183 protein-coding genes, 2 tRNA genes and 1 pseudogene (1 of these 186 only partly in view) are annotated in these 115,343 nt (G+C 27.1%); 108 read left to right on the top strand and 78 right to left on the bottom strand.

Features of this window, described 5'->3' with window-relative positions:
• Positions 1–173 precede the first annotated feature (173 nt).
• Both ACFEL4_RS09360 and ACFEL4_RS09355 read right to left on the bottom strand, forming a co-directional pair.
• Positions 174–554, bottom strand: a complete 381-nt coding sequence (locus ACFEL4_RS09360; RefSeq protein WP_375317526.1) for a hypothetical protein — start codon at positions 552–554, stop codon at positions 174–176.
• A 4-nt stretch (positions 555–558) separates the two neighbouring features.
• Positions 559–861, bottom strand: a complete 303-nt coding sequence (locus ACFEL4_RS09355) for a hypothetical protein (RefSeq protein ID WP_375317525.1) — start codon at positions 859–861, stop codon at positions 559–561.
• Here ACFEL4_RS09355 and ACFEL4_RS09350 point away from each other — a divergent pair.
• The 24 genes from ACFEL4_RS09350 (at position 842) to ACFEL4_RS09235 (ending at position 13,539) form a co-directional block, all read left to right on the top strand.
• On the top strand, positions 842–1,378 hold the full coding sequence (locus tag ACFEL4_RS09350) for a hypothetical protein (RefSeq protein WP_375317524.1): 537 nt from the start codon (positions 842–844) through the stop codon (positions 1,376–1,378). The genes ACFEL4_RS09355 and ACFEL4_RS09350 overlap by 20 nt on opposite strands.
• Positions 1,273–1,662, top strand: a complete 390-nt coding sequence (locus ACFEL4_RS09345) for an IS1595 family transposase (RefSeq protein ID WP_375317313.1) — start codon at positions 1,273–1,275, stop codon at positions 1,660–1,662. The genes ACFEL4_RS09350 and ACFEL4_RS09345 overlap by 106 nt, the downstream gene beginning before the upstream one ends.
• 152 nt (positions 1,663–1,814) lie before the next feature.
• Positions 1,815–1,964, top strand: coding sequence for a hypothetical protein (locus tag ACFEL4_RS09340; protein ID WP_375317523.1), 150 nt, complete (start codon positions 1,815–1,817; stop codon positions 1,962–1,964).
• A 4-nt stretch (positions 1,965–1,968) separates the two neighbouring features.
• Positions 1,969–2,262, top strand: a complete 294-nt coding sequence (locus ACFEL4_RS09335; RefSeq protein WP_375317083.1) for a hypothetical protein — start codon at positions 1,969–1,971, stop codon at positions 2,260–2,262.
• Positions 2,263–2,264: 2 nt separating this feature from the next.
• The gene (locus tag ACFEL4_RS09330; protein WP_375317522.1) at positions 2,265–2,390 is read left to right on the top strand and encodes a hypothetical protein; all 126 of its coding nucleotides are present in this window, start codon (positions 2,265–2,267) and stop codon (positions 2,388–2,390) included.
• A gap of 112 nt (positions 2,391–2,502) precedes the next feature.
• On the top strand, positions 2,503–2,661 hold the full coding sequence (locus ACFEL4_RS09325; RefSeq protein WP_375317035.1) for a hypothetical protein: 159 nt from the start codon (positions 2,503–2,505) through the stop codon (positions 2,659–2,661).
• Positions 2,662–2,699: 38 nt separating this feature from the next.
• Positions 2,700–3,533, top strand: a complete 834-nt coding sequence (locus ACFEL4_RS09320) for a hypothetical protein (RefSeq protein WP_375317521.1) — start codon at positions 2,700–2,702, stop codon at positions 3,531–3,533.
• Between the two features lie 18 nt (positions 3,534–3,551).
• Positions 3,552–3,764 (top strand): hypothetical protein, encoded by a 213-nt coding sequence (locus ACFEL4_RS09315; RefSeq protein ID WP_375317077.1) that lies wholly within the window; start codon positions 3,552–3,554, stop codon positions 3,762–3,764.
• A 2-nt stretch (positions 3,765–3,766) separates the two neighbouring features.
• Complete coding sequence (locus ACFEL4_RS09310) at positions 3,767–4,024, top strand: hypothetical protein (protein WP_375317520.1); 258 nt, start codon at positions 3,767–3,769, stop codon at positions 4,022–4,024.
• Position 4,025: 1 nt separating this feature from the next.
• Positions 4,026–4,211, top strand: a complete 186-nt coding sequence (locus ACFEL4_RS09305) for a hypothetical protein (RefSeq protein ID WP_375317519.1) — start codon at positions 4,026–4,028, stop codon at positions 4,209–4,211.
• 168 nt (positions 4,212–4,379) lie between these two features.
• Complete coding sequence (locus ACFEL4_RS09300; protein ID WP_375317518.1) at positions 4,380–4,616, top strand: hypothetical protein; 237 nt, start codon at positions 4,380–4,382, stop codon at positions 4,614–4,616.
• 15 nt (positions 4,617–4,631) lie between these two features.
• Positions 4,632–5,186, top strand: a complete 555-nt coding sequence (locus tag ACFEL4_RS09295) for a hypothetical protein (RefSeq protein ID WP_375317517.1) — start codon at positions 4,632–4,634, stop codon at positions 5,184–5,186.
• Entirely contained in the window at positions 5,126–5,662 is a 537-nt protein-coding gene (locus ACFEL4_RS09290) for a hypothetical protein (protein ID WP_375317516.1), read from the top strand. The genes ACFEL4_RS09295 and ACFEL4_RS09290 overlap by 61 nt, the downstream gene beginning before the upstream one ends.
• Positions 5,557–5,946 carry an IS1595 family transposase gene (locus tag ACFEL4_RS09285; protein WP_375317515.1) on the top strand — a complete coding sequence of 130 codons (390 nt, stop codon included), beginning with the start codon at positions 5,557–5,559 and terminating at the stop codon, positions 5,944–5,946. Before ACFEL4_RS09290 ends, ACFEL4_RS09285 begins: the two co-directional genes overlap by 106 nt.
• 101 nt (positions 5,947–6,047) lie before the next feature.
• A complete protein-coding gene (locus tag ACFEL4_RS09280; RefSeq protein WP_375317514.1) occupies positions 6,048–6,779 on the top strand; it encodes a hypothetical protein in 732 nt (243 codons plus the stop codon).
• A gap of 14 nt (positions 6,780–6,793) precedes the next feature.
• Positions 6,794–7,558 carry a hypothetical protein gene (locus tag ACFEL4_RS09275; RefSeq protein ID WP_375317513.1) on the top strand — a complete coding sequence of 255 codons (765 nt, stop codon included), beginning with the start codon at positions 6,794–6,796 and terminating at the stop codon, positions 7,556–7,558.
• Positions 7,559–7,606: 48 nt separating this feature from the next.
• Entirely contained in the window at positions 7,607–8,488 is an 882-nt protein-coding gene (locus ACFEL4_RS09270; RefSeq protein ID WP_375317512.1) for a hypothetical protein, read from the top strand.
• 1 nt (position 8,489) lies between these two features.
• The gene (locus tag ACFEL4_RS09265) at positions 8,490–9,629 is read left to right on the top strand and encodes a hypothetical protein (protein WP_375317511.1); all 1,140 of its coding nucleotides are present in this window, start codon (positions 8,490–8,492) and stop codon (positions 9,627–9,629) included.
• Complete coding sequence (locus ACFEL4_RS09260; RefSeq protein WP_375317510.1) at positions 9,569–9,979, top strand: hypothetical protein; 411 nt, start codon at positions 9,569–9,571, stop codon at positions 9,977–9,979. Before ACFEL4_RS09265 ends, ACFEL4_RS09260 begins: the two co-directional genes overlap by 61 nt.
• Positions 9,980–9,998: 19 nt before the next feature.
• Positions 9,999–10,247 (top strand): transposase, encoded by a 249-nt coding sequence (locus tag ACFEL4_RS09255; protein WP_375317509.1) that lies wholly within the window; start codon positions 9,999–10,001, stop codon positions 10,245–10,247.
• 389 nt (positions 10,248–10,636) lie between these two features.
• Positions 10,637–11,281, top strand: a complete 645-nt coding sequence (locus tag ACFEL4_RS09250; RefSeq protein ID WP_375317508.1) for a hypothetical protein — start codon at positions 10,637–10,639, stop codon at positions 11,279–11,281.
• Positions 11,282–11,419: 138 nt separating this feature from the next.
• Entirely contained in the window at positions 11,420–11,872 is a 453-nt protein-coding gene (locus ACFEL4_RS09245; RefSeq protein WP_375317507.1) for a hypothetical protein, read from the top strand.
• A gap of 142 nt (positions 11,873–12,014) precedes the next feature.
• Positions 12,015–12,572 carry a hypothetical protein gene (locus ACFEL4_RS09240; RefSeq protein ID WP_375317506.1) on the top strand — a complete coding sequence of 186 codons (558 nt, stop codon included), beginning with the start codon at positions 12,015–12,017 and terminating at the stop codon, positions 12,570–12,572.
• Positions 12,541–13,539 carry a hypothetical protein gene (locus ACFEL4_RS09235; RefSeq protein ID WP_375317505.1) on the top strand — a complete coding sequence of 333 codons (999 nt, stop codon included), beginning with the start codon at positions 12,541–12,543 and terminating at the stop codon, positions 13,537–13,539. Before ACFEL4_RS09240 ends, ACFEL4_RS09235 begins: the two co-directional genes overlap by 32 nt.
• A gap of 282 nt (positions 13,540–13,821) precedes the next feature.
• Here ACFEL4_RS09235 and ACFEL4_RS09230 read toward each other — a convergent pair whose 3' ends face one another.
• From ACFEL4_RS09230 to ACFEL4_RS09210, 5 genes are all read right to left on the bottom strand, one after another.
• Positions 13,822–13,992, bottom strand: coding sequence for a hypothetical protein (locus ACFEL4_RS09230; RefSeq protein ID WP_375317504.1), 171 nt, complete (start codon positions 13,990–13,992; stop codon positions 13,822–13,824).
• Between the two features lie 24 nt (positions 13,993–14,016).
• Entirely contained in the window at positions 14,017–14,346 is a 330-nt protein-coding gene (locus tag ACFEL4_RS09225; protein WP_375317503.1) for a hypothetical protein, read from the bottom strand.
• 150 nt (positions 14,347–14,496) lie between these two features.
• Positions 14,497–14,946: a hypothetical protein gene (locus ACFEL4_RS09220; RefSeq protein WP_375317502.1), complete on the bottom strand. Its 450-nt coding sequence runs from the start codon at positions 14,944–14,946 to the stop codon at positions 14,497–14,499.
• Positions 14,947–15,141: 195 nt separating this feature from the next.
• Positions 15,142–15,279, bottom strand: a complete 138-nt coding sequence (locus tag ACFEL4_RS09215) for a hypothetical protein (RefSeq protein WP_375317501.1) — start codon at positions 15,277–15,279, stop codon at positions 15,142–15,144.
• Positions 15,280–15,394: 115 nt separating this feature from the next.
• Entirely contained in the window at positions 15,395–16,204 is an 810-nt protein-coding gene (locus tag ACFEL4_RS09210) for a hypothetical protein (protein ID WP_375317500.1), read from the bottom strand.
• Positions 16,205–16,278: 74 nt separating this feature from the next.
• On the opposite strand from ACFEL4_RS09210, the gene ACFEL4_RS09205 reads away from it, so the two are divergent.
• The gene (locus ACFEL4_RS09205; RefSeq protein ID WP_375317499.1) at positions 16,279–16,551 is read left to right on the top strand and encodes a hypothetical protein; all 273 of its coding nucleotides are present in this window, start codon (positions 16,279–16,281) and stop codon (positions 16,549–16,551) included.
• A gap of 176 nt (positions 16,552–16,727) precedes the next feature.
• Here ACFEL4_RS09205 and ACFEL4_RS09200 read toward each other — a convergent pair whose 3' ends face one another.
• Together ACFEL4_RS09200 and ACFEL4_RS09195 are read right to left on the bottom strand one after the other, a co-directional pair.
• Positions 16,728–17,678: an Mbov_0401 family ICE element transposase-like protein gene (locus tag ACFEL4_RS09200; RefSeq protein WP_375318380.1), complete on the bottom strand. Its 951-nt coding sequence runs from the start codon at positions 17,676–17,678 to the stop codon at positions 16,728–16,730.
• Between the two features lie 6 nt (positions 17,679–17,684).
• Positions 17,685–17,876 (bottom strand): hypothetical protein, encoded by a 192-nt coding sequence (locus ACFEL4_RS09195; RefSeq protein WP_375317498.1) that lies wholly within the window; start codon positions 17,874–17,876, stop codon positions 17,685–17,687.
• 200 nt (positions 17,877–18,076) lie between these two features.
• Between ACFEL4_RS09195 and ACFEL4_RS09190 the strand changes: the two genes are divergently transcribed.
• The 13 genes from ACFEL4_RS09190 (at position 18,077) to ACFEL4_RS09130 (ending at position 29,110) form a co-directional block, all read left to right on the top strand.
• A complete protein-coding gene (locus ACFEL4_RS09190) occupies positions 18,077–18,346 on the top strand; it encodes a hypothetical protein (protein ID WP_375317497.1) in 270 nt (89 codons plus the stop codon).
• A 274-nt stretch (positions 18,347–18,620) separates the two neighbouring features.
• The gene (locus ACFEL4_RS09185; RefSeq protein ID WP_375317496.1) at positions 18,621–18,896 is read left to right on the top strand and encodes a hypothetical protein; all 276 of its coding nucleotides are present in this window, start codon (positions 18,621–18,623) and stop codon (positions 18,894–18,896) included.
• On the top strand, positions 18,890–20,020 hold the full coding sequence (locus tag ACFEL4_RS09180; protein WP_375317495.1) for a phage terminase large subunit: 1,131 nt from the start codon (positions 18,890–18,892) through the stop codon (positions 20,018–20,020). The genes ACFEL4_RS09185 and ACFEL4_RS09180 overlap by 7 nt, the downstream gene beginning before the upstream one ends.
• A 22-nt stretch (positions 20,021–20,042) precedes the next feature.
• Positions 20,043–20,243: a hypothetical protein gene (locus ACFEL4_RS09175; protein ID WP_342276181.1), complete on the top strand. Its 201-nt coding sequence runs from the start codon at positions 20,043–20,045 to the stop codon at positions 20,241–20,243.
• Between the two features lie 3 nt (positions 20,244–20,246).
• Complete coding sequence (locus ACFEL4_RS09170; RefSeq protein WP_375317494.1) at positions 20,247–21,542, top strand: hypothetical protein; 1,296 nt, start codon at positions 20,247–20,249, stop codon at positions 21,540–21,542.
• On the top strand, positions 21,511–22,608 hold the full coding sequence (locus tag ACFEL4_RS09165) for a hypothetical protein (protein ID WP_375317493.1): 1,098 nt from the start codon (positions 21,511–21,513) through the stop codon (positions 22,606–22,608). The genes ACFEL4_RS09170 and ACFEL4_RS09165 overlap by 32 nt, the downstream gene beginning before the upstream one ends.
• Complete coding sequence (locus ACFEL4_RS09160) at positions 22,586–24,334, top strand: hypothetical protein (protein ID WP_375317492.1); 1,749 nt, start codon at positions 22,586–22,588, stop codon at positions 24,332–24,334. The genes ACFEL4_RS09165 and ACFEL4_RS09160 overlap by 23 nt, the downstream gene beginning before the upstream one ends.
• 18 nt (positions 24,335–24,352) lie before the next feature.
• Positions 24,353–24,775, top strand: a complete 423-nt coding sequence (locus ACFEL4_RS09155; RefSeq protein WP_375317491.1) for a hypothetical protein — start codon at positions 24,353–24,355, stop codon at positions 24,773–24,775.
• 4 nt (positions 24,776–24,779) lie between these two features.
• Positions 24,780–25,970 (top strand): hypothetical protein, encoded by a 1,191-nt coding sequence (locus tag ACFEL4_RS09150; RefSeq protein WP_375317490.1) that lies wholly within the window; start codon positions 24,780–24,782, stop codon positions 25,968–25,970.
• A 5-nt stretch (positions 25,971–25,975) separates the two neighbouring features.
• Positions 25,976–26,161, top strand: coding sequence for a hypothetical protein (locus ACFEL4_RS09145; protein ID WP_375317489.1), 186 nt, complete (start codon positions 25,976–25,978; stop codon positions 26,159–26,161).
• Between the two features lie 63 nt (positions 26,162–26,224).
• Positions 26,225–26,758 carry a hypothetical protein gene (locus tag ACFEL4_RS09140; RefSeq protein WP_375317488.1) on the top strand — a complete coding sequence of 178 codons (534 nt, stop codon included), beginning with the start codon at positions 26,225–26,227 and terminating at the stop codon, positions 26,756–26,758.
• Positions 26,742–28,244, top strand: coding sequence for a hypothetical protein (locus ACFEL4_RS09135; protein WP_375317487.1), 1,503 nt, complete (start codon positions 26,742–26,744; stop codon positions 28,242–28,244). The genes ACFEL4_RS09140 and ACFEL4_RS09135 overlap by 17 nt, the downstream gene beginning before the upstream one ends.
• A 677-nt stretch (positions 28,245–28,921) precedes the next feature.
• The gene (locus ACFEL4_RS09130) at positions 28,922–29,110 is read left to right on the top strand and encodes a hypothetical protein (protein ID WP_375317486.1); all 189 of its coding nucleotides are present in this window, start codon (positions 28,922–28,924) and stop codon (positions 29,108–29,110) included.
• Between the two features lie 27 nt (positions 29,111–29,137).
• On the opposite strand, the gene ACFEL4_RS09125 is transcribed toward ACFEL4_RS09130, so the two are convergent.
• The 10 genes from ACFEL4_RS09125 to ACFEL4_RS09080 form a co-directional block, all read right to left on the bottom strand.
• On the bottom strand, positions 29,138–29,959 hold the full coding sequence (locus tag ACFEL4_RS09125) for a hypothetical protein (RefSeq protein WP_375317485.1): 822 nt from the start codon (positions 29,957–29,959) through the stop codon (positions 29,138–29,140).
• A gap of 2 nt (positions 29,960–29,961) precedes the next feature.
• Complete coding sequence (locus ACFEL4_RS09120) at positions 29,962–30,219, bottom strand: hypothetical protein (RefSeq protein ID WP_375317484.1); 258 nt, start codon at positions 30,217–30,219, stop codon at positions 29,962–29,964.
• Between the two features lie 99 nt (positions 30,220–30,318).
• On the bottom strand, positions 30,319–30,507 hold the full coding sequence (locus tag ACFEL4_RS09115) for a hypothetical protein (RefSeq protein ID WP_375317483.1): 189 nt from the start codon (positions 30,505–30,507) through the stop codon (positions 30,319–30,321).
• 219 nt (positions 30,508–30,726) lie between these two features.
• Positions 30,727–31,548, bottom strand: a complete 822-nt coding sequence (locus ACFEL4_RS09110; RefSeq protein WP_375317482.1) for an IS1595 family transposase — start codon at positions 31,546–31,548, stop codon at positions 30,727–30,729.
• A gap of 209 nt (positions 31,549–31,757) precedes the next feature.
• Positions 31,758–31,988, bottom strand: a complete 231-nt coding sequence (locus ACFEL4_RS09105) for a hypothetical protein (protein ID WP_375317481.1) — start codon at positions 31,986–31,988, stop codon at positions 31,758–31,760.
• Between the two features lie 150 nt (positions 31,989–32,138).
• On the bottom strand, positions 32,139–32,318 hold the full coding sequence (locus ACFEL4_RS09100) for a hypothetical protein (RefSeq protein ID WP_375317480.1): 180 nt from the start codon (positions 32,316–32,318) through the stop codon (positions 32,139–32,141).
• A gap of 2 nt (positions 32,319–32,320) precedes the next feature.
• The gene (locus ACFEL4_RS09095; protein ID WP_375317479.1) at positions 32,321–32,599 is read right to left on the bottom strand and encodes a hypothetical protein; all 279 of its coding nucleotides are present in this window, start codon (positions 32,597–32,599) and stop codon (positions 32,321–32,323) included.
• A 2-nt stretch (positions 32,600–32,601) separates the two neighbouring features.
• Positions 32,602–33,384 carry a recombinase RecT gene (locus ACFEL4_RS09090; RefSeq protein ID WP_375317478.1) on the bottom strand — a complete coding sequence of 261 codons (783 nt, stop codon included), beginning with the start codon at positions 33,382–33,384 and terminating at the stop codon, positions 32,602–32,604.
• 15 nt (positions 33,385–33,399) lie between these two features.
• Entirely contained in the window at positions 33,400–33,594 is a 195-nt protein-coding gene (locus ACFEL4_RS09085) for a hypothetical protein (RefSeq protein WP_375317477.1), read from the bottom strand.
• Positions 33,587–33,811 carry a hypothetical protein gene (locus tag ACFEL4_RS09080; protein ID WP_375317476.1) on the bottom strand — a complete coding sequence of 75 codons (225 nt, stop codon included), beginning with the start codon at positions 33,809–33,811 and terminating at the stop codon, positions 33,587–33,589. Before ACFEL4_RS09080 ends, ACFEL4_RS09085 begins: the two co-directional genes overlap by 8 nt.
• A gap of 280 nt (positions 33,812–34,091) precedes the next feature.
• Between ACFEL4_RS09080 and ACFEL4_RS09075 the strand changes: the two genes are divergently transcribed.
• Positions 34,092–34,274 (top strand): hypothetical protein, encoded by a 183-nt coding sequence (locus ACFEL4_RS09075; protein WP_375317475.1) that lies wholly within the window; start codon positions 34,092–34,094, stop codon positions 34,272–34,274.
• Between the two features lie 541 nt (positions 34,275–34,815).
• On the opposite strand, the gene ACFEL4_RS09070 is transcribed toward ACFEL4_RS09075, so the two are convergent.
• From ACFEL4_RS09070 to ACFEL4_RS09055, 4 genes are all read right to left on the bottom strand, one after another.
• Entirely contained in the window at positions 34,816–35,613 is a 798-nt protein-coding gene (locus ACFEL4_RS09070; protein ID WP_375317474.1) for a hypothetical protein, read from the bottom strand.
• 24 nt (positions 35,614–35,637) lie between these two features.
• Entirely contained in the window at positions 35,638–36,285 is a 648-nt protein-coding gene (locus tag ACFEL4_RS09065) for a nitroreductase family protein (RefSeq protein WP_375317473.1), read from the bottom strand.
• 422 nt (positions 36,286–36,707) lie between these two features.
• Positions 36,708–37,097 (bottom strand): IS1595 family transposase, encoded by a 390-nt coding sequence (locus ACFEL4_RS09060; RefSeq protein WP_375316929.1) that lies wholly within the window; start codon positions 37,095–37,097, stop codon positions 36,708–36,710.
• Complete coding sequence (locus ACFEL4_RS09055) at positions 36,992–37,528, bottom strand: hypothetical protein (RefSeq protein WP_375317472.1); 537 nt, start codon at positions 37,526–37,528, stop codon at positions 36,992–36,994. The genes ACFEL4_RS09060 and ACFEL4_RS09055 overlap by 106 nt, the downstream gene beginning before the upstream one ends.
• On the opposite strand from ACFEL4_RS09055, the gene ACFEL4_RS09050 reads away from it, so the two are divergent.
• Genes ACFEL4_RS09050 through ACFEL4_RS09035 form a run of 4 tightly spaced genes read left to right on the top strand, consistent with a single transcriptional unit; the run spans position 37,528 to position 40,267 of the window.
• Positions 37,528–37,653 carry a hypothetical protein gene (locus ACFEL4_RS09050; protein ID WP_375317471.1) on the top strand — a complete coding sequence of 42 codons (126 nt, stop codon included), beginning with the start codon at positions 37,528–37,530 and terminating at the stop codon, positions 37,651–37,653. The two genes, ACFEL4_RS09055 and ACFEL4_RS09050, sit on opposite strands and share 1 nt — an antisense overlap.
• Before the next feature lie 54 nt (positions 37,654–37,707).
• Positions 37,708–38,550 carry an energy-coupling factor transporter ATPase gene (locus ACFEL4_RS09045; RefSeq protein WP_375317470.1) on the top strand — a complete coding sequence of 281 codons (843 nt, stop codon included), beginning with the start codon at positions 37,708–37,710 and terminating at the stop codon, positions 38,548–38,550.
• On the top strand, positions 38,526–39,401 hold the full coding sequence (locus tag ACFEL4_RS09040; RefSeq protein ID WP_375317469.1) for an energy-coupling factor transporter ATPase: 876 nt from the start codon (positions 38,526–38,528) through the stop codon (positions 39,399–39,401). Before ACFEL4_RS09045 ends, ACFEL4_RS09040 begins: the two co-directional genes overlap by 25 nt.
• 14 nt (positions 39,402–39,415) lie before the next feature.
• Positions 39,416–40,267 (top strand): energy-coupling factor transporter transmembrane component T family protein, encoded by an 852-nt coding sequence (locus ACFEL4_RS09035; protein WP_375317468.1) that lies wholly within the window; start codon positions 39,416–39,418, stop codon positions 40,265–40,267.
• 226 nt (positions 40,268–40,493) lie between these two features.
• Here ACFEL4_RS09035 and ACFEL4_RS09030 read toward each other — a convergent pair whose 3' ends face one another.
• Positions 40,494–40,742 carry a transposase gene (locus ACFEL4_RS09030; RefSeq protein WP_375317467.1) on the bottom strand — a complete coding sequence of 83 codons (249 nt, stop codon included), beginning with the start codon at positions 40,740–40,742 and terminating at the stop codon, positions 40,494–40,496.
• Positions 40,637–41,173, bottom strand: a complete 537-nt coding sequence (locus ACFEL4_RS09025) for a hypothetical protein (protein ID WP_375317466.1) — start codon at positions 41,171–41,173, stop codon at positions 40,637–40,639. The genes ACFEL4_RS09030 and ACFEL4_RS09025 overlap by 106 nt, the downstream gene beginning before the upstream one ends.
• Positions 41,174–41,253: 80 nt before the next feature.
• Here ACFEL4_RS09025 and ACFEL4_RS09020 point away from each other — a divergent pair, with 80 nt between their 5' ends.
• Complete coding sequence (locus tag ACFEL4_RS09020) at positions 41,254–42,360, top strand: hypothetical protein (RefSeq protein ID WP_375317465.1); 1,107 nt, start codon at positions 41,254–41,256, stop codon at positions 42,358–42,360.
• A 155-nt stretch (positions 42,361–42,515) separates the two neighbouring features.
• Entirely contained in the window at positions 42,516–42,848 is a 333-nt protein-coding gene (locus ACFEL4_RS09015) for a hypothetical protein (protein ID WP_375317464.1), read from the top strand.
• 184 nt (positions 42,849–43,032) lie between these two features.
• On the opposite strand, the gene ACFEL4_RS09010 is transcribed toward ACFEL4_RS09015, so the two are convergent.
• Both ACFEL4_RS09010 and ACFEL4_RS09005 read right to left on the bottom strand, forming a co-directional pair.
• Positions 43,033–43,422, bottom strand: a complete 390-nt coding sequence (locus tag ACFEL4_RS09010) for a transposase (RefSeq protein ID WP_375317463.1) — start codon at positions 43,420–43,422, stop codon at positions 43,033–43,035.
• Between the two features lie 58 nt (positions 43,423–43,480).
• Positions 43,481–43,852, bottom strand: a complete 372-nt coding sequence (locus ACFEL4_RS09005; protein WP_375317462.1) for a hypothetical protein — start codon at positions 43,850–43,852, stop codon at positions 43,481–43,483.
• Positions 43,853–43,928: 76 nt separating this feature from the next.
• On the opposite strand from ACFEL4_RS09005, the gene ACFEL4_RS09000 reads away from it, so the two are divergent.
• From ACFEL4_RS09000 to ACFEL4_RS08985, 4 genes are all read left to right on the top strand, one after another.
• Entirely contained in the window at positions 43,929–45,284 is a 1,356-nt protein-coding gene (locus ACFEL4_RS09000; RefSeq protein WP_375317461.1) for a hypothetical protein, read from the top strand.
• Entirely contained in the window at positions 45,238–46,101 is an 864-nt protein-coding gene (locus ACFEL4_RS08995) for a hypothetical protein (RefSeq protein WP_375317460.1), read from the top strand. The genes ACFEL4_RS09000 and ACFEL4_RS08995 overlap by 47 nt, the downstream gene beginning before the upstream one ends.
• A gap of 147 nt (positions 46,102–46,248) precedes the next feature.
• Positions 46,249–47,463, top strand: a complete 1,215-nt coding sequence (locus tag ACFEL4_RS08990) for a hypothetical protein (protein WP_375317459.1) — start codon at positions 46,249–46,251, stop codon at positions 47,461–47,463.
• Positions 47,464–47,478: 15 nt separating this feature from the next.
• A complete protein-coding gene (locus ACFEL4_RS08985; protein WP_375317458.1) occupies positions 47,479–48,177 on the top strand; it encodes a hypothetical protein in 699 nt (232 codons plus the stop codon).
• A 389-nt stretch (positions 48,178–48,566) separates the two neighbouring features.
• On the opposite strand, the gene ACFEL4_RS08980 is transcribed toward ACFEL4_RS08985, so the two are convergent.
• The 5 genes from ACFEL4_RS08980 to ACFEL4_RS08960 form a co-directional block, all read right to left on the bottom strand.
• Positions 48,567–48,755: a hypothetical protein gene (locus ACFEL4_RS08980; RefSeq protein WP_375317457.1), complete on the bottom strand. Its 189-nt coding sequence runs from the start codon at positions 48,753–48,755 to the stop codon at positions 48,567–48,569.
• Between the two features lie 3 nt (positions 48,756–48,758).
• On the bottom strand, positions 48,759–48,953 hold the full coding sequence (locus ACFEL4_RS08975; protein ID WP_375317218.1) for a hypothetical protein: 195 nt from the start codon (positions 48,951–48,953) through the stop codon (positions 48,759–48,761).
• A gap of 255 nt (positions 48,954–49,208) precedes the next feature.
• Positions 49,209–49,334, bottom strand: coding sequence for a hypothetical protein (locus ACFEL4_RS08970; protein ID WP_375317456.1), 126 nt, complete (start codon positions 49,332–49,334; stop codon positions 49,209–49,211).
• Positions 49,334–49,639 (bottom strand): hypothetical protein, encoded by a 306-nt coding sequence (locus tag ACFEL4_RS08965; RefSeq protein ID WP_375317455.1) that lies wholly within the window; start codon positions 49,637–49,639, stop codon positions 49,334–49,336. The genes ACFEL4_RS08970 and ACFEL4_RS08965 overlap by 1 nt, the downstream gene beginning before the upstream one ends.
• 35 nt (positions 49,640–49,674) lie before the next feature.
• Positions 49,675–49,953: a hypothetical protein gene (locus ACFEL4_RS08960; RefSeq protein WP_375317454.1), complete on the bottom strand. Its 279-nt coding sequence runs from the start codon at positions 49,951–49,953 to the stop codon at positions 49,675–49,677.
• 147 nt (positions 49,954–50,100) lie between these two features.
• Between ACFEL4_RS08960 and ACFEL4_RS08955 the strand changes: the two genes are divergently transcribed.
• On the top strand, positions 50,101–50,922 hold the full coding sequence (locus ACFEL4_RS08955) for an IS1595 family transposase (protein WP_375317453.1): 822 nt from the start codon (positions 50,101–50,103) through the stop codon (positions 50,920–50,922).
• A 98-nt stretch (positions 50,923–51,020) separates the two neighbouring features.
• Here ACFEL4_RS08955 and ACFEL4_RS08950 read toward each other — a convergent pair whose 3' ends face one another.
• From ACFEL4_RS08950 to ACFEL4_RS08905, 10 genes are all read right to left on the bottom strand, one after another.
• Positions 51,021–51,818, bottom strand: a complete 798-nt coding sequence (locus ACFEL4_RS08950) for a recombinase RecT (RefSeq protein WP_375317452.1) — start codon at positions 51,816–51,818, stop codon at positions 51,021–51,023.
• Positions 51,796–52,467: a PD-(D/E)XK nuclease family protein gene (locus ACFEL4_RS08945; protein ID WP_375317451.1), complete on the bottom strand. Its 672-nt coding sequence runs from the start codon at positions 52,465–52,467 to the stop codon at positions 51,796–51,798. The genes ACFEL4_RS08950 and ACFEL4_RS08945 overlap by 23 nt, the downstream gene beginning before the upstream one ends.
• Positions 52,445–52,615, bottom strand: coding sequence for a hypothetical protein (locus ACFEL4_RS08940; protein ID WP_375316903.1), 171 nt, complete (start codon positions 52,613–52,615; stop codon positions 52,445–52,447). Before ACFEL4_RS08940 ends, ACFEL4_RS08945 begins: the two co-directional genes overlap by 23 nt.
• Before the next feature lie 89 nt (positions 52,616–52,704).
• Positions 52,705–52,926, bottom strand: coding sequence for a hypothetical protein (locus tag ACFEL4_RS08935; protein WP_375316904.1), 222 nt, complete (start codon positions 52,924–52,926; stop codon positions 52,705–52,707).
• Between the two features lie 20 nt (positions 52,927–52,946).
• Positions 52,947–53,138 carry a hypothetical protein gene (locus ACFEL4_RS08930; protein WP_375316822.1) on the bottom strand — a complete coding sequence of 64 codons (192 nt, stop codon included), beginning with the start codon at positions 53,136–53,138 and terminating at the stop codon, positions 52,947–52,949.
• Between the two features lie 11 nt (positions 53,139–53,149).
• Entirely contained in the window at positions 53,150–53,323 is a 174-nt protein-coding gene (locus tag ACFEL4_RS08925; RefSeq protein ID WP_375316906.1) for a hypothetical protein, read from the bottom strand.
• On the bottom strand, positions 53,313–53,573 hold the full coding sequence (locus ACFEL4_RS08920) for a hypothetical protein (RefSeq protein WP_375317450.1): 261 nt from the start codon (positions 53,571–53,573) through the stop codon (positions 53,313–53,315). The genes ACFEL4_RS08925 and ACFEL4_RS08920 overlap by 11 nt, the downstream gene beginning before the upstream one ends.
• Positions 53,573–53,749, bottom strand: coding sequence for a hypothetical protein (locus ACFEL4_RS08915; protein ID WP_375317449.1), 177 nt, complete (start codon positions 53,747–53,749; stop codon positions 53,573–53,575). Before ACFEL4_RS08915 ends, ACFEL4_RS08920 begins: the two co-directional genes overlap by 1 nt.
• Positions 53,742–53,906, bottom strand: a complete 165-nt coding sequence (locus ACFEL4_RS08910; RefSeq protein ID WP_375317448.1) for a hypothetical protein — start codon at positions 53,904–53,906, stop codon at positions 53,742–53,744. The genes ACFEL4_RS08915 and ACFEL4_RS08910 overlap by 8 nt, the downstream gene beginning before the upstream one ends.
• A gap of 965 nt (positions 53,907–54,871) precedes the next feature.
• Positions 54,872–55,375 carry a hypothetical protein gene (locus tag ACFEL4_RS08905; RefSeq protein WP_375317447.1) on the bottom strand — a complete coding sequence of 168 codons (504 nt, stop codon included), beginning with the start codon at positions 55,373–55,375 and terminating at the stop codon, positions 54,872–54,874.
• A 412-nt stretch (positions 55,376–55,787) separates the two neighbouring features.
• Between ACFEL4_RS08905 and ACFEL4_RS08900 the strand changes: the two genes are divergently transcribed.
• Together ACFEL4_RS08900 and ACFEL4_RS08895 are read left to right on the top strand one after the other, a co-directional pair.
• A tRNA-His gene (locus tag ACFEL4_RS08900) sits at positions 55,788–55,864 on the top strand.
• Between the two features lie 112 nt (positions 55,865–55,976).
• Entirely contained in the window at positions 55,977–56,549 is a 573-nt protein-coding gene (locus ACFEL4_RS08895) for a DUF402 domain-containing protein (RefSeq protein WP_375317446.1), read from the top strand.
• A gap of 252 nt (positions 56,550–56,801) precedes the next feature.
• Here the strand turns inward: ACFEL4_RS08895 and ACFEL4_RS08890 are convergent, their stop codons facing one another.
• The 3 genes from ACFEL4_RS08890 to ACFEL4_RS08880 form a co-directional block, all read right to left on the bottom strand.
• Positions 56,802–57,023 carry a hypothetical protein gene (locus tag ACFEL4_RS08890; protein WP_375317445.1) on the bottom strand — a complete coding sequence of 74 codons (222 nt, stop codon included), beginning with the start codon at positions 57,021–57,023 and terminating at the stop codon, positions 56,802–56,804.
• A gap of 101 nt (positions 57,024–57,124) precedes the next feature.
• The gene (locus ACFEL4_RS08885; protein WP_375317444.1) at positions 57,125–57,478 is read right to left on the bottom strand and encodes a transposase; all 354 of its coding nucleotides are present in this window, start codon (positions 57,476–57,478) and stop codon (positions 57,125–57,127) included.
• Positions 57,409–57,909 carry a hypothetical protein gene (locus tag ACFEL4_RS08880; RefSeq protein ID WP_375317443.1) on the bottom strand — a complete coding sequence of 167 codons (501 nt, stop codon included), beginning with the start codon at positions 57,907–57,909 and terminating at the stop codon, positions 57,409–57,411. The genes ACFEL4_RS08885 and ACFEL4_RS08880 overlap by 70 nt, the downstream gene beginning before the upstream one ends.
• A 663-nt stretch (positions 57,910–58,572) precedes the next feature.
• On the opposite strand from ACFEL4_RS08880, the pseudogene rpsJ reads away from it, so the two are divergent.
• The 29 genes and pseudogenes from rpsJ to rplQ form a co-directional block, all read left to right on the top strand.
• Positions 58,573–58,875 (top strand): annotated as a pseudogene (gene rpsJ, locus ACFEL4_RS08875) (30S ribosomal protein S10); the annotation flags it as partial.
• Positions 58,876–58,986: 111 nt separating this feature from the next.
• Complete coding sequence (gene rplC, locus ACFEL4_RS08870) at positions 58,987–59,679, top strand: 50S ribosomal protein L3 (protein ID WP_375317442.1); 693 nt, start codon at positions 58,987–58,989, stop codon at positions 59,677–59,679.
• A 23-nt stretch (positions 59,680–59,702) separates the two neighbouring features.
• Complete coding sequence (rplD, locus tag ACFEL4_RS08865; protein WP_375317441.1) at positions 59,703–60,332, top strand: 50S ribosomal protein L4; 630 nt, start codon at positions 59,703–59,705, stop codon at positions 60,330–60,332.
• A gap of 1 nt (position 60,333) precedes the next feature.
• On the top strand, positions 60,334–60,624 hold the full coding sequence (rplW, locus tag ACFEL4_RS08860; protein WP_308149542.1) for a 50S ribosomal protein L23: 291 nt from the start codon (positions 60,334–60,336) through the stop codon (positions 60,622–60,624).
• 24 nt (positions 60,625–60,648) lie between these two features.
• Positions 60,649–61,512, top strand: a complete 864-nt coding sequence (rplB, locus tag ACFEL4_RS08855; RefSeq protein WP_375317440.1) for a 50S ribosomal protein L2 — start codon at positions 60,649–60,651, stop codon at positions 61,510–61,512.
• A 14-nt stretch (positions 61,513–61,526) separates the two neighbouring features.
• Entirely contained in the window at positions 61,527–61,799 is a 273-nt protein-coding gene (gene rpsS, locus ACFEL4_RS08850; protein WP_308149540.1) for a 30S ribosomal protein S19, read from the top strand.
• 12 nt (positions 61,800–61,811) lie between these two features.
• The gene (gene rplV, locus ACFEL4_RS08845; RefSeq protein WP_375317439.1) at positions 61,812–62,144 is read left to right on the top strand and encodes a 50S ribosomal protein L22; all 333 of its coding nucleotides are present in this window, start codon (positions 61,812–61,814) and stop codon (positions 62,142–62,144) included.
• Between the two features lie 16 nt (positions 62,145–62,160).
• Positions 62,161–62,946, top strand: coding sequence for a 30S ribosomal protein S3 (rpsC, locus tag ACFEL4_RS08840; RefSeq protein WP_375317438.1), 786 nt, complete (start codon positions 62,161–62,163; stop codon positions 62,944–62,946).
• Between the two features lie 3 nt (positions 62,947–62,949).
• Complete coding sequence (rplP, locus tag ACFEL4_RS08835; RefSeq protein WP_375317437.1) at positions 62,950–63,429, top strand: 50S ribosomal protein L16; 480 nt, start codon at positions 62,950–62,952, stop codon at positions 63,427–63,429.
• Positions 63,416–63,886, top strand: coding sequence for a 50S ribosomal protein L29 (gene rpmC, locus ACFEL4_RS08830; RefSeq protein ID WP_375317436.1), 471 nt, complete (start codon positions 63,416–63,418; stop codon positions 63,884–63,886). Before rplP ends, rpmC begins: the two co-directional genes overlap by 14 nt.
• A gap of 8 nt (positions 63,887–63,894) precedes the next feature.
• Positions 63,895–64,167: a 30S ribosomal protein S17 gene (gene rpsQ, locus ACFEL4_RS08825; protein ID WP_374047453.1), complete on the top strand. Its 273-nt coding sequence runs from the start codon at positions 63,895–63,897 to the stop codon at positions 64,165–64,167.
• 22 nt (positions 64,168–64,189) lie between these two features.
• Positions 64,190–64,558 (top strand): 50S ribosomal protein L14, encoded by a 369-nt coding sequence (gene rplN / locus ACFEL4_RS08820; RefSeq protein WP_342276314.1) that lies wholly within the window; start codon positions 64,190–64,192, stop codon positions 64,556–64,558.
• A 13-nt stretch (positions 64,559–64,571) separates the two neighbouring features.
• Positions 64,572–64,919, top strand: a complete 348-nt coding sequence (rplX, locus tag ACFEL4_RS08815) for a 50S ribosomal protein L24 (RefSeq protein ID WP_308149533.1) — start codon at positions 64,572–64,574, stop codon at positions 64,917–64,919.
• Between the two features lie 21 nt (positions 64,920–64,940).
• Positions 64,941–65,498, top strand: coding sequence for a 50S ribosomal protein L5 (gene rplE / locus ACFEL4_RS08810; protein WP_375317435.1), 558 nt, complete (start codon positions 64,941–64,943; stop codon positions 65,496–65,498).
• A gap of 3 nt (positions 65,499–65,501) precedes the next feature.
• Entirely contained in the window at positions 65,502–65,687 is a 186-nt protein-coding gene (locus ACFEL4_RS08805; protein ID WP_308149531.1) for a type Z 30S ribosomal protein S14, read from the top strand.
• A gap of 10 nt (positions 65,688–65,697) precedes the next feature.
• On the top strand, positions 65,698–66,105 hold the full coding sequence (gene rpsH / locus ACFEL4_RS08800) for a 30S ribosomal protein S8 (protein WP_375318379.1): 408 nt from the start codon (positions 65,698–65,700) through the stop codon (positions 66,103–66,105).
• Between the two features lie 13 nt (positions 66,106–66,118).
• Positions 66,119–66,673 carry a 50S ribosomal protein L6 gene (gene rplF / locus ACFEL4_RS08795; protein ID WP_375317434.1) on the top strand — a complete coding sequence of 185 codons (555 nt, stop codon included), beginning with the start codon at positions 66,119–66,121 and terminating at the stop codon, positions 66,671–66,673.
• A 30-nt stretch (positions 66,674–66,703) separates the two neighbouring features.
• A complete protein-coding gene (rplR, locus tag ACFEL4_RS08790; RefSeq protein ID WP_308149529.1) occupies positions 66,704–67,057 on the top strand; it encodes a 50S ribosomal protein L18 in 354 nt (117 codons plus the stop codon).
• 17 nt (positions 67,058–67,074) lie between these two features.
• Positions 67,075–67,752, top strand: a complete 678-nt coding sequence (rpsE, locus tag ACFEL4_RS08785) for a 30S ribosomal protein S5 (protein WP_375317433.1) — start codon at positions 67,075–67,077, stop codon at positions 67,750–67,752.
• Positions 67,753–67,761: 9 nt separating this feature from the next.
• Positions 67,762–68,205: a 50S ribosomal protein L15 gene (rplO, locus tag ACFEL4_RS08780; protein WP_308149528.1), complete on the top strand. Its 444-nt coding sequence runs from the start codon at positions 67,762–67,764 to the stop codon at positions 68,203–68,205.
• The gene (gene secY, locus ACFEL4_RS08775; protein ID WP_375317432.1) at positions 68,206–69,564 is read left to right on the top strand and encodes a preprotein translocase subunit SecY; all 1,359 of its coding nucleotides are present in this window, start codon (positions 68,206–68,208) and stop codon (positions 69,562–69,564) included.
• Positions 69,565–69,580: 16 nt separating this feature from the next.
• Entirely contained in the window at positions 69,581–70,237 is a 657-nt protein-coding gene (locus ACFEL4_RS08770; RefSeq protein WP_375317431.1) for an adenylate kinase, read from the top strand.
• Entirely contained in the window at positions 70,230–71,006 is a 777-nt protein-coding gene (gene map, locus ACFEL4_RS08765) for a type I methionyl aminopeptidase (protein WP_308149525.1), read from the top strand. Before ACFEL4_RS08770 ends, map begins: the two co-directional genes overlap by 8 nt.
• Before the next feature lie 3 nt (positions 71,007–71,009).
• Complete coding sequence (infA, locus tag ACFEL4_RS08760; protein WP_375317430.1) at positions 71,010–71,327, top strand: translation initiation factor IF-1; 318 nt, start codon at positions 71,010–71,012, stop codon at positions 71,325–71,327.
• A gap of 21 nt (positions 71,328–71,348) precedes the next feature.
• The gene (gene rpmJ, locus ACFEL4_RS08755; protein WP_308149523.1) at positions 71,349–71,462 is read left to right on the top strand and encodes a 50S ribosomal protein L36; all 114 of its coding nucleotides are present in this window, start codon (positions 71,349–71,351) and stop codon (positions 71,460–71,462) included.
• Positions 71,463–71,481: 19 nt separating this feature from the next.
• Positions 71,482–71,880 carry a 30S ribosomal protein S13 gene (gene rpsM, locus ACFEL4_RS08750; RefSeq protein ID WP_375317429.1) on the top strand — a complete coding sequence of 133 codons (399 nt, stop codon included), beginning with the start codon at positions 71,482–71,484 and terminating at the stop codon, positions 71,878–71,880.
• 17 nt (positions 71,881–71,897) lie between these two features.
• Entirely contained in the window at positions 71,898–72,290 is a 393-nt protein-coding gene (rpsK, locus tag ACFEL4_RS08745; RefSeq protein ID WP_308149521.1) for a 30S ribosomal protein S11, read from the top strand.
• Positions 72,291–72,308: 18 nt separating this feature from the next.
• Positions 72,309–73,277 (top strand): DNA-directed RNA polymerase subunit alpha, encoded by a 969-nt coding sequence (locus ACFEL4_RS08740; RefSeq protein ID WP_308149520.1) that lies wholly within the window; start codon positions 72,309–72,311, stop codon positions 73,275–73,277.
• Positions 73,278–73,295: 18 nt separating this feature from the next.
• On the top strand, positions 73,296–73,661 hold the full coding sequence (rplQ, locus tag ACFEL4_RS08735) for a 50S ribosomal protein L17 (RefSeq protein ID WP_375317428.1): 366 nt from the start codon (positions 73,296–73,298) through the stop codon (positions 73,659–73,661).
• Between the two features lie 140 nt (positions 73,662–73,801).
• Here the strand turns inward: rplQ and ACFEL4_RS08730 are convergent, their stop codons facing one another.
• The 5 genes from ACFEL4_RS08730 to ACFEL4_RS08710 all read right to left on the bottom strand — a co-directional run bounded on the left by ACFEL4_RS08730 (position 73,802) and on the right by ACFEL4_RS08710 (position 76,725).
• Positions 73,802–74,533: an IS1595 family transposase gene (locus ACFEL4_RS08730; RefSeq protein ID WP_375317427.1), complete on the bottom strand. Its 732-nt coding sequence runs from the start codon at positions 74,531–74,533 to the stop codon at positions 73,802–73,804.
• 61 nt (positions 74,534–74,594) lie between these two features.
• On the bottom strand, positions 74,595–75,092 hold the full coding sequence (locus ACFEL4_RS08725) for a hypothetical protein (protein WP_375317426.1): 498 nt from the start codon (positions 75,090–75,092) through the stop codon (positions 74,595–74,597).
• A gap of 471 nt (positions 75,093–75,563) precedes the next feature.
• Positions 75,564–75,851 carry a hypothetical protein gene (locus ACFEL4_RS08720; protein ID WP_375317425.1) on the bottom strand — a complete coding sequence of 96 codons (288 nt, stop codon included), beginning with the start codon at positions 75,849–75,851 and terminating at the stop codon, positions 75,564–75,566.
• 18 nt (positions 75,852–75,869) lie between these two features.
• A complete protein-coding gene (locus ACFEL4_RS08715) occupies positions 75,870–76,421 on the bottom strand; it encodes a hypothetical protein (RefSeq protein WP_375317424.1) in 552 nt (183 codons plus the stop codon).
• Positions 76,422–76,431: 10 nt separating this feature from the next.
• Positions 76,432–76,725 carry a hypothetical protein gene (locus ACFEL4_RS08710; RefSeq protein WP_375317423.1) on the bottom strand — a complete coding sequence of 98 codons (294 nt, stop codon included), beginning with the start codon at positions 76,723–76,725 and terminating at the stop codon, positions 76,432–76,434.
• Between the two features lie 360 nt (positions 76,726–77,085).
• Between ACFEL4_RS08710 and ACFEL4_RS08705 the strand changes: the two genes are divergently transcribed.
• The 4 genes from ACFEL4_RS08705 to ACFEL4_RS08690 all read left to right on the top strand — a co-directional run bounded on the left by ACFEL4_RS08705 (position 77,086) and on the right by ACFEL4_RS08690 (position 81,356).
• Positions 77,086–77,433 carry an NAD(P)-dependent oxidoreductase gene (locus tag ACFEL4_RS08705; protein ID WP_375317422.1) on the top strand — a complete coding sequence of 116 codons (348 nt, stop codon included), beginning with the start codon at positions 77,086–77,088 and terminating at the stop codon, positions 77,431–77,433.
• Between the two features lie 55 nt (positions 77,434–77,488).
• Positions 77,489–77,734 carry a hypothetical protein gene (locus ACFEL4_RS08700; RefSeq protein ID WP_375317421.1) on the top strand — a complete coding sequence of 82 codons (246 nt, stop codon included), beginning with the start codon at positions 77,489–77,491 and terminating at the stop codon, positions 77,732–77,734.
• A gap of 77 nt (positions 77,735–77,811) precedes the next feature.
• The gene (locus ACFEL4_RS08695) at positions 77,812–78,624 is read left to right on the top strand and encodes an aldo/keto reductase (protein ID WP_375317420.1); all 813 of its coding nucleotides are present in this window, start codon (positions 77,812–77,814) and stop codon (positions 78,622–78,624) included.
• Positions 78,625–78,650: 26 nt separating this feature from the next.
• Entirely contained in the window at positions 78,651–81,356 is a 2,706-nt protein-coding gene (locus ACFEL4_RS08690; RefSeq protein WP_375317419.1) for a cation-translocating P-type ATPase, read from the top strand.
• Between the two features lie 143 nt (positions 81,357–81,499).
• Here the strand turns inward: ACFEL4_RS08690 and ACFEL4_RS08685 are convergent, their stop codons facing one another.
• The 3 genes from ACFEL4_RS08685 to ACFEL4_RS08675 all read right to left on the bottom strand — a co-directional run bounded on the left by ACFEL4_RS08685 (position 81,500) and on the right by ACFEL4_RS08675 (position 82,680).
• Positions 81,500–81,640 carry a hypothetical protein gene (locus tag ACFEL4_RS08685; RefSeq protein ID WP_375317418.1) on the bottom strand — a complete coding sequence of 47 codons (141 nt, stop codon included), beginning with the start codon at positions 81,638–81,640 and terminating at the stop codon, positions 81,500–81,502.
• A gap of 220 nt (positions 81,641–81,860) precedes the next feature.
• Positions 81,861–82,298, bottom strand: coding sequence for an IS1595 family transposase (locus ACFEL4_RS08680; RefSeq protein WP_375317410.1), 438 nt, complete (start codon positions 82,296–82,298; stop codon positions 81,861–81,863).
• Positions 82,270–82,680 carry a hypothetical protein gene (locus ACFEL4_RS08675; protein ID WP_375317279.1) on the bottom strand — a complete coding sequence of 137 codons (411 nt, stop codon included), beginning with the start codon at positions 82,678–82,680 and terminating at the stop codon, positions 82,270–82,272. Before ACFEL4_RS08675 ends, ACFEL4_RS08680 begins: the two co-directional genes overlap by 29 nt.
• An 18-nt stretch (positions 82,681–82,698) precedes the next feature.
• On the opposite strand from ACFEL4_RS08675, the gene ACFEL4_RS08670 reads away from it, so the two are divergent.
• The gene (locus ACFEL4_RS08670) at positions 82,699–82,830 is read left to right on the top strand and encodes a hypothetical protein (protein WP_375317413.1); all 132 of its coding nucleotides are present in this window, start codon (positions 82,699–82,701) and stop codon (positions 82,828–82,830) included.
• A gap of 134 nt (positions 82,831–82,964) precedes the next feature.
• Here ACFEL4_RS08670 and ACFEL4_RS08665 read toward each other — a convergent pair whose 3' ends face one another.
• The 4 genes from ACFEL4_RS08665 to ACFEL4_RS08650 form a co-directional block, all read right to left on the bottom strand.
• Positions 82,965–83,243, bottom strand: coding sequence for a hypothetical protein (locus ACFEL4_RS08665; protein WP_375317417.1), 279 nt, complete (start codon positions 83,241–83,243; stop codon positions 82,965–82,967).
• A gap of 68 nt (positions 83,244–83,311) precedes the next feature.
• A complete protein-coding gene (locus tag ACFEL4_RS08660) occupies positions 83,312–83,446 on the bottom strand; it encodes a hypothetical protein (RefSeq protein ID WP_375317411.1) in 135 nt (44 codons plus the stop codon).
• A gap of 495 nt (positions 83,447–83,941) precedes the next feature.
• Positions 83,942–84,379, bottom strand: coding sequence for an IS1595 family transposase (locus ACFEL4_RS08655; protein ID WP_375317410.1), 438 nt, complete (start codon positions 84,377–84,379; stop codon positions 83,942–83,944).
• Positions 84,351–84,761 carry a hypothetical protein gene (locus ACFEL4_RS08650; RefSeq protein ID WP_375317279.1) on the bottom strand — a complete coding sequence of 137 codons (411 nt, stop codon included), beginning with the start codon at positions 84,759–84,761 and terminating at the stop codon, positions 84,351–84,353. The genes ACFEL4_RS08655 and ACFEL4_RS08650 overlap by 29 nt, the downstream gene beginning before the upstream one ends.
• Before the next feature lie 18 nt (positions 84,762–84,779).
• Between ACFEL4_RS08650 and ACFEL4_RS08645 the strand changes: the two genes are divergently transcribed.
• Entirely contained in the window at positions 84,780–84,911 is a 132-nt protein-coding gene (locus tag ACFEL4_RS08645) for a hypothetical protein (protein WP_375317413.1), read from the top strand.
• A 134-nt stretch (positions 84,912–85,045) separates the two neighbouring features.
• Here ACFEL4_RS08645 and ACFEL4_RS08640 read toward each other — a convergent pair whose 3' ends face one another.
• The 4 genes from ACFEL4_RS08640 to ACFEL4_RS08625 all read right to left on the bottom strand — a co-directional run bounded on the left by ACFEL4_RS08640 (position 85,046) and on the right by ACFEL4_RS08625 (position 86,842).
• On the bottom strand, positions 85,046–85,324 hold the full coding sequence (locus ACFEL4_RS08640; RefSeq protein WP_375317415.1) for a hypothetical protein: 279 nt from the start codon (positions 85,322–85,324) through the stop codon (positions 85,046–85,048).
• 68 nt (positions 85,325–85,392) lie between these two features.
• Complete coding sequence (locus ACFEL4_RS08635; protein ID WP_375317411.1) at positions 85,393–85,527, bottom strand: hypothetical protein; 135 nt, start codon at positions 85,525–85,527, stop codon at positions 85,393–85,395.
• A 501-nt stretch (positions 85,528–86,028) separates the two neighbouring features.
• Positions 86,029–86,460 (bottom strand): IS1595 family transposase, encoded by a 432-nt coding sequence (locus ACFEL4_RS08630; RefSeq protein ID WP_375317416.1) that lies wholly within the window; start codon positions 86,458–86,460, stop codon positions 86,029–86,031.
• Complete coding sequence (locus tag ACFEL4_RS08625) at positions 86,432–86,842, bottom strand: hypothetical protein (protein ID WP_375317279.1); 411 nt, start codon at positions 86,840–86,842, stop codon at positions 86,432–86,434. The genes ACFEL4_RS08630 and ACFEL4_RS08625 overlap by 29 nt, the downstream gene beginning before the upstream one ends.
• An 18-nt stretch (positions 86,843–86,860) precedes the next feature.
• On the opposite strand from ACFEL4_RS08625, the gene ACFEL4_RS08620 reads away from it, so the two are divergent.
• Positions 86,861–86,992, top strand: a complete 132-nt coding sequence (locus ACFEL4_RS08620; protein ID WP_375317413.1) for a hypothetical protein — start codon at positions 86,861–86,863, stop codon at positions 86,990–86,992.
• A gap of 135 nt (positions 86,993–87,127) precedes the next feature.
• Here ACFEL4_RS08620 and ACFEL4_RS08615 read toward each other — a convergent pair whose 3' ends face one another.
• The 4 genes from ACFEL4_RS08615 to ACFEL4_RS08600 all read right to left on the bottom strand — a co-directional run bounded on the left by ACFEL4_RS08615 (position 87,128) and on the right by ACFEL4_RS08600 (position 88,923).
• Positions 87,128–87,406 (bottom strand): hypothetical protein, encoded by a 279-nt coding sequence (locus ACFEL4_RS08615; protein WP_375317415.1) that lies wholly within the window; start codon positions 87,404–87,406, stop codon positions 87,128–87,130.
• Positions 87,407–87,474: 68 nt separating this feature from the next.
• Positions 87,475–87,609, bottom strand: a complete 135-nt coding sequence (locus ACFEL4_RS08610) for a hypothetical protein (protein WP_375317411.1) — start codon at positions 87,607–87,609, stop codon at positions 87,475–87,477.
• Between the two features lie 500 nt (positions 87,610–88,109).
• Entirely contained in the window at positions 88,110–88,541 is a 432-nt protein-coding gene (locus tag ACFEL4_RS08605) for an IS1595 family transposase (RefSeq protein WP_375317414.1), read from the bottom strand.
• On the bottom strand, positions 88,513–88,923 hold the full coding sequence (locus tag ACFEL4_RS08600) for a hypothetical protein (protein WP_375317279.1): 411 nt from the start codon (positions 88,921–88,923) through the stop codon (positions 88,513–88,515). Before ACFEL4_RS08600 ends, ACFEL4_RS08605 begins: the two co-directional genes overlap by 29 nt.
• 18 nt (positions 88,924–88,941) lie before the next feature.
• Here ACFEL4_RS08600 and ACFEL4_RS08595 point away from each other — a divergent pair, with 18 nt between their 5' ends.
• Positions 88,942–89,073, top strand: a complete 132-nt coding sequence (locus ACFEL4_RS08595) for a hypothetical protein (RefSeq protein ID WP_375317413.1) — start codon at positions 88,942–88,944, stop codon at positions 89,071–89,073.
• Positions 89,074–89,207: 134 nt separating this feature from the next.
• On the opposite strand, the gene ACFEL4_RS08590 is transcribed toward ACFEL4_RS08595, so the two are convergent.
• From ACFEL4_RS08590 to ACFEL4_RS08575, 4 genes are all read right to left on the bottom strand, one after another.
• Positions 89,208–89,486 (bottom strand): hypothetical protein, encoded by a 279-nt coding sequence (locus tag ACFEL4_RS08590; RefSeq protein WP_375317412.1) that lies wholly within the window; start codon positions 89,484–89,486, stop codon positions 89,208–89,210.
• 68 nt (positions 89,487–89,554) lie between these two features.
• Positions 89,555–89,689 (bottom strand): hypothetical protein, encoded by a 135-nt coding sequence (locus ACFEL4_RS08585; RefSeq protein ID WP_375317411.1) that lies wholly within the window; start codon positions 89,687–89,689, stop codon positions 89,555–89,557.
• Between the two features lie 500 nt (positions 89,690–90,189).
• Positions 90,190–90,621: an IS1595 family transposase gene (locus ACFEL4_RS08580; RefSeq protein WP_375317414.1), complete on the bottom strand. Its 432-nt coding sequence runs from the start codon at positions 90,619–90,621 to the stop codon at positions 90,190–90,192.
• Positions 90,593–91,003, bottom strand: a complete 411-nt coding sequence (locus ACFEL4_RS08575) for a hypothetical protein (RefSeq protein ID WP_375317279.1) — start codon at positions 91,001–91,003, stop codon at positions 90,593–90,595. The genes ACFEL4_RS08580 and ACFEL4_RS08575 overlap by 29 nt, the downstream gene beginning before the upstream one ends.
• Positions 91,004–91,021: 18 nt before the next feature.
• Between ACFEL4_RS08575 and ACFEL4_RS08570 the strand changes: the two genes are divergently transcribed.
• The gene (locus ACFEL4_RS08570) at positions 91,022–91,153 is read left to right on the top strand and encodes a hypothetical protein (protein ID WP_375317413.1); all 132 of its coding nucleotides are present in this window, start codon (positions 91,022–91,024) and stop codon (positions 91,151–91,153) included.
• Positions 91,154–91,287: 134 nt separating this feature from the next.
• Here ACFEL4_RS08570 and ACFEL4_RS08565 read toward each other — a convergent pair whose 3' ends face one another.
• From ACFEL4_RS08565 to pepF, 8 genes are all read right to left on the bottom strand, one after another.
• Positions 91,288–91,566, bottom strand: a complete 279-nt coding sequence (locus ACFEL4_RS08565; RefSeq protein WP_375317412.1) for a hypothetical protein — start codon at positions 91,564–91,566, stop codon at positions 91,288–91,290.
• Positions 91,567–91,634: 68 nt separating this feature from the next.
• Positions 91,635–91,769: a hypothetical protein gene (locus ACFEL4_RS08560; RefSeq protein WP_375317411.1), complete on the bottom strand. Its 135-nt coding sequence runs from the start codon at positions 91,767–91,769 to the stop codon at positions 91,635–91,637.
• 495 nt (positions 91,770–92,264) lie between these two features.
• Positions 92,265–92,702 (bottom strand): IS1595 family transposase, encoded by a 438-nt coding sequence (locus ACFEL4_RS08555; RefSeq protein ID WP_375317410.1) that lies wholly within the window; start codon positions 92,700–92,702, stop codon positions 92,265–92,267.
• Entirely contained in the window at positions 92,674–93,084 is a 411-nt protein-coding gene (locus ACFEL4_RS08550; protein ID WP_375317279.1) for a hypothetical protein, read from the bottom strand. Before ACFEL4_RS08550 ends, ACFEL4_RS08555 begins: the two co-directional genes overlap by 29 nt.
• Positions 93,024–93,350, bottom strand: coding sequence for a hypothetical protein (locus tag ACFEL4_RS08545; RefSeq protein ID WP_375317409.1), 327 nt, complete (start codon positions 93,348–93,350; stop codon positions 93,024–93,026). Before ACFEL4_RS08545 ends, ACFEL4_RS08550 begins: the two co-directional genes overlap by 61 nt.
• Before the next feature lie 30 nt (positions 93,351–93,380).
• Entirely contained in the window at positions 93,381–93,608 is a 228-nt protein-coding gene (locus ACFEL4_RS08540; RefSeq protein ID WP_375317408.1) for a hypothetical protein, read from the bottom strand.
• A 110-nt stretch (positions 93,609–93,718) separates the two neighbouring features.
• Entirely contained in the window at positions 93,719–94,708 is a 990-nt protein-coding gene (locus ACFEL4_RS08535) for a GMP reductase (RefSeq protein ID WP_375317407.1), read from the bottom strand.
• 12 nt (positions 94,709–94,720) lie between these two features.
• On the bottom strand, positions 94,721–96,550 hold the full coding sequence (gene pepF, locus ACFEL4_RS08530; protein ID WP_375317406.1) for an oligoendopeptidase F: 1,830 nt from the start codon (positions 96,548–96,550) through the stop codon (positions 94,721–94,723).
• Between the two features lie 175 nt (positions 96,551–96,725).
• Here pepF and ACFEL4_RS08525 point away from each other — a divergent pair, with 175 nt between their 5' ends.
• The 9 genes from ACFEL4_RS08525 to ACFEL4_RS08485 all read left to right on the top strand — a co-directional run bounded on the left by ACFEL4_RS08525 (position 96,726) and on the right by ACFEL4_RS08485 (position 107,357).
• On the top strand, positions 96,726–98,120 hold the full coding sequence (locus ACFEL4_RS08525; protein ID WP_375317405.1) for a M17 family metallopeptidase: 1,395 nt from the start codon (positions 96,726–96,728) through the stop codon (positions 98,118–98,120).
• 149 nt (positions 98,121–98,269) lie between these two features.
• On the top strand, positions 98,270–98,806 hold the full coding sequence (locus ACFEL4_RS08520; protein WP_375317404.1) for a hypothetical protein: 537 nt from the start codon (positions 98,270–98,272) through the stop codon (positions 98,804–98,806).
• Entirely contained in the window at positions 98,701–99,090 is a 390-nt protein-coding gene (locus tag ACFEL4_RS08515) for an IS1595 family transposase (RefSeq protein WP_375316929.1), read from the top strand. The genes ACFEL4_RS08520 and ACFEL4_RS08515 overlap by 106 nt, the downstream gene beginning before the upstream one ends.
• 138 nt (positions 99,091–99,228) lie before the next feature.
• On the top strand, positions 99,229–99,594 hold the full coding sequence (locus tag ACFEL4_RS08510; RefSeq protein WP_375317403.1) for a helix-turn-helix transcriptional regulator: 366 nt from the start codon (positions 99,229–99,231) through the stop codon (positions 99,592–99,594).
• Between the two features lie 77 nt (positions 99,595–99,671).
• A complete protein-coding gene (locus tag ACFEL4_RS08505; RefSeq protein ID WP_375317402.1) occupies positions 99,672–101,006 on the top strand; it encodes a BMP family ABC transporter substrate-binding protein in 1,335 nt (444 codons plus the stop codon).
• A 351-nt stretch (positions 101,007–101,357) separates the two neighbouring features.
• Positions 101,358–102,659 (top strand): BMP family ABC transporter substrate-binding protein, encoded by a 1,302-nt coding sequence (locus ACFEL4_RS08500; RefSeq protein ID WP_375317401.1) that lies wholly within the window; start codon positions 101,358–101,360, stop codon positions 102,657–102,659.
• Positions 102,660–102,719: 60 nt separating this feature from the next.
• The gene (locus ACFEL4_RS08495) at positions 102,720–104,249 is read left to right on the top strand and encodes an ABC transporter ATP-binding protein (protein ID WP_375318378.1); all 1,530 of its coding nucleotides are present in this window, start codon (positions 102,720–102,722) and stop codon (positions 104,247–104,249) included.
• A 172-nt stretch (positions 104,250–104,421) separates the two neighbouring features.
• Entirely contained in the window at positions 104,422–106,443 is a 2,022-nt protein-coding gene (locus ACFEL4_RS08490; protein WP_375317400.1) for an ABC transporter permease subunit, read from the top strand.
• Positions 106,443–107,357: an ABC transporter permease gene (locus ACFEL4_RS08485; protein ID WP_375317399.1), complete on the top strand. Its 915-nt coding sequence runs from the start codon at positions 106,443–106,445 to the stop codon at positions 107,355–107,357. Before ACFEL4_RS08490 ends, ACFEL4_RS08485 begins: the two co-directional genes overlap by 1 nt.
• Positions 107,358–107,489: 132 nt before the next feature.
• Here ACFEL4_RS08485 and ACFEL4_RS08480 read toward each other — a convergent pair whose 3' ends face one another.
• Positions 107,490–107,825: a hypothetical protein gene (locus ACFEL4_RS08480; RefSeq protein ID WP_375317398.1), complete on the bottom strand. Its 336-nt coding sequence runs from the start codon at positions 107,823–107,825 to the stop codon at positions 107,490–107,492.
• Here ACFEL4_RS08480 and ACFEL4_RS08475 point away from each other — a divergent pair.
• The 9 genes from ACFEL4_RS08475 to ACFEL4_RS08435 all read left to right on the top strand — a co-directional run.
• Positions 107,825–108,361 (top strand): hypothetical protein, encoded by a 537-nt coding sequence (locus ACFEL4_RS08475; protein ID WP_375317397.1) that lies wholly within the window; start codon positions 107,825–107,827, stop codon positions 108,359–108,361. The two genes, ACFEL4_RS08480 and ACFEL4_RS08475, sit on opposite strands and share 1 nt — an antisense overlap.
• Positions 108,256–108,645, top strand: coding sequence for an IS1595 family transposase (locus tag ACFEL4_RS08470; protein WP_375316929.1), 390 nt, complete (start codon positions 108,256–108,258; stop codon positions 108,643–108,645). Before ACFEL4_RS08475 ends, ACFEL4_RS08470 begins: the two co-directional genes overlap by 106 nt.
• Before the next feature lie 335 nt (positions 108,646–108,980).
• Positions 108,981–109,808 (top strand): purine-nucleoside phosphorylase, encoded by an 828-nt coding sequence (locus tag ACFEL4_RS08465; protein ID WP_375317396.1) that lies wholly within the window; start codon positions 108,981–108,983, stop codon positions 109,806–109,808.
• Positions 109,783–110,721 (top strand): tRNA (adenosine(37)-N6)-threonylcarbamoyltransferase complex transferase subunit TsaD, encoded by a 939-nt coding sequence (tsaD, locus tag ACFEL4_RS08460; protein WP_375317395.1) that lies wholly within the window; start codon positions 109,783–109,785, stop codon positions 110,719–110,721. The genes ACFEL4_RS08465 and tsaD overlap by 26 nt, the downstream gene beginning before the upstream one ends.
• Positions 110,722–110,734: 13 nt before the next feature.
• Positions 110,735–111,325 (top strand): dephospho-CoA kinase, encoded by a 591-nt coding sequence (coaE, locus tag ACFEL4_RS08455; RefSeq protein WP_375317394.1) that lies wholly within the window; start codon positions 110,735–110,737, stop codon positions 111,323–111,325.
• Between the two features lie 168 nt (positions 111,326–111,493).
• Positions 111,494–111,584 (top strand) — tRNA-Ser (locus ACFEL4_RS08450).
• 112 nt (positions 111,585–111,696) lie between these two features.
• Complete coding sequence (cls, locus tag ACFEL4_RS08445) at positions 111,697–113,220, top strand: cardiolipin synthase (RefSeq protein ID WP_375317393.1); 1,524 nt, start codon at positions 111,697–111,699, stop codon at positions 113,218–113,220.
• 48 nt (positions 113,221–113,268) lie between these two features.
• Positions 113,269–113,967, top strand: a complete 699-nt coding sequence (locus ACFEL4_RS08440) for an acetyltransferase (RefSeq protein ID WP_308150186.1) — start codon at positions 113,269–113,271, stop codon at positions 113,965–113,967.
• A 15-nt stretch (positions 113,968–113,982) separates the two neighbouring features.
• A protein-coding gene (locus ACFEL4_RS08435; RefSeq protein WP_375317392.1) for a hypothetical protein crosses the window boundary here: on the top strand, positions 113,983–115,343 show its 5' portion. It continues 424 nt past the right edge of the window; the window shows 1,361 of its 1,785 coding nt (coding positions 1–1,361); it begins with the start codon at positions 113,983–113,985; its stop codon lies off the right edge, out of view.

Genomic DNA, 115,343 nt, shown 5'->3' with positions numbered 1-115,343 from the left:
CAATATAATATTGATAAATATTATCTGGATTACAACTTTTTATTTTTATTCTTTTTTTAGCATTACCTAATGCAAATGTTATTGCTTGAAATTCTTGCTGAGTAAATTCATTTGCTTCTTCACATCATTCAATTGCTAAATCAAAACCTTTTATTTCACTACGAGAAAGCCCTTTAAAGGTATTCTATCATTTGAATTACTATATACACCCATTCTCTTATAAATGATTTAGATCCTTTAAAACGAAAGTCTGCTTGCTTATTAGGGTATTTTAAAGTAAAATCTTTATAATCATTTAAACCTATTGTTATTAAAGCATTATATATTTCTTTTACTAAATCATTAATATCTTTATTTAATTTTCTAAAACAATATATAGCAATTGATTTATTAACTTTAATTGAAATAGCTATTAATATTGCTAATTCTTCTGCTATACTATATGTTTTACTACTATATCGTGAACCACTAAGATTATATTCACTATGAGTAAAATCACTTTTATTTAATAATCAATAACTAATTTCATTAAGATAAGTAAATTCTTTATTCATAATATTATTCCTGTAATTCTTCTAATTTTCATAAATTACACATCCGTGCTTCAGCATATAAACTAACTCCATTATTTTTAATATACATAGGCATTCCAGTTAACATCATATTAAAAATACCTAACATAAAAGCATTTTCATTATCTTGATAATAAAATTCTTTTATTTCATGTGTACCTTTCCCAATATTAGTAATTAAATCTCTAGTACGTCCATTATAGAATACTCTATAATAATTTTTATTTTTTAAATCGGACTTCTCCCCACATGTACTTGTGGAGGAAACAATGAAATTGAATGAGTTCAATAATACTTTTCAAACTGAAAAACAATGTCTTGCATATATAGCAAGTTTGAAACAAAGCAAATGTATTAGGTGTTCTAGTTTTAATTTGAATACTTCTAATTTAAGAAAAATGAGATGTTTGAAATGTCATCAAACATTCAGTATTCTCACGGGCACTATATTTTCAAAGTCACAAACACCTTTAATATCTTGGTTTTATCTCATCTTTAGATGAATAAACACCAAACATGGAATTCCATCAACTGATGTTGCAAAAGAATTGGGAGTGACCTTGAAAACAGCTTGAAGAATGGGTCATAAAATCCGAAGTGCCATTGCTAAACAAGAACCTCAATTCATTGTTGAGGGCATAGTGCAAATGGATGAAATGTATCTTTCACATATGGGTTTAAAAAACAAGGAAGATCCTTGTTGAACAAAACCTTGATGGTTGGTATTTATGAAAAAACAACCAACAATCTGATTGTGAAAGTATTGAAAAACGCAAACAGTAAAAATCTTTTGCAGTTTGCAATAAACCACATTTCTTCAAAGTGTGATGTACATACTGATTCTTGAAAAGGATATCGCGATTTGAAATCGGTTTTCACTAAGCATGAAACAGTTAACCATCAAGATGGCTATGTTTCAAAAACTGGTGTAAATACCAACCAAATTGAGTCAGTATGAAAACATATACGAAGAACATTTAAAACACATATCAAAGTTGCAAAACATCATATTCATTTATATGCAAAAGAAGCTGCATATAAATTCAATAACATACCTAGTTTTGAAACTGTAATGCTATGTTTAATTTAAAAATGTGGGGAGAAGTCCGTAGATAGGCTTTTCTCAGCATTTATGTGATAAAATTTAAAAATAGTACATAAAGGGAGAAAAGCCATTTCTTTTTAAATTCAAAACAATTATTCACTAATCCCCTAGCAACACCGAAAATTATTGGTGCTTTAATGGTATTAATTCAAGATGTAATGAATTGAGATTATCAAGAAAGTGAACCAAAAAACAAAAATAAAATAGAAAATTATAATGGAAATATAAAATTTACAAAACATGAACAAGATGCTTATAAGCACATTCAATATTATTTAAGGAACTAAAAAAATGAAAGATAAAGTGAATTACATTAAATTAACAGTAAAACTTAGTAACAGTATAGAAGCAAAATATCATGAGAAAGTTAATAAAGAATTATATTATACTGTTCGTGCTCAATGAAATGGATTAAACTATGTTACCTTAATTTTTAATAATCCCAAATTTTATAAACGATGTATTTTATTAAACAAAAATGATGAAATTATGGTAACTGGACAAATCTTTAATACTTTAAATATTCCAAAAAATCGTGCATTTTGTTCCATTAATGTTAAATGATTTAAAAAATGAAAGGAATAAATATGATTATACTACCTACTTTATTTGGAGATAAAGATGAGATTGAAATATTATCACCATCTCCGCAGGCACTTCATACACATAATGATATTAGAGCAATTATCCTAATGTTAAATCAAAACATATAGTTATTTCTGACCCCGAATATAATGTTGCTTTAATAGTTGGTGATAATGAAGTCTATCCAGGATGAGTTAAAGTTTGAATTAAAAAACAAGGGAATTAAAAGGAGAATAAATAATGAAAAATGAAACTAAAAAACAAATTGATAAAATTGAATGATATGAAAACATTAAAATTAGAAATTATGAATTTGAATTATTTGAATATCAAGTAAATACTTTATTAGATATTGTAAGAGAAATGTTAAAAGCAAATAAAAGAGTAAATAATGACTAAAGAAATTGAAGAAAAAAATAAAAACAAGGAGAATAAAAATGGAAACAAATAATTATACATTAACTAAATTAATAAGAACTGGAATTAGTCCAATTTCAGCAATGATTGGAACTAGTGCTTATTATGGACAATTAATAGGTAATCCAATATTAGGTTCAATTAATAGTTTATTATTTGGTAAAAAATTAGGTTTAGATATATGAAATTTAAATCAAAGACCTTCTTCTAAAACTAAACTAATTAATAGTTCTAAAAAAATATTATTAGGTTTAGGAACAATTGGGTTAGCAAATTATACTAAATGAATAGAAAATAATATTAATCCAACTCCTAGTCCATTACCAATTACGACAACTCCAATTCCAACTACTACCACAGAAACACCACCATGACCATTAATGGTGAACGAAAATAATAATCTTAATAATTTAATGGATTGAGATACTTATATTTCATTAAATGCTTATGGTATTTCAAATCTTATAGCAGGAATTACAGAGTTAATACCTAATAAATTTGAAACTATTCGTAAAGTAGCAAATATGGCAAATGGTGGATGTTTAATATCAATTGGTGTTGCTATTGGTATTAATAATGGTTTTGATAATGCAAGTGCTATTCCTACTATTATTGCTGGTGCAAGTGAAATTATTCATAATTTATTACCAATAGAAACAAATCATGATAGAGAAATGCAAGAAACATCATTTACTAATGAAACAGCAAGATTAATTAATAATGATATTGATAATAAATTTACCATCAATAGCGAAACAACTAGTCAATATGGTAGTGATAATATGAGTGAAGTACCATTAAACCATGCTGATAATCATTCATTAAATTGAGATTATAATCACATGAGTTTATAACAGAAAGGAAAACATAAAATGAAAGAATTTATCCATGAACTAATTATCATAGGAACATCTGTAGGAACATTAATTTGTAGAGAAATTATTGTAATTTTAAAAAAATATATTACAACTCCAAAACATGTACGTTCTTATAATAAAATGAAAAAACATGAAAATAAGTTAAATAAACAACAAATAAAACTAGAAAAAATTATGCAAAAAGGACAAAACAAGGAAGTGAAATAATTATGGAAAATAATGAAATTGGCATGACAACTAACATGAAACAAATTTATTTGTTAATGTATAAAACTAATCAAAGTGATGATATGAAATATAAATCATTTGAAACATTAGAATTAGCAACATTATTTCATTTAGGTTTTAAAGAAGTAGTTACTAAAATCGGCTATCCTAATCGTGAAATTATTCATTATCAAATTTTAGCAATTCCATTTAATTTAAATGAAAGTAAAATGTTAAATGTAAGTAAGGAAGTGAAATAAAATGACTAGAAATGAATTTAATGAAAAATATACTAACCATGATATCGAAATTGATAGGGATTTTGAATTACGTATTGATAATTGTTTTAAAGTTTCTGATATTAACCTATTAGAAGAAGCAATTAATGATTATGAAAAATTAATTAATGAAATGCCACAAGTAGTTAAAGATTGATTATTAGGATAATAAAGAAAGGAAATATAAAACATGATTGAAAATGAAACTAATATACAAAATTAATTTTTAACTGAAAATAATGCTGAACAAAATCAACCTGATAATGAAATTAATCAAAAAATTAGTGAAGCAGAAAATAAGTTAAATAAAATTAATATAGAACTTAAAGAACAACAAATGATTAATATTTTTAATAAATATCAAATTAAACAAGAATTTCATGATTATTTAAAGTTTAAAACAAAAGATACTAAAAGTGAAGAAATAGAAAATACCATAAAGCAATTCATTAAAGAACAGCCAGTATTAAGAACACCAATGAATACTGGCGGTAATCAACAAACAATTATTAATAATCAAATACCAACAAAAATTAATCCATTATTGGATTATAAAAAGAAAAATTATTTATAGAAAAGGAAAGTTAAAATGGCAGTAAATATTCAAAAAAACTTAAATAATACAGAAAAATTAGTAGAAGCTCCTGAATTCATTGAATTTTTTAAACAATCAAATAGTCCATGAGCAAGTTTTTTTTCTATTGAAATGATTAATTCTACTAAAATTGAGTTTATTATTAAATTACCAAAAGACCCAAAAATTAAAGTACTTCCATGAAATGATAAAAGTACAAGACTTGCTGTTAGTTATGCAGAAACTGATAAAATTCAAAAATTAATTGAAAAATTATATGTTGCAGGTGAAACAATTTCTGCTATTGATTTATTAGCAGAAAATGGTCAAAATTTATTAGATACTATGCAATATGAAGTTGCAAATGATTTAGCAGACAAATTGGCAAGTGATGATACTAATATAATTTCTCAATTTGCTACTAAGGTAATAATAGATAAGGCAACAGAACCAAAAGAGCAAGCAATTAAATATCGGACTTTTCCCCACATGTACTTGTGGAGGAAACAATGAAATTGAATGATTTCAATAATACTTTTCAAACTGAAAAACAATGTCTTGCATATATAGCAAGTTTGAAACAAAGCAAATGTATTAGGTGTTCTAGTTTTAATTTGAATACTTCTAATTTAAGAAAAATGAGATGTTTGAAATGTCATCAAACATTCAGTATTCTCACGGGCACTATATTTTCAAAGTCACAAACACCTTTAATATCTTGGTTTTATCTCATCTTTAGATGAATAAACACCAAACATGGAATTCCATCAACTGATGTTGCAAAAGAATTGGGAGTGACCTTGAAAACAGCTTGAAGAATGGGTCATAAAATCCGAAGTGCCATTGCTAAACAAGAACCTCAATTCATTGTTGATGGCATAGTGCAAATGGATGAAATGTATCTTTCACATATGGGTTTAAAAAACAAGGAAGATCCTTGTTGAACAAAACCTTGATTGTTGGTATTTATGAAAAAACAACCAACAATCTGATTGTGAAAGTATTGAAAAACGCAAACAGTAAAAATATTTTGCAGTTTGCAATAAACCACATTTCTTCAAAGTGTGATGTACATACTGATTCTTGAAAAGGATATCGCGATTTGAAATCGGTTTTCACTAAGCATGAAACAGTTAACCATCAAGATGGCTATGTTTCAAAAACTGGTGTAAATACCAACCAAATTGAGTCAGTATGAAAACATATACGAAGAACATTTAAAACACATATCAAAGTTGCAAAACATCATATTCATTTATATGCAAAAGAAGCTGCATATAAATTCAATAACATACCTAGTTTTGAAACTGTAATGCTATGTTTAATTTAAAAATGTGGGGAGAAGTCCGTAGATAGGCTTTTCTCAGCATTTATGTGATAAAATTTAAAAATAGTACATAAAGGGAGAAAAGCCTTAAATATTTAGAAGCAATGTTATCTGCTTGAAATACTTTATTTCAATTAAGAAATAATGCTAATTCTCGTTTCTTTATCACTAATAGTCTTTATGATAGTCTTGTTTATTTAGCAGATAATAAAGGATTAATTACTGATAATCAAATAGCACAACAATTAAGATTAAACGGTAATGATTTATATATAAAAGGTGTACTATGTCAAATTGTAATGGATGATTATATGACATTTACTAATGATAAAAGTGAAAGTGAAATTATGTCTTTTATTTTAGCAACACCAAAAGCAATGAAGAGATATATGTTACAACAAACAATTGTTTATGTTCAAGAAATTGCTGATGATAAAGTTGGTAGAGCATACAAAGTTGGTGGTGAAGTATTAGGTCAATCAATTCCTTATATGTCAAAAAAAGAAACAACATCACGTTGAATGTTATGTGGCATTATTAAAACAGATAAAACTGATTTAAAAACTAAATTAACAACTTTAACAACTGATTTTACTGCTAAAACAGATAAAATAAATAAAGAATTAAGTGAAAATATTATGTATGCAAAAGAAGTTAATGGTTTAAATCCTGGTTTAGTAAATCCTATAATTACTTTTTTTAGTGATGCCCAAGGTAAAAATAATATAACTAGTCAAAAACAAAAAGCAGGTGACTTATATGTAGTTATTAGTACAAGTGTTAATGACTTAAACTATAAAGGCTCAACAAATCCTATCAAAATAATGATTAAATAAAGGAAATTAATACCATGCCAATTGGTACTAATAGCACTGCTATAATTTTAAACATAAATAAACCAAAACATACTAGAATAAGTAAACAACAAGAAAATAAAAGTTTATGATTAGAAATTCTAGAAATGCTAAGTTTACAAGTAATATCAGTTGCCCTTGCTCCTTTTACTGGTGGTTTAAGTGAAGATATAGCACTTACATTAGGTGCAAGTGATTTGCTTGCTAGTATTAGTGCAACAAGTATTGAATTTGCAACTGATTTTACTATTAATCAAGTTTATGATTATTTAAAAGGAAATGTTACAAAATTAAATACTTTCTTTAATGTATTACCAGCGTTTGCTGGACTTAATAAAATTACTCGTGGTTTTCGTACTACTAAATTTATTAAATTAGCACAAAAAACTAAAACATTAGAAAAAATTGGCATTAAAGAAGCAAAAAATTTACAAGATGTTATTAATCAAGTAACAGGTAAAGAAATTTTAACTGATAAAATTATTGGTAAACAACGATATTTATCTAACTATTCAGTTGCACCTAATCGTGAAACAATATTGCAAAACTTAGGTTATATTGCTCAAAGACAATTTCATAATAATTTTAAAAAATTAGAAGAACAAGAGTTAAAAGATTACTTGTTATTACAAAATACATTAATAAAGTTAAGTCCACAATTAACTCCAAAATTTAAAATCAAAGATATATATAGAGTAAATAACTTTTTAAAACAATATAATATTGAATTTAAAGAAGTATTAAATATGAACCAACATTAATGATTAAATTTAGTTCATACTTTACAAATACAAAATAAGGGTAAAACTTTGATTTTAACTTTAGAACAAATACGTGCTAATGCAATAAAATTTAATTTTAAAAATAGTAATATTCATAAATTTGTTTTAAAAACTAATAAAACTTTTAAATATTTTGACATTAGATTTTATTTAAGAACAGGATTAAATAAATTTTGAAAAAATACACCTTATTTTGAAAAATTACGAGAGAAAATCTATAAAATACAAGAAAGATTTGAAAAGTTAGAAGAAAAAGCAATAGCAAAAATTAATAAATTAAAAGAAAAAGCAAGTGATTTATTTACTAGTGCTGAGAAAAAAGCAATTAAACATGCACAATTAATACCTTTAAATTCACCAGTATTTATGGGATGTAAAATTCAACCATTATCACTAGATAAATGTGCTATTACTATTTATCACCGTAATCCTAAATATAAGCCATTTGTTGTTATTGATACTATTATTAAAGCAGAAACTTTTGTTACACAAGTGCATCCTTTTCATTGATATCGCTGAAATAGTGGTTGATATATTGGTTATGGAGTTAATACTAATAAATGATTAAAAACAATAGCATTTGCGCCACCAGTTGTTCAACAGATTATAAGAGATGCTTTTAAGGTGCATCGCGAAATATTAAGAATAATAAGAACTTATCATAAAGTTATTAATGTTATTAATAATCCGTTAGAAAATGTTACTAAATCTTTTAAAAATGTTAGTTTAAAATTTGGAGTTTATACATTATTTGGTACTGGTTTATTACATCATGTAGAAAAATTTGCTTATAGTCAAGTTGTTGAAAAAGGTAAGAAAAAATTACAAAAAGAAATTATACATATAGCACATAGAAAAACTAAACAACGAACTAAACATTATAAAAAAGCATTTTTTAAGGAATGATAATATGATAAAAGAACTTTGAACTGATATTAGTCTAGGAAATTATAATAAGTGATATCCATTAACTGGACCAATTAATGACACTCCACAACAATATGTAAATACATGACCAAATGCTAATGAATGATTTACTACATTTGCTATTCGCGCACAAAATGATATTAATGCTTATCTTAATTTTATTTTATATAAATTTCCTTTTGATAGTTTTAAAGATAAATTAATTCAAGAAACATTAAGAGATATGGTTTATGTAATGATAGAACATTGAGTATTTAATCGTACTCCAATTGAATTTAATGTTGATGCTAATATTCAATTTAATAATGGTACACAGTTTAGTGCAAGTAGTATTCCAACAATTAATGTTTGAGATTTAGCACCAAGTAGAATGAAAATACTAGCTCAATTAACACCATTAAAAGAGTTACCAATGAGTTATGATGAACAAGAAATTGATGTTGATAAAATTGATTTAGAAGCATTTTATACAAGAAATCAAGTAGATGAATTAATTGAAAATGAAAAAGAACAAAGAATTAGTGGTGATAAAGATAATCATGATTTTATATTAACTAAACAAATAAAATTATATGATGATGTTGTAAATGAAAAAGAACATGAAGTATTTCGTGGTGCAGTTACTAAACTTGTAAATAAAAGTTATGTAGCAACTGAATATGACCCTGAAACTGAAACAATGATTTTAAATTGACCAAGTGAAATTGGTACATTACCACCTGAAGCATTACAAAATAATCCACAAGAGGGTGATTTTACTCATGCTCCAACTGCTGATTTTTCTGCTAAACAACAAAAACGGATTACTAGTAATGAAAATAATATTAAGTTAGCAAATACAGAAATTGAAAATATTAAAAATAATTGATTTAATATCGAAACAAGTCCTTTATGAAAATTATATACAAATCCAATTGTTGATTCTGATATTAATAAATTATACTTAGTTATTTGAGAATATGGTTATGAAGACTTAAATCATCCTGAGAATTTTTATGGTGTTACCCAAAAAATTTCAAAATTTAAACGGACTTCTCCCAACATGTACTTGTGGAGGAAACAATGAAATTGAATGAGTTCAATAATACTTTTCAAACTGAAAAACAATGTCTTGCATATATAGCAAGTTTGAAACAAAGCAAATGTATTAGGTGTTCTAGTTTTAATTTGAATACTTCTAATTTAAGAAAAATGAGATGTTTGAAATGTCATCAAACATTCAGTATTCTCACGGGCACTATATTTTCAAAGTCACAAACACCTTTAATATCTTGGTTTTATCTCATCTTTAGATGAATAAACACCAAACATGGAATTCTATCAACTGATGTTGCAAAAGAATTGGGAGTGACCTTGAAAACAGCTTGAAGAATGGGTCATAAATCCGAAGTGCCATTGCTAAACAAGAACCTCAATTCATTGTTGAGGGCATATTGCAAATGGATGAAATGTATCTTTCACATATGGGTTTAAAAAACAAGGAAGATCCTTGTTGAACAAAACCTTGATTGTTGGTATTTATGAAAAAACAACCAACAATCTGATTGTGAAAGTATTGAAAAACGCAAACAGTAAAAATCTTTGGCAGTTTGCAATAAACCACATTTCTTCAAAGTGTGATGTACATACTGATTCTTGAAAAGGATATCGCGATTTGAAATCGGTTTTCACTAAGCATGAAACAGTTAACCATCAAGATGGCTATGTTTCAAAAACTGGTGTAAATACCAACCAAATTTAGTCAGTATGAAAACATATACAAAGAACATTCAAAACACATATCAAAGTTGCAAAACATCATATTCATTTATATGCAAAAGAAGCTGCATATAAATTCAATAACATACCTAGTTTTGAAACTGTAATGCTATGTTTAATTTAAAAATGTGGGGAGAAGTCCGTAGATAGGCTTTTCTCAGCATTTATGTGATAAAATTTAAAAATAGTACATAAAGCGAGAAAAGCCATAAAAAATATGTTGATGAAAAAATAAAATCTTTAAATGTTATTAAATGAAAAAATGTTGGTACAAAAGAAAGTAACATTAAAATTAATTATGATTTTAAATTAAATACTTTATATAGAGTTGGTTATTGTTGAAAAAATGTAGAAAAAAGTCCAATTATATATATGCAATTTTTATGACAAGTTGAAGGTGCTGTATTAGCTAGTTTTTTTAAAGGTATTTCTGGAAAAAGAATTACTGAAGCTTATGTTGATTTAGTAGTTATTTCAAATGCTATTGCAATGGATAGATTTAATTATGATGAAGGTAAAATATATTCATTAGAAGAAGAAATAAAAGAAAATACTTATAACATTACTAGCAATACATTAGATATTACTTCACCAGAAGTAATAAATATAGATAAACCAATTAAAATTAATTCAAAAAGTTTAGAAACTAATGAAATAGAAGATAATTGTTGAGATATTGAATTAAAAGATAATCCAGCACCAAAACCTTGTACATGTCCACAATGAAAAGAAGTAGCAGTTAGTACTGATTTAGTAACAATTAATTATAATTTAAAAAATAATAAATATTATCGAGTTTTTTATAATGGACGTACTAGAGATTTAATTACTAATATTGGGAAAGGTACACATGAAATAAAAGAATTTTATTATCAAGATAATGAAAATGCTTTTATATTAGGTATTTTTAATATGATGTTATCTGTAATGCCTATGTATATTAAAAATAATGGAGTTAGTTTATATACTGGAGCACCGTGATGTAATTTATGAAAATTAGAAGAATTACAGGAATAATATTATGTTTAAAATATTAAAAATAATTTTAAGTATATTAGGTATTTTGATTAGTTGTTCATTTGTTGGGTTAATGTTGTTTATTATTTATAAAGTTATATTAATAGTTAATAAAGTATTATAGAAAGGTAAATTATTATGAAAATATTTAAAAGAAAAGAAAAACTAACTGAAAATGATAATACAAAGTTATTTAGTTTAAGTAAAGAAAAAACAATACATGCTTCTATATTAGATTTTTTTGGATTTAATAGTTTTAATCATGAAACTCATTTTACTGATTTTGTAGCAGAAAATAATGCTAATTTATATAATGCACCATTAGAAATTAATAACGATAAAATTAAACAATATTTAATTAATCAAGAATATTATCGTAAAAATTGAAATTCTATTTTTAAATTAAGTAAATTAGGAATTAGTGGATATTTAATTTATATTGCGAACGATAATCTATATTTTCAATTAGTAGATATACAACAAAGAAATTATGATATTACTGGTAAATTAATTCAATGTACTATTTTTTTATGAGAATTATCAAAAAAATGCTCAAACAGTAAGATTATTTGAAATTTATACTTTAAATAATGAACAAGTAACTATTAATCGTGCAATTTATAGTATTAGTGATAATAAAAAACAATTTGTATTAGATTATAAAACATTTAATAACAATCCTAATTTAGAACAAGAACAAGTATTAAACATTAATTATATACCAATAGCAATTATGCGTAATCGTGCTAATGAAGAACCTGACTGTAATAAAGTAATGGATAAAATTAAAGCATTAGATATTTTCTTTGAACAAATCATTTTAGATGTCATTTTAAACTCACCTAAATTTGTTTTTAATAATATTTATGGTAATAATCAACAATTAATTGATGATGCTATAAGAAAATTAATTGCTAAAAACTATTTATTTACTGATAAAAGTCCTAATGATGCTCCTAATGGTTTAGTAACTGTTATCCAAGGTAATTTTAAAGGTAAAACATTAAGCGATGTTTACGATTGATTAATTAATGAAATATCTAAGCGTTGTGGTTTACATATACCAAGTCAAAAGAAATCAGCACAACAATCAGTTCCTGAAAGTACTGCTGTAAATATTTCAACAGTTAATTATATTGAACAAAAACTATGACAATTTAATATTGATATTCTTAAATTTATTCAATTATTAGTACGTATTGATAAAGATTTATTAGATAGTAAAACATTTGAAATTAAAGATGAACAAGCAATTGAAAATGGCTTTTCTCCCTTTATGTACTATTTTTAAATTTTATCACATAAATGCTGAGAAAAGCCTTATTAATAATGCACGTGTTACTAATGCTTGATTAGGTCATGATTTTACTAATAGTCCTGGTTTTTGACCATTAAATGGACAAAAAGAATTAAAAGATAAAGAAATATGAACTTTTCGTATAACAGATATTAGAAGCGAACATATTTCTACTAATGCTAAATTTAGAGATGTTGAACTAGAAATAAAAGATAAACCACCAATAGATAGTTTACAACAGTTACTATTAGATATGTTAACTTACACTTATACTTATAACAGAAATTTTGATGGTGCAAGTTTAGATCCAACAAAAAAACCTAATGAGTTAGATAAATTACGTTCAAAATTTGAAGGACAAAAACCTGATGAGGTAATTACAAATTTATTTAAGCAATGAAAATTAGATTATCCAAATTATATAAACTTACCACAAGTACAAATATTCAAACAAATAGTTATTATGTTATCAAGTAATATTTATTCTAATATGTCTATTAATAAAGGTTTAAATTATGATAATAAAATCTTATTACCTTATTATTTTGAATTAAAATCTAATCCAATTCATAGCAATCCTGACGAAGTTTGAAAGTTTAAAGATTCAAAAGTAATATTAAAATCTGAGTATTTTGAGTTCACTGATATTAATAATATTAAATTAAAAAATAATGATATTAGCCAAAATAAATTATTTAAGTTAGATGATAATCAATTTAACTGATTATCTACGACTAATGAATTAGAAAGTAATAATATACCTTCTTTAATTCCTGCTGATTGAACATTAGGAAATGGTGAATATGGAAAATACTTTACAAAAGCAATTATTGATAAAACTAAAATTGAAAATGCTCTAAATTTATATGGTTCAAATAAATCACAATTATTTTCTAAATTAGAGTTTTATCAAGAAATATTCAAAATTGATAATTCCAATGAATTTGAATTACAAATTTAAAATCCGATTAATGAATTAAATCGGATTGAAATTAGTGGTATATTTGGTGCTGGTAATTATGATTTAATTTTAATAACAGATAAACAAGAAATCAGTTTAACTAATATTAATTTATTTGATAAATACAATGAAAACATTTCTTATATTAACTTAGAAATTTAGATTATTTATCAAAATATCCATCAGGATAAATACCATTTCATTTTTTATCATTAATATTAGTTGATTTAATTCCGAAATATAAATCTATTTTATAATGGTCGCTTCTTTGGTTTTCTCAAATTATTGCCCCCCCCAGTGTGCATTATAATCATGGTCAAGAAAATAAGATAAATCATTTGTTTTATGATGTGCTATTGAACCAATTATTAAACCAGTTACTCCACTTACAGCACCAGTTAGTGCTAATGCTAATGTTATTTTACTTAAATTTGTTTGTATTCATGTTTTCATAGTTAATTACTCCTTTTTGAAAATTTATAAAATTGTACATGGTGGGCAACATTTATTGCCATATTGCATTTCAATAAATTGTTCTGAATTTATGCTAATTATATCATCAGCAAATAGTGGTGTTATTTCATTTTCAAATGGATTTAGATGTTTTGGATAATCAAAAACTTTTAACTTTTCCATGTTTTGTTTTAGATTAAAAATTTCTTTATCCAGAAAATTAATTTTTATTAATATATAATTTCTATTAATATTAAAATTTCTATTAAATGGATTCATACTTTTTTTTAATTCTTTTTTATTTTCTTCTAATTTGTTTATTTTATCTTCTATATCTTTAATTTGTAAATTCATATTAAATTACTCCTTTTTTTATTAATTTTACTAGTGAATTGTACTGAATTTTACTTAATTTTGCAAATACCTTTTAAACGTGCAAATAACGCCAAATACAAGGCGTTAATTTTGTGATACCTATCCTATTACTAGTATTATTTTCGTTAGTTATATGGCATAATAAAAAACACTTATTTTAGTAGAAGCATTATTTTTACCCCTAATTATATTTTTATAGGGATATAGTGCATAAAATAACGCATCATAAGGGTCTTGATACATAGTTTTATCAGGAATGTTAGTTTTGATTTGGTCATATCGTAATTCTTCTAAACATTGTGTCGTTTTGCATAAATCATTTTGATTAGCATAAAAATTACCATAACTCATAATATTACGCATTCATACACAACGGTCAGTTAATCCTGCTTCTTGATTAAGACCTGAAGCATGCTTAATAGCAACTTGACTCATAATTAAGATATTATGTTCATCGGCCAATTTTTGACTTATTCAATCAATAGCGGTTTTTGCTTTATCGTCATAATAATAAATTGCTTGGTCAAAATTTTCAAAATTATCAAGTAATCCGCAAATTTCATCAACATAAGCATTCATCTTTTCATTTTCATTAATAAAATCATTGGGAGTAACTATTAATTCACAAATAATATAAGGGTCATAATAACCACTATTATTCTATTCTTTAAATCCAGTTACCATAAGTACGCTATGGTCTTTACTACCTGTTGCTCAATCCACACCAACACTATAAAAATCAAATTTATAAGTATTTTTTTCTTTATTATAGAATTATTGTAAATTATATGGTTGTCAATATTTTATTGCTTTTAGAAATGGAAAAACAGTTGCATCACTATTTAAATATTCAAATCCATAATACACAGTATTAAATTCATCAGGATTTTTCTTTTTTAATTCGCAAATCAATTTTTGTGTTACTGGTTCTAATTTTTTTCAAAATGGTAATAAAGTAAATCTTAAAATAAATAATCCTAGACCTGAAAACGCTTCCGTATCTTCATAGTAGACCTTACCAATTTTTTTAAGGGGTATCTATAACTTGCTCATTTAACGGCAAATAGGGGATACAATAGAGCAAATAAAAGGGGTGGTATTTATCATAGGTATTACAAGTAAAAGCAATAAAGTAATTTTTATAAAAATAACGAGTAATTTTTTTACCATAAGTTGGACTAAATATATTTCTATCAGTAAATGTTCAACTTCAGTCGATAATGGGTTCATTAGATACTTTAATACAATTACTACGAAACATTGATAATTTTAAACGCTCATAACATTGTGTTAATTGTTTTTCACTTAAAGTTTCTTTTTCTTCGGCCATAATAATTTCATCAGTTCTAGAACATAAATAACTAGAACCACCAACTGATTTTCCAAAAATCTTATTACCATTAGCATAACCAATAAAATCTATTTGTTGATTATTAGGAAAGATAATACAACCACCATCCTTAGTAATTTTTCATTTAATACCATGGGGATTATTAGGTCCTAAGTGAATATCATACTTATCTTCTAAATATTGACAAACATCCATTAAAGAACCAATAGTTGTTTCATTATGAGTATTTTCATAACGTCTTACTTCTTGAACAGAACTATCATTAAAATTACAGCACACAAATAAATCAAATGCTAAACAATTTCATGTTTTTCTTGTTAAACGTGCTGTTGGTACAAAACGATAAAAACAATTGGTAGTGAAAAATTCTGCTCATTGTTCACCAACAAAATCTTTAAAAACATCCCAACTAAATCCATAATTATTATCACTAAAATTAAGGTCATATTTTTTATTTAATTGTGCATAACTACTAATAAGTTGCATATTTGACTACCTAACCTTTACTATAAATTAAAATTAAATAATTAACAAACCAAATTCAGAAAGGAACATAAAACATGTTATCATTACCATTTCAAAATCATTTTGATTGAGACAAACATCATTTTAATCAAGATGAATTAAATTTAAAACAAACAGAGGAATTATTTAAAAAAATAGATGACCAATTATGAAATGAATGTGATAAATCTATATATAAACCATATAGATTTAGACAACGAAAATTAAAATCAAAAAAAGGTTTATTAACTTATAAACGACGTATTTGTGTATATTATAACTCAAAAACACAAAAAAATGAATATATTTCATTATTAGGGACGAATTAATTTAACGTATAGATTTTCTAACTTCAAACAATAAAACTAGCAAATCTAAATATTTGTTAATTAAATTATACCATAAATTTTAAAAATCATAAAAAATATAATTAAAAAATTACATTTAAATAACACAAAAATACTAATCTTAAAATTAGTTTTTAAAAATATTAAGTTTTAAATTTTTAAGTACTATTAATATAATTTCTACTATTTAAATAATTGCTTCTCGCCATTAACATATTAAGCAATGTTGGATAAGCATATATTTTTGCACCTTTTGTTTGCGATTTAACTAAATGTTGAATATCACTTTCAGCACTACAGCCAATATTTCAACTAGCAGGTTTATTAATAATACCTTCTTTATTATTTACAAAAGTCTTTAAAGTATCTTTATTAATATTAGTTTCAATCAAAAATGCTATTAATTCATCATATTGACCTTTACAAAAATATTTTCATGCAATTAAAAAGTTTTTTAAATTTTCGGGATTAACTTTATTTTTTCTTTTATCAGGTTTATATGCAGTTCATAAAAAATAAAAAGCATGATATTTATCAAATACATAATAAGCACCTAAATATTTTGCTAAATTATATATTCATGAAGCACCATCACCAGATACTACTAATTTAGCAGTTTCAAATTCAAAATATTTTTTTAATCCATTTCAAGTAAAATCAACTGTCGGATTTGCTTGTAAATAATCTTCTTTATTACTATATTTACAATCACCCATAAAAGTATATATTTTATTTAATAACTTATTTCTATTTTTACCTATTTGTTTTTTACCAGTATTATAACTAATACTACGAATTTTTTGCATTTCTCTTTTATTATTTTTATTTCACACTGGAACAAAACAATCATCAGCATTAATATAAATAAATTCATTATTTTTTACTTTAAATTTTTGTTCTGGTAATTTTTCTTCAATTTTTGCATTTTTATAAATTTTACTAATTGTTACTTTTGAAACATAAGTATATTTTAAAATATCTTGTATATCTTGATAATGTTTTTTTCTGCCAAGATATGATGCTATCTCTTGTTTTAAATCTTTAATAATTCTTGCACGTTTTTCAATATTAAATTCTTCATCAGTAAAATAACGATATCTTTTTTCTATTTTATCTTAATATACTCTTCTATTAAAAGTTGCAAATCCAATTTCAATATTTATTGTTCTATTACATTTTTTAGCAACTTTATATCTATCTTTATCTCTAGTTTGAAAAAAATATTCATCTCAATTTTCGACTTTTTTAACAAATTTTGTTATACTATTATTGATTTCAATTGCTTGAAATTCTTGAAAACTAAACATTTTTCAACACCTTTCTATTTATTTTTAACTCCTAGCATTTTATCAAATTTATTAATTTAAAGTATAATATTAAAGAACGATTGAAATAACTAGCAAATCTATTGCAACGTTTAAAGATAACTTTAATTAGTTATCTTTTCTTTTTTTAATGTTAAAATAATATATAATAATATAAAAACACTAAAAAGGAGATATTTTAAATGACTGTATTATATGTTGCACTTGTTCCTTTAACTTTATGTTTATTAGCAATTTCTATAAATCTAATCAATTATGGTTTATTTTTATGTGATAAAAATAATGTTTTTGGAATATTGTTTTTAACTATTTCATTAAATATTATTGGAACTTTTATCGGTTGTATGATTATTTATAAGAAACAAAATCCTGAATTTAAATTTTGAAATAGTTTTCGAAATAAGTTTAAGAAAATGTTTAAATTTACAAGAATAAAAAAAATAGCACAATAACTGCTATTTTTTGTTATAATATAATTATAAAAATTAAAGAAAAATATATATGAACTATTTAATAAAGTTTTATAAGTTTTACCCACCAAGTTTAACTTAAAAGTTATATTAAGTATATCATAAATTTTTGTATTTTAAAACAAAATTAAGGAGATTTTTATGTGCAAAATGAAAAATTAAGAACAATTTTAATGATGCTAAAGTTTTAAGAATAGCATTAGAAGAATATTTTAAGCAGTGTAATGAATTTAATGAAATTCCTACAAAAGAAGGTATGTTATTGTTTTTAGATATTACTGAAAATACTTTATATAATTGAAAACAAAAGAAAAGAAATACTTTTTTACAACAAATAAAATGAGCGCATTCTGTTATTAAACACTTAAATTTACAAAGATTTTTAACTTCAAGTCCTAATGCTTCATCATGATATTTAGAGCGAGCTTATGTTAAAGAATTTCATTTATCTACAAAAATTGATATAAAGAGTAGTGATAATACAGCCCCTATAGCAATTAGTTTAGAAAATAAAGGTAAAAATAAATGTTAAGTAATTTTGGTTATTTATTAGATATTGCTAAAAGAATGTATTTAAAAAAATCTTTAAATATTACTAAAATTAAACAATTAGGTTCACGTAAATCAGGTAAAACATTTAGTGATATTGAATTCTTAGGTATTTTATTAATGTTAGATAATATTAAAGTACATGCTTATTTAATTCGTAATATGTCAAAACAATTAAATGATAGTTGACAAGAATTAAAACAAATTATTAAAGCAACATATTCAACAATTGATTTTATTATTAGTGAAACTAAAAAAACTATTGAATTTAATGGTAGTAAAATAACTTGTAAATATTTACATGCACAAGATAATAGTAATGTTAAATTAACTGGTTTAGCAAGTAATTATTTATATGATTATGTAATTATATGAAGTGATGAAAGATATGAAATTACTGAAAATGATTATCAAGATTTAAAAGATGCTATTCGTGGTGCAAATCAATTATTAGAAATTGAAAGTTGTAATCCTTGAAGTATTCTTAATGAATTTATTAAAAAAACTATAAATTCATGCCCTCAAAATGAAAAACAAATAATGAATGAATATGAACAATTTACTATTATTGATAATACTATTTATCATTATCAAAATTGAAAACTTAATAGTCACTTAAAAGATAGTGATAAACAACAATTATTAGAAATAGAAAAATTAGACCCTATTAGTGCAAGAGTTAGAAGTCATGGTTTAGTAGGTTATGAATCTGGTGGTATATATTCACATCTTATTCATAAAGTTAGTAGATTATTACAACCTAGTTATAGATTTAGTGCAGGTTTAGATTATGGTTTTAAAGATGATGCTATGGCATGTGTATTATTAGGATTTGATTATGATTTTAAATTTGTAAATGTTATTGATTGTTTAAAAATAGAAAATAAATTAGTGCGATATGATAATAAACAATTAGCAAGATTAGTAGTTGAATTTTATATTAAATTAGCAAAAGATTATAACTTATTATATGAATATGGTTTAACTGTTTATTGTGATTTTAGTAATTATACTTTTATTGAAATGTTAAATGATACAGCAATTAAATATAAGGTTCATACATGGCTTTATTTTAAAGATTGTGTGAAATTAAGACATTGAGTTTAGAATTGGCAAAAACATTGCTTTAATGGCAACAGAACGCTTAAATATAAGTATTCAAGCACAATTATTATTAGATGAATTTAGACTTGCTGTTTGAGACCCTAAAAGTATTAAACAAATACCATTAGCAGGGAATGATCATTTACGTGATGCATTTGATTATGCTATTGAACCATATATTAGAAATTTAAGTGCAAATATAAATCCTTATTTTGAAAGGAAGTAACATATGAGTAATACAGAAATATTATTATCTAAATGATGTATGCTTAATTTAACAGAAATGATTGCTAATCATGCTTCTAAATTACTTTGGGGTAATGGTTATACTTTAACAAGTGAACATCCAGAATATAAACAAGCAATTGAAAAATTAAAACAATGAAATAATTTAGATTCATTATTTTATCAAGATTGTCATATTAAATCTGCTTATGGTTATAGTATTACTCAAATTGATAAAACTAAAACTGGAAGAATATCTTTAAATTTTGCTCAACCATATGCTCAATCAAGAGTAGCAAGAGTATTAGAAACTGAATATAGTGCAAGTACATGGTCAAGATTACAATATGATGACCAAAGTATATATGTAAAAACAACATATACTCAAAATCAAATCATAAGATATTTTACTAGTGATACAGTTACTTTAGATGGTTTACAAGAAAAAATAAGTAAAGATTTACAATTACCATTAATAGAAAATCATAATTTAGGTATTATACCAGTTAAATTTATGCAAAATTTACCTAAAAAGAATTTCTTTGGTGGAGTAGTTGGTGATTATTATCCAGATACAACACCTATTAAAGATTTACAAAAATTATTAAATAAAACCTTTGAAAGTATTGACCATGAACTTGAATTTAATATTACTCGTGTATTTTTAGATATTACTGAACAAGAAATAAATCAATCTAAAACTGCTTTTGATTTAAAGAAATTAATAGGCAAATTTATTTTACAAGCAAATTTAAGAAGTATGGGAAGTACTAGTGGTACACCACCAATTGCAATAATTCAAGGTAATCCAATATTAGATAAATATGGTGAATTTATACAATTTATTATTGATAAAGCATTTGAAGGTAGTGGATATAGTCCAGTAAATGATACTACAAGTCAAAAAACAGAAGCAGAAGTATTAATTACTAATTCAAGAGATATGGAAACTACAAGAATTAAACGTACTTTAAATCAAAGTGATTGAAATGAAATATTTCAAAGATTTTTTTTATTAATGGGATTAGATGGTGATAAATCTAAATGAACATTTGAAATTAAAGAAAATACTATTGTTAATAGATTAAATCAATTAGAAATCTCAGAGCGTAAAATTGCTATTGGAATTAGTAATTTAAAAAGAGAAATTATAGCAATTGAAGGTGTTAGTGAAGAAGAAGCAGAACAGATTATTGAAGAAAATTTAAAATATGAAAAAAAAGAATTTGAATTTAGAAAAACTTTTTTAGGAGAAACTAAAAATGAGAATGATACCACAAACCAATCATCAATTAATTAAAACTGTTTGAAAAAGTACAGGTGAAATTGAAAAAGATTTTACACAAAATAAAGATTTACAATTTCGTATATGTCCATTTACTATTATTTTAGGTGCTATAAATTCAACAGAAACAGGTTATAAACCCCCAACTAGTATTCCTAATGACTATACATCATTTAGTAAAATCTTTACTGGTAGAGAAGCAATACAAGCAGTTTGAGACCATTCTTATAAACCAATAGATATAAGTGGTGATATTAAATATAAGCAATTACAAGTTGGTGATGTATTTTATGGGAATATATTATCAGACCAATTAGGTATTACTTATTCAGCAACTCCCGCAAATAATGCTTTTATTCAAGAACAAGCAATTAAAAATGTAGTTATTAATATTCCAAATGAAGAAAAAAACTTTGATTTTATTAATAATATTGTGTCAAATTTATATAAATTATATATGATACCAGAAGTTAATAAAGTTAAAAATACTGATAATACTTATAAAGTTGATAGACAATGATATATTCTTGAAGTTGCTAGTAAAACTTATAATAATGAAAATAAAGAACTTGCTTTTATTCAATGTACTTTTAGTTCATTAAATGATAAATTAGCAACAAGTGGTTTAGCAATTAATCAATATGTACAATTAGGCGCACCAGGTGACCCTGTAGCATTACCAACTTTAGATGAAAATAATAATATTATTTTAGATAGTAATTATTTAACACCATTACCAGTTACTCATTGTCAAATCTCTTTTTATGGTTCAGTAAAACCAATTAGTATTGCTTTATGGGGTAGAGATATTGACCATAATCCTGATAATATTAAACAACATAAATTTCAACAATTTCCAACTAAACTATTATTTCCATGACAATATCAATGTTCAACATATGACCCTATAAGTTTTCAAGCATTACCTGAAACAAATTATGTATTAACTGTTCAAGGTAAATCAGTTATGGATAGTTATCAAGATTGACAAAAAGTAATTGCTCTAAATTATGATGATGGAGCGCTTAAACATTATGAAGGACATTTAAAAACTGATGTTGAAAAAAACAAAAGCAACTAATAAAGTTGATGTTTCTAAAAGATTAGTAAATTATTGAGATAATAACTTTTTCAATAGTGCAGAAATTGAAGATTATAATTATGCAACAGCAGGTAATCCTTATTTTCAATATTATAATAAAAATACTAAAAAATTTATTGGTAATACTCATTATAATATGAATAATAATAAATTTAAACAATTAAATACTATTAATGCATTGCATTATTTTATATATAATCCTATTAGTGAAATACCTTTAACAGAACGAGAAACAATTAAAATTAATCTTAATACTATACCAATATTTGGGTCATTTATGAATTTCTTTGTTGGTGGTTTAGATATTGGTGCTAAATTATCAAGTAATTTATTAATACCACAATTTCCTTATATTAATGGTTTAATATCTGCTGAATTATATAATTTTTATACAACTTTACTTTATAGTTCACAAAGTACTAATCCTGCATTAATTCCATTAGATGTATTTAGAAATGATACACCAGATACTATTCAATCAGTATTAGGTACAGCAAGTCATATGACATCATTTACATTTAATTTAACCGATAAAATGACAATGGCAAGGTTTGATATTAATAGTCAATCATTAAGCGCTAATATTGAACAAGAAACAGTTAATTTAGGGCAAATAGAACCTATAAATAAAAATTCAATTAATTTACTTCCAATAGCAGATGTTGACAAACCTTTATTACAAGCACCAGATTTTACAAATAAAAATATAGTAAAATGAGCAATTGATATGATTGATATTAAAATAGTTGGTAAAAGTAATTTTAAAATAACATTTTATTCAATGCCTGATAATAGAAATGGTGCTGTTAATGATAATTTTGCAATTTGAAGTGGTACTTATCAAACAGTAGGTAAAGCAAGTAATAATAGTAGATTAATTCAAAATACATTTTTATTAGCAAATAATACTTTTAAATTTGATACACTTTTTAATTTTCCACAAGCAATTCAACCACCACCATTAATTGAAAGAGCGCACCCAATATTCATTGATTTAAGTAATCAAAGTAGTTACGGAATTAATAATAATATTAATGCAACTGGTGCTACTGAAATTAAGCAATATCAAATGAGACCTAATGTAAATGAAGATATAAAAGGTTATAGAAAGTATATATTTTTTAATTATTATCCTGAAGGTTATGATAGTTGAGAAAAGTTATTAGAAGATTATGAAAGTATGACATTTAATTTTAATTTAACTGTAACTAATACTTGAAGAGATACTTCTACTGACCCTACTTATACTAATTCTAAAAATTGATTTCAACCAATAACTATTAACTTAAGTGATATTAAAAATCTTGAAAATATAGAAAATCTAGATTTTAAAGTTAATGATGTTACTTATAATAATAATTCAGGAGACCACCAAGATAACGGTAGAAATTGGATATTTAATATTAATAATTTTGGTAATCATAGTCAACAAGCAAGTTTAACACCAAATACAAATATTAATACTACTTATGTTAATAATTTACTTTGAACTAATGATAATCCAAGTAGTGGTGAAACAATTCCTTCATCTAGTTGATTTAAAATAGTTGCACAAAGAAATGATAGTAATAGGTCTGTTTTATTAACATGACAATTTATAGTAACATTTGATATTCCAGATGATAGATTACCAACTGCTATAAGAAAAGCTAATTGAAATTTACAAACTAAGTCATTGGTAATTAATCCAAAAAGTTCAACATAGAAAGGTGGTGATGAATTTATGTTAAATGAAAATGAAAAGAAAGAAGGTATAGATATGGAAGAAGAAATTCAGGAACTTAAAGAAGAAAAACCTGAAGTAATTGAAGAAACTAAAGAACCAACTTTAGAAGATAAATATAAAGAATTAGAAATAAAGTATAAAGAATTATTTAAAGAAAAAACTGATAAAGATAGAGAAATACGACATACAGAAAGTTATAAAAAATATGATTTATCGCAAGAAAATATTAATTTATTAAAAAAATATCTTGGTGATAAAGAAGATATTGATGAAGAATTATCAAATTTAAATAAAGATTTTCCACATTTATTTAATAAAACTAAAGATACAAATATTAGTAATTCTTTAAATGTTAAAGATAAATTTAAAGAAGATACATCAAATGAAATTGAAACAAATAAATTAGGAATGGTAGGTTAAAAATATGGCAATTATTACAACACAATCAACAACAATTAATGACCCTAGTACTGTTAGTGGCAAAGCAGATTTAAGTGTTAAATATATTAAAAATTTAAAAGTATTATTATCAAAAAGAGTATCATTAATTAATGCTACAACTGAAAATCGAGAACAATTAGATGCTGGTACTGCTATTTATAATGTTACAAAACGTAATATTACAGATGATTATTCATCAGGTGCAGGTGCAAATGATGTAACAGCAATTAGAACTGTACAAATTCTTTTAGATAAAAGTAAACAAATTGAATTTGAATATGAAACATTAGACATGAAAAGATATGGTGCAAAATTTGAAGAAGGTGCTATTACTATTGCTGATAGTTATGTTAGTGGCTGAATTGATGGAAAAGCAAAATCAGTAGAGATATATTTAGTTGCTAAATTATTAGCATTAGGAGTTAAAACAGCAAAAGAGAATGGCATTATTAATATTGCTTTACCAAGTAATCCAAAAATAGATGATTATAGAATGTTATTATGATTAAAAATATCAAATACATTAGCAACATTAAAAGCACGTATTAATGATGAATATATTGGTACAGATGAAGAAGATTATACTTTATGAGTATCTAGTTTTTTTAAACCATTAGTATTATTAGCAACTACTACATTAGGTAGTGATAGTGCAAGTCAATCATTAAAAGATGGTAAAATTGTAGAAATTGGTGGTATTAAAATTGTAGAATGTCCATGATTAGGTAGAAATTATCCAACAGGAGTAATTGATAAAAAAGAAGGATTTAATTTTTTAGGCTGTGATGCTGTATTAGTACATAAAGAAGCATTAGCATTTCCATTTAATCGTGGTCAAGATAATACTTTTATTTTACAAACTAATGGTAATGTTAGAAATTATCATAAATTTTTAGTAAGTGAAGGTAAAGCATTAAGACCAGATTTAGTTAAAGGATTTACAGTTACTTCAAGTATTGATATTGCAACAGCAATTGAATTTACTAATTTAGGAAAAATTGATATGGCAGGAGCAACACCAACAGCAGATGAATTAGAAAAAGCAGTTATTACTAAAAATCCAAATTATGTTAAAGGTAATACTAATTATTCTAATTTAACAGTAACAAGTGCTAATGTAGAAGGTAAAACTTTATATGATGGTTCTTTACAAGCAACATTTACAAAGAAGTAATTTAAATGCCTATTATCTTACTTTTAAGAATAATATTAGAAACTGCTGTTAGTGATATACAAACTGCTGAATTAATAGAAAAATTTAAAAAAAATAATTCATTATTTAATGCTTTTTTAAAAAATCCAGCCGGAATATTAAAAAATCAATTAATGTCAAAAGTATTAGGACATGGGAAATCACAAAAATAATTAACTGAATTTCAACAAGGTTTACAAAAATTAACAAATTTACCAGTAATTCATAAAAAAATAATGACACATATTACTAATAATAATATTGCTAAATTACAACATATTCAAAAACAATATTTAAATGGTAAGTCATTAATGGATAAAGGTAAAGAAATAATAATGAATTCTTTAACACAAGAAGATTATGACAGTATGATTGGAGTTTCAGTACCACTTTCTAGTTCTGCCCTTGCTAGTGGTATGTGAACACCAATTATTCAACAACAATCAGGTACTTATGGTATTGCTTCTTTAACATATAGAACTAATTTAAGTAAATCATATGATTATTTTATGGTATCAAGAGAAACTTGAATTGATATGTGTAAAGCAACTGGTGCTTATGGTACGGGTGCAAATAAGATATTTCAAAATCAATATTATCATGGTGGATTATCAAAAAGTGATAAAGAACAAAGAACAAGAACTAATGTTAAAAATATGAATAAAAAAGTTACTCAACAATCTAAATATAAATCAGTTATTGGTGTAGTTAATAAATCACAAGCAGTAAGTGGTTATGAAAGGTTTAAAAATTATGGAAAACAAAAATAATTGAAATGTAAATTTAAATTATATTACAAAAGATGATTTAAAAACTATATATGGTTTTATTCCAGATGCAGACCAAACTACAACTGATACTAATAAAACTGATTTAACAGTAATGGCAATTGCTATTAGTAGTGAAAGAATTAATACAATTACTGGTAATCAAATTGAATTAACAGAATTTAAAAATCTTAATGAAACTCAAAAACAATTAGTTAAAAGAGCAACAGCAAGATTAACTATTCATTATTTAACTGATGGAATGGGGTTTTTAAGAAGTTCTGTATCTATTAGTGGTAATGGTTTATCAAGTAGTATTAGTCCACCAAGTGAACCAGATTACGTTTTAATGGAAGTATATAATTTATTACAACAAGCAAATTTACATACACCAAGAAAAGCAATATCTAGTAATATATCATGTAATACTAATAATTTTAATACACCAAGTATTTATGATGAAAGTGATATTAGAACAGTTACATGAGATAGTGCTAATAAAACATTTTTACAAAAAATAAGTTTAATTGATGGTACTGGTATAACAATTCAAGATGTTAGTGATACTATACCTAAATTAAAAATTAATAGTACTGGTGGTGGAAATTTACCTGAATTTAAAAGTCCAAAAGAAACTATTGATATTACTTATGATAAAGAAACTCATATAGTTAATAGTGATATTAGTAATAAAATTGAAGAAAGAATGTTTACTAATAAAGATAATCGTGATATTTCACAAATATTAAATGATATTACTAATCAAAATGTTTTATGAAAACATATTGATTATAGATATGTTAGTGAAGTAGACAAACCACATTGAGCATTTAATTTTGAACAATATACTACTGCTACTTTATTACCTAAAAAATATGCAGATGATAAATTACAAAATAAGTTAATTGCTGGTACTAATATAACTATTGATAAAGAAACTAATACTATTAGTGCTACTGGTGGTAAAACTGATTTAACTGATTATTATAAAAAAGAAGAAACAAATAAATTATTAGATAAAAAACAAGATAAAATAGAGAATTTACAAGATAAAATTTTTAATAATAAAGATGATAAAGATAGTACTACAAGATTAGTTAATGATGTTATAAATGTTGGAAATAGAACATTAATTTATAAAAATAAAAGTGGTCCTTCAGTAACAGATGATAATGATATTCCAAATAAAAAATATGTTGATGAAAAAATAAAATCTTTAAATGTTATTAAATGAAAAAATATTGGTACAAAAGAAAGTAACATTAAAATTAATTATGATTTTAAAGTAAATACTTTATATAGAGTTGGTTATTGTTGAAAAAATGTAGAAAAAAGTCCAATTATATATATGCAATTTTTATGACAAGGTGAAGGTGCTGTATTAGCTAGTTTTTTTAAAGGAATTAGTGGTAAAAGAATTACTGAAGCTTATGTTGATTTAGTAGTTATTTCAAATGCTATTGCCATGGATAGATTTAATGATGATTAAGGTAAAATATATTCATTAGAAGAAGAATTAAAAGAAAATACTTATAAAATCACTAGTAATACATTAGATATTACTTCACCAAGTATAATTAATATAGATAAACCAATTAAAATTAATTCAAAAAGTTTAGAAACTAATGAAATAGAAGACAATTGTTGAGATATTGAATTAAAAGATAATCCAACACCAAATCCTAACCCAAGTGTTCCACAATGAAAAGAAGTAGGAACAAGGATAACAAAAAACCAAATTAATTATAAATTTTTTTCCGGGAAAAAATATAGAGTTACTTATATATGGGATGGAGATACGCAACCTATTGCTTATTCTATAAGTAAAGAATTTAATAAATTATTATCAAATAAATATGATTGTGTATATATATTAGATAGTTGTGTAAGAAATTGAAATCTAAATTCAGGTTTAAAAATTGAATTATTAAGATTAGAAGTTATGGATAATATAATTAGAATAGTTACTGCAACTAGTGTATATAAAGGTAATATTTTAAAATTAGAAGAATTACAGGAATAATATTATGTTTAAATGACTAAAATTATTATTGAATATTATAAGTGCAATATTAGGTAGTGGTTTTACTATAATAATGTTATTTATAATGATAAAAATATTTTTAATAATCTATCATTATCATATTTAGAAAGGTGGTGATAAAAATGGGAACACATGAAATTTTACAAATTATTGGTGATTGTTTAATGGCTATTGGTGTAACATTAGGTGGACATCATACTCTTAAATCACATTTAAAAGATAAACAAAATAAAATTAAAATGTCTAAAAAAGATAAAAAAGAATTAAAATTAAGACAAAAATTAGAAAAATTAAATACTGTTAATAATTAAAAAAATGCCTATTAAAGGCATTTTTATTTATAAACTCATGTGATTATAATCTCAATTTAATGAATGATTATCAGCATTGTTTAATGGTACTTCACTCATATTATCACTACCATATTGACTACTTGTTTCGCTATTTATTGTAAATCTATTATCAATATCATTATTAATTAATCTTGCTGTTTCATTAGTAAATGATGTTTCTTGCATTTCTCTATCATGATTGGTTTCTATTGGTAATAAATTATGAATAATTTCACTTGCACCAGCAATAATAGTAGGAATAGCACTTGCATTATCAAAACCATTATTAATACCAATAGCAACACCAGTTGATATTAAACATCCACCATTTGCCATATTTGCTACTTTACGAATAGTTTCAAAACGATTAGGTATTAATTCTGTAATTCCTGCCATAAGATTTGAAATACCATAAGCATTTAATGAAATATAAGTATCTCAATCCATTAAATTATTATCAGTAGTATTAGTAGTACTTAATAATAAATCTGGTGGAAATGGGTCTACTGTTGTTGTAGTTATTGGATTTTCAGTTGGATTTGGATTAATAGAAGAGTTAGTAAATTTACTATAATTTGCTAACCCAATTGTTCCTAAACCTAATAATATTTTTTTAGAACTATTAATTAATTTAGTTTTAGTATTTGGTCTTTGATTTAAATTTCATATATCTAAACCTAATTTTTTACCAAATAATAAACTATTAATTGAACCTAATACTGGATTTGCAATTACTTGACCATAATAAGCACTTGTACCAATCATTGCACAAATAGGACTTATACCAGTTCTTATTAATTTAGTTAAAGTATAATTATTTGTTTCCATATTTATTCTCCTTTTATAAATTTAAATTTCATATTTCCAATAGTATCTCTATTATTGCCGCAAATAATTAAATATCCAGTTTGATTATTTTCTAATATTCATGAATAATAAATATCTTGTGGATAAAATTTTGGATATAAATGTAATGCTAATAAATAACATAAATCATCTTCTTTATTTTTTAATAATTCTACTGTAGGACATTTAATAATTTTTGGACTTTCTTCACTATAAAATCATTCAAGTTTAATATTTCTCATTATTTACTCCTTATTTTCTCTTCTTTTATTTCTTTCAATTTTTAATTTATGTTTATGTAATTTTTTATAACCCATTTTCTTTCATTTAATTTTCATTATTTACTCCTTATTTTTAATTTTATTATCATAATATTCTTTTATTTCTTTTACTTTATTATTAAAATCTAATTGATGTTTTTTACACATTTTAAAAAATTGAATAGATACTTCTTCTAAATCTGTAGATTGTAATTTAATTAATATTTCATTATTACAATCTTTAACAATACATTTTAATTTAGTATTCATTTTATTTTTTCCTTACTAAATCAAATAATAAAACAATAAAACATCCTAAATTTGTTAATGTAATTATTGTAGAATAGATAATTAATAATATTTCTTGTCAAACCATTATTTACTCCTTATTATAATTTAAAATTAGGCTTTTCTCCCTTTATGTACTATTTTTAAATTTTATCACATAAATGCTGAGAAAAGCCTATCTACGGACTTCTCCCCACATTTTTAAATTAAACATAGCATTACAGTTTCAAAACTAGGTATGTTATTGAATTTATATGCAGCTTCTTTTGCATATAAATGAATATGATGTTTTGCAACTTTGATATGTGTTTTAAATGTTCTTCGTATATGTTTTCATACTGACTCAATTTGGTTGGTATTTACACCAGTTTTTGAAACATAGCCATCTTGATGGTTAACTGTTTCATGCTTAGTGAAAACCGATTTCAAATCGCGATATCCTTTTCAAGAATCAGTATGTACATCACACTTTGAAGAAATGTGGTTTATTGCAAACTGCAAAAGATTTTTACTGTTTGCGTTTTTCAATACTTTCACAATCAGATTGTTGGTTGTTTTTTCATAAATACCAACAATCAAGGTTTTGTTCAACAATGATCTTCCTTGTTTTTTAAAACCCATATGTGAAAGATACATTTCATCCATTTGCACTATGCCCTCAACAATGAATTGAGGTTCTTGTTTAGCAATGGCACTTCGGATTTTATGACCCATTCTTCAAGCTGTTTTCAAGGTCACTCCCAATTCTTTTGCAACATCAGTTGATGGAATTCCATGTTTGGTGTTTATTCATCTAAAGATGAGATAAAACCAAGATATTAAAGGTGTTTGTGACTTTGAAAATATAGTGCCCGTGAGAATACTGAATGTTTGATGACATTTCAAACATCTCATTTTTCTTAAATTAGAAGTATTCAAATTAAAACTAGAACACCTAATACATTTGCTTTGTTTCAAACTTACTATATATGCAAGACATTGTTTTTCAGTTTGAAAAGTATTATTGAACTCATTCAATTTCATTGTTTCCTCCACAAGTACATGTGGGGAGAAGTCCGTAAAATTATTATATTTAAATCATTTTTGACATTTTAAACATTTATCATAATGTTTAAAATGATTTTTTAATATTTTATAGCCCATACCTTGACTTGAATAAGTAATTCTTAAATCAAAACATTTATAATATTTTTTAAAAACTTTAAAAGGTGATTTCTCTTCAAACATTTCCATTATTTCACTTCCTTATTTAAATAATATCAACCAATTAATAAACTTTCTGCTTGGTCATGGTCTTTAATTTCTATATTTCAATTATTTTGTTTAATTAATCAATTTGCTATTCCTAATGATAATTCTTTATCTCAAGCATGTGGACCAATTCTTATTCAATCAAACTTAATAATATCTTCATTAATACTTTTACTTCATCAACTTTTTCATTCACTTGGACTTATTAACATATCTTTTGTTAATAATTTATTAAATTGTCCAGCAATAAAACCACGTAAATGTTCTTGAGTTTCATAACCAATACCATTTTTACTATGAAAAGTACCACGTTCAATAATTAAATCTAAATTATCAAAAAAACAATAATCAGTAATTTTATCTTAAATTTCATTTAAAAATTTACCATTATCATATTTTTTAAAATCATAACTTTCTATTAATATTGGTGTATGGTGATGACATATTTCTTTACCACATCCACCATGACATCATTTAACATCTCATAATGTAAATCCAGTATTTTTCATACTTGGGTCTACTGATAATAAGTAGTTATTCATAATTATTGTCCCTCTCTACAAACAAAATAAGATTTTGCTGTTTCTAATCCTAAATAATAACCTTTTAACATTTTTATATTTTTATATTTTTTTAATAAATTTTCAACTTTTGTCATTTCTTTATTAATTCAATCTAATACATCATTATCAGTAATACTTTTACACTCATCACATTCACTTCTTAATTTATTACTAACATAATAAGGAAAATCTAATTTATATTTCTCTTCTAATAATTGACATTCTTTATATGTAAAAATATAGTCATTTTCTTTATTCATAATTAAATTTCAAAATTTTCTATTAATTGTTCTTCTTCATTTAATTTATTTAATACTTCTTCATAATTTGTATTAGTATTTGGATTATCAATATATATTTTTTCAGTTTCAGTAATAACTGCTTGGTCATTTTCATAAGCAGTTTGTAATTCAACTGACATAATGCCCCATTTTCTTAATAATTGAGTTAGTACAGTTTTAAGTGCCATTGCTTCAAAACTACTAACAATAAATTTTTTATTTTTTTTATAAGTTTCACTATAAGTATTAAAATGATTTTCTATTTCTTCTTTACTCATATATAAATATTTTTCATAACCATTTTTAAATTTAAAATAAGCAACATAACCAATTACTGGTGCTTTTAAACGTTCTAATTCATTTTGTATTCAAGTAAATTTAATACCTTTTAATCTATCTATTTTTTTAATTTCACCAAGTCTTACATCACTAACATTAATTTCTTTATATTGTTGACTTCTTAATGCTAATTGAATATAACCTTTATAACCCATTTGAAATTGCGCTTTACCTTTAAAAGGTACAACTCAACAATAACCAAAGTTTTTTTCTAATGGTAAATTTAATAATGTTGCTTGATAACAACTTTCTAATATAGTTCCTAAATTAGCATTTACTAAACCTAAATTATTTTTAATTGCTAATACATTACTTTTAAATCTTTGTATTTCTTTTTCATTAATAATACTCCCTTGATTTTTATTAGTAAATCATTGTTCAATAGTTAATTGATTTTTATTAATATTACTTAAATTATTAGTCATTTTCTATTTCTCCTTCTACTTTCATTTCTTAACTCTTTTAAATCTATTATCTAAATGTACTTCAATATTTTTATTTAGATTAATAACTAAATGACTATTAATAATAATTCAATTATTTAGATTACTATCTAATTTATTAGGTAATTTATCAAATGCAATTGAATTACAAGAATAAATAGTTTTTTCTTTAATTGATTTTTCATTAATCATTTTTATCATTCTTTTCTAATCTAAATTTAAAAATAAAATCTATATCATTTTCTTCAAATTCTTTTTTTACAATTTTATTTCAATTTTTATATTGAATTTCATTTTTAAAACTTAATAATATACTTAATAAGTTATTTTTTACTTCTTCTTCATAATTTCATTGTTCATCTGTGATTACTGATGTAGCACAAATAATTTTTTTTACTTTTCTATTCATATTTATTTATCCTTGTTTTTAATAAACTTAATTCATATTTAATTTGTTTTCTAATTTCAAATTCAATTACTTCATCCTGCGCATATTCTAATAATTCATTTAAATATTTAATTTTTTCTTTAATTTGTTCTATTTCTTCTTTATTTAAATTAGGCTTTTCTCCACATTTATGTTATAAAATCTAAAAATAGTACATAAAGGGAGAAAAGCCAAAACTAATTAGTGTATGACTTTCAATTACTAATAATTACATACAGCAAATTAGTCTCTTTGTATGATCTTGGCATCATTACAAATTTTAGAACAACAAAAAGCAACCAAAAACAAAAAAGGCATAGAAAATATTGTACTAAATCAATTCAGAAAAACTAAAGTTATAGAGAAAATTAAAAATTATTCTTTAATTTTCGTAGGAATTTCAAATGTAGTTTTTATATTTCTTGTTCGTTTTATTTACTTGTAACTTTTTAATATTCATATGACAGAACCTAATATTAAAATAATATGTGGAATAATACTAATATAAAGTCATGGATTTCCATAGTCTACATTTTTACCAATAAATAATCCTAAAATAATAACAGTAGAAATTATAATAAAAAGTATGCTTCAAATTTTAACTCAAATTCTAGGAACAACCTTAGTGGAAAAAGTTGCTAATATATACATAATACCAATTAAAATCAATCAAAATCCACTTTCTTGAAAACCGTCCAAAATAGCTAATAAAATTGATAGAATATAATAAACCAAAAAAGGAAAATAATACTGCTCCAATTAATATTAATATTTTTTCCAAAGTTAAACTAATTTGAATTTTGCCCATATATGAAAACCTCGTGAATCTTTATTTTATTAACACTTATATTGTATATTATTTAAAAAATAAATCTTTCATATACTTTTTAGAGTAAAAAAATGAATGTTAATTATAAGATTATAAAAAACTTCATTTTTAAAATAACAACATTCTTAATTGGAAATAAAATTTAAAATTATTTTTTTTACTTTCTGGCAACTAATTCATATAATAATGATAAAATGGCACTACCAATTAAGACATCATTTTGATTATGATTAGCAACTTGATTGCTAAAAGTAGGTAATAAACAAAGATTATCAAAAAAATATTGATCAATAATACGTCCAATATCATTATTAGTCATGATTGATTGTGGTTTTAAAATTTTTCAGTATTCATCATTATTTTTTATTAACATTCATGTTTTTTTAGTAGCACCAATATCTTGATGTAAACCTTTTTTATATAAAGGTAAGTTCAATATATGATCTTTGTTTCAAATATCATATAAGTCAAATATTTTATGATAATGGAAAAAATAAGTGATTTTATTTTTGTTTTTAGCTTCATCAATATGATAAGCTAAATAATTTTTTAATAATAAAATTTCAGTTCTTGCCCCTAATACTACTAATGATTTAATGTGATATTTTAATAATTTGCTAATTAAAAATTTATAAAATTGGGCTTGAAAAACTATTAATTCATTATTATTTTTTAAAATGCTAGCATTTGGAATTAGCGTTTTTACAAATAATTTTAGTTTTTTTCGTTGCAGAATGTCAGGAGCTAAGTCTTCTTTTTTGGTAATTATTAATATAGCAATTGAAAAAATTTTCTCAAAATCATTTTGATAAGTATTATTGGTCTTTTTTTGTAACAAATTACGAAAAGTTTCAAAATCAAAAATAGCAATTGGAAATTCAATTTTATCTAAAAATTTCTTAATAGTACTAAGATTTATTTCAATATCCAAATCATTTATTTTAAATTTTTGCATTACAATGTCCTTATTCGCTAAATCTTATTTAATAATAGCGCTAATTTCATCAGGTTCACGTTTTATAATTTTAGTTTTTGAAGAGTGTCCATATCCAGCACATACTAAAACAGCAACATGGTATTTATGAGGTTCAATTAATTTATTAGTTTCTAGAAATTGTAATAATAGTTTTTCATTAAAACCTCCAAGAACAACATTATCAATTTCATGCGCTGTTAATAACAATAATAAATTTTGTAACAAAATAAAATTTTGACATTGTGCTCAATGACTAATTTGTACTTTTTGTTCGACATCAAAGAAATTGTTAAAAGTTAATTTATATGTTTCATATTGAACTTTGGTTAAATTACGGTTTTTCATAACAGTCTTCATGAATCAATCATTACTGGTATTAAAGGTTTCGCCACTATAACTAAGTAATATAAATAAATGAGAACAACTGCTTACTTGTTCTTGATTGTTAATAATTGGTTGTAGTTCTTTTTTAATTTTAGGATTGCTAATAACTAAAATTTTTCATGGTTCTAAACCATAAGCGGAAGGAGTGTGACGAACATAGTTTAAAATATCATTAATTTTACTATCGGTAATTATTTTTGTATTATCATAATTTCGAATTGATTTACGATTTAAGATTATACTTTCTAGTTCCTTAACATAAGGCATGGGTATCAACTCTTTTCTTCAAGTTAATTTTACTACTTAAATGATAAAATTTTAAAAAAATCTTTACTCTTTATTTTTAAGAGTAAAGATTTAATATTTTAGAGTTAGGGTGAATAAAGTTAATAGTTATAATTTAATTTTCTTTAAATAAAAGACAACATTAAACTATTTAATTGTTGCTATAATTATATCATATTTTGTTAAATAAACAAAGTATTTTAATGTTTTATTTTATTATTTTATAACAAAAATTCCTAACTATTTAGGTTTAAGATTTATTAAGTTTTTAAAATATTAAAGTAAAAGATTAATTTATTAATTCTTGCTGAATTAATTAAGGCTTTTCTCCCTTTATGTACTATTTTTAAATTTTATCACATAAATGTGGAGAAAAGCCTATCTACGGACTTCTCCCCACATTTTTAAATTAAACATAGCATTACAGTTTCAAAACTAGGTATGTTATTGAATTTATATGCAGCTTCTTTTGCATATAAATGAATATGATGTTTTGCAACTTTGATATGTGTTTTAAATGTTCTTCGTATATGTTTTCATACTGACTCAATTTGGTTGGTATTTACACCAGTTTTTGAAACATAGCCATCTTGATGGTTAACTGTTTCATGCTTAGTGAAAACCGATTTCAAATCGCGATATCCTTTTCAAGAATCAGTATGTACATCACACTTTGAAGAAATGTGGTTTATTGCAAACTGCAAAAGATTTTTACTGTTTGCGTTTTTCAATACTTTCACAATCAGATTGTTGGTTGTTTTTTCATAAATACCAACAATCAAGGTTTTGTTCAACAAGGATCTTCCTTGTTTTTTAAACCCATATGTGAAAGATACATTTCATCCATTTGCACTATGCCCTCAACAATGAATTGAGGTTCTTGTTTAGCAATGGCACTTCGGATTTTATGACCCATTCTTCAAGCTGTTTTCAAGGTCACTACCAATTCTTTTGCAACATCAGTTGATGGAATTCCATGTTTGGTGTTTATTCATCTAAAGATGAGATAAAACCAAGATATTAAAGGTGTTTGTGACTTTGAAAATATAGTGCCCGTGAGAATACTGAATGTTTGATGACATTTCAAACATCTCAGTTTTCTTAAATTAGAAGTATTCAAATTAAAACTAGAACACCTAATACATTTGCTTTGTTTCAAACTTGCTATATATGCAAGACATTGTTTTTCAGTTTGAAAAGTATTATTGAACTCATTCAATTTCATTGTTTCCTCCACAAGTACATGTGGGGAGAAGTCCGATTATAAATAATATTTGTTGTTATTGTAAGATAATAACGTTTTTATTCTTTTTTATAATTTTTATAAATTATAAATTGATATATATATAAAATTACTGTTATAATTTTACTATTATAATCTTTAAAAATGGAGTTAGAATTTGTATGAGTAAATCTAAAATATCACTAAGTTTAAAAAACGTTGAATTTCGTTATAAACAAGAATATCCAAATGCTGTTGATAATGTCTGTTTTGACATTACTCATGGTGAATACATCACTATTATTGGCCATAATGGTTCTGGTAAGTCAACACTATCAAAACTTATTATTGGTGTTTTACATAAACAAAAAGGAGAAATTAAACTCTTTGGTGAAATTGTGACTAATAAAAATATTAAACAATTAAGAAAACATTTAGGAATTGTTTTTCAAAATCCTGATAACCAGTTTATTGGTTCCACTGTTCGTGATGATATTGCTTTTGGTTTGGAAAATCATTTAGTTCCACCAAGCAATATGCCTGCCATCATTGACCGTGTTTCTAAAGCTGTAGGTATGGAAAAATACTTAGATCATGAACCACTATGACTATCAGGTGGACAAAAGCAACGAGTTGCTATTGCTTCTGTCTTAGCCTTAGAACCTGATATCATTATTTTTGATGAAGCCACAAGCATGTTAGACCCAAAAGGTAAACGAGAAGTAAAAGAGATTATGTTGGAATTACAAAAACAACGTAATAAAACTATTATTTCTATTACCCATGATATGGATGAAATTATCAATGCTGATAAAGTTATCGTTATGAATAAAGGAAAGCTAGTGCGTTATGGAACACCAGCAGAAATACTAAAAGAATGGGAATTTCTTCAAAGTATTCATCTTGATATTCCATTTGTGTTGAAAGTCTCATTAGGTCTTAAAAGTAAAGGAATAAACATTGCCGAGACGTTGAATGAAGAGGAGTTGATTTCTAAACTATGTCAATTAAATTCAAAGAAGTAGGTTACACTTACTCACCTAAAACCCCTTATCAATATGAAGCATTAAAAGATATTACTGTTGATATTGATGAACATAAAATAGTTGCTGTTATTGGTGAAACTGGAAGTGGTAAATCAACTTTAGTCCAACATATTAATGGTTTATTAATTCCAATGACAGGAACTGTTTCTATCAATGATTTTATTATTAAAGCCAATCAAAAGAAAATACGTGATATTAAAAAAATTCGTAAACAAATTGGCTTAGTATTTCAGTTTCCTGAATATCAATTGTTTGAAGAAACAATTGAACGTGATATTATGTTTGGACCTGTTAATTTTGGTGAAAAAAAAGATGTTGCTCGAGACTTGGCTAAAAAATATATTAAAGTGGTAGGATTAGATAAAAGTTATTTACCTCGTAGTCCTTTTGATTTATCAGGTGGTCAAAAACGAAGGGTAGCTATTGCGGGAATTTTAGCATTACAAGGTCATACGCTAATTCTTGATGAACCAACTGCTGGTTTAGACCCTGATGGTGAAAAAGAATTAATTAAGTTATTTTATGATTTAAATCATAAAGAAAATAAAACAATTATTCTTGTTACTCACAGTATGAATCATGTATTAATGGTAGCTGATGAAGTGATTGTTTTACATAATACTAAAATTTATAAAAAAGCTGATCCTATTACCATTTTCCGTGATCAACAATTAATTGCTGAAACTGGCATTGAACCACCAAAAGTTTATAGTTTTTTATATAAACTAGAAGCTGCTGGATTTGATACTTCAAAAATTAATGCTCGTAGTACTTCAGAATTAATTGAACAATTAGAACAAATATTAACAAAAAAAGACAAGAAAAAGTAAGGAGAAAAAGATTTATGAAAATTAGTTTTGGACGATATTTACCATTAAACTCAATTGTTCATAGTGTTGATCCAAGAATCAAATTGGTAGTTTTAATTTGCTTAATTGTTTCCATTTTTTTCCATACCGGTTTTGAAGGGTATGCCATTATTGGTGTTGCTGTTTTGACTATTTTCTTTTGTGCTAAATTACCATTTCTTATGTTATTTCGTTTAATGCGTCCTATTTTGTTTATGACAATAATATTATTTATGATTAACTGTTTTTTAGCAGGAAGTAGTCCTGAAGTTGGAATGATTTGACATTGAGGTGCGATTAAACTTTCTTATAAAGCGATTTTTGTCAGTCTTTACACGGGAGTTAGAATTTACTTAATGATTTTAATTACGACAATATTAACAACAACAACGCAACCATTAGATTTAACATTGGCTTTAGAAGACATTATGATGCCATTAAAAGTTATTAAATTTCCAGTTCATATTATTTCTATGATTATTTCTATTGCCTTACGTTCAATTCCAACATTATTGGATGAAGCAGGAAGAATTTTAAAAGCGCAAGCTTCGCGAGGTGTGGATTTAAAAAATGGGCATTTTAAAGAAAAAGTTAAATCATTAGTTTCATTAATTATTCCATTATTAGTATCTTCATTCCAAAAATCCGAAGACCTAGCTTATGCTATGGACTCACGTGGTTATGACCCTCAAGGTAAACGTACCCGTTTTCGCCAATACCATATTGATTTTAAAGATATTTGTTTCTTTATTTTAGGGGTTGGAATACTAGCATTTATCATTAGTTATAGTGTCCATCCAAATATTTTCTGACGAATTCCGTTTATTGATGATTATTATGCTATTTAATAAGGCTTTTCTCCCTTTATGTACTATTTAAATTTTATCACATAAATGCTGAGAAAAGCCTATCTACGGACTTCTCCCCACATTTTTAAATTAAACATAGCATTACAGTTTCAAAACTAGGTATGTTATTGAATTTATATGCAGCTTCTTTTGCATATAAATGAATATGATGTTTTGCAACTTTGATATGTGTTTTGAATGTTCTTTGTATATGTTTTCATACTGACTAAATTTGGTTGGTATTTACACCAGTTTTTGAAACATAGCCATCTTGATGGTTAACTGTTTCATGCTTAGTGAAAACCGATTTCAAATCGCGATATCCTTTTCAAGAATCAGTATGTACATCACACTTTGAAGAAATGTGGTTTATTGCAAACTGCAAAAGATTTTTACTGTTTGCGTTTTTCAATACTTTCACAATCAGATTGTTGGTTGTTTTTTCATAAATACCAACAATCAAGGTTTTATTCAACAAGGATCTTCCTTGTTTTTTAAACCCATATGTGAAAGATACATTTCATCCATTTGCACTATGCCCTCAACAATGAATTGAGGTTCTTGTTTAGCAATGGCACTTCGGATTTTATGACCCATTCTTCAAGCTGTTTTCAAGGTCACTCCCAATTCTTTTGCAACATCAGTTGATGGAATTCCATGTTTGGTGTTTATTCATCTAAAGATGAGATAAAACCAAGATATTAAAGGTGTTTGTGACTTTGAAAATATAGTGCCCGTGAGAATACTGAATGTTTGATGACATTTCAAACATCTCATTTTTCTTAAATTAGAAGTATTCAAATTAAAACTAGAACACCTAATAAATTTGCTTTGTTTCAAACTTGCTATATATGCAAGACATTGTTTTTCAGTTTGAAAAGTATTATTGAACTCATTCAATTTCATTGTTTCCTCCACAAGTACATGTGGGGAGAAGTCCGTTATGGATTTAGTTGGGATGTTTTTAAAGAGTTTGTTGGTGAACAATGAGCAGAATTTTCACTACCAATTGTTTTTATCGTTTTGTACCAACAGCACGTTTAACAAGAAAAACATGAAATTATTTAGCGTTTGATTTATTTGTGTGCTGTAATTTTAATGATAGTTCTGTTCAAGAAGTAAGACGTTATGAAAATACTCATAATGAAACAACTATTGATTCTTTAATGGATGTTTGTCAATATTTAGAAGATAAGTATGATATTCACTTAGGACCTAATAATCCCCATGGTATTAAATGAAAAATTACTAAGGATGGTTGTTGTATTATCTTTCCTAATAATCAACAAATAGATTTTATTGGTTATGCTAATGGTAATAAGATTTTTGGAAAATCAGTTGGTGGTTCTAGTTATTTATGTTCTAGAACTGATGAAATTATTATGGCCGAAGAAAAAGAAACTTTAAGTGAAAAACAATTAACACAACGTTATGAGCGTTTAAAATTATCAATGTTTCGTAGTAATCGTATTAAAGTATCTAATGAACCAATTCAAGACTGAAGTTGAACATTTACTGATAGAAATATATTTAGTCCAACTTATGGTAAAAAAATTACTCGTTATTTTTATAAAAATCACTTTATTGCTTTTACTTGTAATCCCTATGATAAATACCACCCCTTTTATTTGCTCTACTGTACTCCCTATTTGCCATTAAATGAGCAAGTTATAGATACCCTTAAAAAAATTGGTAAGGTCTACTATGAAGATACGGAAGCGTTTTCATGTCTAGGATTATTTATTTTAAGATTTACTTTATTGCCATTTTGAAAAAAATTAGAACCAGTAACACAAAAATTGATTTGCGAATTAAAAAAGAAAAATCCTGATGAATTTAATACTGTTTATTATAGATTTGAATATTTAGATAGTGATGCAACTGTTTTTACATTTCTAAAAGCAATAAAATATTGACAACCATATAATTTACAAGAATTCTATAATAAAGAAAAAGATACTTATAAATTTGATTTTTATAGTGTGGGTGTGGATTGAGCAACAGGTAGTAAAGACCATAGCGTACTTATGGTAACTGGATTAAAGAATATAATAATAGTGGTTATTATGACCCTTATATTATTTGTGAATTAGTAATTACTCCCAATGATTTTATCAATGAAAATGAAAAGATTAATGCTTATGTTGATGAAGTTTGTGGATTACTTGATAATTTTGAAAATTTTGACCAAGCAATTTATTATTATGACGATAAAGCAAAAACCGCTATCGATTGAATAAGTCAAAAATTGGCCGATGAACATAATATCTTAATTATGAGTCAAGTTGCTATTAAACATGCTTCAAGTCTTAATCAAGAAGCAGGATTAACTGACCGTTGTGTATGAATGCGTAATGTTATGAGTTATGGTAATTTTTATGCTAATCAAAATGATTTATGCAAAACAACGCAATGTTTAGAAGAATTACGCTATGACAAAATCAAAACTAACATTCCTGATAAAACTATGTACCAAGACCCTTATGATGCGTTATTTTATGCACTATATCCATATAAAAACATAATTAGGGGTAAAAATAACGCTTCTACTAAAATAAGTGTTTTTTCTTATGTAATATAACCAACTAAAACAATACTAGTAATAGTATAGGTATCATAAAATTAACACCTTGTATTTGGCGTTATTTTAACGTTTAAAGCATATTTGCAAAATTTAATAAGGCTTTTCTCCCTTTATGTACTATTTTTAAATTTTATCATATAAATGTGGAGAAAAGCCTATCTACGGACTTCTCCCCACATTTTTAAATTAAACATAGCATTACAGTTTCAAAACTAGGTATGTTATTGAATTTATATGCAGCTTCTTTTGTATATAAATGAATATGATGTTTTGCAACTTTGATATGTGTTTTAAATGTTCTTCGTATATGTTTTCATACTGACTCAATTTGGTTGGTATTTACACCAGTTTTTGAAACATAGCCATCTTGATGGTTAACTGTTTCATGCTTAGTGAAAACCGATTTCAAATCGCGATATCCTTTTCAAGAATCAGTATGTACATCACACTTTGAAGAAATGTGGTTTATTGCAAACTGCCAAAGATTTTTACTGTTTGCGTTTTTCAATACTTTCACAATCAGATTGTTGGTATTTATGAAAAAACAACCAACAATCAAGGTTTTGTTCAACAAGGATCTTCCTTGTTTTTTAAACCCATATGTGAAAGATATATTTCACCCATTTGCACTATGCCCTCAACAATGAATTGAGGTTCTCGTTTAGCAATGGCACTTCGGATTTATGACCCATTCTTCAAGCTGTTTTCAAGGTCACTCCCAATTCTTTTGCAACATCAGTTGATGGAATTCCATGTTTGGTGTTTATTCATCTAAAGATGAGATAAAACCAAGATATTAAAGGTGTTTGTGACTTTGAAAATATAGTGCCCGTGAGAATACTGAATGTTTGATGACATTTCAAACATCTCATTTTTCTTAAATTAGAAGTATTCAAATTAAAACTAGAACACCTAATACATTTGCTTTGTTTCAAACTTGCTATATATGCAAGACATTGTTTTTCAGTTTGAAAAGTATTATTGAACTCATTCAATTTCATTGTTTCCTCCACAAGTACATGTGGGGAGAAGTCCGTAAATTATTAATTAATAAAAATAATTTTTGTGGTGATTAATATGATAAATACAATGGAATATTTAAGTTGTGATAAATCAAAATGATATATTGATATACCAATGATTATTGCTCAAAAATCAACTAAATTATGATTAGGTAAAGGTTTTTTATTTAATTCAAGTAAAAAAGAAATATTAGATTATCTTAATGATATGAATTTAAAAGATAAATGATTAGAAAAATTTTATAAATTTGGTTTACAAAATTCACTAATGGGTAAAGTATTTATTATGATTATAATTAATGAAGATAATAGTAAATCACTTAAAATATTACCTAATAGTTTTTGGGGTAGAGTTGCTAAATATAATGAACAAGAACAAGCAGCAGAATTTTATTTTATTAATGAACAAGCAGATAGTGCTACTTTAACATGAGTAACAATACAAAATGGAAAAGTTAAATATGAAACATATAAAGATAATAATAAAGATATTATTTTAGGTTCTACAAGAACAAAATTAAAACCAAATATAACACCATTAAAAACTTATGAAATTAAAAATCCATTTAATTATATTCCTATTTTTGAAATAACTAATTTACCAATTATTAATTTATATGGTAATACAACTACTTTAAATGCTTATCCAGATTGTACAGCAGTATGAGATTTAATATATGATTTAAATCGTGTTATTAGACAAAAAAGATTAGAAAGAGAATTAAATGTTACTACTTTATTTGCTTCATTACCTAATGATGTAATTAAAGAAATGCAAGAAAATGGTAATATTGCAGAAAATCCTAAAAAAGATATATTTGTTAATGTTGGTAGTGCAGGGTATGATAAAAATGGTAATGGTGGTATGCAAATTATTCAAGGTGACCCTAAATTTAGTGAATATTGATTAGATTATAATGGTACTGCTAAAGCAATATTTAATGGTGCTGGATATGATTATGATGAACATGGTAATGATGTTTATACAAATAAAACACAAAGTATGTTTAATAATAAATTTGATATGGAAACAACAGAAATTAAAATAGCATTTTATAGTGCTTATTTTTATCGTATATTTGATTTATTACTTATTAGTGAAAATTTATGAAATGGTATTGGTGAAAGACCTTATTCATTTAAATTTATACCTATAGCAATAAATGACCAAATTATACAAGACCAAATTATTAATTCAAGATTAAATAATGGTACAATGACAGTAACTGAATCCATTGGTGAATATGATAATATTGACCAACTTATGGCTGAAAATAAATTAGAAAATATTATTATAGAAAATAAAAAATTAAATAAAGAATTAGGAGATAATGAAAATGAGCAATCATCAACGAATTCAATTAATGAAACACGCACATCTACATCTAAAGAGACAACAAGCAATAATTAAACGTTTAAGTCATTGAAAAATATTTCCATTTATAATTAATAATGGAGCAATACCTTTAACTGAAACTGGTTATAAACCTATAAATAGTAAAATTAGTGATTTTGGTCAATATGAATTAATACTTTCTGGTAATACTCCAGTTGTATGTATTTGAAAAAAAAGTACTAATATATATCAAAAAAATAAAGGTATAACAGACCCAGTAACACATAAAACAACAGGCCAAGATGAATTTTATACTAAACAATATAAAATTGGTGATTATTGAAATGCTTATTTAATTGATGATACAAGTGGTGTAGATTTTGGTGGTTTACCTAATAATAGTTTATTTAAAACAATTTCTACCACAAGACAATATACATTAGTTATGTTTGAAGAACAAATTACAGTAGATGATTATTTACAATTTTTTTGTGTATTTAATGATAAAAATGAAAATATTGGTGGTAATACAGGTAAAAATCAAGATAGACAATTATTATATATTTCAAATGTAACTAATTATTATAGCCCTTATAATGGTGAATTTAGTATGCAAGTATTAACTTTTAGTTCAGTTAATGATAGAGCAGTAGCAAGTGGTCAAAATACGCTTGATTATGTACAATATGCAAGTCCAGGTAGTGGTTATGCTTTCCCTACTATTCAAGAAGGAGAAGTAACGTTAAATCGTACTTTAATGCGTGATATTGGAGTTAGATATAGTCATAGACAAAGTTATGGATTAGAATTATTATCTAGTTGTTATTATTATGGTAGACCAATTATTCAAGGTCAAGCACCAATACAACAAGAAAATAAAGAAATATTTTAACAAAAAGTATTTGCTTCAAGAAGATTATTTATTGCTGGTAATAATGAAAAATCTACAACAGGTACGAAAACTAATGGTGGTTTACTTGCTGGTATAAATGATAAAATAACTACTAATAGTCATCCAGAAACTACATTTTATAATTTAATGGATGCAAAACCTACTGGATTTACTAATTTTAAAAATTTTACAGAATGATTAAAAACTTCATTAAATTTTCAAGATAATTTATTTGTTACAAAAGATTTTAAAGGTATGTTAGCATTTGATAAAACAAAAGCAACTAATAGTAATGGTACAGCAATTGGAGAAGCTAAATTCTTTTGAGATAGTGAATGAAATATTAATAATTTAACTGGTAGCTATAATGTAGATATGTCTAGTAATTTTAAATATAAAGACCCAGATACTAATTTAATTATTGGTTCACCAACTGTAGATTATTCTAAAATAAGTCAAAAATATATGAGTGCTATATTAAATTTTAATTCAGTAGTATTTAGTAGTTTAATTCAAATGCCTTATGATTCAAATCAATGATTACCATTTGCATTAAGTGATATTCCTTTAATTGGTAAATTATTAAATGCTTTAACATTAGGTATTTGAAGTAGTTGATTTATTACTCAAAATGTTCAACAATATAAAAAAATGTTATATTTTAATGGTTTTATGTCTGCATTTTTTACAAGTAATTTAGAAAATATTATCGGTAATGGTGGTTTAATTCCATTAAATGTATTTACAAATGAAAATGATTTTGCTATTGGTAAATTATTAGGTGCAAATGTTAGTACAACTGCTATGACTATGAAATTAAGTGATAGAGTTAGTGTTTATCCATGAGACCCTACAACAGGACATAAATTAGAAACTAAAGAACAAATAAGTACAGTTGATTTATCACAAAAGAAAAATAATAAAGTTTATATTTTAGCAGAAGATACTGAGTTTTTAGATATAGCAAGTCCATTTACAAATGAAGATACTAATTGTCAATGAAATCCAACTGCTAATGGTGTATCTGACGGTTCTAATTATGCTTATATTATTGATACAATTGTAACTCAATCATTACATCAAGGTGAAGAAAGACATACATTTTATAGTGATAATCCATTTACTTATCAAGGTGATTATAATGAACTTTCAGTTGCACAATTTAGATATAAAAATAAAGGTGCTTTAACTAATAATGCTTTTAATTGAACTACTTTATATAAATTAAATCATAATGAATATGTAGAAACAGAAGAAACTACTTTTAGTTATCCAGCAGAAATATTACCACCAAGTCCACAAAACATAGCAAAACAAATTATTATAATTCCAAATAATACAACCGTTGATATTACATTATAACATTGAGATACATTAATGCATAATAATAAAGAAATGTATAATGATAATACAAATTGAATAAATAATATTCTACCATTAATCAAACCATTAGAAATTGATATTAATTTTAAAGATTATTTAGACCCAACATTATTAATTAATACTTTTAATGATTTAAAAAGATATTATAAAAGTGTAGACATATATTTAAGTTATGAATATGAAACAGAAGAATGACCAGTAGTACATTATAACCCTATCACAACAGATGAAAAATTTATTCCTACTAATCAATTATCATTACAATTTAGTAAAGAATTTAGTATTTTAAATACATATAATACTAATAAAAATTTAAAATTATTCGAAGATTATAATATACAATATTATCAAATATCATCTAGAATTAATCAATATGTTGGTGTTTCAAAAATAGGTACATTACCTAATGATATTATTAATTTATATGAAATTTCAAAAAATACTTTTTCTTCGAATGTTTCTTATAGTTATGATAAAAATATAAATATTATTTCAAATAATTCTGCTTATCTAGGTTTTTGTGATTTATCTGATAAAGAATTTAAGTGAAAAATACAATTATTTCCAATAATAAATCAAGTTCAAGGTGCAGATTTTCAAGTTCCATCTGATATATCTACATGAGCAGAAAAAAATAGACAAATTATTAATTATAAATTAACTATTTCAAAAATTGTCTTTAATTCGCGATAATATTATATATTTATTATTATTTTGTTATAATTGCTATATGTTTAATGAATTATAAAAGGAATGACAACTATGAAATATAATAATATTAATGCTGATTTAGTCGGTTGAATTATAGTATCTATATATATATATATATATAGATACTATAATTATTTTAACTTTTATTTTTGGCATAATAAAATGTAAAAATAATAATCATTTTGGTGTATTAATTTTAACTATGGGTTTAAATATTATTGGTACTATAATTGGTTGTGTTTTATTATATAAAAATCAACATCCAGAATTTAGATTTTGAAAAGGCTTTTGAAATAAAATTAAAAATTTATTTCTACGGCTATCTTTTCTATATAAATTATATCATATTTTCTATACTAAATATAGATAATTTAGTTATTAAGTGCCATTTCTCTAAGTAATTCTAAATTTGTATTTTCTTTTTCTTCCATAACTCAATAATGATATTTTTTATCAATTATGTCTTTTAATATTTTTATTGAATTATTATCATTTTTATTATTATCTAAAATATTAATTAAATCTTCTAGAAGAATAGCAATAAGTATTTTATTTTCCATTATTTACTCCTTATTATCATAATATTCTTTTATTTCTTTTACTTTATTATTAAAATCTAATTGATGTTTTTTACACATTTTAAAAAATTGAATAGAAGTATTTTCTAAATCTGTAGATTGTAATTTAATTAATACTTTTTTATTACAATCTTTAACAATACATTTTAATAATACTTTTTCTTGTTTTGGTTTTTGCATTAATTATTCTCCTTATTTTCTCTTCTTTTATTTCTTTCAATTTTTAATTTATGTTTATGTAATTTTTTATAACCCATTTTCTTTCATTTAATTTTCATTTTTTACTCCTTTTATAAATTTTTTCTTATTAAATTATTAAATAAACTGTAATTTTACTTTTATGAAAATTTTGATGTAACATTGCTCTTCATAAACTAAGATAAACATTATCACAAGAACAAATAAATAAATATTTTTTCATTATTTATTCTCCTATTAATAAAAATCTTTATTATTTCAACATTTATTACATAAATACATTTCAAATTTAGTATCTTTATCTTTTAATTTTCTATTATTTAATTTAATACTTGCTTTTTTATTACAGTAATAACAAATCATTATTTATTTTCCTTATTCAAATAATATCAACCAATTAATAAACTTTCTGCTTGGTCATGGTCTTTAATTTCTATATTTCAATTATTTTTCTTAATTAAACTAGTTGCAAACATAATACTAAAATCTTTATCTCATTTTTTAATTTTAGAATAACTTGTATATATTGGTAATAGTAATTCTTGTTTTTCTTTATATCATTTTCTTCATTCACTACTACTAATTAACATATCTTTTGTTAATAATTTATTAAATTGTCCAGCAATAAATCCACGTAAATGATCTAAGGTTTCTTTACCTTTACCCATTTTTGGATTAAATATACCACGTTCAATAATTAAAGTTAATTTACTAAGTATATTATCAATATCACTTTGTTGTAAAAAAGTATTTTTTTAACAGTTAACATTGAAAAAATAAAATCATTAATTAAATCATTAAAATTATTTGTAATAATAGAATTAACTTCACTTTTCTTATTAAAACTATAACTTTCTATTAATATTGGTGTATGGTGATGACATATTTCTTTACCACATCCACCATGACATCATTTAACATCTCATAAAGTAAATCCAGTATTTTTCATACTTGGGTCTACTGATAATAAGTATTTATTCATAATTATTTCTCCTTACTTTAAACTTAATCTTTTTACTATTTTCATTAATTGTTTATCTTTTTTTGCTAATTTAATTCCATGTTCAACTAATTTTTCATTATATTTAAATTTTCGGACTTCTCCCCACATGTACTTGTGGAGGAAACAATGAAATTGAATGAGTTCAATAATACTTTTCAAACTGAAAAACAATGTCTTGCATATATAGCAAGTTTGAAACAAAGCAAATGTATTAGGTGTTCTAGTTTTAATTTGAATACTTCTAATTTAAGAAAAATTAGATGTTTGAAATGTCATCAAACATTCAGTATTCTCACGGGCACTATATTTTCAAAGTCACAAACACCTTTAATATCTTGGTTTTATCTCATCTTTAGATGAATAAACACCAAACATGGAATTCCATCAACTGATGTTGCAAAAGAATTGGGAGTGACCTTGAAAACAGCTTGAAGAATGGGTCATAAAATCCGAAGTGCCATTGCTAAACAAGAACCTCAATTCATTGTTGAGGGCATAGTGCAAATGGATGAAATGTATCTTTCACATATGGGTTTTAAAAAACAAGGAAGATCCTTGTTGAATAAAACCTTGATTGTTGGTATTTATGAAAAAACAACCAACAATCTGATTGTGAAAGTATTGAAAAACGCAAACAGTAAAAATCTTTGGCAGTTTGCAATAAACCACATTTCTTCAAAGTGTGATGTACATACTGATTCTTGAAAAGGATATCGCGATTTGAAATCGGTTTTCACTAAGCATGAAACAGTTAACCATCAAGATGGCTATGTTTCAAAAACTGGTGTAAATACCAACCAAATTGAGTCAGTATGAAAACATATACGAAGAACATTTAAAACACATATCAAAGTTGCAAAACATCATATTCATTTATATGCAAAAGAAGCTGCATATAAATTCAATAACATACCTAGTTTTGAAACTGTAATGCTATGTTTAATTTAAAAATGTGGGGAGAAGTCCGTAGATAGGCTTTTCTCCACATTTATGTGATAAAATTTAAAAATAGTACATAAAGGGAGAAAAGCCTAAATTTTTTTCTTTTATTCATTTTTAAATACCAAATTATCTAAATTATCTATATTATTTTGTATTTGTTCATAATTAATATTTATTTCTTCTTTTGTTTCTTCAATTTCTTTTAATTTAATTTCTTTATTATCATTATTTGGATTATCAACATACATTATATTTTCATTATCTAATACTATTGCTTGATCAATTTGCATTGCTCTATCAACAATATTTTGATTTTCTAATTTAATACTAGGGTCTTTATTAATATCTCTAATAATAGCTTTAATAACTGTTTTAAGTGCCATAGCATTAAAACTAGTAGTTCATGGACTATTACCATTTGCTTTACTATATTTTTTTCTATGTTCTTCACATTCTTGTTTAGTCATACCTTTAATAAATATAATTGGTTTATTAAAAGAATTTTTAATAAAAATCATACCATAATAACCAATTATTATTTTATTTTCAAATATTTTACTAGGTTCTAATTCTCAACGTTGAGTTTCTTTATTAAAAATATGTTTATCAGTAATAATTTCTCGTTGAAAATCAATAACACAATTTGAACGTTGTAATAAAGTTAAAAAACCATCTTCTTGAATTTGTACTTGTAATTCATTTCCATAAGGAATTAAAGCAATTTCTTTTTTAATTGGATTATTTGAAAGGTCTAATTCAAATATAGTTGCTAAAGTATTAATCACTGATTGTGGATTTAAAGTAGATAATTTTTTATCATTTAATTTTGTTAATTCATAATAGTTAGTAAATTGTTGTATTTTTGATTTATTTATATTTTTAGGTAAAGTTAAATTTGCCATATTTATCTTCCTTTCAAAGGGCAATTGCCATTTCTCATTCATGTAATAATTCATCTGTTATTTCTACTAATATTTTTTCTACTTTATCTTTTTGAATTCAATAAATATAATGTATATTTGATAAATTAAAACCATTATTTTTTAATATTCAATAATAAGCAGTTAATTGTAATATTGATTTTTCTTTATTTTCTTTATACATATTTGATAATGTTTTAAAATCAATTATTGTATATAAATTATTTTCTTCATAAATTAAATCAGGTGTTCCAGCAACAATATCATAATTAAATACTTGTTCACATATATATTTAGTATTTACTTTAAATTCTTGTAAATTATTTAATAAATTTTCACAATATTGTAAATAATTTTCATTAAATAAATATTTAATATTATTTATTAATTTATCTTTAATATTATTAATATTAATATTTTTAAAATATAATTCTGCTACTTTATGAACAGTTTCTCCTCTTAATCTAGCATTTTCTAATCTATCAAAAGGTACATTTTCATAAGGATTTTTATTACTATATAAATAATATTGAATAATTTTAGATACTGATATTTTTTCTTGTTCATTTAAAAAATATTGATGTGTATCTTTTTTAAAAATTAAATTATTATTTTGATTGTTTAATTGCATTTTTAATTAAATTCCTTACAAAATTAGTAATTGACATATTATTATTTTCTAAGCAAAGTTTTTTTAATTCATAATGTTCTTCTTTAGTTAATCTAACAAAAATTTGTTTATTAATTAAATCTTCTATTTTTTTCTTATGTGCTGGCATTAAAATCACCATCCTCTATATCTTTTAATAAATCTTTAATATTAATATATTCTTTCACTGTAAGTTGTAATTCTAAATAATTTCTTAATTTATCCATTATTATTCACTCCTTTAATATCTAATTCCATTACTAATATTTCATAATTTGTAATAAATGCTTTTGTAGTAACTATTCTTTCATAAGTATCATTTAATATAGGATGTTTATAATTTTTATGAAAATTAATAGCATTTTCAATTTTAGTAAATACTTTATATTTTATTTCATCAGTATAATTAACTTTATATTTTAATAAATAAGCATATTGCATTATCTTTTCTCCTTTCTTAATTATTTTAAAAATAACAATCAATCTTTAACTAATTGTGGCATTTCATTAATTATTTTTTTATAATCATTAATTGCTTCTTCTAATATGTTAATTTCAGTAAATTTAAAACAATTCTCAATATGTAAATCAAAATCTCTATCAATTTTGATATCATGTTTTCTATATTTTTCATTAAATTCATTTCTAGTCATTTTATTTCTCCTTAAAAATTTTCTAATTGTAATTCATTAATATAATAGTTATATAAACTATCAGAATTATCACTTGTTAAATGTATATCTTCTTCAATCATTTCATTAATATCTTTATTACAATAATAAGAATTATCTATTTCACTAATTCAAATATATTTTTCATTATGAATATTACATTTCATTTTTAAATTCCAATTTATCTTTTATTATTTGATTTTTTCTAATTATTTCTTGTTCTAATGAATAAATGTATTCTGCCATTTTATTTATTGTTAAATTCATTAATGTTAATTCTTTTATAATATTGTCAAATGCAACGCTTCCTATTTTTTCTTTTATTTCTTTTACCATTTTATTAATTTCTTTTTGAGTTTCATTTTGCATTATTACATCACTAATATATTTACTTTTTTCAAAATTTTCATAAGTCATTATATTTTTTCTCCTTTTTGTAAAATATCTTTTAATATTTCTAATTCAATCATTCTAATTTCATTTACCTTAATAAAATTTTGTAATTTTTCAATTTCTTTTTTATATTCTTTAATATTTTCTTTATGTTGATAAATTCTGTCATTAATATATTCTAATGGTGTATTTTTAATCATCATTATCACCCATTAATTTATAAAAACATTTATTACATGTTCTATTAGCAACTGAAGATTGTTTATGACAAATATCACAACTATGAGTAATAATATTATTTAAATAAGTTTTTTTATATTCAAGGTTTTCTTTTCATAAATACATATAGATATTCATTCCTTTCTAATATTTTAAATAAAATATTTTTTCATTATGAGTTAATATATCTTTCATTGGTGTTACTATATAATTTATGAATAAATTATTATGATTATATGGATTATTTATTTTAAAACTTTTTCTATCTTGTTCTCATGTAATGTTATATTTAAAACATTCTTCTTCTTTATCATTTTTAAAAATATAATAACCATTATATTGTTCATAAAATTCACAAGATATTAATTCATTTTCATTAGCAGTAACATTTGGTATATTTTTTACATATTTTAAAATTTCACTACCTTTAATACTAGAAATATCATTTGTAATAGATTTTTTACCTAATTTATAATTTCAATCTTCAAATATTTTTATTAATATTTTTTTATTTTTATTATCAATAGTAGTATATTGTGTAGAAAATCATGTTTCATATTCACCAATTTCTAATAATATACCTTTCTCTGTTTCTCTAACTTTACTTTTTAATTATAAATTAATAGTTGTCATATATATTTCCTTTCTATTACGTATAAGCCTTATCACTTACAGTGATAATAGGCTTATATACTAAATACTTATATCTTCTACTACTACGTAAGGCTTATGCTACTGTAAGTAGCAAAGCCAAGGGTAGGGGGTCGTAGGGGGAAGGGAACCAAAATTTCTTAAATTTTTAAAGAGCATAACAAAAATTACTATTAGTTATATCTGCACTATAGCCTTTAATAATTTTTTATTTAGTTATGTAATAATTAATTACTTTCATAAAGTACAGATTTATCAAAATAATTAATTATAATTGTTTAACAATTAAAAATGATAGTATTATCTCTCATTTAAGTTCTTATTAAATTATAACTATTAACTTGATACGCCCACCTGATTCGTTTAATATTTTGTTCTCAATTAATAAAAATATCTATTTTTTTAATTATATTTATTCATTTTTTATTTAAATGAACATTAAAATCCTGAAATTATATAATCTGTTGTCAGTTTTCTTTTATAACATCACTAACTTGCAAATTAGAAAAATTTTGGTCAAATATAATTTTACTTTTTTCACTATTTTCCTTTAAAATTTTTAAAAATTTTACATTTTTATTTAAATTAAAAATACTAATTAATTCTGCAATTAATTTTTGTTCATAAATGTTTTTATTATGTTCTTTTAATACTTCACTGTCAAATTCTAAAAGATTATTTTCATAACATACAGACAATTCATTATATATATCTTTAATAATACTGAGGAAAGATAATAACTTATCAGTTTTGATTAAATTTATTAAAAATATTTCAATATTTTGATTAAAATTAATGTTTTTAATGTTTATAAATTTTTTCATATATATCAATTTTATCTTTGATTGCTTAATTAAATCCATAGTTTTTTTTCTAATATTTTCAAATAATTTGTTATCATCGGTATATTGTTTTTCTAAAAGTAATAATTGTGATTCACTATTAGTTAATGGCATAATTTTTAATTTCCTTTCAAAATAAAAACCCATTATTTTAAAATAAAAGTAATGGGTTAAAAACTATCTTTACTTATTCACTTGAATTATATATACGTCTGTTGATTTTGCATAATATATGCAAAAAGTTCTAAAAAAGCGTTAAAATAACTAGGTAAGTGAAAGTTTAAATCGTTAATTTAGTGCGATTCGAAAGTTGTGATTTTGTAATGGTTCAATTCCATTTTTTAAAGGCATATTAGATAATGTATGTTTCACATTATATATTCAGGACCTTTTAAGGAAATTTAAAATAAAAACACTATTTTTACAAAATTAAAAGTATTTATTCAATCTTTTACGAATTTTTGTTTAAAATGCTTAAATTTATTGTATAATATATAACGGTTTAATCTAATTAAATACTAATATGGCGATCGTGGCGTAGCGGTCTAGCGCATCAGTTTGTGGAACTGACATTCGCGGGTTCGAATCCCGTCGATCGCCCCATTTATAAAAAGATATTTTGCTCCTTATGGAGTTTTTTATTTTTAAAAGGATCCTGAGTAGAAACTAGTCTAAATCAATTGTTAATTGTAAAGTAATTAATGTTATAATTACTATGTTTTATAACTTGCAGAAAGTTGAGGTGATTTATTTCATGCACTTTAAAGAAGGGCAAATCCTTTCAATTCATGCATATAAGCATAATGGTGATTTATATCGTAGTTGAGATAAATCAATTGTATTAGAAAATACTGAAGATTATTTAGTATTAGTAAATGAACATGTAACAATTACTGAAATTAATGGTCGTAAATGAACGACTGTTGATCCAGCAATTTGGTTATTCTTTCCTAATCAATGGTATAATATAATTTGTATGATTCGCAATGATGGCATTCATTATTATTGCAATATTGCCAGTCCTTTTATTCTAGACTGCCAAACTATTAAATATATTGACTATGATTTAGATATTAAGGTATTTCCTAACCGTACTTATAAATTATTAGATTTAAAGGAATTTAAAACTAATCGCAGAATATGAAAGTACCCTATTCCCTTACAAAATACGTTATGACAAAATATTAAGAAATTAAAAAAGGATGTTAGAAAACAACAATCATATTTATTTAATGATGAAGTCATTTTACAATATTGAGAAAAATATCAAAGGCAGGTTTATAAATAAAGGTTGAAAATGTAAATGTATTATTAATCTTTTGCATCAGTTAGTTAAATTAAATATTTTGTTCTCGGAGATGTATCAATAATTTTACCTGCAGAATTATCATTACCTAGTTCATTAATTTTTGCTTTTCTATTATCATCAAATTTTGATTTTTTTTCCAATAATTTTTTAATTTCTTTAAACTCTAGTTTGTTAGGGTTTTCTTTAATTAATTCATCAGTTAGTTCAATATATTTTTTTAAAACTTCAAACTTAATGATTGGTAAATAATAAAATGTTTAAAATAAGAGGGTTTGCTTGCTTTATAGCAATTGCTAAAGGATTTTCTTCAATGTTTTTATTTTCAAAATGAATTGTTACATTTAGTTCTAGTAAAAGAATTATCATTTCTGAATCATTATTTTCTAGTGCTAACAGTATAGGTGAACTAATTCCGTTTTTGTAAGGTGTGTCAATATTATTAAAATCAAGCAATAATTTGCTAATTTCAAAAGGCTTTTCTCCCTTTATGTACTATTTAAATTTTATCACATAAATGCTGAGAAAATCCTATCTACGGACTTCTCCCCACATTTTTAAATTAAACATAGCATTACAGTTTCAAAACTAGGTATGTTATTGAATTTATATGCAGCTTCTTTTGCATATAAATGAATATGATGTTTTGCAACTTTGATATGTGTTTTAAATGTTCTTCGTATATGTTTTCATACTGACTCAATTTGGTTGGTATTTACACCAGTTTTTGAAACATAGCCATCTTGATGGTTAACTGTTTCATGCTTAGTGAAAACCGATTTCAAATCGCGATATCCTTTTCAAGAATCAGTATGTACATCACACTTTGAAGAAATGTGGTTTATTGCAAACTGCAAAAAATTTTTACTGTTTGCGTTTTTCAATACTTTCACAATCAAGGTTTTGTTCAACAAGAATCTTCCTTGTTTTTTAAACCCATATGTGAAAGATACATTTCATCCATTTGCACTATGCCCTCAACAATGAATTGAGGTTCTTGTTTAGCAATGGCACTTCGGATTTTATGACCCATTCTTCAAGCTGTTTTCAAGGTCACTCCCAATTCTTTTGCAACATCAGTTGATGGAATTCCATGTTTGGTGTTTATTCATCTAAAGATGAGATAAAACCAAGATATTAAAGGTGTTTGTGACTTTGAAAATATAGTGCCCGTGAGAATACTGAATGTTTTATGACATTTCAAACATCTCATTTTTCTTAAATTAGAAGTATTCAAATTAAAACTAGAACACCTAATACATTTGCTTTGTTTCAAACTTGCTATATATGCAAGACATTGTTTTTCAGTTTGAAAAGTATTATTGAACTCATTCAATTTCATTGTTTCCTCCACAAGTACATGTGGGGAGAAGTCCGTTCATTTAAATAAGACTGAAGCCACTTTTTAGATACTCAGTGAAATTGACCCATTATTCCTCTTTTTACTATTGCTCAGAAACTTTCAATTGTATTTGTATGAACCCCATCATGAGAAAGAAAATCACTTTTTATGGTTAACTTGTTCATGTGGCAAAATTTTGCTCATTTTAGAATAACCACGGATATTCATCAGCAAAAAGAAACAAAAGTTATATTTCTTCTAAACAATCTGATGAAGGCAGATTGTTTAGAAGAAGATGATACAAAATTAATAGAATCAACTAACAGTGAAGTAGAAAAATATTCTATCCAAAATCAACCCCTGTCCGCACAACTTCTATGTTTAATTAAAAAACTATTTAAATAAACTACCAACTTATAAGTTGGTAGTTTATTTTATTATTTCTTGGTATTTTATTTTATTATTTCATGAAAATAACCTTAAATTTACTATCTAAAAATATTTTTATTTTTTTCTAATTTACTATTCCCTTCACTACTATACTATGCTATACTTACAAAGCATGGTTGTTATGTATCAATGCTGATACGCTGATATCAGTTGTCATTATATCACATGTTTTGTTCTTTATTTTATTAAATCGTTCTAAGGAGGATATAGCCAATGGCAATCATAGGAGACAAAGTAAAAATTCGTTTAGAAAGTTACGATCACTCAGCACTTGACCAAATAGCACAAAAAATCAAAGAAGTGTTAAAAAAAGAAGGCGCTGCAGTAGTAGGGCCAGTTCCATTACCAACTAGCAAAGAAATTTTCACAATTCTTCGTTCACCACATAAACATAAAGATTCACGTGAACAATTTGAGAAGAGAACTCACAAAAGAATGATTGGTGCCCAATTGTCACCAAAATCTTTAAATGCACTAAGTGGAATCACAATCCCTAATAGTGTAAGTATCTCTTTGATTATCGAATCTAAAGATGAAAAAAAATCAACTTTAAGCCAAGCACCAAAAAAAGTTAATAAGAAAAAAGCGTAAATTCAAAAGATTTACGTTATTCCATAGGAGGAAATTATGAAAGGAATCTTAGGTAAGAAGCTAGGAATGTCACAAGTTTTCTTAAACAACGGACAACTAGTTCCAGTAACAGTTATTCAAGTACAACCAAACGTAGTAAGTCAAGTTAAAACAGATGTCAAAGATAAATACAACAGTTTACAACTTGCAGCATTTGACCTTCGTGTTACTTTATCAAATCAACCAGAAATCGGACACTTTAAAAAGGCCGACAGCCAACCTAAGCGCTTCGTGAGAGAAATTCGTAACATGGTCGGATTTAATCATAAAGATCTTATTAGCGTTGCCGACGTCTTCACTGCCGGTGAATTCGTTGATGTTCAAGGAACTTCTAAAGGTAAAGGATTCTCAGGACGTATTAAACGCCATAACCAATCACGTGGTCCAATGGGACACGGATCTGGTTTACACCGTCAAATGGGTTCTACAGGATCAATTAATTCTAACCGCGTGTTCAAATCACAACCAATGCCAGGGCAAATGGGAAATGTTACACGTAGTGTTGCCAATTTAGAAGTTATTAAAGTGGATAGAGAAAATAATTATATTTTAGTTAAAGGTTCAGTTCCAGGGCCAAAACTAGGATTCCTTGTTATTAAACAAGCAGTTAAAAAATCAGTTCCCAAAACCCCAGTAGAATTAGTTGTTAGAAATCAAGAATCAACAGTTAATCCTGCAGATGGACAATAAAGTTAATTATGGAGGATAGCAAAATGAAAATTAATGTTGTTAACAACGCTGGAACAAAAGTTAGCGAATTAACTTTAAATGAAAAAATTTGAGGAATTGAACCACACAAGCAAGCACAATTTGATAGCTTACTAAGTTACAATGCTGCTAAACGTCAAGGAACAAACGCTGTAAAAAGCCGTGCCGAAGTTGCTGGTGGAGGAAGAAAACCATGAAAACAAAAAGGAACAGGTAATGCCCGTCAAGGCTCAATCCGTTCACCACAATGAAAAGGTGGAGGAATTGTCTTTGGACCAACCCCTGATCGTAATTACCTAATTGGTTTACCAAAAAAAGTAAGAAGATTAGCCCTAAAGTCAGCGCTAGCTGCTAAGTTTCAAAATTCAAACATGATGGTAATCGATGATTTAAAATTTGAAAAACCATCAACTAAAACTATGTTAGAAACTTTAACAAACTTAGAATTAGCAAATAACAAAACTTTAATTATTACTGGAACAAGCAATAAAGAGTTAGTTATCAAATCAGGTCGCAATTTACCTAGAACAACAACAATTGCTGCGACAAGCATTAATATTTACGATTTATTAAACGCTAAAAAAGTATTATTTACTACTGAAGCAATCAAAATCGTTGAGGAGGCTTTAATTTAATATGCATTTAAGTGAAGTTATAAAACAACCGATATTAACTGAAAAAACTTACAAACAAATGGCTGAAGGCACATATACTTTCACTGTTAACCGTAAGGCTAATAAAAGTCACATTAAAAAAGCTTTCGAACAAATTTTTGAAGTTAAAGTAGCAGATGTTAATATTATTAATAGTAAACCAAAAACAAAAACTGTTGGACGATTCGTTGGAAAAACGCAAGCAGTTAAAAAAGCTCTGATTAAATTAGCTCCTGGTGAACAACTAAGTCTGTTTAGTTCTGAAGAACAATAATGAGCTTGGAAGGAGAAATATATTATGGCAATTAGAAAAATTAATCCCATTACCCCAGGTCAACGTAATATGACAGTACTTGACTATAAAAAAAACTTAACTATTGATAATAGTCCTGAAAAATCATTATTGGTAAATTTAGTTAAACAAGGTGGTCGAAACAACCAAGGTAAAATTACAACAAGACACCAAGGTAATGGACATAAACGTAAATACCGTATTATTGATTTTAAACGTAATAAAGATAATATTGTTGGAACAGTTAAAACAATCGAATACGATCCAAACCGTAATGCTAACATTTGTTTAATTTCTTACCTTGATGGTGAAAAACGTTACATCTTAGCTCCAAAAGGAATTAAAGTAGACGACAAAATATTAAGTGGTGAAAATAGTGATGTTGTTAAAATCGATATCATCATTGGAAACTGTCTACCATTATTACAAATTCCGCAAGGAACTGTTGTTCACAATGTGGAATTAAAACCAGGAAAAGGTGGACAAATGGCACGTAGTGCTGGTGGAAGCGTTCAAATCCTTGGTCGTGATGAAAGCGCTAAATATACTTTATTAAAACTTGGTTCAGGCGAAGTTAGAAAAGTATTAAGTAACTGCCGTGCAACTATTGGTGTTGTTGGTAATGAAGACTTTAACTTAGTTAAAATTGGTAAAGCCGGAAGAAACCGTTGAAAAGGTATCAGACCAACTGTTCGTGGTAGTGTTATGAATCCTAATGACCACCCACATGGAGGAGGAGAAGGTAAAGCTCCAATCGGAAGAAAAGCTCCTGTCACACCATGAGGTAAAAAAGCATTAGGATTAAAAACTCGTGACGCTAAAAAAGCATCAAATAAATTAATCGTCCGAAGACGAAATGCAACAAAGTAGGAGGGAAATAAAACATGGCAAGATCTTTAAAAAAAGGGCCCTTTGCAGATAGCCATCTATTGAAAAAAGTGGAAGTCCAAAATAAAAATAAATCAAAAAAAATTATTACAACATGATCTCGTAGATCGACAATTTTCCCTGAATTTGTTGGCCAAACCTTCGGAGTACACAATGGAAAAACTCACTTACCGGTCTATGTAACAGAAGATATGGTTGGTCATAAATTAGGAGAATTTGCACCCACACGTAAATTTGGTGGTCACGGTTCTGACAAGAAAAAACGTTAGGAGATAGAACTTATGGAAGCAAAAGCTCATTTAAACAAATTACGCATTAGTCCCAGAAAAGTGCGTTTAGTAGCTGATTTAGTTCGTGGTAATGCCGTTGTTAAAGCTCTAGTAATTTTAGCTCACGAACAAAAACGCTCAGCAAAACCAATTACTAAACTAATCAACTCAGCTGTGGCAAACGCAGCCAACAATCATGGAATGGAAGCCGACAAACTAAGAATTAAAGAAATCTTTGTTAATGAAGGTCCAACTATGAAAAGATTTATGCCCCGTGCTCATGGTCGAGCATTTCAAATCTTAAAAAGAACAAGCAAAATCACTATTGTGGTTAGCGATAACTAGGAGGTAAAAAAGCAATATGGGTCACAAAGTTAGTCCAAACGGATTAAGATATGGTATTAACAAAGATTGACAATCACGTTGGTATGCAACTAATGATGAAGATTTAGCAAAATGAATTTTAGAAGACCATAAGATTAGAGTAGCATTATTTGCTCACTTAACAACTTCAGGAGTTTCTAAAATTGAAATCGAAAGAACTAAATCACAAATTACCTTATTTATCTACTGTGTTCGTGTTGGTTCAGTCTTAGGGCAAGGCGGAGCAAACATTGAAGTGTTAACAACACTTGTTCGCAAAACAATTAAAAACCGTAAGATTGGTATTAGAATCAATGTTATGGAAATTAAAAACCCCGATATCGATGCACAAATTATTGCTAATACATTAGCACAACAAATTAGTGCTCGTATGTCACACCGTACAACACAAAAATTAGCAATTCGTAAAGCACTTCGCGCTGGAGCAAAAGGAATCAAAACTCGTGTTTCAGGAAGACTTGGCGAAGCTGATATGGCTCGTGAAGAAGGTTATTCAGAAAGCAGTGTTCCACTAGCAACATTACGTAGTAATATTGACTATGCTACTGCTACTGCTAAAACAACTTTCGGTCAAATTGGAATTAAAGTTTGAGTATACAAAGGTGAAATCCTTACTGGAAAAGATACAACACAACCAGAAATTCTTTCAAAATACAACCAAAGACCAAATAACAACAGACGTTCAAATAGTAACCGTTCAAACGATAACAATCGTTCAAACACTACTAACAATCGTCCCCAAACAACTAAGGAGGTAAGGTAAGAAATGGCTATTCCTAAAAGATATAAACACTCTTGCGTTCACCGTCTAAGTTACGAGGGAACAGCAAAAAGATGTAAAACCGTTGATTTTGGAACTTATGGATTACGTGCTGAAGATGGTTCTTACATTACTGAAAGACAAATCGAAGCAGCCAGAATTGCGATGACACGTTATATGAAACGTGGTGGAAAAGTTTGAATTAGAATTTTCCCACAATTACCAATTACACGTAAACCAGCAGAAGTACGTATGGGTTCTGGAAAAGGGTCAATCGACCATTGAGTGGCCGTTGTAAAAAAAGGCACAGTAATGTTCGAAGTATCATATCCAAACGAAGCAACTGCTCGCGAAGCACTTCGTCTAGCAATGCACAAGTTGCCAATTAAATGTAAAATCGTTACTAGAGAAGTAACGCAAGAAATAAATCCTGTTAATCAATTAACAACAGAATTGGGTGAAGCAAATGGAAATGCAAGTAATTAAAAATAAGCCAACTTTAGAATTACAACAAGACGAAGAAACACTTCGTGCACAATTGTTTGCTTTACGTATTCAAAAAGCGTTAGGTAAACTAGAAGCGCCACACATGATTAATAATCTTCGTAAGGACATTGCACGTATTAAAACTGAATTAAGTTTACGTTCTTTAAATGGCGAAACCATAAAACCATTAAATATTAACAAAATGGTTTTAGTAGAAGATAAAAAAGAAATTAAAAAAACAAAAAAAACTGCTAAAATTGAAAAAAAAGCAACTAAAGCAGAAACTACTAAATCAACAAAGCCTGTTGAAGTCATAGTAACAAAAGAAGTAACTGAAAAAGCAAAACCTGCTGTTAAAAAAGTTGCTACTGATAAAAAAACAACAAAACCAAAAACTACAGCAACTAAAGTATCATCATCTAAAAAAACTACTAAACCACAGGAGGACAAAGCATAATGACAAATATTGTTCCAAACAAACAACGTAAAACCTTCATTGGAATCGTAAGTTCAAACAAAAGTGATAAAACTATCACTGTTGTTGTTGAAACTTCAAAACGCCACCCAATGTACGGAAAAAGTTTTAAATCAACTAAAAAATATCATGCCCATGATGAAAATAACCAAGCCCAAATCGGTGATAAAGTTGAAATCATTTCAACTCGTCCCTTATCAGCTCTAAAACGTTTCCGTTTGTTAAAAATCATTGATTCTAAAACAATCGTTAAAAAAGCTTAATTAAACCAGGAGGATAAAATATATGTTACAAAATCTATCGTGAGCCAATGTGGCTGACAACACTGGTATTAAAGAAGTTATGGTAATTAGAGTAATGGGTGGCAGTACCAAAAAATTCGCTAAGATTGGTGATATTGTCGTATGTTCGGCAAAATCAGTAACACCAAATAGTGCTATCAAAAAAGGGCAAGTTATTAAAGCAGTTGTTGTGCGTAGTAAATTCGGTGTGAAACGTGATGATGGTTCAGTTGTAAAATTTGATGATAATGCCGTTGTAATTATTAAAGAAGATAAAACACCACGTGGTACGAGAGTATTTGGTGTTTTAGCTCGTGAAGTTAAAGATCGTGGTTATAACAAAATCGCTTCTTTAGCAGAAGAAATTGTTTAGGAGGATTGAGTAAATGGCAAGCAAAAAGAAACCAGTTATTAGTCTTGATACTAAATTAAAAAAAGGCGACCAAGTTAAAATTATTGCTGGAAAACATAAAGGTCATACTGGTCCTATTATGCAAGTACTTCGTGAAACTAACCGCGTTATTATTGAAGGAATCATGTCTAAGAAAAATAAAAAGCCAACTCAAAATGATCAAGAAGGTGGAATTGTGGAAGTTAAAGCTAGCATTCACATTTCAAACGTTATGATCCTTGAAGGAAAAACAAAAGACAAAAAAACAACAAAAATTGGGTACATCATTAAAGATAATAAAAAAATTCGTGTCTCACGACGTTCTAATGCAGAACTACGCTAATAAAGGAGTAACAGAATAAAAATGAATCGTTTACAAGAAAAATACAATAAAACTATTATTCCGCAACTGCAAAAAGAACTAAATTTTAAATCAATCATGCAAGTACCTAAAGTTGAAAAAATTGTTATTAACATTGGTGTCGGAGATGCAAGTGCAAATCCCAAAGCCATTGATAAAGCAGTAGCAGAATTATCAAAAATTACTGGTCAAAAACCAGTAGTTACGAAAGCCAAAAAATCAATTGCTGGTTTTAAGTTAAGAGCAGGAATGCCAATCGGATGTAAAGTTACATTACGAGGACAAAAAATGTATGAATTCCTTGACAAATTTATCTCAATTTCTTTACCAAGAATTCGTGATTTCCAAGGTTTATCAACAAAAGCTTTTGACCAAAATGGTAACTACACTGTTGGAATTAAAGAACAAATTATTTTCCCAGAAATTAACTACGAAGAAGTAGATAAAGTTCGCGGCATGGAAATAACAATTGTTACAACAACCCCTGACAATTCAACAGCATTTATGTTATTGAAAAAAATGGGATTACCATTTAAAAAATCAGGAAAGCAGGAGGGATAACAAATGGCAAAGACTTCATTAAAAATAAGACAAGCCCGTAAACCAAAGTTTAGTACTCAAGCATACACACGTTGTCAAAAATGTGGCCGTCCACATGCAGTTATCCGTAAGTTTATGTTATGCCGTATTTGCTTTCGTGGTTTAGCATACCAAGGACAAATCCCTGGTATTAGAAAAGCATCATGATAGGAGGTATATAATTATGATGACAGATCCAATAAGTAATATGCTTACCGTTATTCGTAACGCTATTAGCGCCCCAGATAGTAGTAAACACAGAGTAGTTAGTGTACCTTCTTCAAAAGAGTTAGTTAAAATTGCTGAAATCTTAATGAAAAATGGTTACATTGAAAAATATCGTATCACTGAAGAAGTAGCAAAGAAGCCAAAATTAGAAATGTTACTAATACATACTGGTAAAAGTTCAATTCTTGGATTAAAAAGGGTTTCAAAACCAGGATTAAGAATGTATACAAAACATAAAGAACTTCCTACTGTTTTAAATGGTTACGGAATCGCAATCATTTCCACATCAAAAGGTCTTATGACAAATAAACAAGCAAAAAAACTTGGCCTTGGTGGCGAAGTAATTGCTTATGTATGATAAGGAGTAACCTCATATGTCACGTATCGGTAACCGAGTTCTTACAATCCCGGAAAATACTTCTATCATTCTTGATACAAACAATTTTCTAACTATCACAGGACCAAAAGGTTCTTTAAACAAAACTTTACCAAAAAATATTAATATTAACTTTGATAAAGAAAAAAACGTCATCATAACAACAAGACCTGATGATAAGAAACAAAACAAGCAACTTCATGGAACAACTAACTCACTAATTAACGGAATGTTAATTGGAGTATCAAAAGGTTTCATGAAAGAATTAGAAATTAATGGTGTTGGATACCGTGCTGCAGTTCAAGGCAACATTCTGAACTTAAACTTAGGTTTTTCGCATCCAGTTAAATTCGAAATTCCATTAGGAATTACAATCGTAGCTCCTAAACCAACTATTCTCCAAATTAACGGAATTGATAAACAACTAGTTGGTGAAGTTGCAGCTCAAATTCGTGCATACCGTACTCCTGAGCCGTACAAAGGTAAGGGAATTAAGTATAAAACCGAACACATTCGTCGTAAGGAAGGAAAAGCTGCTGGTAAGGGTAAATAACCTAATACTTGCACTTAAGGAGAAACAAAAATGACTAAAAATAAATCAGACAAACGTCAAACTCGTCACTTTCGTATCCGTGCTAAAATCAAAGGAACAAGCGAAAGACCACGTTTAAATATTTTTAAATCTAATAATAGTTTTTATGCTCAAATTATTGACGATACTGCTGCTAACACAATTATTGGAGTATCAACATTAACTTTTAAAGATTTAGAATCAAAAAGCAATATGGCAGCTGCCGTTAAACTTGGTGAAACTATTGCCACATTAGCAATCAAGAAAAAAATTAAAAAAGTAGTTTTTGATCGTGGTGGATATTTATATCATGGTAAAGTGAAAGCAATCGCTGATGCAGCACGTAGTGCTGGATTAGAATTCTAATGAAGGAGAACTAAAGTATGAGTCTAGACAATAAAACAACAACTAAAAAAGATGATACAGTAAACTCGGAAGTTAAAGTAGAAGCTAAAACAGCGACTGATAATAAATTCAAAAGAAACGATTCATCACAACCAAATAGAAATAACCGCGATAACAAAGAGCGTGGTTCACGTAAAAGTTTCGAAAGAAAGCCGAAGCCTGTTAGTGAATTTACGGAAAAAGTTATCTGAATCAGAAAAATTAACAAAGTAACTACTGGTGGCAGAAGATTACGTTTCTCAGCAACAGTTGCCATTGGTAATGGTAAAGGTGTCGTTGGTTTAGGAATATCTAAAGCCAATGAAGTTCCTGATGCTATTAAGAAAGCCATTGAAGCTGCTCACAAAAACTTAACAACTATTACCATCACTGCTAACAATAATTCTATTGTCCATGAAGTAACAGGAAAATACTGTGGAAGTCAAATTCTACTAAAACCTGCGAAAGAAGGGATTGGAATTAAGGCTGGTGGCGCTGCCCGTGATATTTTAGAATTAGCTGGTATCCACAACATTTATTCCAAAGCATTTCGTTCAAAGAATAAAATTAACTTATCAAGAGCTACGATTGATGGTCTTGCTGCTGTTAAACCAGCAGCATATTTTGCCAAAAATAACGATAAAAAAACCACTATTGCTAAGCGCACTAACGGTTAGAGGTGAACTATGGAAACAACATTACATAACTTAAAACCAACCACTGGTTCACGTAAAGACATCAAACGTCTTGGGCGTGGAATTTCTTCTGGAAAAGGTAAAACTGCTGGAAAAGGAACAAAAGGACAAAACGCTCGTACCGGTGGTGGAACAAGACCTGGTTTTGAAGGTGGACAAACACCTTTATATCGTCGTGTTTCAAAACGTGGATTTACTAACTTTACAACAACTAATTATAGTATTGTTAACTTAGAACAAATTAACCTAATTGAAACCACTGATATTACACCTGAAGTTTTATTTGCATTAAAATTAATTAGAAATAAAAAAGATGGTATTAAAGTACTTGCTAAAGGAAAATTAACAAGTGCTAAAACTATTAAAGCGCATAAATTTTCAAAATCAGCTGTTGCTGCTATTGAACAAGTCGGAGGAAAAGCTGAGGTGATCTAAGTGTTTACAACAACTCGTGAATTAATAAAAAAGTATAAAGAAGTTATTATTAGAATTTTATTTACCATTTTTATTTTATTCATCTTTCGTGTTGGAGCATTTATAACCGTTCCGGGAGTGATTCTAAACCAAGATTTAAACAATAGTAATAGTAGTGGAATAGAATTCTTTAATCTAATTTCAATGTTAGGTGGAGGTGCCATTAGTAGATTTTCAATCTTCGCACTTGGTGTCTCACCTTACATTACTGCTTCTATTATTGTGCAGTTATTATCAACTGATGTTGTACCAACTTTAACGAGATGAGCGAAATCAGGAGAAAAAGGTAAGAAAAAACTAGAATTAATGAACCGAGTATTAACAGTACCATTTGCGATCATGCAAGGGTTTGCTACTATTTTAGGTTTACAATCACAGCATATTATTTCTGTTGATTGAAGTGATGGTGCTAGCGCTGCTGGACCTGCCACATTTTATTACGTGTTAATTCCTGCTATTTTATTAGCTGGAACTATGTTATCATTATGAATGGCCGACCAGATTACTAACCGTGGAATTGGTAACGGAATTTCATTAATTATTTTTGGTGGAATTGCTGCTAATTTACCATTTAACTTAGCGTCAACATTTAAATATTGAGTAGGGCCAGATACTAATAATGGTGTTGTCTTCCAAGGTGCATTAAAATTTGCCTTGTACTTCGCAGCCTTCTTATTAATTATCCTTGTCGTTGTTTTCTTTAATGAATCAGAACGACACCTACCAATTCAACAAACCGGAAGTGGGTTAACCCTTAAGGGTGATAAGACTTCTTATTTGCCCTTAAAAGTTAACTCGGCAGGAGTTATTCCTGTCATCTTCTCCTCGGCCTTAATTACTGCCCCCATGACTGTGGCTCAAATTTTAAGCCCAACGAGCGGATTTGCGATTTTTTCTAAGAATTATTTATCGCTACAGTCGTGACCAGGAATTTCTATCTTCGCCATAATGAACATTATGTTTACATTTTTATATGCCCAAGTGCAAATAAATCCCGAACAAATGGCGAAAAACTTTCAGAAATCAGGAACGTATATCCCTGGTGTTAAACCAGGGAAAGAAACAGAAGTGTATATTAAAAGAATGTTAAATCGTTTAAGTACGGTTGGTGCTTTCTTCTTAACTGCTGTTGCTGTGACACCATTCTTAATTTCTAAGTTTACTAACCTTTCTTCTTCACTTGCTGTCGGGGGAACAGGTTTAATTATTATGGTAGGAGTGGCACTTGATACCACAAAACAAATTAAAGGACGAATTACCCAACATTCATTCTTAAATTATAAAGATAACAAAAATGCCAAAGAGCATTTGTGAGCTTAAACTTCAGGAGTGGAAAATGAATTTAATTATTTTAGGTTTACCAGGTGCTGGAAAAGGTACTCAGTCAAACTTCATTGTCAAAAAATATGGATTAATCCATTTATCAACTGGTGATATTTTTCGAAATAACATAAGAAATGGTACGACTCTGGGAATTAAAACTAAAGCATATATGGATGCTGGAATATATGTTCCTGATGAAATCACTAATAACTTGATTGCTGCAAGATTGCAGCAATCAGATATTAAAACAACAGATTTCATTCTTGATGGCTATCCTCGTACTATTGACCAAGCAAACTTTCTTGACCAAACATTATTAACGATTAAGAAATCAATTTTGGTTTTGTACTTAGCAATTAATGAACAAACCGTTATTGACCGTTTATCATCAAGGCGAGTTTGTCTGCAATGTGGTCGTGTGTACAATCTTAAATTTTCTCCTCCTAAGATTAATAATAAATGTGATATTGACAATCAAACATTAATTCAACGTTCTGACGATAAAGAAACAACCATTAAAACAAGGTTGGAAATTTATAAAAAAGAAACATTACCATTAGTAACATATTATCAAAATAAAGGTTTGCTAAAAACTATTGACGCCAACCTTGAAAATGATAAAGTACTAGCAACAATTGAACAATATTTATTGGAGAATGACAATGGTTAGCATTAAAAGCGAAAAAGAAATTCAAAACATTAAAGCAGCTAGTAAAGTAGTAGCATTAATTCATCACGAATTAAAAAAAATAATTACCGTTGGAACAACAGGTAAAGACCTAGATAAGGTTGCTGCAGAAATTATTAAAAAAAATAATGCTAAACCATCATTCTTAAATTATCACGGATTTCCTGCAACAATTTGTGTTTCAGTTAATGAACAACTAATTCATGGCATTCCCAATGATAAACCATTTAAAGAAAATGATCTTGTTAAAATTGATTCTGGTGCTAGCATTAATGGATATCATGCTGATGCTGCGTTTACTATGTGCGTTGGAATACCAACCACAGAACAACAGAAAATTATTGATGTGACACGTGAATCGCTCAATAAAGCAATCGCAATTCTTAAATCTGGGGTACGAATTGGTGATATTAGTAACACCATTCAAACCTATGTAGAAAGCCAAGGCTTTTGTTTACCAACATCGTATACTGGGCATGGTATTGGTAAATCACTTCACGAAGACCCAGCAATTCCTAATGTCGGCAAACGCGACCGAGGGATTAAATTACAAAAAAATATGACCATTTGCATTGAACCCATGGTCCAAATGACAACAGATGAAGTAATTGTATTAGACGATAAGTGAACGGTAGTTGCTGCTGATTATCTGCAAACTGCCCACTTTGAACACACTATCTTAATAACAGATGATGGCTGTGAAGTGCTAACAATTTTAGATAACAATCAAGAAACTAATGAGGTGTTGTAAGCAATGGCAAAACCAAAACAACAAACAAAACCAAAATTTCAAAAAGAAAAAAAACCTAGTGAAAATACGATTGAGTGTGAAGCTATCGTAAAAGAAGTACTGCCAAACGCTACTTTTAAAATTAAACTAAAAGACTTTGATAGCGACGAATTAATTACAGCAACACTAGGTGGTAAGTTACAAATCAACCACATTAAAATTATTAAAAATGATCATGTTAAAGTTGAACTATCAACATATGATTTAAGTAAAGGACGAATAACTTTCCGTTATCGCACTCCACCTATAGCTCATAAAAAAGAAGAAAACGAAGAAAATTAAAATTCTGATCGGAGGAAAATGATGAAAGTACAAGCATCAGTTAAAAAAATTTGTGACAAATGTCAACCAATTAAACGCAAAGGACGTAACGTAATCATTTGCGAAAACCCTAAACACAAACAACGACAAGGATAAATAGGAGGAAAAATAAAATATGACACCAAATACAAACAATGCTAGCCGAAGAATTGCACAAATAAATATCCCTGGAAACCAACATACTGTTATTGGTTTAACAAGAATCTACGGAATTGGACGTAGCAAATCTTCTTCAATTTTAAAAGCATTGAAAATTGCTGAAAGCAAAAAAGTTAATGAACTAAGTGAAAACGAAGTAACTGCTATTAGTAAATTAATCGAGAAAAAATGTAAAACTGAAGGTGAACTAAGACGTGAAGTTTCATTAAACATTAAACGATTAATGGAAATCGGATGTTATCGTGGAATTCGTCATCGTAAAGGATTACCAGTTCGAGGACAATCAACTAAAACTAACGCTAGAACTTGCAAGGGACCACGTAAAACGGTTGCTAACAAGAAAAAAGCAAGCTAATTAGGAGGATAGAAATAATGAATATAAAAACAACAGTTAAGAAAAAAATCAAAGCTAATCCTAATTTCTTTAAAGGAAAAGCATTTATCAAAGCTAGTTTCAATAACACAATTGTTACTATCACAGATCTTAATGGTAACGTAATTGCTTGATCTAGTGCTGGAGCAGTTGGGTTCAAAGGAACTCGTAAATCAACTCCTCACTCGGCACAATTAGCAGCTGAAGCTGCTGGTAAAACGGCTATTGAACACGGAGCAAAAATTTTAAGTGTTTATGTAAATGGAACTGGTCCTGGAAGAGAACCAGCAATCCGTAGTTTACAAGCACTAGGATTTGAAATGAAAGACCTAAACGATGTGACACCAATCCCTCATAATGGTTGTCGTCCACCAAAAAAACCAAGAAAATAAAGCAGGTGAAAATAAAATATGGAACAACAATTTTTAAAACCAAAATTTAGTTTAAATAGTGAAAACAGTACTACTCATTATACTGAATTCGTTGTTAATCAATTAGAACGTGGCTATGGAACAACTTTAGCTAACGCTTTAAGAAGAACATTACTATCTTCTGTGCCAGGAGTTTCTGTTTACGCTATTAAAATTGCTGGTGTATCACATGAATTTACTGCTGTTAAAGGCGTAGTTGAAAATGTTTCAGAAATAATTTTAAATGTTAAAGACTTAGTTTTAGCTTTTGATGGAGACATCCAAAAAGAAGAAAAAATTACTAACTTAAAAATTAATGTAACAGGTGAACAAGAAATTACTGCTGGTGATATTATTTGCCCAACTGAAGTGCGAGTAGTAAACCCAGACTTAGTAATTGCCAGAACAACTTCAAGAAACGTCCTATTCGATATGGAGTTATTTGTTAAGAAATCTCGTGGTTATTCATCTTTTGAAAACAACAAAAAAGAAATTGCTAACAGTTCAGGAATTATTGCTATTGATGTTGACTATTCACCAGTTTCTAAAGTTGACTACAAAGTAGAACCAGTTACTAAAACTATTAAAGATGTTGAATATGAAAAATTAACAATTGGTGTCCAAACTAATGGTTCAATTAAAGCAGCTTCAGCCATTGCTATGGCAGCTAAAATCTTAATGAGTCATATTGAATTCTTTATTAATTTAGATGATAATGTTAAAAACTTTGAAGTTATTTCAATTGTTAATGAAAAAGAAAATGATAGTTTAAATTTAGCATTAGAAGAATTGAATTTAACAGTTCGTTCATACAACTGTTTAAAACGTGATGGCTTCAAAACTTTAGGTGATATTGCCAAGAAGAGTTTAGAAGAAATTAAATTAATTAAACATTTAGGTTCAAAATCTGTTAAAGAAATTGAAGAATGTATAGCAAGAAATAACTTAGAATTTTCTAATAAGAACTAAAAAGGAGGAACAAATAATATGTCATATATTAACGATACAGGAAGAGATAGTGCTAAAGTTAATGCAGAAATGCGTAACTTAGCTAGTGAACTAATTGTTCATGGAAAATTAATTTTAACGCAAACCAGAGCTAAGAGATTACAAACTTTTGTTGAACCACTAGTTACTTTAGCTAAACGCGGTGACTTACATTCACGACGTCAAGCGATTGCTAAATTACGTAAAATTGTAACTAAAGAGCATGAAAAAGATGGTGTTATTCCAACATTATTTACTAACATTGCTGATAGATACAAAGATCGTAATGGTGGATATACAAAATTAATTAAAGTAGATAATAGAACTGGTGATAATGCACCAATGGTATTAATTACTTTTGTATAACAATAAATAATTTAAAAGGGAAACAGAATTATCTGTTTCCCTTTTAATATTAATAATGGCTTTTCTCCCTTTATGTACTATTTTAAATTTTATCACATAAATGCTGAGAAAAGCCTATCTACGGACTTCTCCCCACATTTTTAAATTAAACATAGCATTACAGTTTCAAAACTAGGTATGTTATTGAATTTATATGCAGCTTCTTTTGCATAACCAGTTTTTGAAACATAGCCATCTTGATGGTTAACTGTTTCATGCTTAGTGAAAACCGATTTCAAATCGCGATATCCTTTTCAAGAATCAGTATGTACATCACACTTTGAAGAAATGTGGTTTATTGCAAACTGCAAAAGATTTTTACTGTTTGCGTTTTTCAATACTTTCACAATCAGATTGTTGGTTGTTTTTTCATAAATACCAACAATCAAGGTTTTGTTCAACAAGGATCTTCCTTGTTTTTTAAAACCCATATGTGAAAGATACATTTCATCCATTTGCACTATGCCCTCAACAATGAATTGAGGTTCTTGTTTAGCAATGGCACTTCGGATTTTATGACCCATTCTTCAAGCTGTTTTCAAGGTCACTCCCAATTCTTTTGCAACATCAGTTGATGGAATTCCATGTTTGGTGTTTATTCATCTAAAGATGAGATAAAACCAAGATATTAAAGGTGTTTGTGACTTTGAAAATATAGTGCCCGTGAGAATACTGAATGTTTGATGACATTTCAAACATCTCATTTTTCTTAAATTAGAAGTATTCAAATTAAAACTAGAACACCTAATACATTTGCTTTGTTTCAAACTTGCTATATATGCAAGACATTGTTTTTCAGTTTGAAAAGTATTATTGAACTCATTCAATTTCATTGTTTCCTCCACAAGTACATGTGGGGAGAAGTCCGTTTTTTTATTTCTTGTTCTTTATTTTTTATTTCATATTTTTTTCCTTAATTTTATTTTGATTTATTTGTATTTGTTTTTCTCAATTAGAAATTTCAGTTTTTAAAGTTGCTTGCTCTTCTTCCTTTTCTTTAATTAACTTATTGTAGTTTTCTCATAATTCATCTCAATTTTTTTGAATATTATCATGAATTGGGTTAGTTTCAGTTAAGTCTATTACAAATTCAGTAAATTTTCTTCTTTCTTCTGTAGACCCTGAAAAATTTAAAGCACTTTTTTCACTTTCTTGAAAAGTTTCCTTATCTATTTTTTGTGCTTTTTCTTTAAAGCTTTCCATACTTTTTCTAAGACTTTGAATTTCATTGCTTATTTCTTTAATAGTTTTTTCATTCTCACTTATTTTTTTGTGTAAAGATTCATTTCCATGATTGTTGTTGCCTATTTCATCTTCTAGTTTTTTTAGGTCATCATTTTTGGAATTTAAATCTTCTTTATATTCTTTACTTTTTTGTTCTCCATGAGACAAAATAGTTTGATATTTTTGTTGATAATCTTGTTACTCCTTACCGATTTCATCTATTAAAAAATTGAATTCTTTTTCAAGAGTTATTATTTTTGCGTTAAGGTATTCAATGTTATTTTTAATGTAATCTACTGAATTTGTTGTAGTTATGTTGGTTGTCTTTGGCATCATTTCTTTTCCCTTTTTCTTTCAAAAATAAAAAACCATTTACTTTAAAATTAAAGTACTTGGTCAAACACTTTTATTTTTATAACCATATTGTATATAAAGAAAAATACAATAAAAGAAATATGCTTTTGTATTATATTAATGCATAAAATGAGTTTAAATAGTAATTTATATGTAAACCTCTAGTGTTTAAAAAACATTTGTTATTAATGGTTAAAACAGTGTATAAACAATTTATTTCTGAAACAAAATATTAAACTTAACTAATCAAGTGTTCTTGTATAGTTATTTTATTAGTTACATAGTTTATTGGATATTCTCGTTGTTAATAATACATTTAGTACAAGTAAACTTAATATTTTTTTCATTATATTTTATTTCTTTAATTCGTTGTTTTCTTTTTTGTTTCATACATTTTTTATGAAACATTTCTAAAATTTTTATATTTCCGCTTTCATCTTTAAGTAGGGTGTTATCAGTTTCATTGTGAGAATGAATTTTGAATAGATTTTTATCGTTATCAAAAATTCGTTTTTGACATCATGTACAATTATCACCGCTATATTCACAAAAATTTATTTTATTTTTAGTCATAATTATTCTTCTTTCATTTTAATTTTTTAGATGTAATTGTGATGCTTTTGTTGGACTATTTTGTAATTCATTTGAATTTATTTCTTCTTTAAAAAATTCTAAAGTATCATCAGCCATTTCAATTTCAGAATCACAATTATTTTTTTCGATATTTAAAATATCATTAATATAGGCTTTGAGTTTTTCTTTATCAACAATTAAATCTCAGCCATTTGATAATTCTTTCTGTTCTTTTAATAAAAAATTACTAACTAGAGTTTTAACTTTTTTAAATATTTTATTTTCACTTTTTAATAAAACATTAATTTTTAATTCGCAGTGAATGATGCAGTTTCTAGTTAATTTTAGCTTTTTATTATTTTCCTTTAAAGAGTAAGAAGTTTGAGTAGTATTAGGTATTTTTTTTAATACTTTATTAGAATTGATTTCATGGTTATTTATTTCATAACATTCTCTTAAAAACTTAAATATTTTTGTTATCTTTTTATTATATTCTACTTCTTTACTTGGACAAATAGCTATTAATTCATTTCTTAATTCAAATAAATCAATAATAAAATTTTTGACCATCTCTCTTTTCCTATTTTTTCTTTCTAGGTTTTGGTTTTTTACCTGTGGCAAGATAATATCTTTCACGGTCAGCATTAGCTAATTCTTGATATGGTTCTTTATCAATAATTTCTAATTCAATTCATAATTTGTTCATTTCTTTTACAAGGGCTGCTGGTTTTAATTCAGGATGTTTTGCCTTAAATTCTGTTCTTTTTTCTTTTAGAAAAAAGAAATAAGCATTCATGGGAGCCTTTGGAGCATTTGGATCTTTTTGCTTTTTAGTTTTTGTTGTGGTTGCATTACTTTTTACTGCTTTAGCCATTGTTAATACCTCCAATATATTCGATAATGTTCTTATGTTTATTATATTAGATTATAGAAATAAAACCTTAATGAAGCATATGAATAGTTATATTGAATCCTTTTATAAGGGTGAACACCAAAAATATAAAACAAATGAAAATTAATATTATTAAATATAATAAGTGTTATTATTAAAACTATCTATCAGTAAGATAGCATAAAATAATGACTAAATTCTAATGATAGTTACTAATTTACTTTTCTTTACTTAGATTTTCCATTATCTAGTATAAGTTTTAATTATAACTTTAATTTGCGTTATAATTATATTATTAGTAACCATTAGGTATAATTAAATTTGAAAGGAAGTATTTTCTACATGAAAATCGGAATTATTGGCGCCACAGGTAAATCGGGTTTAGCTTTAACTAAAGAAGCATTAAAACAAGGATATCAAGTTGTTGCTATTACAAGAAATCCAACACAAATGCCTAATTTAGACAATAATTCTCGTTTAACCATCCGAAAAGCTGATGCTACTAATAAAAGTACCATTAAAAATGCTATTAATGACATTGATGTGTTAATTAGTTCTTATGGTCCAACAATTGATAGTCCACAATCTATTCATGAAAAAGTAGCAATAACTTTAATTGATATTATGCATGATTGTCCTACTATTAAACGCCTTTTAGTCGTTGGTGGGGCAGGAGTTTATAAATGATAAGGGAGAATTAGTAGAAACTAGTGCTTTCCCTGAAGAATGAAAAGAACATGCACGAATGCAAGCACAATCATTAGAAAGATACCGTAGTAGCGATATTAACTGGACTTACTTTAGTCCATCACTAATGTATTTACCAGAACTACCAACTTCTGGTAAATTTAAAATTAGTAATGATCACTTAGTTGTTAATAAAGAAGGTAAAAGTGAAATTAGTTATGGTGATGCTGCTGTGGCTATCATTAATGAAATCAGAGAACATCGTTTTGTAAAAAAACGTTTTACTGCTGGTTATGATAATTAGAAAGGTTGATAAAAGTGGAAGTGCTAACCAAGGAACAAATTTTACAACAAAAAATAAAATTAAATAACGATGTAAAGATGCCTAAATTTGGTTTAGGAACTTATTTAATAACTGATGGTTTAAGTGTTTATAATTCAGTAATGTGAGCTTTAAAAAATGGTTATCGTCATATTGATACTGCTGAATATTACAACAATGAAGTGTATATTGGTGGTGCTATCAAAGACTTTTTAGAACAAAATCCAGAGGTTAAACGCCAAGATTTATTTATTACTTCTAAAGTTTGAAATAGTAATCATAAATATGAAAATGCTAAAAATGCGATTAGAGGAATTATTGAACGTTTAAAATTAGACTATTTAGATTTATGTTTAATTCACTGACCAACTAAAGATAGTTTTGAATGTTGAGAAGCCTTAGAAGAGTTTTATGAAGTTGGTAAAGTTAAAACTATTGGTGTTTCTAATTTTAATGATAAACAGTTAAAAAAATTTTTAAAAAAAATTAAAGTTATACCTGCTGTTAATCAAATCGAAACTCATCCTGGTTTTAATCAAGCTAGCACTGTTAATTTTTGTTATAAAAAAAATATTGCAATTGTCTCATGAAGAACAATGTTAGGTGGGCAAGCCGAACATATACCGTTATTAAAAGAATTAGCGCAGAAATATAATACAACAGCTGCTCATGTTGCATTACGCTGAGTTTGACAATTAGGACAGGTAGTAATTCCCAAATCAACCACTCCTGAACGGATTGTTAATAATCCTGACATTGGTAGGTTTGAATTAACACCAGCAGAAATGCTAGCAATTGAAAAATTACCACAGACTGCCCTAGGCCCTCAATCTAATGATAATAAATTTTGAAAAGGAATTATGATTGACTAAGTTTGTTGGAAGATGGTGTATATTTGATGATTTGAAATGAAAAAACCAAAGATCTTGCTAACCAGTTAAATACTAATTTTGTTACAGGTTTAAGTGAAGAAGTTGCTGCTAAACTATTATTAGAAAATGGACCTAATCAATTACCAATTTCTAAAAATAAACCAATTTGAAAAATAGCTTTACAACATTTTTTAGAACCATTTGTTTTGGTATTGATAGCTTTAGCGATCGTAGCTGTTGCCATTGGTCAATGGCAAGAAGCAACTGTCGTATTTTTAATTGTGATTGTTGATGCCACATTAAGTACTTATCAAGAAGTTAAAGCCGCATTATCACTAGATGCTTTAAAAAAATTAGTTTCATCACAAGCTGTAGTAATTCGTGATGGTAATAAACATGACATTAAAGCTCAAGATTTAGTAATTGGTGATTTAATTTATTTAGAAACTGGAATGTTTGTCCCTGCCGATGCTCGTATTATTCAATCTTATAATTTACGAACTAATGAATCATTACTAACTGGTGAATCAACATTAGTAACGAAAACAACTGAAGCATTAGCGGATGAAAAATTATCAATTAGTGAACAAACTAATATTGCCTTTATGTCAACTGCTATTGCTACAGGTAGTGGTTTAGGAATTATTCATGCTACTGCTAAAACCTCAGAGATTGGTAAAATTACTAAGTTACTACAAGAAGCCAAAGAACCTAAGTCACCATTAACTAAACAAATGGCATTTTTAATTCGTTTAATTTCCATTTTTGCTTTAGCATTAGGTTTAATAATGTTTTTAGTGCAATTCTTTGTCTCTGAAAAATCTGCTATTAATTCATTAATTTTTGGAATTGCATTAGCGATTGCTGTTATTCCTGAAGGGTTGCAAGTAATTGTAACAGTAGCATTATCACTAGGAAGTTCTAGAATGGCAAAAAAACATGCTATTATTAAGCATTTACCTGCTGTTGAAATATTAGGACAAGTAAATATTATTTGTTCTGATAAAACTGGTACTTTAACACAAAATAAAATGACAGTCCAAAAATACTATTTAACTAATACTGTCCAAGATGCTGATAAGTTTATTAGAAAAAATAAACAAGAACAATTGTTTTTAGATTGTTTAGTGCTTTGTAATAATAGTGAGTTTTATAAAAATAAAACTGTTGGTGACCCAACTGAAGCTGCACTAGTTAATTTTTCTGAGCATTTAAAGTTTTCAACAAAAGAAATTAATGCTGAACACAAGCGAATTTATGAAATTCCCTTCGATTCAGAGCGTAAAGTGATGTCAACTGTTAATGAATATGAAAAAGACACTTATGTTTTTGTTAAAGGCGCTGCTGATAATATGATTAATGTTTGTAGTCATGTTTTAATCGGTAATGAACGTATTAAAATTACTTCTGAAATTAAGAAAAACATTTTAGAAAAAATGGATGAAATGTCTAATGCTGCATTAAGGGTTTTAGGTGCTAGTTATAAAGTTATAACTAATGAAAAAAAAGATTATAGTAATGTTGAACAAATTGAATCACAACTAACATTTTTAGGATTGGTAGGAATGATTGATCCTACACGAAGAGAAGTTAAAGGGGCATTGGTTAGAACGAGAAAAGCTGGTATTGATACCATTATGATTACTGGTGACCATTTAAATACTGCTGTTGCTATTGGTCAAGATTTAGGTTTAATTGAAAATAAAAGTCAAGCCATTAGTGGTAAACTAATTGATGAATTGCCAGAAGAAGCCTTAAATGCTAATATTAATCAATATCGTGTTTTTGCGCGAGTATCACCAGAACATAAAGTTCGAATTGTAAAAGCTTTACAAAGTCATAATAAAATCGTTTCCATGACTGGTGATGGTGTTAACGATGCGCCATCATTAAAAGCTGCTAATATTGGTGTGGCTATGGGAATTACTGGTACTGATGTGGCAAAAGAAGCTTCGCAAATGGTTTTAACGGATGATAATTTTTCAACAATTGTTGATTCCATTGAAGAGGGGCGTAATATTTATAGTAAAATTAAACGTATTGTTTGCTTTGTTTTAATTACCAATATGGCACAAGTTTTAGCAATTGTGTTTGGTGCTATTTTTAAATGAGATGAACTACTGCAACCTATTCAAATTTTATGAATTAACTTAATTGTTGAATCAGTAATTGCGATTCCGATGTCAATGGGTCCTAATAATCCTGATTTAATGTTGGATAAACCCATTAAACGTAATGATCGAATAATTAGTGGTAGTTGAGGGTTTATTGGTTTGGTTAGTGTTATATTAAGTACATTGTTAATATTAACATTTCATTTTTTACCACCTATTTTAAATGACGCGATTACTGATGGATATGTTTTTGTATTTGTTATTATGGTTAATGCTCCTATCTTTTATGCTTTTAGTTTTGTGTCGGGTGCTAAAACAAGTATCTTTAGTAAAATCACGTGACGAAATAAATTTATTTGAATGGCAGCACTTATTGCGTTTTTTATTAATGCTTTAATCATTTTTACACCTAAGATTCAAGATGCATTTTCTATTCATGAAGCATTTCATGTAACTGATTGATTGCTTTGTGTGGCATTATCAACAATTCCCATGTGATTATTAGAAATATATAAAGGTATTAGAAATTTAGTTAATTATATTAAAAACAAAAAAACTTCTAAAATTGAAAAAAAAGCAACTAAAGCAGATAATGAGTTGAGAAGGGGTCATTTCTAAGTTTAACTTAGAAATGACCCCTTCTCAGGATTTAACCGATTCTATTTTTCATTTGCTACAGTATAAATTAATTTTAAATCAGTAATAAGTTCTTTGTGATGTTTATATGAAAACTATTCCTAACTTGTAACAAAAGATTATCATTAGAGTTTTGGAGAATTTGATTTTTTGCTAGTAGTTGTTGATGGTTGTTGTTTATTGGCGTCAAGTTTTATGCTATCAAGAGTAAGTCTGTTAGCAACCCCTTCTTTTCTTGCTCTTTGGTCGCCTGCATCTTTATTCATTTCGTCTATTTGTTTTTGGTAATTTTCTTCTTTGCTTTTTTTGGATTCATGATTTACTATTTCCTTTCTTTTTTAGAATATTTTTTCTTGATTTATATATAAAAATATCTATAAATAGTATAAGTAATTTTAAAAAGGCTTTTCTCCCTTTATGTACTATTTTTAAATTTTATCACATAAATGCTGAGAAAAGCCTATCTACGGACTTCTCCCCACATTTTTAAATTAAACATAGCATTACAGTTTCAAAACTAGGTATGTTATTGAATTTATATGCAGCTTCTTTTGCATATAAATGAATATGATGTTTTGCAACTTTGATATGTGTTTTAAATGTTCTTCGTATATGTTTTCATACTGACTCAATTTGGTTGGTATTTACACCAGTTTTTGAAACATAGCCATCTTGATGGTTAACTGTTTCATGCTTAGTGAAAACCGATTTCAAATCGCGATATCCTTTTCAAGAATCAGTATGTACATCACACTTTGAAGAAATGTGGTTTATTGCAAACTGCAAAAGATTTTTACTGTTTGCGTTTTTCAATACTTTCACAATCAGATTGTTGGTTGTTTTTTCATAAATACCAACCATCAAGGTTTTGTTCAACAAGGATCTTCCTTGTTTTTTAACCCATATGTGAAAGATACATTTCATCCATTTGCACTATGCCCTCAACAATGAATTGAGGTTCTTGTTTAGCAATGGCACTTCGGATTTTATGACCCATTCTTCAAGCTGTTTTCAAGGTCACTCCCAATTCTTTTGCAACATCAGTTGATGGAATTCCATGTTTGGTGTTTATTCATCTAAAGATGAGATAAAACCAAGATATTAAAGGTGTTTGTGACTTTGAAAATATAGTGCCTGTGAGAATACTGAATGTTTGATGACATTTCAAACATCTCATTTTTCTTAAATTAGAAGTATTCAAATTAAAACTAGAACACCTAATACATTTGCTTTGTTTCAAACTTGCTATATATGCAAGACATTGTTTTTCAGTTTGAAAAGTATTATTGAACTCATTCAATTTCATTGTTTCCTCCACAAGTACATGTGGGGAGAAGTCCGATTATTAATTAAGATTAATTCTATCTTCAAATTTTATCATAAAATGAGCGATTGCTTCATTTTAATTTTGAATTGGCATTGTTCATTTTTTGTCATTGATTCAATTGCTAAATAAAAGATTTTTAACATTTTAAATTTAAGTGGTGTTAGTTTTCTTTTTTTGTAAATCATTATGATATTGTTGTAATTTGTTTTGGTAATAGCTAATAGTAATAAGATTAGTTGGTGGTAAGTTAATTTTCATTAAGGTTACTGGAAAATACAGTATTTAAATAAATCGTGAAATTGTTGAATTTTTAAGTTTTGCTGGTTAGCACTTAGTAAACTAATCTTAAATCCTTGGATTTGGATTGTTGCTACGTAGTTAATACGACCTTGGATTTTATAAATTTTTAAATATTTATCATTAACTAGGGTCTCATAAGGTACTAGTAAACTAGTATCGTTATTTTTTGTTCAAGATTTTTTTGATTCTGCTCAATATTTAAAAATTAAGACAAGGACATATCAACCTTTAACACCAGTCATTACTGGTATTACTAAAGGGATAGCAATAAAGCTAGTTAGAATAATGATACTGATTCTTACGTATCTATCTATTGGTAGCCCTTAAATGAATAGTGCTGATAATATACTACTCATGAGCCTATTACTAAGGCTTCTATTAGGCCAAATCCTTTGTAGAATTCTAGTTTAGTTTTTCTAATGGTTTTAGGGATAATGTTGTTCATTAGTTGTTCTCCTTTCAAATGAAAAAGAACCCGTATGGGTTCTCTTAAGTTAATACATTTAACTTAATTATCAACTACATTCCATAATGGATTATTTATATAAATCTTTTTTTACCACTTTCAAAACTAATTACTAAATACTGTTCTGTTTTTTCTAATAACTTGCCAATTCCAAAGGAAGGATTACTTATTAGACTATTTTTAGATTTAATTTTATCCACTCTTTTACCATAGTTTTTTCTCTTTTATAACTATTTTTATCTAATTCTTGTAAAAAAAACTAAAAATCGGCATGTTTTCTGAGTTTTATCATATTATTCGCCTTCTTATTTGTTTTTTATAAAAATTCAGTTAAATATTCATCAGATACTAAAGGCTTAAATTCTTTAGAAAAAATTAACAATTTATTTTGGCTTTTCTCCCTTTATGTACTATTTTTAAATTTTATCACATAAATGCTGAGAAAAGCCTATCTACGGACTTCTCCCCACATTTTTAAATTAAACATAGCATTACAGTTTCAAAACTAGGTATGTTATTGAATTTATATGCAGCTTCTTTTGCATATAAATGAATATGATGTTTTGCAACTTTGATATGTGTTTTAAATGTTCTTCGTATATGTTTTCATACTGACTCAATTTGGTTGGTATTTACACCAGTTTTTGAAACATAGCCATCTTGATGGTTAACTGTTTCATGCTTAGTGAAAACCGATTTCAAATCGCGATATCCTTTTCAAGAATCAGTATGTACATCACACTTTGAAGAAATGTGGTTTATTGCAAACTGCAAAAGATTTTTACTGTTTGCGTTTTTCAATACTTTCACAATCAGATTGTTGGTTGTTTTTTCATAAATACCAACCATCAAGGTTTTGTTCAACAAGGATCTTCCTTGTTTTTTAACCCATATGTGAAAGATACATTTCATCCATTTGCACTATGCCCTCAACAATGAATTGAGGTTCTTGTTTAGCAATGGCACTTCGGATTTTATGACCCATTCTTCAAGCTGTTTTCAAGGTCACTCCCAATTCTTTTGCAACATCAGTTGATGGAATTCCATGTTTGGTGTTTATTCATCTAAAGATGAGATAAAACCAAGATATTAAAGGTGTTTGTGACTTTGAAAATATAGTGCCCGTGAGAATACTGAATGTTTGATGACATTTCAAACATCTCATTTTTCTTAAATTAGAAGTATTCAAATTAAAACTAGAACACCTAATACATTTGCTTTGTTTCAAACTTGCTATATATGCAAGACATTGTTTTTCAGTTTGAAAAGTATTATTGAACTCATTCAATTTCATTGTTTCCTCCACAAGTATATGTGGGGAGAAGTCCGATTATTAATTAAGATTAATTCTATCTTCAAATTTTATCATAAAATGAGCGATTGCTTCATTTTAATTTTGAATTGGCATTGTTCATTTTTTGTCATTGATTCAATTGCTAAATAAAAGATTTTAACATTTTAAATTTAAGTGGTGTTAGTTTTCTTTTTTTTGTAAATCATTATGATATTGTTGTAATTTGTTTTGGTAATAGCTAATAGTAATAAGATTAGTTGGTGGTAAGTTAATTTTCATTAAGGTTACTGGAAAATACAGTATTTAAATAAATCGTGAAATTGTTGAATTTTTAAGTTTTGCTGGTTAGCACTTAGTAAACTAATGTTAAATCCTTGGATTTGGATTGTTGCTACGTAGTTAATACGACCTTGGATTTTATAAATTTTTAAATATTTATCATTAACTAGGGTCTCATAAGGTACTAGTAAACTAGTATCGTTATTTTTTGTTCAAGATTTTTTTGATTCTGCTCAATATTTAAAAATTAAGACAAGGACATATCAACCTTTAACACCAGTCATTACTGGTATTACTAAAGGGATAGCAATAAAGCTAGTTAGAATAATGATACTGATTCTTACGTATCTATCTATTGGTAGCCCTTAAATGAATAGTGCTGATAATATACTACTCATGAGCCTATTACTAAGGCTTCTATTAGGCCAAATCCTTTGTAGAATTCTAGTTTAGTTTTTCTAATGGTTTTAGGGATAATGTTGTTCATTAGTTGTTCTCCTTTCAAATGAAAAAGAACCCGTATGGGTTCTCTTAAGTTAATACATTTAACTTAATTATCAACTACATTCCATAATGGATTATTTATATAAATCTTTTTTTACCACTTTCAAAACTAACTACTAAATACTGTTCTGTTTTTTCTAATAACTTGCCAATTCCAAAGGAAGGATTACTTATTAGACTATTTTTAGATTTAATTTTATCCACTCTTTTACCATAGTTTTTTCTCTTTTATAACTATTTTTATCTAATTCTTGTAAAAAAAACTAAAAATCGGCATGTTTTCTGAGTTTTATCATATTATTCGCCTTCTTATTTGTTTTTTATAAAAATTCAGTTAAATATTCATCAGATACTAAAGGCTTAAATTCTTTAGAAAAAATTAACAATTTATTTTGGCTTTTCTCCCTATTATGTACTATTTTTAAATTTTATCACATAAATGCTGAGAAAAGCCTATCTACGGACTTCTCCCCACATTTTTAAATTAACATAGCATTACAGTTTCAAAACTAGGTATGTTATTGAATTTATATGCAGCTTCTTTTGCATATAAATGAATATGATGTTTTGCAACTTTGATATGTGTTTTAAATGTTCTTCGTATATGTTTTCATACTGACTCAATTTGGTTGGTATTTACACCAGTTTTTGAAACATAGCCATCTTGATGGTTAACTGTTTCATGCTTAGTGAAAACCGATTTCAAATCGCGATATCCTTTTCAAGAATCAGTATGTACATCACACTTTGAAGAAATGTGGTTTATTGCAAACTGCAAAAGATTTTTACTGTTTGCGTTTTTCAATACTTTCACAATCAGATTGTTGGTTGTTTTTTCATAAATACCAACCATCAAGGTTTTGTTCAACAAGGATCTTCCTTGTTTTTTAACCCATATGTGAAAGATACATTTCATCCATTTGCACTATGCCCTCAACAATGAATTGAGGTTCTTGTTTAGCAATGGCACTTCGGATTTTATGACCCATTCTTCAAGCTGTTTTCAAGGTCACTCCCAATTCTTTTGCAACATCAGTTGATGGAATTCCATGTTTGGTGTTTATTCATCTAAAGATGAGATAAAACCAAGATATTAAAGGTGTTTGTGACTTTGAAAATATAGTGCCCGTGAGAATACTGAATGTTTGATGACATTTCAAACATCTCATTTTTCTTAAATTAGAAGTATTCAAATTAAAACTAGAACACCTAATACATTTGCTTTGTTTCAAACTTGCTATATATGCAAGACATTGTTTTTCAGTTTGAAAAGTATTATTGAACTCATTCAATTTCATTGTTTCCTCCACAAGTACATGTGGGGAGAAGTCCGATTATTAATTAAGATTAATTCTATCTTCAAATTTTATCATAAAATGAGCGATTGCTTCATTTTAATTTTGAATTGGCATTGTTCATTTTTTGTCATTGATTCAATTGCTAAATAAAAGATTTTTAACATTTTAAATTTAAGTGGTGTTAGTTTTCTTTTTTTTGTAAATCATTATGATATTGTTGTAATTTGTTTTGGTAATAGCTAATAGTAATAAGATTAGTTGGTGGTAAGTTAATTTTCATTAAGGTTACTGGAAAATACAGTATTTAAATAAATCGTGAAATTGTTGAATTTTTAAGTTTTGCTGGTTAGCACTTAGTAAACTAATGTTAAATCCTTGGATTTGGATTGTTGCTACGTAGTTAATACGACCTTGGATTTTATAAATTTTTAAATATTTATCATTAACTAGGGTCTCATAAGGTACTAGTAAACTAGTATCGTTATTTTTTGTTCAAGATTTTTTTGATTCTGCTCAATATTTAAAAATTAAGACAAGTACATATCAACCTTTAACACCAGTCATTACTGGTATTACTAAAGGGATAGCAATAAAGCTAGTTAGAATAATGATACTGATTCTTACGTATCTATCTATTGGTAGCCCTTAAATGAATAGTGCTGATAATATACTACTCATGAGCCTATTACTAAGGCTTCTATTAGGCCAAATCCTTTGTAGAATTCTAGTTTAGTTTTTCTAATGGTTTTAGGGATAATGTTGTTCATTAGTTGTTCTCCTTTCAAATGAAAAAGAACCCGTATGGGTTCTCTTAAGTTAATACATTTAACTTAATTATCAACTACATTCCATAATGGATTATTTATATAAATCTTTTTTTACCACTTTCAAAACTAACTACTAAATACTGTTCTGTTTTTTCTAATAACTTGCCAATTCCAAAGGAAGGATTACTTATTAGACTATTTTTAGATTTAATTTTATCCACTCTTTTACCATAGTTTTTTCTCTTTTATAACTATTTTTATCTAATTCTTGTAAAAAAAACTAAAAATCGGCATGTTTTCTGAGTTTTATCATATTATTCGCCTTCTTATTTGTTTTTTATAAAAATTCAGTTAAATATTCATCAGATACTAAAGGCTTAAATTCTTTAGAAAAAATTAACAATTTATTTTGGCTTTTCTCCCTTTATGTACTATTTTTAAATTTTATCACATAAATGCTGAGAAAAGCCTATCTACGGACTTCTCCCCACATTTTTAAATTAACATAGCATTACAGTTTCAAAACTAGGTATGTTATTGAATTTATATGCAGCTTCTTTTGCATATAAATGAATATGATGTTTTGCAACTTTGATATGTGTTTTAAATGTTCTTCGTATATGTTTTCATACTGACTCAATTTGGTTGGTATTTACACCAGTTTTTGAAACATAGCCATCTTGATGGTTAACTGTTTCATGCTTAGTGAAAACCGATTTCAAATCGCGATATCCTTTTCAAGAATCAGTATGTACATCACACTTTGAAGAAATGTGGTTTATTGCAAACTGCAAAAGATTTTTACTGTTTGCGTTTTTCAATACTTTCAAAATCAGATTGTTGGTTGTTTTTTCATAAATACCAACCATCAAGGTTTTGTTCAACAAGGATCTTCCTTGTTTTTTAACCCATATGTGAAAGATACATTTCATCCATTTGCACTATGCCCTCAACAATGAATTGAGGTTCTTGTTTAGCAATGGCACTTCGGATTTTATGACCCATTCTTCAAGCTGTTTTCAAGGTCACTCCCAATTCTTTTGCAACATCAGTTGATGGAATTCCATGTTTGGTGTTTATTCATCTAAAGATGAGATAAAACCAAGATATTAAAGGTGTTTGTGACTTTGAAAATATAGTGCCTGTGAGAATACTGAATGTTTGATGACATTTCAAACATCTCATTTTTCTTAAATTAGAAGTATTCAAATTAAAACTAGAACACCTAATACATTTGCTTTGTTTCAAACTTGCTATATATGCAAGACATTGTTTTTCAGTTTGAAAAGTATTATTGAACTCATTCAATTTCATTGTTTCCTCCACAAGTACATGTGGGGAGAAGTCCGATTATTAATTAAGATTAATTCTATCTTCAAATTTTATCATAAAATGAGCGATTGCTTCATTTTAATTTTGAATTGGCATTGTTCATTTTTTGTCATTGATTCAATTGCTAAATAAAAGATTTTAACATTTTAAATTTAAGTGGTGTTAGTTTTCTTTTTTTTGTAAATCATTATGATATTGTTGTAATTTGTTTTGGTAATAGCTAATAGTAATAAGATTAGTTGGTGGTAAGTTAATTTTCATTAAGGTTACTGGAAAATACAGTATTTAAATAAATCGTGAAATTGTTGAATTTTTAAGTTTTGCTGGTTAGCACTTAGTAAACTAATGTTAAATCCTTGGATTTTGATTGTTGCTACGTAGTTAATACGACCTTGGATTTTATAAATTTTTAAATATTTATCATTAACTAGGGTCTCATAAGGTACTAGTAAACTAGTATCGTTATTTTTTGTTCAAGATTTTTTTGATTCTGCTCAATATTTAAAAATTAAGACAAGGACATATCAACCTTTAACACCAGTCATTACTGGTATTACTAAAGGGATAGCAATAAAGCTAGTTAGAATAATGATACTGATTCTTACGTATCTATCTATTGGTAGCCCTTAAATGAATAGTGCTGATAATATACTACTCATGAGCCTATTACTAAGGCTTCTATTAGGCCAAATCCTTTGTAGAATTCTAGTTTAGTTTTTCTAATGGTTTTAGGGATAATGTTGTTCATTAGTTGTTCTCCTTTCAAATGAAAAAGAACCCGTATGGGTTCTCTTAAGTTAATACATTTAACTTAATTATCAACTACATTCCATAATGGATTATTTATATAAATCTTTTTTTACCACTTTCAAAACTAACTACTAAATACTGTTCTGTTTTTTCTAATAACTTGCCAATTCCAAAGGAAGGATTACTTATTAGACTATTTTTAGATTTAATTTTATCCACTCTTTTACCATAGTTTTTTCTCTTTTATAACTATTTTTATCTAATTCTTGTAAAAAAAACTAAAAATCGGCATGTTTTCTGAGTTTTATCATATTATTCGCCTTCTTATTTGTTTTTTATAAAAATTCAGTTAAATATTCATCAGATACTAAAGGCTTAAATTCTTTAGAAAAAATTAACAATTTATTTTGGCTTTTCTCCCTTTATGTACTATTTTTAAATTTTATCACATAAATGCTGAGAAAAGCCTATCTACGGACTTCTCCCCACATTTTTAAATTAACATAGCATTACAGTTTCAAAACTAGGTATGTTATTGAATTTATATGCAGCTTCTTTTGCATATAAATGAATATGATGTTTTGCAACTTTGATATGTGTTTTAAATGTTCTTCGTATATGTTTTCATACTGACTCAATTTGGTTGGTATTTACACCAGTTTTTGAAACATAGCCATCTTGATGGTTAACTGTTTCATGCTTAGTGAAAACCGATTTCAAATCGCGATATCCTTTTCAAGAATCAGTATGTACATCACACTTTGAAGAAATGTGGTTTATTGCAAACTGCAAAAGATTTTTACTGTTTGCGTTTTTCAATACTTTCAAAATCAGATTGTTGGTTGTTTTTTCATAAATACCAACCATCAAGGTTTTGTTCAACAAGGATCTTCCTTGTTTTTTAACCCATATGTGAAAGATACATTTCATCCATTTGCACTATGCCCTCAACAATGAATTGAGGTTCTTGTTTAGCAATGGCACTTCGGATTTTATGACCCATTCTTCAAGCTGTTTTCAAGGTCACTCCCAATTCTTTTGCAACATCAGTTGATGGAATTCCATGTTTGGTGTTTATTCATCTAAAGATGAGATAAAACCAAGATATTAAAGGTGTTTGTGACTTTGAAAATATAGTGCCTGTGAGAATACTGAATGTTTGATGACATTTCAAACATCTCATTTTTCTTAAATTAGAAGTATTCAAATTAAAACTAGAACACCTAATACATTTGCTTTGTTTCAAACTTGCTATATATGCAAGACATTGTTTTTCAGTTTGAAAAGTATTATTGAACTCATTCAATTTCATTGTTTCCTCCACAAGTACATGTGGGGAGAAGTCCGATTATTAATTAAGATTAATTCTATCTTCAAATTTTATCATAAAATGAGCGATTGCTTCATTTTAATTTTGAATTGGCATTGTTCATTTTTTGTCATTGATTCAATTGCTAAATAAAAGATTTTAACATTTTAAATTTAAGTGGTGTTAGTTTTCTTTTTTTTGTAAATCATTATGATATTGTTGTAATTTGTTTTGGTAATAGCTAATAGTAATAAGATTAGTTGGTGGTAAGTTAATTTTCATTAAGGTTACTGGAAAATACAGTATTTAAATAAATCGTGAAATTGTTGAATTTTTAAGTTTTGCTGGTTAGCACTTAGTAAACTAATGTTAAATCCTTGGATTTTGATTGTTGCTACGTAGTTAATACGACCTTGGATTTTATAAATTTTTAAATATTTATCATTAACTAGGGTCTCATAAGGTACTAGTAAACTAGTATCGTTATTTTTTGTTCAAGATTTTTTTGATTCTGCTCAATATTTAAAAATTAAGACAAGGACATATCAACCTTTAACACCAGTCATTACTGGTATTACTAAAGGGATAGCAATAAAGCTAGTTAGAATAATGATACTGATTCTTACGTATCTATCTATTGGTAGCCCTTAAATGAATAGTGCTGATAATATACTACTCATGAGCCTATTACTAAGGCTTCTATTAGGCCAAATCCTTTGTAGAATTCTAGTTTAGTTTTTCTAATGGTTTTAGGGATAATGTTGTTCATTAGTTGTTCTCCTTTCAAATGAAAAAGAACCCGTATGGGTTCTCTTAAGTTAATACATTTAACTTAATTATCAACTACATTCCATAATGGATTATTTATATAAATCTTTTTTTACCACTTTCAAAACTAACTACTAAATACTGTTCTGTTTTTTCTAATAACTTGCCAATTCCAAAGGAAGGATTACTTATTAGACTATTTTTAGATTTAATTTTATCCACTCTTTTACCATAGTTTTTTCTCTTTTATAACTATTTTTATCTAATTCTTGTAAAAAAAACTAAAAATCGGCATGTTTTCTGAGTTTTATCATATTATTCGCCTTCTTATTTGTCTTTTATAAAAATTCAGTTAAATATTCATCAGATACTAAAGGCTTAAATTCTTTAGAAAAAATTAACAATTTATTTTGGCTTTTCTCCCTTTATGTACTATTTTTAAATTTTATCACATAAATGCTGAGAAAAGCCTATCTACGGACTTCTCCCCACATTTTTAAATTAAACATAGCATTACAGTTTCAAAACTAGGTATGTTATTGAATTTATATGCAGCTTCTTTTGCATATAAATGAATATGATGTTTTGCAACTTTGATATGTGTTTTAAATGTTCTTCGTATATGTTTTCATACTGACTCAATTTGGTTGGTATTTACACCAGTTTTTGAAACATAGCCATCTTGATGGTTAACTGTTTCATGCTTAGTGAAAACCGATTTCAAATCGCGATATCCTTTTCAAGAATCAGTATGTACATCACACTTTGAAGAAATGTGGTTTATTGCAAACTGCAAAAGATTTTTACTGTTTGCGTTTTTCAATACTTTCACAATCAGATTGTTGGTTGTTTTTTCATAAATACCAACCATCAAGGTTTTGTTCAACAAGGATCTTCCTTGTTTTTTAACCCATATGTGAAAGATACATTTCATCCATTTGCACTATGCCCTCAACAATGAATTGAGGTTCTTGTTTAGCAATGGCACTTCGGATTTTATGACCCATTCTTCAAGCTGTTTTCAAGGTCACTCCCAATTCTTTTGCAACATCAGTTGATGGAATTCCATGTTTGGTGTTTATTCATCTAAAGATGAGATAAAACCAAGATATTAAAGGTGTTTGTGACTTTGAAAATATAGTGCCTGTGAGAATACTGAATGTTTGATGACATTTCAAACATCTCATTTTTCTTAAATTAGAAGTATTCAAATTAAAACTAGAACACCTAATACATTTGCTTTGTTTCAAACTTGCTATATATGCAAGACATTGTTTTTCAGTTTGAAAAGTATTATTGAACTCATTCAATTTCATTGTTTCCTCCACAAGTACATGTGGGGAGAAGTCCGTAATTTTTTAATTCTATTTTTATAAATAGAAAAAGCAGATTTAATATTAACAGAATGACAAATATACATAGGTATCATATTATTTATTGCTTTTAACTCAAGATAAATAATATACACTCCTGAGATTTTTTCTTTGCTTGCCGTTATTTGTTGTTTTGTTTCTTGATTTAAAAAATCAAAATATCTTTTTTTAAATAAGTCATAGTCATAATCTATTTTATTATTTTCCACGAATATCACGCCTTAATATTTAATTTCAAACTATTCAACTACTGTTGAACAAAAAATAGAACCTGAAATGGCAATAATCATATTTGCAATTGATAATCCAAAAGCAGATTTAATCAAAACTATTGCATGATTACTATGATTTAGTACATAAATTTTAGTTTTAACTGACTCAATAAATACATAACTTCAAATTCCAGATAAATGATAAACATTAGTTGTTGGATCAAAAGTAACATCTAAATGAATAAGACTATTCAATAAATAGCTTTATTATTACTTTTCTTTCCACCAATACCTTTTTTATTTCTAATGTATATATAATAACCTAAACTAATCCCAATTCCAACCCTCAAAGAAATACGGCCTTATTAACGGTCATCACCATTGTTAATGGTACCTTTAACAATGACATAATCACATTTAGTTAAATCAGATAATTCTTTACCACCAGCATAAGAAATAGCAGACTGTAAATCTTCTTCAATTTCTTTATATGTAGCAGCAATACTTCCTTTGTAAGGAACTAAGATTTTTTTACCTTCAATATTAGTTGCTTCAACTTTATTGAAAATACTTGCTGAGCCAAAATATTCTTTGTATTCATTACCATTTTCTTTAATAATTTTGCCAGGCGATTCATCATAACCTGCTAAGATACTACCAGCCATAATCATAGTTGCTCCAAAAGCAATAGCTTTAGCAATATCACCATTACATCTAATTCCTCCATCAGCAATTAATGGTTTAGTAGCAGTACTTGCTACATCTTGTAAGGCATTTAATTGTCAACCACCAGTTCCAAAACCCGTTTTTAATTTAGTGATACAAGCTTTACCAGGACCAACACCAAATTTGATAGCATCAGTTCCTCACTTTTCTAAATCTTTAACAGCTTCTTTAGTCATAACATTGCCAGCAATAATAAATGGTTTAGTTTTTGTTTTGGCAAAAGTGTTATTAATGAATTTAATCATTTCTTCCATTGCATTACTATGTCCGTGGGCAATATCAATGGTAATGAATTCAGGAATCATATTTAGTTGCTTCAACTCTGCTAGTAAGATACGGTCTTCATTTTTAACACCAATACTAATAGAGGCGTATAGTCCTTGTTCATGCATCATTTTTACAAATTTAACTTGGTCAATATCAAAACGATGCATTACGTAAAAATAATTGTTTTTAGCTAATCATACACATAGTTTTTCATCAATTACCGCACTCATATTGCCAGGAATAATGGGAACCTTAAAGGTAAAACCATTAAGGTTTACACTAGTGTTACATTCCTTACGTGATTTAACAATTCCCTTTTTAGCAATTAGATTTATATCTTCAAAATCAAATTTTACAGTCATTTTTTGTTCTCCTTATTTATTAATTAAACTTCCTAATTGTTCAATCATCTTTTTTAGATTATTAACTAGTGGATTATAAACATTAATTTGCGTTAAGTCAACCCCTGCATCTTTTAAAACATCTAAAGGATATTTGCTTGCTCCTGCTTTTAAGAAATTAATTAGATTTTCTTGTTTTCCTTGCTTAATGTCTTCATACAATTTATAAGATACAGTAATTGAAGTAGCGTATTTATAAACATAGTATGGTGATTGAAAAAAGTGTAAAATGCGTGGTCATGAGTATGCTTTACTTTTTTCATCAGCTTTATCTAATGTTTTTTGCCCATATTTATTACTTGTTGTTTCATATAGGTCAGCTAAGATATCAGCATCTAATGGCGTTTCTGCTTCTACTAATTGATGAGCTTTTCATTCAAATTCAGCAAATTGGATTTGGCGAAAGAAAGTACCAATTACTGTTTCAATATGACTTTGTAATAAGTAAATGCGTTCTTGGTCATCAGTAGTTTTATTGTACAAGTAATCAAACGCTAAATGTTCATTAACTGTTGATGCTACTTCTGCTAAAATAATTGGATAGTTAGCATTAGGATATTCTTGATATTTTTCTGAAAATAAAGTATGAACTGAATGTCCAAGTTCATGTGCTAAAGTATTTAGTGAATTAAGGGTATCATCTCAGTTCATTAAGATAATTGGTTCAACGCCATTACCACCTGTTGAATAAGCACCAACTCGTTTATTAGTATCCTCATAGTAATCAATTCTTCCTGAAAGCAAGGCTAAATCAAGTTGTTCTCGATACTCATCACCTAAAACAGCAAGAATTTCTTTGACACTGGCAATTCCCTCTTCAACCGTAATTTTCTTAGTGGGCATAGTTGTCATTTTTAAACTTGTGTCAGTGCTATAGAATTTCTTTAGTTTAAAAAACTTACGTTTTAAATCATAAAATTGTTCTACTAAAGTCGCATGTTTTTGTCCTGCTTTAACTAGGTTTTCATATAATACTAATGGTACATCATCACCTAGTAAACTTTGTTCTAAAGTTGTTAAGTGCTTTGTTTTATCAGGTTCTTTATCATTATTGCGAATTTTGATTTCTTCAACAGCAACTTCGCAAATACTTTCATAGATTTGGGCAAGCGAATGTTTTTTATTTTTAATGTCTTCAGTGAATTTATTGGCCATTTCAATTCTTAGTTGCTGGTCTTTAACAGGGTCACTATTTTCTAAGATATCTAAGTATAAAGTTTGTGTTAACTCTTGTTCTTTACCATGGTAGTTAAACATTACTTTTTCTTTATCTGCATAAACTAAAGTATCGTATAATCCTCCAGCAGCACTTCGTGATTTACCAACTTTACTAAGTAAAGTTTCATCATGTTCTGATAAAATAAAGCGTTCAAATTTAAAGAATACTTCCATATCATGAGCATAAACTTTTAATTCTGGGTTGCTAGCAATTCATTCTTTAATAGTTTTTGGCCCAATTGCTTTAATTTCTGGTTCAATTCATGCTAACTTTTCTGAAATTTTACTTTGTTGAATTCCAAATAAACTAGATAATTGTTGGAATTCTAAGTTAGTTGTGTTTAAGTCGCCATAGTGTAAATATTGCACTAATTTCGAACCTAGCATTGACATTTCTTTACTAATATTTAAATATTTTTTAAAATTATTAATGTTATTTAATTTACCTTTTAAAGTTAAAATTTGGTCAGCAAGTTTGTCAAATTGTGGTAAAGCTTTTTTTCAAGCATCTTTATTAGCAAATAAGTGAGTAAAATCTCAACAATATTTTGCTTTATCTTTTTCATTTAATTGTGAACGCTTCATATTTTTTGCTCCATTCTGTGGTAATATTAACAATACATTAATAATAACAATAATATTAACTGATTACTTAATTTTCAGAAATATCTATTAATAAATTTGGATAAAGATAAAAAGAACGTAAAAGCAATATGTATTGTGATTACTTTAATAATTAAAATATTTAGGAGTGAAATAGATGGCAAAAAACAGTTTACTACAAATTAGTAGTAAAGCAGAACTAACATTAAAATTAACAGCAGTATTTGCTGATAAAATAACCCATGAATTAATTGTTAAACAAAAAAATAAATTAACATTAATTTCAGAAACTAAAACTTATTATTTATATTTGGGTGAAAGTAAAGAATTAACTCGTAACGATGTTTATGATTTCTTTTTATGTTTTAGTAGTACTAACACTCAAGATTTAGATATTGACATTAAATCATTTGTCACACCTAATCTTGATGAAAGCGTTTTATTACAAACTATTTATGAAGCATTATGATTTGGTACTGCCGAAGAATATACTTTAAAAACTAAAAAATCAGAAGTTAAAAAAGTTAAGTACAATATTATTTCAACAGCAAGTCTTCCAGATTATACTTCACAAGAACAAGTAGATACGCTTGGTGCAAGTATTAACTTAGCGCGTAATCTCCAAGATATGCCACCTAATATTTTATATCCTGAAGTGTTTGCTAAGCATATTGTTGATGCAGCGAAAGGAATTAAAAACTTAACAGTTAAAGTTTTAGGACAAAAAGAAATTACTGACTTAAAAATGAATTTATTATTAGCAGTTAACGCTGGTAGTCACTTTGATGCTAAAGTTGTAGTTTTAGAATATAAAGGTAACCCCCAAAATGCTGATGATATTTTAGGATTAGTTGGTAAAGGTATTACTTTTGATAGTGGTGGGTATTCATTAAAACCTTCATCTGCTATGAAAGGTATGAAGTTTGATATGTCAGGTGCAGCTTCTGTATGTAATGCAGCCATTGCTGGTGCTAAATTAGGATTAAAATTAAACTTTATTGCAGTTGCTTGTTTAACTGAAAATAAAATTGGTGGCCATGCGACTTTAGTAGAAACTATTTTTACTTCAATGAATGGTAAAACCGTAGAAATTAATAATACTGATGCCGAAGGACGTTTAGTCTTAGCTGATGGGATAACTTATGCTTTACAAAAAGGAAAAGCTAACCGTATTATTGAATTATCAACGCTAACTGGTGCTATGTTAGTAGCATTGGGTAGTTATATGACTGGTGCTTTTGCTACCGATGATAAATTATTTAATGACTTTAATTTAGCTTCGCAACAAGTTAATGAAGAAATTTGACGTATGCCAATTCACCAACAAAATTTTTTGAATATGCGTTCATCTAAATTAGCTGATTTAAGTAATGTGTCAAAAGCCCTATATGGCGGTTCATCAAATGCAGCGGCATTTTTAGTTGAGTTTGCTGAAGATAAACCTTTCTTACATTTAGATATTGCCGGAACTGCTTATAAAAATGATCGTGGTAAGGGTGTATTAATTAAATCATTAGTACAATATATGAAAAACTATAGCACTAAACAATAAAATTAGTAAAGGCAAGATAAGTATTTATCTTGCCTTTTATATAAATTAAATTTGTGAAAGGTTGTGAGATAATAACTTTTTTACATCTCTTTTTAAATCAGATAAATTATTTATCGGACTTCTCCCCACATGTACTTGTGGAGGAAACAATGAAATTTAATGAGTTCAATAATACTTTTCAAACTGAAAAACAATGTCTTGCATATATAGCAAGTTTGAAACAAAGCAAATGTATTAGGTGTTCTAGTTTTAATTTGAATACTTCTAATTTAAGAAAAATGAGATGTTTGAAATGTCATCAAACATTCAGTATTCTCACGGGCACTATATTTTCAAAGTCACAAACACCTTTAATATCTTGGTTTTATCTCATCTTTAGATGAATAAACACCAAACATGGAATTCCATCAACTTATGTTGCAAAAGAATTGGGAGTGACCTTGAAAACAGCTTGAAGAATGGGTCATAAAATCCGAAGTGCCATTGCTAAACAAGAACCTCAATTCATTGTTGAGGGCATAGTGCAAATGGATGAAATGTATCTTTCACATATGGGTTTAAAAAACAAGGAAGATCCTTGTTGAACAAAACCTTGATTGTTGGTATTTATGAAAAAACAACCAACAATCTGATTGTGAAAGTATTGAAAAACGCAAACAGTAAAAATCTTTTGCAGTTTGCAATAAACCACATTTCTTCAAAGTGTGATGTACATACTGATTCTTGAAAAGGATATCGCGATTTGAAATCGGTTTTCACTAAGCATGAAACAGTTAACCATCAAGATGGCTATGTTTCAAAAACTGGTGTAAATACCAACCAAATTGAGTCAGTATGAAAACATATACGAAGAACATTTAAAACACATATCAAAGTTGCAAAACATCATATTCATTTATATGCCAAAGAAGCTGCATATAAATTCAATAACATACCTAGTTTTGAAACTGTAATGCTATGTTTAATTTAAAAATGTGGGGAGAAGTCCGTAATTTTATTATATTTTTATACAAAAAAAGAATAAAATTGTTGTTTTCTTATTTTTTTATAACATAATAAGTTCGGGAATGACATATATAATGAAATGAAAAGAATAGGGGCAAAGAAATTGGCTATTGAAATAGAAATTAGACGCATGAGTCTACGACATGGATGAACGCAAGCGTATTTAGGGAATCTTGTAGGGGTTCGTCAAGCAACAATTAGTAGAATTGAAAGCAATGCTGGATGTTCCTCATGAGGAATAATCAGTAAAATATTAATTGCCTTATCAGTTGAAATGAAAGATATTAAAGGATTTACTCATGACTTTGTTTTAAAAGAAAGTGATTTTGAGTTATTTATTAAATTATTAATGGCAAATACCCATCTAAAAACAAGTATCTTATATAATCCCATTCATTGTGCACGTTTTATTATTGATGCTCATAATGCAGGTATTATCAGTTTTGATGACAAATATGCGAAAAAATAAATATTTTACCTTGTAAAAAGTTTTATTAAGTATTAGTATTTTTATGTATTAAGACTTTTTAAGCTAAGGAGTGGGTCATGAAAACGTTTTTAAGAGTAGCAAGCGCAGCGCTGCTAATTAGTAGTTCAACAGCAGGTTTAACTGGTTGTAGTATTTCTAGTATTGGTGATGTTTGAATTATTACTGATGGTGGTGATTTATTTGACAAAGCTTTCAATCAACAAGTATTAGAAGGAGTGCAAGAATTCACTGATAACTTTAATAAAAATCGTCCGACAATTAGTAAACTCCCAGGAAATGAAAATTGACAAAATCAAGAAATGCGTTGTCGCTGAATTATTTCTAGTGATGCTGATGTTTCAACCTTGCAAAATAATTACAATTTAGCAGCGTTTGCCGGCGCTAAAACGATTGTTTTGGCAGGATTTCACCACTTAGAAGCATTAACACCAAAAATTCAAAATTTTTATAAAGCATTAGGAATTAGATTTATTTTGGTAGATGCACAATTAGAGAATCCTATTGATGTAGCAAGTTTAACTTACTCAGCTGAGCAATCAGGTTTTCTAGCAGGCTTAGCTGGTGCGATTTGATTAGTAGCAAATCATGAAGCATATGATAGTAATGGTCTAAAAATGTCAACATTTGGGGGTTTACCAGCGCAAACCATAGTTAGTTATATGATGGGATATTATTGAGGTGTTTATTACTTTAATAATTATCGTGCTAATCCTGACTTATTAAAGATGGTTAATGCTCTTAGAGATAAGACTAACCCTATGTCTTCATCTGATTTTACTTCTAAATACAAAATTAGTTTTGATAAAATTGCTAAGCAGTTTACGGGTGGTTTTGAATCAGGAACTAAAGATTCTAAATCTATTACTTCACAATTAATTGATGGTAACCATGAAGATATTGTCATGCCCGTAGCAGGTGCACAAACCATTGACTTACTATCAGCAATTAAAAATTCAAGTAAAAATAGTAATGCTAAAGTAATTGGTGTTGATGTTGACCAAACTAAGCAATATGATTATGCTAAAAATACATTTCTTACTTCAGCGTTAAAAGGGATTCACGCTTCAGTTAGCAATTGATTGTGATATGCATTTAATTTAGATTATAAACCACCGCTAGTTACTCCTAGCGACGGTAGCAAATATTTTGATGGTACAGAACCTCAAGTAGCATTAGGTCAAGGATACACAGGAATCTCTGACAATGACGCTATTAATGTTATTTATCAAAATTTAGTTAGTGCACCATATGAATTATTAGCACAGAAAGTAACTACTGCTTTTAATGTCCTATCAAATGATTTAGCCACAAATCCAAATTCAAGTAAATGAGAAGATGCTTGACAAACAAAGATTGATGAAAAAGAACTAAAATATAAACCAAAGTTTTAATAAAAATTTAAAAATATTATTAAATTTTGTTGAATTTTTATTAGATTAAGATTACTATTTAATTAGTGGTAGAGTGCAGAGTTACCATTTACAGGAGTAGAGCAGTGTTTTTGATAAGTAATGATAAAAAAAGAATATTAATTCCTAATTTTTTGAATTACAAGTTATTCCCCTTTACTTGTTTTACATCAATTAAAATGGATAACAAAACTAATACTAGTATCATACCATCAACACATATAACTAAAACAAATTTGGTTAATTCTAAAAGAAAGTAATGTTTTTACTTTCTTTTTTTAAATTTTTTTTATATAAATAGTAAGTACAATTTAAAAGGAGGATTGGAATAAAATGCGGAAAATCTTTTTTTCATTAAGCTCTTTGGCATTATCAATAATGTCTATCTTACCCATTGTTGCATGTCAAAATCAATTCAATGATCCTAATGTTTATCGAATAACAGTAGTAACTGATGGTCATACTATTACCGATCATTCATTTAATGAGTCTTCATACGATGGTGCTATACAATTCAAAAAGGAATTTGATGTTTGAACTCACACTAACTATGTAGACCCTTTTTATAAAGATAAAAAAGTTGAGGTTTCATGAGATAATCCTCAATTAACAACGTTGGATAGTTTAATGACATCTTATAATAAAGCAGTTTTTATTAATAGTAAAGTTGTTATTGCATCGGGTTTCTTACATCATGACGCTTTAGTTAAATCACAAAATGGTGTTTTAAAACATCAAACTAAATTCGTTTTTGTTGATGGTGATACACCTAATAGCGAAGTACCAAAAGAAAATAAACAACTAGCGGGTTTACTATATAAAGCTGAGCAATCAGGTTTTCTAGCAGGCTTAGCTGGTGCGATTTGATTAGCAGCAAATCATGAAGCATATGGTAAGGACTTAAAAATGTCAACTTATGGTGGTGCCGATATTCCATCAGTTACTAATTATATGTATGGTTATTATTGAGCTATTAAGTTGTTTAATGATAAGACCAATCTAACTTTACAAATTAAGTTGTTAAATTGAGTAAAAATTTTAAATCCCCAATTTAGTTTAACAACATTACCAAATATTAATTTTGTTACTTCTGGTAACCAATTCAGCGGTAACTTTACCCAAGGTTCAGACAGTTCTCGCGGCATTAATGATTCATTAATTAGGCAAGGCGCCGATATCATCTTTCCAGTGGCAGGCCCACAAACAGAAGACACATTAGCAGCATTAAAGTCTGGTAATGGTAAAATTATTGGTGTTGATACCGATCAACAAGTACAATATCCTAAATCAACTGATCGTTTTATTACATCTGCGCAAAAAGATATTGTTAGTTCAATTGACTTCATGTTGTGAAAATCAGTCGGTAGAACTAATGAATCACCAATCCATCCATATGATTCCACAGCATCAAAGACTTTCACTGATGATGCTAAATACAATGGTGGCCCTGGATTTACCGGATTAGCTGCTAACAAAGCAATCAAAGACGGTACCAAAGATATTTATACACCACTTACCACTGACCCTGAAATCTTAACATTACTTGACAAAGTATCTTTAGGTTGACAAAAAGTTCTAAATTTCCAAAAAGATTTTTGAGTCAATGGTATTAAACTGACATCAAATCCATTTTAGAAAGAGGTGATGAGAGTGAACACAAATATTGAAAAAATAGAAGAACAATATGCCGTTGAAATGGACGGCATTACAAAAGTTTTTTTAGGAACAATTGTTGCTAATAAGGACATTTCTTTAAAAATTAAAAAAGGGGAAATTCATGCTCTAGTTGGTGAAAATGGCGCTGGTAAGTCAACTTTAATGTCAATCTTATTTGGTTTATACCAACCAACCAAAGGTTTAATTAAAGTAAATGGTAAAGAAGTAGTAATTTCTGGGCCCATTCGCGCTGGAGGATTAGGAATTGGCATGGTGCACCAACATTTTAAATTAGTTGATAACTTTACGATTATTCAAAACATTATCTTAGGTAGTGAACCAATTTCTAAATGACAGTGAATTAATTACAAACATGCCAAAGATAAAATTAAAGCCATTTCTGAAAGATATAAATTAGAAATCAAACCTAATTTAAAAATTGCCAATGCTAGTGTTGGTATGCAACAACGTGTTGAAATCTTAAAAGTACTTTATCGTGGCGCTGACATCATTGTTCTTGATGAACCAACTGCGGTATTAACACCCCAAGAAATCACTAGTTTACTAGCAATTATTGAAGAACTAAAACGTGATGGTAAAACAATTATTTTTATTAGTCACAAATTAGAAGAAGTTAAACACATTGCTGATAGTGTCACAGTAATTAGATTAGGAAAAGTGATCGAAAACTTTCTTGCTGCAACTAAAACCAAAGAAGAAATCGCTACTTTAATGGTGGGACGAGATTTAGTTGAAGTAAAAAATCTTGGTGGTAATGAGTTAGGTGAGGTTGCTTTAAAAGTTAAAAACTTATTTGTTCGTAAAATTGACAACAAAAAAATTATGGGACTTTCTGATTTTAATCTCGAAGTTAAAGCTGGTGAAATTGTGGCGATTGCTGGTGTAGAAGGTAATGGTCAAACTGAATTAATTTCTACTATTACTGGTTTAATTAAACCTGAAAAAGGTAAAATTTTCTTTGGTAATAAAAATATGACTCATAGTTCTATTCAAAATTTGTATAAACATGGTTTAAGTCATATCCCTGAAGACCGTCATAAGTATGGGTTAGTGTTGGAGTACAATATTATTGACAATATGGTATTACAAAACATTAGTCAATATCCATTTTCTAAATGTGGTTTAATTCGTAGTAAAGCAATTCAATATTATGCCCAAAGTATTATTCAAACATATGATGTTCGTGGTAGCAAAAGTGGTTTTGCGCTAGCACGTGGTTTATCAGGTGGTAACCAACAAAAAGCAGTTGTTGGTCGTGAACTAACACGAAAACATAAAATCCTAGTTGTGGCGCAACCAACTAGAGGATTAGACATTGGTGCAATTGAATACATTCATGGTCGAATCTTAGAAGAAAAAACACGTGGTAACGCTGTATTATTAATTTCATATGAACTATCAGAAGTTATGTCGTTAGCAGATAGAATTGTTGTTTTACATGCTGGTAAAATTACGGGTAATGTCAATGCTAAAAATGTGATCCGTGAATCACTTGGATTAATGATGGCAGGACAAACCTTAGAGAAAGGAGAAACAAAAAATGCTTAATCAAAAAACATGATTTTTGAAACGTCGTAGTCTGCTTTATATGGGATCAAGTGAAATGCAATCTAGCGTTAGTAAGTTTAAAGGTTCCATCTTTGCAATTCTTTTTGGATTAATTATTGCTTGTTTTGTCATAATTGGCTCAGGACAAAATGCGATAACTTATTTTCAATTATTGTTAACATATGCTTTTACGAGTTGACCTGCTAATAATTGAGATAATACATTAGTATGATGAGCAGTATACATTGTGGCAGGACTTGCTTTAGTTGTGTCGTTTCGTTCGGGAATGTTTAACATTGGAGTGGCAGGACAAATGTTAGCAGCCGGGGCAGTTGTAATAACCATTGGTGTTCGTTATGACTTATCACAGCCAGTTGCTATTATTTTTGCGCTTGGTGCTGGTATCTTAACTGCGATTGCTGTTGCTTTACTGACAGCATTATTGAAAGTGTTTTTCAATGTCCACGAAGTTGTAACATCAATTTTATTAAACTGAACAATTTGATATTTAGTTAAATGATTGTTCAAACGTAGTAGTGATTTATATGACTCAAGTCATGGCACAACAGCAACTATTCATGAACATATGAGTATGAGTATTGGTGGATATAATTGTATTTTACCATTGTTAATAGCAGGAATTTTAGTTATTACAATTTGATTCTTGTTAAAGAAAACAACGCTTGGATATAAAGTACGAACAGTAGGATTAAATCCCTTTGCTGCTGACTATGGAGGTATTAATCGTAAACGTTATTGTGTTACATCATTGGTTATTTCTGGTGCATTAGCTGGTGTGATGGCAGTTATCTATTATGTTGCTAAAAATCCTTCAATTAGTTTTTTAACTGATGATTTACCAACTATTGGTTTTGATAGTATTGCTGTTGCATTAGTGGGACAAATTAATGCTTTTGGTGTTGTTGGCGCTGCTTTCTTATGAGGTTTAATTAAAAGTGGTGGTTCAATTGGAACGGTATTAACTTTACCGACAGCAACAGGTGATATTATTTTTGGTGTGATTATTTATTCTGCAGCTTGTGCAGTATTGTTAGCATGATTAGAACCATTAAAATTCATAATTCGTTATTGCAATGTTGTCTTTAGAAAAGATAAACGAAAAACTGTTAACGGTCATATTGGCAAGATGTACCGATTATTTATTAATACCTTTAAAATTAAAAAAGAATACAATCTGCAAATTAAAACAATGAAAACTAAAATAAATCAGGAAAATCAACTTGCCATTGAAACCTTAAAAAAAGAAAATGTTCAAATTATGATTGAACAACAAAAAAATACAACAGAAATAGCAAATCAAATCCAACAATTAAAACAACAATACGAAAGTGAAATTAATAAATTATCAAAAGTTGCTTCTAAACTTGAAATTGCTGATTTAACAACTAAATACAATGCTGAAAATGAAAAACTTGTAAAAGAAAAACAACAAGCATTGTTAATTATTAAAAAAGCAAAACAACAACTAAGAAAAAGTATTTTACAACAAAAAAATATTGTTAACCACGATTTACAAGACTTAATAAATACTAAAAATGATAAAGTTGGTATTAGTTGAGCACAAATTCAACAAGAAAAAAAATCTCTAAACTATTACATGCACAAACAATACAATGCGATTTGAAAAAAAGGTAAAATTGGAAATTGAAACAATCTTCAAAACCAAAAAAAAGCAATTTATGGTGAAAGTTTAAATAATTATATTAGTGAAAAAATTACATATGAAAATGTTGTTTACAATTACAAACAAGAATTAATTCGTGAACTAACTTTACTAAAACAACAAAAAAATGTTTTAAAAAAATCACGAACTAGAGAATTGATTCAAGAATATAAGTGACAATTAAATCTTGATAAAAAGCAATTACAAAAAACAATTGCCCCATTGCTTAAAGTTAAGACTTCACAAAATAAATTGGAAATTAAAAATTTAAATAACCAATTTAAAATTAAAGTTAAAGCTGATTGTAAAACATTGCGTGATAATATTCGTATTTTAAAAAATGAAAAAATCTCTCCTATTAATAGCAGTATTACAACTTTAAAACAACAGTTTATGAAAAAATTAGCGTTTGAAAAAAATGCCTTTCAACAAAAATTCAAGTCATTATTAAAACAAGAAACAAAAACAATTATGCAAATTAAAACTCAAGAAGTAGGAGGTGACAATTAATGGATGCAATTAGTATAATTATTCAGCACTCTAGTTTAATCTTTGTGGTGCTAGTGTTGGGAGCACTTTCAGGCTTAATCTCAGAGCGTGCTGGAGTTGTTAACATTGGCATTGAAGGAATGATGATTATTGGTGCCTTAGCGTTTGCTTCTTTTGGCAAAAATATTGGTTCATCATGAGGAAATTGATCACAAATCATTGCGTTCTTAATCGCAGGATTAGCTGGGATGTCATTTGCCATCTTTCATGCATTTGCTTGTGTGACACTGAAATCAGATCAAATTATTTCTGGGGTTGCCATTAATATTCTAGCAGCAGCGATTGCTGTCTTTGTTGTCCAATTACCAGGTAATAACGGATTTATCGCTATTCCCTATACATTACCGAAAATTGGTACTACTGAATTCTTTAATTTATATTTATTCTTAGCAATCATTATTTTAGTGGTAGTAGCAGTTGTTTTAAAACATACCAAGTGAGGGTTACGTCATATTGCCACTGGTGAAAACCCTAATGCTGCCGATGCTGCAGGTATTAATGTGATTAAAAGACGATATGTTGCTGTTTTAATTTCAGGTTTTTTAGCAGGATTAGCTGGTGGTGTCTTTACGATATATGCTAGTCAAACTTTCCGTGGTACGGTTGGTGGTAATGGCTTTATTGCCTTAGCGATTCTAATCTTTGGTCAATGACGAGTACCATTAATTATGATTGGTGCTGCTTTATTTGCCGTTGTTGAAACGACAGGTTCTCGCATTCCATATTTACCAAATATTGCCCCATGAGTTTCTAGTAATGCTGATTTATGAAGCGTGTTACCATTTGTAACATCATTGTTAGTATTAGTATTTACATCGCGATGAAGTAAAACTCCTAAGGCGTTAGGAATACCGTTTAATAAATCTAAACGGTAGGATAAAAGAAAAGTATAAAGGTTAAGTGTTTGTAAATACTTAACCTTTATTAGTTTTAAAGTTATTGGAAGTTTAACAAAGTTGTATTTTGTTGTGGTACGGTAGGTTCATCACAGCATTTATTACAGAGTTCTAACGCATATTTATCAAAAGGGTCAGTATCGGTAAAATGGGACTATTTAAATTTGAACCTATACCACTATCTTCACTGTCAGATTGACTAACAAGTGAAGTTAATGAATTAGTACTATTTTGTCTACAAAACTCATTACTATTTTCAAAATAATTGTTTGTTGGTGCTGGTAGTGCTTCAGGTTCTTGTTCTAAGATTCATTGATCTCAAGGTTCAGAGGTTAGTAAAGCTATTTCTGGGGTTGCTATTTTATTTTTATTGTTAACAATTTTTGCATCTTTTATCATGGTATTAAAAATCGGACTTCTCCCCACATGTACTTGTGGAGGAAACAATGAAATTGAATGAGTTCAATAATACTTTTCAAACTGAAAAACAATGTCTTGCATATATAGCAAGTTTGAAACAAAGCAAATGTATTAGGTGTTCTAGTTTTAATTTGAATACTTCTAATTTAAGAAAAATGAGATGTTTGAAATGTCATCAAACATTCAGTATTCTCACGGGCACTATATTTTCAAAGTCACAAACACCTTTAATATCTTGGTTTTATCTCATCTTTAGATGAATAAACACCAAACATGGAATTCCATCAACTGATGTTGCAAAAGAATTGGGAGTGACCTTTAAAACAGCTTGAAGAATGGGTCATAAAATCCGAAGTGCCATTGCTAAACAAGAACCTCAATTCATTGTTGAGGGCATAGTGCAAATGGATGAAATGTATCTTTCACATATGGGTTTAAAAAACAAGGAAGATCCTTGTTGAACAAAACCTTGATTGTTGGTATTTATGAAAAAACAACCAACAATCTGATTGTGAAAGTATTGAAAAACGCAAACAGTAAAAATCTTTTGCAGTTTGCAATAAACCACATTTCTTCAAAGTGTGATGTACATACTGATTCTTGAAAAGGATATCGCGATTTGAAATCGGTTTTCACTAAGCATGAAACAGTTAATCATCAAGATGGCTATGTTTCAAAAACTGGTGTAAATACCAACCAAATTGAGTCAGTATGAAAACATATACGAAGAACATTTAAAACACATATCAAAGTTGCAAAACATCATATTCATTTATATGCAAAAGAAGCTGCATATAAATTCAACAACATACCTAGTTTTGAAACTGTAATGCTATGTTTAATTTAAAAATCTTGGATTTTTACTTTCAAGTTTATTAGGTAAACGTTTCTTATTCTTAAATTCAACAACTATTGTATCATTAACTGATAAATCATTGTATCCTAGGTTAGGCATTACTGTTTCCTCCTACTCTTTTCCTTCTTAGTAAATAAGAATGATATATAGTTTCACTGCTACTATTTTAAATGGATAAAGCAAAAAAATACAATAAAATGTGTGTTGTTATCTTTTAATTATCACAAACCCAAAACCTATTAAAATCATTTTAAAATAATAAATTTGTTAGAAATAGAACTATATATTATAATAAGTAGGATGTTTAATAAATAAAAGGAGAGTCTATGAAAACAACTAAAACAACACCAACCCCCCATATTAAAGCAGAAACAGGACAAATTGCCAAAGTGGTAATTATGCCGGGTGACCCATTACGTGCTAAATACATCGCCACTAACTTTTTACAAGGTTGAACCAAAGTAAATAGTGTTCGTAATATGTTAATGTTCACTGGAAAATATAAAGGTCATAATATTACGATTGCAGCTAGTGGTATGGGAATGCCTTCAATTGGTATTTACTCATATGAATTGTACAAGTTTTATGAAGTTGATTGTATTATTAGAGTAGGAAGTGCCGGAGCATATCAAAAAGATATTAAAGTTTATGACATTATTAACGCTACTAAAGCTTACAGCGAATCAACATTTGCTAAGTATGCTGCTAACATTGATGAAAACCAAATCTCAGCTGTCGGCACTATTTATGAAACAATTAATAAAACTGCTAAAACTATTGATGCTAATTTCAACAATCACAAAATCAAAGCCGTTGATTGTTTATTAACAGAAAAACTTAATTTAAAAAATGGATTAATACACTCAAGTGATATTTTTTATCGTGCCGACCAAGATGATCGTCATGAAGACCCGATGATTAGTAAATGTTTAGCAGTGGAAATGGAATCTTTTGCTTTATTTGCTAATGCTAAACATTTAAAGAAAAATGCTGCTTGTTTATTAACGATTTCCGATTCTTTTGTGACAGGTGAATCAATTTCTGCTGATTTCCGTGAAACTAGTTTCCGAAAAATGATGATACTAGCATTGGAATCTGCCATTGCTCATTATGTAGAAGAGGAAATTGATGATAATCTTAGCAATTGAGACTAGTTGTGATGAAACTAGTGTTGCTATTATCAAAGATAAAAAAGTCTTAAGTAACATTATTGCTTCACAAATCAAACTTCATCAAAAATATGGTGGTGTTGTTCCTGAATTAGCAGCCAGAGAACATAGCGAAAACATTCCCACAGTTTTGCAAACAGCAATTACAAAAGCCAAAATTAAACTATCAGACATTGACTATGTCGCTTATACTAATACCCCAGGCCTTGTTAGTTGTTTACATGTTGGTAAAATTATTGCCCAAACCATTGCTTTATATTTAGAAAAACCATTGCTACCATGCAATCATTTAGATGGTCATTTATATGCTTCTTTAATTGAAGATACGTGAACATTTCCAGTTTTAGGATTATTAGTTAGTGGTGGTCATACCCAATTAATGTTAGCAGAAAAACATTTGCAGTTTAAAGTACTTGGTCAAACACTAGATGATGCTGTTGGTGAATGCTATGATAAAGTAGCACGAATGCTTGGTTTACCATATCCTGGTGGACCTGAAATTGATGTGCTTGCTCAAAAGGGAATAGTAACTTATAAATTACCATTACCAAAAAATGATAATACTTTAGATTTTAGTTTTAGTGGCTTAAAATCAGCTTGTGCCAACCTTATAGACAAAGAAAAAGAACATATTCAAGTTAATAATTTTGCTACTTCTTTTCAAACCACAGTAGTTCAAGTTTTAATTAATAAAATTGAATTAGCTATTAACACATATCATCCTAAAACTTTGGTTTTAGCTGGTGGCGTTAGTGCTAACAAAGGTTTGAGAAGTGCAGTATTAAAATTAAAAATGAAATATTCTAATTTAAAAATTATTGTTCCTAAATTAGAATATTGTACTGATAATGCAGCAATGATCGGAATGGTCGCTAGTTATCAAATCGAAAACAAGTAAAGGTGAAAAAAATATGATTATTGGAATTGTCGGAGAAGCGGGCGTAGGTAAAACCACTGCCACGGAATTTTTTCAAAGTATGGGCGCGTATGTTATATCTGTTGATAAGATTGTACACCATATTTACTCATTAAAAGAAACAAAAATTGCATTAATTAATGAATTGGGTAATCATTTTCTTAATAGTGATAAAAATATTGATAAAAAAAAATTACGACAAGAAGCTTTTCAAAATCCTGAAATTTTACGAAAATTAGAACAAATTATTTGACCAACCATGATTAATATTATTAAAACTGATATTGAACGTAATAAATGTCAACAATCACTAATTGTTATTGATTGTGCTGTCTTATTTAATGCTAATCTTAATGTTTTGGTAGATAAAGTGTTATTAATTGAAGCAGAAGAAGATAAAAAAGTCCATAGAGTAAAAACACGAGATAATGTTAATGATTTGCAAGTTATTGCGTTATTAAGTCAACAAAAAAAATATTTAATTTTAAATAAAGATATTGACTATATCATTAAAAATAATGGTACTATTAATGATTTAATTAGACAATTACAAAGAATTGAAAAAAAATTAATAGTAGGTAAATAAAGCAGATGGTTAGTTTAAACTAACCATCTAGTTCTATTTTTAAAATATTATATATGTCAGTTTAATAAAAAATAAGCAATTAATTAAAAAATTTTTAAAAAGGCATAGTATTTATAAAAATTAAAGTTATAATATTAGTTGTAAAAAATAATTACAGTAACTTAATTCGGAGTGGTACTCAAGAGGCTGAAGAGGACTGATTGCTAATCAGTTAGGACGGGAAACTGTCGCGAGAGTTCGAATCTCTCCCATTCCACCATTATATTTAAAAAAGCAGAAATTGCTTTTTTTATTTTATTGAATAAAGTTAATAATAATTAGTTATAATTGAGTTAATCAAAACTAAATTTAAATTAGGAGAAAAACTATTCATGCGTAAACGAGTAAATTTATTTTTATCATTAGTTTTATATATTGCTTTCATTTCTAGTTTTGTGCTTTTAGTATTTAACTATGTTGCTTATTCATTAATATTTTTAATAATAATTATTAGTGCTACCATTTTAACGGGCATTATTATTTTTATTACTAATCGCGTGGAAAGCGTTAAATTATCATGGATTATGGTTACTTTGTGCTTACCAATTTTAGGAATTTTCTTATATTGAACTTTTGGTCGTCCCTATCGTTATCGTAAAAAACAAAAAGCATATTTAAAAGTTAACAACTATTTTTACGAACAAGAAGATTGAACTTTTTCTAAAACAAATTTAAATCAAGAAAATTCAAATTTAGATAGTGATATGCTTGATTTATTTCGTTATACAACCAGAATTTCTCATCGCCCTTTTTATAAAAATACCAATGTTCAAATCTTAAGTAATGGTCCTAAGAAATTTAGTCAATTATTTGAAGATTTAAGTAAGGCTAAAACTTATATTTTTATTAACTATTTTATTATTGGCGAAGGTGAGTTATTAGAAGTAATGCTAGAAATTTTAAAAGAGCGAATTGTTGCTGGTATTAAAATTTATATTATTTATGATGCGGTTGGTTCGTATTTTAGTTTGTCAAAATATAAAATTTGAAAAATAAAAAAAATGGGAATTCATTTTCATAAATTTTCACCTGTGCGTTTACCTTTTATGACTGGTACTTATAATTTTCGTAACCATCGGAAAGATATTGTTATTGATGGTACGATTGGTTATGCTGGTGGCATTAATTTAAGCGATAATTATATTCATTTATCAGCTAAATATGGGTTTTGACGTGATACTCACATTCGAATTGTTGGTGAAGCTGTTAAATCCATTGATTTAATTTTCCGTCAAGATTGACATTTTATTACTGGAGATATTATTGATATTGCTGTTAAAAATCCGAAAGTAAAAATAAAAAATAATATTATTGTCCAAGTCATTGATGATGGTCCTGTTACCAAAGAAACGATTCAAAAAGATTTGTTTATTAAGTTTATTAGTTGTGCTAAAGCTCGCGTTTGAATTAGTACTCCTTATTTAATTCCAACGAGTGACTTAATAACAGCCTTACGTAATAGTGCTTACTCAGGAGTTGATGTGCGTTTAACATTGCCAGGAATTACTGATAAATGTTTGTCATTAGATATGTCACGCACATATTATGATTCATTAATTGAGGCAGGAGTTAAAATTTATGAATATAACAGTGTTTTCAATCACTCTAAAAGTGGTATCTTTGATGAACATATTACTATTATTGGTTCTACTAATCTTGATTATCGTAGTCTTTATTCTGACCATCAGACATTAGTATTAGTCTATGATAAAAAAACTAATAACGATTTAAAAAAACAATTTGAAAAAGATTTTACCCATTCTACTTTGATTAAAATCAATCCTTTAATGGAACGAAGTGCTTTTTATCGCCGTGTATTTTTACTCCTTTTTCGCATTTTAGCACCATTGTTTTAATAAAATTTAGTATAATTACATTAGTATTTTTAAGGCGGTCGTTGCAATATGGGTTGAAAACGTAGAATTAAAAAAATTAAAGAATACTTTAGCGATGAAAATCAACCAGATTTAGAGATTTCGCATTTACCAGAACCAAAAGAGGAAAAGCATTCTTTTTTTGATAAATTTAAATTTAAGAACAAATCACAATCTGAAACTACCCCTGCTAATAAAAAACGTAATAATGTTTTTTTAAATTTTCGGCGAAGACCAACTATTCAAATTATTAAACACCTAGAAAACAAAGATGTCTTTAATTGTTTTTTTTATACTGATATTAATAATATTCCGTTAATTTTAGAACAAGGAATTCGCCCTACTGAAAAAATTAAGTTATTACCAAAGCAAGAATATACGGTTTGAACTTATTTAGAACACTCTACTTATTTAGAATTAGAACTTGGAAATTCAACTCGTCATTTCTTTTGAAAATGATGTGCTGAACAAAATGTTGATGTCAATAAAATTGCTATTGTTTCCGTTGATGTTCATAAATTATTTCAAAACACTTCGAAAGATTGAGGATTAAATCCTGATACTAATCGGATTCAAATTTATGAAACTATTCCCGCTACTGCGATTGATTGAATCTTAGTAAAAGATCGTAAAATGTTTCGTTTAGCAAAAATTTATATTGACAATCAAAACTTAAAACTAAAACTTTATCAAGGTAATAACGGTAATATTATTTCTGGTAACGATTAAAGGAGGAAAAAGCAAATGAATTGATCTGCCATAGTTATTATTAGTTTACTTCCCTTTATTACCGTCATTATTGTTTTGTTTGTCCATTTAAATCATCGTAACAATCAATATTACAATATTATTCACGGCGATTTATTAAGTTTAGTACCATTAAAAATTGACTTAAAAAATGAAATTATTACTTTTTCTGACCGTTTAGAAGTTTTAAACCGTAAAAAACGAATCTCATTATTCGTTTTTAAAGCAATGATTAATAGAAAAACAAAAGTAGAAATTGAAATTTTTATTCAAGATTTGCTAGTAAACAAAATTCCATTTGAACCTTGTCATTTTTCTGTTTCTTTTCAATTACATAATAAAATTATTATTTACGATTTATCAGTTCATTATTTTGATAATAGTAGTAAAATTCTGTATGGTCAAATGCAAAGTAATATTCGTTATAATCGGTTTGCTATTTCGCAAGCCATTGTTTTACAACAAAGCGAATTAACAGTAGTTAAAGCTAGCTTTGTGCAAAGCGTTTTAGATAATTTTAGTCAAAAAAAATATAGCAAAAAATCAACTAGTCAATTCGAATATATGATACTGATTAAAATTAAAAATTACTTAGCGTTAGAAAATATTTTAACAGTTAATAATATTGAACGAATGGAACTATTAATTTCATATTATAGTAAAATAACTTTAGGTTTAGATAATAGTATTATTTGTCGTTATTACGATGGTCAATTTCTAATTTATTCCCGCAATAAACGGATTAACTTGTATCGTTTTCAAAAACAATTAAATGCTTATATCAAACGTAATTTAGTAGAAAAAAGTAGTTATTTACAAATTCAAACGCAAGTCTTGTGCATATATGCTAATGCTAAAAGTGAAAGTTCTAATGTCTATATTTTGTACAATCAAATTATTGATAAAAATCAATTAGAAACAGTTCAAAAAAATGATTTAATTGAAATTAAATTGCGAAGTAATGATATTAATAATTTTCCTGACTTCAATCATTATTCTGTGTTACAATCAGAACAAATGGAAAAAATGTTAAATGTTAGTATTAGACCCGTTTTTAAAAGTGATAATTCCAATGAACCTAACTGTTATTATGCTTGATGAAATCTAGTAAAAAATTCTTATTATGATTCATATTTAGTTTTAATGCGTAACATTCAAGATTCTGGTTTATGATGAAAAGTTAGTGAACCATTATTCATTGAATCATTAGAAAAATTTGTCAAACTAAAACAAAACAAAAATCTAATTATCCCTATTAGTTTAGTTGAATTACAAGATAAAACAATTTTAACAAAAATTATTTCCATTGTTAATAAACGTAAAAGTTTATTTGAAAATTGTGATTTAATTTTCGATTT

Origin of the sequence: Spiroplasma endosymbiont of Virgichneumon dumeticola (genome assembly GCF_964264745.1) — a bacterium.
Classification (GTDB): Bacteria; Bacillota_I; Bacilli_A; order Mycoplasmatales; family VBWQ01; genus Spiroplasma_E.
Note: the sequence above shows the minus strand (reverse complement) of the source record. Positions and strands in the feature narration are given on the sequence as shown.